General features: G+C 39.0%; 79 protein-coding genes and 1 rRNA gene. 50 read left to right on the top strand and 30 right to left on the bottom strand.

The genetic code is table 11. From position 1 onward, the window contains the following. Positions 1-298: 298 nt before the first annotated feature. The 4 genes from AAGS61_RS18745 (at position 299) to AAGS61_RS18730 (ending at position 4,998) form a co-directional block, all read left to right on the top strand. Positions 299-2,038, top strand: a complete 1,740-nt coding sequence (locus AAGS61_RS18745; RefSeq protein ID WP_391375513.1) for a methyl-accepting chemotaxis protein — start codon at positions 299-301, stop codon at positions 2,036-2,038. Next, the gene (locus AAGS61_RS18740) at positions 2,038-2,790 is read left to right on the top strand and encodes an SDR family NAD(P)-dependent oxidoreductase (protein ID WP_391375510.1); all 753 of its coding nucleotides are present in this window, start codon (positions 2,038-2,040) and stop codon (positions 2,788-2,790) included. Before AAGS61_RS18745 ends, AAGS61_RS18740 begins: the two co-directional genes overlap by 1 nt. 11 nt (positions 2,791-2,801) lie before the next feature. Further along, positions 2,802-4,274: a sodium:solute symporter family protein gene (locus tag AAGS61_RS18735; protein ID WP_391375507.1), complete on the top strand. Its 1,473-nt coding sequence runs from the start codon at positions 2,802-2,804 to the stop codon at positions 4,272-4,274. A gap of 229 nt (positions 4,275-4,503) precedes the next feature. Continuing rightward, positions 4,504-4,998 carry a DUF1456 family protein gene (locus AAGS61_RS18730; RefSeq protein WP_391375504.1) on the top strand — a complete coding sequence of 165 codons (495 nt, stop codon included), beginning with the start codon at positions 4,504-4,506 and terminating at the stop codon, positions 4,996-4,998. A gap of 321 nt (positions 4,999-5,319) precedes the next feature. Here the strand turns inward: AAGS61_RS18730 and AAGS61_RS18725 are convergent, their stop codons facing one another. Beyond that, entirely contained in the window at positions 5,320-5,538 is a 219-nt protein-coding gene (locus AAGS61_RS18725) for a hypothetical protein (RefSeq protein ID WP_391375501.1), read from the bottom strand. Positions 5,539-5,678: 140 nt separating this feature from the next. Here AAGS61_RS18725 and AAGS61_RS18720 point away from each other — a divergent pair, with 140 nt between their 5' ends. Beyond that, entirely contained in the window at positions 5,679-6,743 is a 1,065-nt protein-coding gene (locus tag AAGS61_RS18720; protein WP_391375498.1) for an LLM class flavin-dependent oxidoreductase, read from the top strand. A 33-nt stretch (positions 6,744-6,776) separates the two neighbouring features. Here the strand turns inward: AAGS61_RS18720 and AAGS61_RS18715 are convergent, their stop codons facing one another. The 4 genes from AAGS61_RS18715 to AAGS61_RS18700 all read right to left on the bottom strand — a co-directional run bounded on the left by AAGS61_RS18715 (position 6,777) and on the right by AAGS61_RS18700 (position 9,696). Next, a complete protein-coding gene (locus AAGS61_RS18715; protein WP_391375495.1) occupies positions 6,777-8,447 on the bottom strand; it encodes a ribonuclease J in 1,671 nt (556 codons plus the stop codon). A gap of 167 nt (positions 8,448-8,614) precedes the next feature. After that, on the bottom strand, positions 8,615-9,184 hold the full coding sequence (locus tag AAGS61_RS18710; protein WP_391375523.1) for a manganese catalase family protein: 570 nt from the start codon (positions 9,182-9,184) through the stop codon (positions 8,615-8,617). 28 nt (positions 9,185-9,212) lie between these two features. Further along, a complete protein-coding gene (locus AAGS61_RS18705) occupies positions 9,213-9,476 on the bottom strand; it encodes a spore coat protein CotJB (RefSeq protein ID WP_391375492.1) in 264 nt (87 codons plus the stop codon). Then, the gene (locus AAGS61_RS18700; RefSeq protein ID WP_391375490.1) at positions 9,469-9,696 is read right to left on the bottom strand and encodes a spore coat associated protein CotJA; all 228 of its coding nucleotides are present in this window, start codon (positions 9,694-9,696) and stop codon (positions 9,469-9,471) included. Before AAGS61_RS18700 ends, AAGS61_RS18705 begins: the two co-directional genes overlap by 8 nt. Positions 9,697-9,959: 263 nt before the next feature. Here AAGS61_RS18700 and AAGS61_RS18695 point away from each other — a divergent pair, with 263 nt between their 5' ends. From AAGS61_RS18695 to AAGS61_RS18680, 4 genes are all read left to right on the top strand, one after another. Continuing rightward, positions 9,960-10,883: a S66 peptidase family protein gene (locus AAGS61_RS18695; protein WP_391375487.1), complete on the top strand. Its 924-nt coding sequence runs from the start codon at positions 9,960-9,962 to the stop codon at positions 10,881-10,883. Between the two features lie 11 nt (positions 10,884-10,894). Beyond that, on the top strand, positions 10,895-11,989 hold the full coding sequence (locus AAGS61_RS18690) for a dipeptide epimerase (protein WP_391375520.1): 1,095 nt from the start codon (positions 10,895-10,897) through the stop codon (positions 11,987-11,989). Then, a complete protein-coding gene (locus tag AAGS61_RS18685; protein WP_391375484.1) occupies positions 11,982-12,890 on the top strand; it encodes an NlpC/P60 family protein in 909 nt (302 codons plus the stop codon). Before AAGS61_RS18690 ends, AAGS61_RS18685 begins: the two co-directional genes overlap by 8 nt. Positions 12,891-13,102: 212 nt before the next feature. Then, the gene (locus tag AAGS61_RS18680) at positions 13,103-13,975 is read left to right on the top strand and encodes a radical SAM/SPASM domain-containing protein (RefSeq protein WP_391375481.1); all 873 of its coding nucleotides are present in this window, start codon (positions 13,103-13,105) and stop codon (positions 13,973-13,975) included. A gap of 17 nt (positions 13,976-13,992) precedes the next feature. Here the strand turns inward: AAGS61_RS18680 and AAGS61_RS18675 are convergent, their stop codons facing one another. Beyond that, positions 13,993-14,589, bottom strand: a complete 597-nt coding sequence (locus AAGS61_RS18675; protein ID WP_391375479.1) for a metallophosphoesterase family protein — start codon at positions 14,587-14,589, stop codon at positions 13,993-13,995. Positions 14,590-14,961: 372 nt separating this feature from the next. Here AAGS61_RS18675 and AAGS61_RS18670 point away from each other — a divergent pair, with 372 nt between their 5' ends. The 8 genes from AAGS61_RS18670 (at position 14,962) to AAGS61_RS18635 (ending at position 26,120) form a co-directional block, all read left to right on the top strand. Next, positions 14,962-16,143, top strand: a complete 1,182-nt coding sequence (locus AAGS61_RS18670) for an acetyl-CoA C-acetyltransferase (RefSeq protein ID WP_391375476.1) — start codon at positions 14,962-14,964, stop codon at positions 16,141-16,143. Between the two features lie 162 nt (positions 16,144-16,305). After that, on the top strand, positions 16,306-17,535 hold the full coding sequence (locus tag AAGS61_RS18665; RefSeq protein WP_391375473.1) for an ATP-grasp domain-containing protein: 1,230 nt from the start codon (positions 16,306-16,308) through the stop codon (positions 17,533-17,535). Continuing rightward, positions 17,536-18,228 (top strand): aspartate/glutamate racemase family protein, encoded by a 693-nt coding sequence (locus AAGS61_RS18660; RefSeq protein ID WP_391375470.1) that lies wholly within the window; start codon positions 17,536-17,538, stop codon positions 18,226-18,228. 84 nt (positions 18,229-18,312) lie between these two features. Then, positions 18,313-19,524: a DEAD/DEAH box helicase gene (locus tag AAGS61_RS18655; RefSeq protein WP_391375467.1), complete on the top strand. Its 1,212-nt coding sequence runs from the start codon at positions 18,313-18,315 to the stop codon at positions 19,522-19,524. Positions 19,525-19,527: 3 nt separating this feature from the next. Then, entirely contained in the window at positions 19,528-20,757 is a 1,230-nt protein-coding gene (locus AAGS61_RS18650; RefSeq protein ID WP_391375464.1) for an aminopeptidase, read from the top strand. Positions 20,758-20,787: 30 nt separating this feature from the next. Then, on the top strand, positions 20,788-21,654 hold the full coding sequence (locus AAGS61_RS18645; RefSeq protein ID WP_391375461.1) for an SGNH/GDSL hydrolase family protein: 867 nt from the start codon (positions 20,788-20,790) through the stop codon (positions 21,652-21,654). A gap of 222 nt (positions 21,655-21,876) precedes the next feature. Next, complete coding sequence (locus AAGS61_RS18640) at positions 21,877-23,046, top strand: exonuclease SbcCD subunit D (protein ID WP_391375459.1); 1,170 nt, start codon at positions 21,877-21,879, stop codon at positions 23,044-23,046. Continuing rightward, complete coding sequence (locus tag AAGS61_RS18635; RefSeq protein ID WP_391375457.1) at positions 23,043-26,120, top strand: AAA family ATPase; 3,078 nt, start codon at positions 23,043-23,045, stop codon at positions 26,118-26,120. Before AAGS61_RS18640 ends, AAGS61_RS18635 begins: the two co-directional genes overlap by 4 nt. Positions 26,121-26,493: 373 nt before the next feature. Here the strand turns inward: AAGS61_RS18635 and AAGS61_RS18630 are convergent, their stop codons facing one another. Further along, entirely contained in the window at positions 26,494-26,817 is a 324-nt protein-coding gene (locus tag AAGS61_RS18630) for a DUF4870 domain-containing protein (RefSeq protein ID WP_391375454.1), read from the bottom strand. A 190-nt stretch (positions 26,818-27,007) separates the two neighbouring features. Here AAGS61_RS18630 and AAGS61_RS18625 point away from each other — a divergent pair, with 190 nt between their 5' ends. Then, positions 27,008-27,517 (top strand): GNAT family N-acetyltransferase, encoded by a 510-nt coding sequence (locus tag AAGS61_RS18625; RefSeq protein ID WP_391375451.1) that lies wholly within the window; start codon positions 27,008-27,010, stop codon positions 27,515-27,517. A 67-nt stretch (positions 27,518-27,584) separates the two neighbouring features. Next, positions 27,585-28,337 (top strand): type I methionyl aminopeptidase, encoded by a 753-nt coding sequence (map, locus tag AAGS61_RS18620; RefSeq protein ID WP_391375449.1) that lies wholly within the window; start codon positions 27,585-27,587, stop codon positions 28,335-28,337. Between the two features lie 27 nt (positions 28,338-28,364). Here the strand turns inward: map and AAGS61_RS18615 are convergent, their stop codons facing one another. Next, a complete protein-coding gene (locus AAGS61_RS18615; RefSeq protein WP_391375446.1) occupies positions 28,365-29,102 on the bottom strand; it encodes a hypothetical protein in 738 nt (245 codons plus the stop codon). A gap of 113 nt (positions 29,103-29,215) precedes the next feature. Here AAGS61_RS18615 and AAGS61_RS18610 point away from each other — a divergent pair, with 113 nt between their 5' ends. The 3 genes from AAGS61_RS18610 to AAGS61_RS18600 all read left to right on the top strand — a co-directional run bounded on the left by AAGS61_RS18610 (position 29,216) and on the right by AAGS61_RS18600 (position 32,625). Beyond that, positions 29,216-30,085, top strand: coding sequence for a polyphosphate kinase 2 family protein (locus AAGS61_RS18610; protein ID WP_391375443.1), 870 nt, complete (start codon positions 29,216-29,218; stop codon positions 30,083-30,085). Positions 30,086-30,266: 181 nt separating this feature from the next. Further along, complete coding sequence (locus AAGS61_RS18605) at positions 30,267-32,060, top strand: M3 family oligoendopeptidase (protein ID WP_391375440.1); 1,794 nt, start codon at positions 30,267-30,269, stop codon at positions 32,058-32,060. Further along, positions 32,020-32,625, top strand: coding sequence for a GNAT family N-acetyltransferase (locus AAGS61_RS18600; protein ID WP_391375437.1), 606 nt, complete (start codon positions 32,020-32,022; stop codon positions 32,623-32,625). The genes AAGS61_RS18605 and AAGS61_RS18600 overlap by 41 nt, the downstream gene beginning before the upstream one ends. A gap of 39 nt (positions 32,626-32,664) precedes the next feature. Here the strand turns inward: AAGS61_RS18600 and AAGS61_RS18595 are convergent, their stop codons facing one another. From AAGS61_RS18595 to AAGS61_RS18585, 3 genes are all read right to left on the bottom strand, one after another. Continuing rightward, positions 32,665-33,231, bottom strand: a complete 567-nt coding sequence (locus tag AAGS61_RS18595) for a beta-class carbonic anhydrase (protein ID WP_391375434.1) — start codon at positions 33,229-33,231, stop codon at positions 32,665-32,667. 180 nt (positions 33,232-33,411) lie between these two features. Continuing rightward, entirely contained in the window at positions 33,412-33,573 is a 162-nt protein-coding gene (locus AAGS61_RS18590) for a hypothetical protein (protein WP_391375431.1), read from the bottom strand. A gap of 119 nt (positions 33,574-33,692) precedes the next feature. Beyond that, a complete protein-coding gene (locus AAGS61_RS18585; protein WP_391375518.1) occupies positions 33,693-34,925 on the bottom strand; it encodes an aminopeptidase in 1,233 nt (410 codons plus the stop codon). Between the two features lie 203 nt (positions 34,926-35,128). On the opposite strand from AAGS61_RS18585, the gene motA reads away from it, so the two are divergent. The 4 genes from motA (at position 35,129) to AAGS61_RS18565 (ending at position 38,810) form a co-directional block, all read left to right on the top strand. After that, complete coding sequence (gene motA, locus AAGS61_RS18580) at positions 35,129-35,929, top strand: flagellar motor stator protein MotA (RefSeq protein ID WP_391375428.1); 801 nt, start codon at positions 35,129-35,131, stop codon at positions 35,927-35,929. Continuing rightward, positions 35,913-36,713: a flagellar motor protein MotB gene (gene motB / locus AAGS61_RS18575; protein ID WP_391375425.1), complete on the top strand. Its 801-nt coding sequence runs from the start codon at positions 35,913-35,915 to the stop codon at positions 36,711-36,713. The genes motA and motB overlap by 17 nt, the downstream gene beginning before the upstream one ends. Positions 36,714-36,813: 100 nt before the next feature. After that, positions 36,814-37,902: a carbohydrate kinase gene (locus tag AAGS61_RS18570; protein WP_391375422.1), complete on the top strand. Its 1,089-nt coding sequence runs from the start codon at positions 36,814-36,816 to the stop codon at positions 37,900-37,902. After that, positions 37,902-38,810, top strand: coding sequence for a pseudouridine-5'-phosphate glycosidase (locus AAGS61_RS18565; RefSeq protein ID WP_391375418.1), 909 nt, complete (start codon positions 37,902-37,904; stop codon positions 38,808-38,810). Before AAGS61_RS18570 ends, AAGS61_RS18565 begins: the two co-directional genes overlap by 1 nt. A gap of 72 nt (positions 38,811-38,882) precedes the next feature. On the opposite strand, the gene AAGS61_RS18560 is transcribed toward AAGS61_RS18565, so the two are convergent. Beyond that, entirely contained in the window at positions 38,883-39,104 is a 222-nt protein-coding gene (locus tag AAGS61_RS18560; protein ID WP_391375416.1) for a DUF1128 domain-containing protein, read from the bottom strand. 123 nt (positions 39,105-39,227) lie between these two features. Between AAGS61_RS18560 and AAGS61_RS18555 the strand changes: the two genes are divergently transcribed. The 3 genes from AAGS61_RS18555 to AAGS61_RS18545 all read left to right on the top strand — a co-directional run bounded on the left by AAGS61_RS18555 (position 39,228) and on the right by AAGS61_RS18545 (position 41,341). Further along, positions 39,228-39,929 carry an SDR family NAD(P)-dependent oxidoreductase gene (locus tag AAGS61_RS18555; protein WP_391375413.1) on the top strand — a complete coding sequence of 234 codons (702 nt, stop codon included), beginning with the start codon at positions 39,228-39,230 and terminating at the stop codon, positions 39,927-39,929. 109 nt (positions 39,930-40,038) lie between these two features. Then, on the top strand, positions 40,039-40,368 hold the full coding sequence (locus tag AAGS61_RS18550) for a YtxH domain-containing protein (RefSeq protein WP_391375411.1): 330 nt from the start codon (positions 40,039-40,041) through the stop codon (positions 40,366-40,368). A 31-nt stretch (positions 40,369-40,399) separates the two neighbouring features. After that, a complete protein-coding gene (locus AAGS61_RS18545) occupies positions 40,400-41,341 on the top strand; it encodes a YihY/virulence factor BrkB family protein (protein WP_391375408.1) in 942 nt (313 codons plus the stop codon). 34 nt (positions 41,342-41,375) lie between these two features. Here AAGS61_RS18545 and AAGS61_RS18540 read toward each other — a convergent pair whose 3' ends face one another. Next, positions 41,376-43,274, bottom strand: a complete 1,899-nt coding sequence (locus AAGS61_RS18540) for a heavy metal translocating P-type ATPase (protein WP_391375405.1) — start codon at positions 43,272-43,274, stop codon at positions 41,376-41,378. 199 nt (positions 43,275-43,473) lie between these two features. Continuing rightward, a complete protein-coding gene (locus AAGS61_RS18535; protein WP_391375402.1) occupies positions 43,474-45,015 on the bottom strand; it encodes a fumarate hydratase in 1,542 nt (513 codons plus the stop codon). A gap of 231 nt (positions 45,016-45,246) precedes the next feature. Between AAGS61_RS18535 and AAGS61_RS18530 the strand changes: the two genes are divergently transcribed. Further along, positions 45,247-46,023: a YwqG family protein gene (locus AAGS61_RS18530; protein ID WP_391375399.1), complete on the top strand. Its 777-nt coding sequence runs from the start codon at positions 45,247-45,249 to the stop codon at positions 46,021-46,023. Positions 46,024-46,064: 41 nt separating this feature from the next. Here the strand turns inward: AAGS61_RS18530 and AAGS61_RS18525 are convergent, their stop codons facing one another. Further along, on the bottom strand, positions 46,065-46,253 hold the full coding sequence (locus AAGS61_RS18525) for an SE1561 family protein (protein ID WP_391375397.1): 189 nt from the start codon (positions 46,251-46,253) through the stop codon (positions 46,065-46,067). 414 nt (positions 46,254-46,667) lie between these two features. Between AAGS61_RS18525 and AAGS61_RS18520 the strand changes: the two genes are divergently transcribed. Beyond that, positions 46,668-47,846: an MFS transporter gene (locus AAGS61_RS18520; protein WP_391375395.1), complete on the top strand. Its 1,179-nt coding sequence runs from the start codon at positions 46,668-46,670 to the stop codon at positions 47,844-47,846. A 317-nt stretch (positions 47,847-48,163) separates the two neighbouring features. Next, positions 48,164-49,828: a methyl-accepting chemotaxis protein gene (locus tag AAGS61_RS18515; RefSeq protein ID WP_391375392.1), complete on the top strand. Its 1,665-nt coding sequence runs from the start codon at positions 48,164-48,166 to the stop codon at positions 49,826-49,828. 51 nt (positions 49,829-49,879) lie between these two features. On the opposite strand, the gene AAGS61_RS18510 is transcribed toward AAGS61_RS18515, so the two are convergent. Both AAGS61_RS18510 and AAGS61_RS18505 read right to left on the bottom strand, forming a co-directional pair. After that, the gene (locus AAGS61_RS18510) at positions 49,880-50,713 is read right to left on the bottom strand and encodes an ion transporter (RefSeq protein ID WP_391375389.1); all 834 of its coding nucleotides are present in this window, start codon (positions 50,711-50,713) and stop codon (positions 49,880-49,882) included. A 151-nt stretch (positions 50,714-50,864) separates the two neighbouring features. Beyond that, positions 50,865-51,704, bottom strand: coding sequence for a DegV family protein (locus tag AAGS61_RS18505; RefSeq protein ID WP_391375386.1), 840 nt, complete (start codon positions 51,702-51,704; stop codon positions 50,865-50,867). A gap of 280 nt (positions 51,705-51,984) precedes the next feature. Here AAGS61_RS18505 and AAGS61_RS18500 point away from each other — a divergent pair, with 280 nt between their 5' ends. Further along, the gene (locus AAGS61_RS18500) at positions 51,985-52,944 is read left to right on the top strand and encodes a M23 family metallopeptidase (RefSeq protein ID WP_391375516.1); all 960 of its coding nucleotides are present in this window, start codon (positions 51,985-51,987) and stop codon (positions 52,942-52,944) included. 71 nt (positions 52,945-53,015) lie between these two features. Here AAGS61_RS18500 and AAGS61_RS18495 read toward each other — a convergent pair whose 3' ends face one another. From AAGS61_RS18495 to AAGS61_RS18455, 9 genes are all read right to left on the bottom strand, one after another. Then, a complete protein-coding gene (locus tag AAGS61_RS18495) occupies positions 53,016-54,317 on the bottom strand; it encodes an MFS transporter (RefSeq protein WP_391375384.1) in 1,302 nt (433 codons plus the stop codon). A gap of 47 nt (positions 54,318-54,364) precedes the next feature. Further along, on the bottom strand, positions 54,365-54,799 hold the full coding sequence (locus AAGS61_RS18490; RefSeq protein WP_391375381.1) for a DUF6526 family protein: 435 nt from the start codon (positions 54,797-54,799) through the stop codon (positions 54,365-54,367). Positions 54,800-54,948: 149 nt separating this feature from the next. After that, positions 54,949-56,340 carry a hypothetical protein gene (locus AAGS61_RS18485; RefSeq protein ID WP_391375378.1) on the bottom strand — a complete coding sequence of 464 codons (1,392 nt, stop codon included), beginning with the start codon at positions 56,338-56,340 and terminating at the stop codon, positions 54,949-54,951. A 200-nt stretch (positions 56,341-56,540) separates the two neighbouring features. Next, complete coding sequence (locus AAGS61_RS18480; protein WP_391375375.1) at positions 56,541-57,665, bottom strand: Ger(x)C family spore germination protein; 1,125 nt, start codon at positions 57,663-57,665, stop codon at positions 56,541-56,543. Continuing rightward, complete coding sequence (locus tag AAGS61_RS18475) at positions 57,646-58,755, bottom strand: GerAB/ArcD/ProY family transporter (protein ID WP_391375373.1); 1,110 nt, start codon at positions 58,753-58,755, stop codon at positions 57,646-57,648. Before AAGS61_RS18475 ends, AAGS61_RS18480 begins: the two co-directional genes overlap by 20 nt. After that, on the bottom strand, positions 58,752-60,092 hold the full coding sequence (locus tag AAGS61_RS18470; protein WP_391375370.1) for a spore germination protein: 1,341 nt from the start codon (positions 60,090-60,092) through the stop codon (positions 58,752-58,754). Before AAGS61_RS18470 ends, AAGS61_RS18475 begins: the two co-directional genes overlap by 4 nt. Before the next feature lie 439 nt (positions 60,093-60,531). Further along, positions 60,532-61,911 carry a 23S rRNA (uracil(1939)-C(5))-methyltransferase RlmD gene (gene rlmD / locus AAGS61_RS18465; protein ID WP_391375368.1) on the bottom strand — a complete coding sequence of 460 codons (1,380 nt, stop codon included), beginning with the start codon at positions 61,909-61,911 and terminating at the stop codon, positions 60,532-60,534. A 78-nt stretch (positions 61,912-61,989) separates the two neighbouring features. Continuing rightward, a complete protein-coding gene (locus AAGS61_RS18460; protein WP_391375365.1) occupies positions 61,990-62,751 on the bottom strand; it encodes a polysaccharide deacetylase family protein in 762 nt (253 codons plus the stop codon). Between the two features lie 208 nt (positions 62,752-62,959). Next, on the bottom strand, positions 62,960-63,859 hold the full coding sequence (locus AAGS61_RS18455; protein ID WP_391375362.1) for a TIGR01777 family oxidoreductase: 900 nt from the start codon (positions 63,857-63,859) through the stop codon (positions 62,960-62,962). Between the two features lie 95 nt (positions 63,860-63,954). On the opposite strand from AAGS61_RS18455, the gene recX reads away from it, so the two are divergent. Genes recX through AAGS61_RS18440 form a run of 3 tightly spaced genes read left to right on the top strand, consistent with a single transcriptional unit; the run spans position 63,955 to position 65,358 of the window. Continuing rightward, positions 63,955-64,761 carry a recombination regulator RecX gene (gene recX, locus AAGS61_RS18450; RefSeq protein WP_391375359.1) on the top strand — a complete coding sequence of 269 codons (807 nt, stop codon included), beginning with the start codon at positions 63,955-63,957 and terminating at the stop codon, positions 64,759-64,761. Further along, entirely contained in the window at positions 64,758-65,087 is a 330-nt protein-coding gene (locus AAGS61_RS18445) for a YfhH family protein (RefSeq protein ID WP_391375356.1), read from the top strand. Before recX ends, AAGS61_RS18445 begins: the two co-directional genes overlap by 4 nt. Position 65,088: 1 nt before the next feature. Then, positions 65,089-65,358 carry a YfhJ family protein gene (locus AAGS61_RS18440; protein WP_391375353.1) on the top strand — a complete coding sequence of 90 codons (270 nt, stop codon included), beginning with the start codon at positions 65,089-65,091 and terminating at the stop codon, positions 65,356-65,358. A gap of 42 nt (positions 65,359-65,400) precedes the next feature. Here the strand turns inward: AAGS61_RS18440 and AAGS61_RS18435 are convergent, their stop codons facing one another. Further along, the gene (locus AAGS61_RS18435) at positions 65,401-66,387 is read right to left on the bottom strand and encodes a metal-dependent hydrolase (RefSeq protein ID WP_391375350.1); all 987 of its coding nucleotides are present in this window, start codon (positions 66,385-66,387) and stop codon (positions 65,401-65,403) included. Between the two features lie 125 nt (positions 66,388-66,512). Here AAGS61_RS18435 and mutY point away from each other — a divergent pair, with 125 nt between their 5' ends. The 9 genes from mutY to AAGS61_RS18390 all read left to right on the top strand — a co-directional run bounded on the left by mutY (position 66,513) and on the right by AAGS61_RS18390 (position 76,393). Continuing rightward, positions 66,513-67,553, top strand: a complete 1,041-nt coding sequence (mutY, locus tag AAGS61_RS18430; RefSeq protein ID WP_391375347.1) for an A/G-specific adenine glycosylase — start codon at positions 66,513-66,515, stop codon at positions 67,551-67,553. 50 nt (positions 67,554-67,603) lie between these two features. Then, entirely contained in the window at positions 67,604-67,810 is a 207-nt protein-coding gene (locus tag AAGS61_RS18425) for a hypothetical protein (protein ID WP_391375344.1), read from the top strand. A gap of 313 nt (positions 67,811-68,123) precedes the next feature. Continuing rightward, positions 68,124-68,672 (top strand): nucleoside tri-diphosphate phosphatase, encoded by a 549-nt coding sequence (ntdP, locus tag AAGS61_RS18420; RefSeq protein ID WP_391375341.1) that lies wholly within the window; start codon positions 68,124-68,126, stop codon positions 68,670-68,672. A gap of 157 nt (positions 68,673-68,829) precedes the next feature. Further along, positions 68,830-70,575 carry an ABC transporter ATP-binding protein gene (locus AAGS61_RS18415; protein WP_391375338.1) on the top strand — a complete coding sequence of 582 codons (1,746 nt, stop codon included), beginning with the start codon at positions 68,830-68,832 and terminating at the stop codon, positions 70,573-70,575. Between the two features lie 190 nt (positions 70,576-70,765). Next, on the top strand, positions 70,766-71,785 hold the full coding sequence (locus AAGS61_RS18410) for an ABC transporter ATP-binding protein (protein ID WP_391375334.1): 1,020 nt from the start codon (positions 70,766-70,768) through the stop codon (positions 71,783-71,785). Further along, positions 71,760-72,740, top strand: a complete 981-nt coding sequence (locus AAGS61_RS18405) for an ABC transporter ATP-binding protein (protein WP_391375331.1) — start codon at positions 71,760-71,762, stop codon at positions 72,738-72,740. Before AAGS61_RS18410 ends, AAGS61_RS18405 begins: the two co-directional genes overlap by 26 nt. A 34-nt stretch (positions 72,741-72,774) precedes the next feature. Next, positions 72,775-74,406: an ABC transporter substrate-binding protein gene (locus AAGS61_RS18400; protein WP_391375328.1), complete on the top strand. Its 1,632-nt coding sequence runs from the start codon at positions 72,775-72,777 to the stop codon at positions 74,404-74,406. A gap of 74 nt (positions 74,407-74,480) precedes the next feature. Next, positions 74,481-75,485 carry an ABC transporter permease gene (locus tag AAGS61_RS18395; protein WP_391375325.1) on the top strand — a complete coding sequence of 335 codons (1,005 nt, stop codon included), beginning with the start codon at positions 74,481-74,483 and terminating at the stop codon, positions 75,483-75,485. A gap of 14 nt (positions 75,486-75,499) precedes the next feature. Continuing rightward, positions 75,500-76,393, top strand: a complete 894-nt coding sequence (locus AAGS61_RS18390) for an ABC transporter permease (RefSeq protein ID WP_391375322.1) — start codon at positions 75,500-75,502, stop codon at positions 76,391-76,393. A gap of 88 nt (positions 76,394-76,481) precedes the next feature. Here the strand turns inward: AAGS61_RS18390 and AAGS61_RS18385 are convergent, their stop codons facing one another. Both AAGS61_RS18385 and AAGS61_RS18380 read right to left on the bottom strand, forming a co-directional pair. Then, positions 76,482-77,573, bottom strand: a complete 1,092-nt coding sequence (locus AAGS61_RS18385) for an aromatic acid exporter family protein (protein ID WP_391375319.1) — start codon at positions 77,571-77,573, stop codon at positions 76,482-76,484. 61 nt (positions 77,574-77,634) lie between these two features. Then, the gene (locus AAGS61_RS18380; RefSeq protein ID WP_391375317.1) at positions 77,635-78,921 is read right to left on the bottom strand and encodes a glutamate-1-semialdehyde 2,1-aminomutase; all 1,287 of its coding nucleotides are present in this window, start codon (positions 78,919-78,921) and stop codon (positions 77,635-77,637) included. A 120-nt stretch (positions 78,922-79,041) separates the two neighbouring features. On the opposite strand from AAGS61_RS18380, the gene bcp reads away from it, so the two are divergent. From bcp to perR, 3 genes are all read left to right on the top strand, one after another. Next, complete coding sequence (bcp, locus tag AAGS61_RS18375) at positions 79,042-79,503, top strand: thioredoxin-dependent thiol peroxidase (protein ID WP_391375314.1); 462 nt, start codon at positions 79,042-79,044, stop codon at positions 79,501-79,503. A 5-nt stretch (positions 79,504-79,508) separates the two neighbouring features. Continuing rightward, the gene (locus AAGS61_RS18370) at positions 79,509-80,453 is read left to right on the top strand and encodes a D-2-hydroxyacid dehydrogenase (RefSeq protein ID WP_391375311.1); all 945 of its coding nucleotides are present in this window, start codon (positions 79,509-79,511) and stop codon (positions 80,451-80,453) included. A 177-nt stretch (positions 80,454-80,630) separates the two neighbouring features. Next, positions 80,631-81,086 (top strand): peroxide-responsive transcriptional repressor PerR, encoded by a 456-nt coding sequence (perR, locus tag AAGS61_RS18365; protein ID WP_391375309.1) that lies wholly within the window; start codon positions 80,631-80,633, stop codon positions 81,084-81,086. Positions 81,087-81,190: 104 nt separating this feature from the next. Here perR and AAGS61_RS18360 read toward each other — a convergent pair whose 3' ends face one another. Further along, positions 81,191-81,535 (bottom strand): YgzB family protein, encoded by a 345-nt coding sequence (locus AAGS61_RS18360; RefSeq protein WP_391375306.1) that lies wholly within the window; start codon positions 81,533-81,535, stop codon positions 81,191-81,193. A gap of 137 nt (positions 81,536-81,672) precedes the next feature. Between AAGS61_RS18360 and AAGS61_RS18355 the strand changes: the two genes are divergently transcribed. Both AAGS61_RS18355 and AAGS61_RS18350 read left to right on the top strand, forming a co-directional pair. After that, positions 81,673-82,566, top strand: a complete 894-nt coding sequence (locus tag AAGS61_RS18355) for a nucleotidyltransferase-like protein (protein WP_391375303.1) — start codon at positions 81,673-81,675, stop codon at positions 82,564-82,566. 328 nt (positions 82,567-82,894) lie between these two features. Next, positions 82,895-82,967, top strand: a 16S ribosomal RNA gene (locus tag AAGS61_RS18350); the annotation flags it as partial.

Below are 82,967 nucleotides of genomic sequence, written 5' to 3'. Positions count from 1 at the left end.
ATTAGAATACTCGAAGAGTACTTTTACTTAAAATAAGACTATAAAATACCCCTAAAAATATTAAAAATACAAAAGGCCTTCAGAATGAGACCATTCTGAAGGCCTTTTGTCGACAATCTGAGCCTATTGTTTAAATAGGCTTTTTTATTTGTCTCTATTTCATTTTTAGGCAAACGTAATGGCAGCTAGTTGAAGGAAATGTTGTATGTGCAGTTTTTTTACAAAATATTATCATTATATTAAAGGCGGCCGCTTATTACAAAAGTATAATGAACAAAAAAGCAGGGAGGTAAAAATGTTGAAATTTATAAAGAGTATGTCATTAAAGAACAGATTGTTATTGATTGTCTCTAGTATTGTTTTAGTACTTACTGCTGTGATTACTATTCAAAGTATTAATGAACTAAATAATCGCATGGATGCAGACCTTGAGCAAGAACTGAAAAGTGTAGGTATCTTAACAGCAATGAACCTTGATCAGGAAGAAATCGAATCTTTGTTATCTGTAAAAGGCGAGGATAATGAGACTTTCCAAAAAGTACAAAGACAGTTAGATACTATTCAAAATGAACAAGGGGTTATGAGTTGGAGTTATCTTTGGAAAATAGAAGATAACAACATTATTCCAATCGGTTATACTTCTAATTTAAATGAAGTATACGAAGCAGGAGAAGCTTTTGCTGATTTAGCACCTGAGCATATTGAAACAGCGAAACTGGCACTTGATAGTAATCAAGCAGAAGTGACAGCAATTTTTGAAGACCCTTTCGGTACATGGCGAACAGTATTTGCCCCAATTAAAGATGGTAGAGGGGAAATTATTGCGTTAATTGGAATTGATTATTCAGCAGAATATATTAATGCCATTATCAAATCAAGTATTATTAAACAAATTACGATTACAGTAATTGGCTTGGCTATTTTATTAGTCTTACTTTACATACTCATTGTACGACTGTTTAAACCACTTGGAAAAGTAGTAGAGGTTGCAAATCAAGTAGCCAATGGAGAATTGAAAGATGTAGATTTGGACATTACGAATGATGAAATTGGTCACTTATCTCAATCTATTCAAACAATGGTTTCGAATTTACAGCATCTCATATTAAATATTAGAAATGCATCGAACCATATTTCTACTGCAGCAAACCAATTGAATGTGAATGCGGCAGGTGTATATGATAGCTCTACACATATTGCGAAGGACATGGAACAAATTACGCAAAATGCTGAAGCATCTTTAATCACAACAGAAGAAACAGCTACTGCTATGGAAGAAACAACGATGGGTATACAGCAAATTGCGGATTCGGCAAATAGTGCAGCTGAGTCATCTAGTTCTTCTTCCCAAGCTTCAAGACATGGGAATCATGTTGTTCAACAAGTTGTTTCCCAAATGCAGTTAATTAATGAATCAGTTGAGCAAATTGGGAAAACTATCAATGGTTTGCATGTAAATACAAATAAAATTGGTGATATTGTAAACATTATTACGGAAATTGCAGATCAAACGAATTTACTTGCACTCAATGCAGCGATTGAAGCTGCACGAGCTGGGGAACATGGTAAAGGATTTGCCGTTGTAGCAGATGAGGTAAGAAGATTAGCAGAACAATCCTCTCAATCAGCAACGGAAATATATAATTTAATTAGTACAATTCAATCCGATTCAAACGCTTCTCTTGTAGTGATGGAAAAAGGAAAAGAAGATGTAAAAGCGGGAATGGAATATACAAATGAAGTAGGTGAAATCTTTAAGGGGATCTTAACTGCTTCAGAAGAAGTAGCAAGCCAAATCAGGGAGATTTCTGCAGCCTCTCAACAAATATCAGCGTCTTCAGAAGAAGTGACAGCATCGGTCAATCATATTACACACTCTGCACAAAAATCGGCAGCATTCTCAACGAATGTGTCAGAAGCTACACAGAAACAATTAGTGACGATGCAGGAAGTCACACAGGCTTCTGCCTCACTAGGCGAAACGGCAGAGGAATTACAATCACTTGTAGCTAAATTTAAATTGGAGAATGATTGTTAATGGAATTTGATTTTAAAGGGAAAAATGTATTGATTACAGGGTCCAGTAAAGGAATAGGCAAGGCAATTGCATTAGCGTTTGCAGAGCAAGGGGCCAATATTTTAATAAATTACATTGGAGACGAGAAAGAAGCAGAACAGGTGCGTGTGCAAGCAGAGAAGTTTGGGGGATATGCGTTGAAATTTCATGCCGATGTGTCAGATTCTCAGCAAGTTCAAGAAATGTTTTGTTATATGGATAATGACTTCGGCATGATTGATATATTAGTAAACAATGCTGGATTTGCACAGTCTTCTAATATCATAGATTTAACAGATGAACAGTGGGATCGGATGATTAAAGTACATCTATATGGTTGTTTCTATAATAGTAGAGAAGCAGCGAAAAGAATGAAGCAAAAAGGCAGTGGGAAAATTATTAATATTTCCTCTGATCTTGGTAGCTTAGGATGTGAAGAATTTACACATTATTCAGCTGCAAAAGGTGGTATTAATGCATTTACAAAAGCTTTAGCAAGAGAGTTAGCCCCTCATATTTTAGTAAATGCAGTAGCTCCTAGTGGAACATACACAGATATTTTGAAAGAATTTGGCGAAAATTATATTGAAGAAGAGTCCGCTAAATATCCTTTGAAACGGCTAGCGCACCCGGAAGAAATAGCAAAAAGTGTGTTATTTTTAGCTTCAGAACATGCTAATTTCTATACGGGGCAAATTTTAACCCCTAATGGTGGAGTCGTTATGAATGGATAAGGAGTATTCAAATGTTAAATATCATCGTATTCAGCCTATATCTAATTTTTATTTATTATGTAGGTTATAAAGGCTACAAGCGTGTACAAACAGCAGAAGACTTAATTGTTGCAGGCTGGAGTATGCCACTATCTGTTGTAACAGGAAGCTTAATTGCCGCACTATTAGCGGCACCATTCTTTTTTGCGGCTGTTGGATCAGGTTATACAAGTGGCGGTTTTGAAGGGTCGGCCACAATGGGTGGACTGGGTACATGTATGATTTTAGGTGGACTCATTTGGACGAAGCCACTTAGAAGATTAAAAGGTTGGACGTTAGCAGATTACTATGGACTGAGATACGGTAGCAAAAAATTAGGTGCTTACACAGGGATTGTAATGGCTATTGCATTCGGTGTTTTCAATGCAGCCGCATTAACAGTTGGCGGAACGTATATTATTCAGCAATTGCTACAAATCGACTTTCTTCCGGCCGCGTTATTATTTGTCTCATTAACCGTATTATATTCAGTAATCGGTGGACTATGGGCAGTAGCCTATACCGAGATTGTACAAGGTGCACTTGCGATTGCTGGTATTTTAGGTATTACTATTTTTGTTTTATTTTACTATCCTGATATTACATTTAATCCAGAATGGTGGAATATTAGTGAATTATTCAATAAGGCGGGAGTAGAATTTTGGTCGTTATACCTTGTGCTAGCCCTTGGCGATATTCCAGCAGTGGACTTGGGACAACGGGTTGCCGCAGCAAAAAGTCCAAAGGTAGCACAGCGTAGTATGATGATTGCTGGTGCTGTCATTATTGCAATTAGTTGGATTCCTGGGATGCTAGGCGAGGCGTTCAGAACGATTTATCCAAATAGCGATAATCCAGAAACATTGATGCTAGCTTTTGCACAGGGTTACTTTCCACCACTGATAGCTGCTATTTTCTTAACGGCAATGGCAGCAATGGGGATGTCAACAGTTGCGGCATGTTATGTTGCTACTTCAGGCATTGTAACGAAAAATATTTATTTAGATTTTATTAACCCAAACCCGCAACCTAAAACGTTATTACGTTTTTCGAGACTCGTAATTCTTTCAAGTGCTTTGTTAGGCTTAGTATTAGCAGTTAGCTTCCAAAGAGTAATCGACTTAGCTTATTTAGCATGGGATATCATTTTCGTAACGATTTTTTGGCCGATTGTATTAGGACCATTTTGGAGGCGAGTGAGTACACCTGCTGTTTGGGCCAGTATATCCGTAGGGCTCATTTATTACATAGTCACTTCATTGACATCGGTTCCTGCGCTCCCTATACAATCAGAAGGGTTTATCGGATTACTGCATGAACTATGGTTAGTCCCTGTTTTCTCAGGCGTTGTGATTTCAGGGATGACAATCGTTGTAGTTAGCTTACTTGTTCCTCCTACTGAACATGTACTAGAAATGCACAGAGTTGAAAAAAATAAAGCATTAGATGATGTAGAAAGTAAATAATATAATGAAAATGGCGAGAGACTATAAACGGATAGGTCTCGCCGTTTTTTTGTTGAAAATTGGTATTTACTTACTTTTATGTAGGACCTATAAATATCAATGCTTGTGAATTGCTGTATTTTCACTTAGAATAAAATACTGTTTAACAGAATGACGATCAATTATTTAAATATGATGAATGAGTGTTAGGTTTGATCTTGAAATAGCACAATATATAGGAGGTTTTTATATGACAAATAATGATATATTAATTCGCTTACGCTATGCACTGGATATTAAAAATATCGACATAGTAGAGATGTTTAAGCTTGGGGGCATGCATTTTACAAAAGAAGAGGTGCTCAATATGCTCATCAAAGTAAGAGAAGACGAGGAAGCACCCGAAAACTTCGTCAAAGTAAATAATAAAATGCTCGAGGCGTTTTTAAATGGCTTTATTACATTTAAGCGTGGACCGCAAAAAGATAAAGACGGAAATGTAGCAGGACCGATGCCCGTCACAGGCAAGGAAAGTGCTAACAACATGTTGTTAAAGAAAGTGAAAATTGCCTTACAGCTAACGAGTGAAGATGTACTAGATTTGTTGTATGAAGGTGGGGTAACGGTATCCAAAGGAGAAATCGGTGCCATTTTACGCAACACGGGTCATAAAAACTACAAGGAATGTGGCGATCGCTTCGCACGTTGTTTCTTAAAAGGTTTGACAATGAAATATAGAGGATAGTGTATAAAGCGATGCGGCATAGGCTGTATCGCTTTTTTTATAACATTATTCCTGAAATTGTAAAAACATTCTAGTGAACTGTATAATTAAACTAGGTAATCTCAACATTCACTACGAATCAATCGCAAAATATGGAAGGTTCTATAGTCAATTCTTCAGCAGAACAATTGAATGCAATGAAAGAAATCGAAAGATCATCAGAGAAATTATCAGAAGGGTTACTAGGTTTAGCTAACACGTTCAAGGTGAAATAATGAAAAAAGAGGGGGAAAGCGGCACAGAATGAGTTTATCTTTTGTGTCGCTTTTCATATTTGTGTAGCTATTTATTTTCATTTTTATTAGACTGCTGGTTTTTATCGTGGTTGGTCTTATTGTTTTTATTTTTTGCTTTCGCATCAAATTCAGCAGCGAATTCCTCGTTTAAATTGTCGTTAGGATTATTGTTATTGCTATTCGTGTCATCTAAGTCTGTGCTTTTATATAGACCATATGGATTGTGTGTACGTGTATTCATTGTTCTCTTATTATTTTTACTCATCGCTTTTCACCTCCTAAAGTGTAATGTGCGCAACATAGAACGTTTTATGAGCTGTTAAAGAAATATCATAAAAAGGACAAATGTAGCTGAACTCGTTATGATAGTAGTAAAGCAATAGGTAAATGTAGGAGGGAAGTAGAATGGAGATTGGGTTAACGACATTTGTTGAAACGACACCAGATGTAAGTACAGGAAAAACGATTAGCCATGCTGAACGCATTCGAGAGGTACTAGAAGAAATTGTACTGGCAGATGAAGTAGGATTAGATGTGTACGGTGTGGGTGAGCATCACCGAAAAGATTATGCCTGTTCCACGCCAGCTGTATTACTCGCCGCTGCTGCCCCGCTGACAAAACGAATTAGGCTAACAAGCGCGGTGACCGTACTCTCTTCTGATGATCCAGTAAGAGTATTTCAAGAGTTTTCAACGGTTGATGCACTGTCAAATGGACGTGCGGAAATTATGGCAGGGCGAGGCTCTTTTATCGAATCGTTCCCGTTGTTTGGCTATGATTTAAAAGATTATGATGCATTATTTGATGAAAAATTAGATCTGCTATTAAAAATAAGAGAATCTGAAATCGTTCAGTGGAGTGGAAAGCATCGTCCTGCCATTCATAACCGAGGGGTGTATCCACGTCCAGTCCAGGATTCTTTACCGATTTGGATTGCAAGTGGTGGTACGCCGCAGTCTGTTGTACGTGCAGGCACTCTTGGCTTACCGCTTGCTTTAGCCATTATTGGTGGCAATCCATTACGATTTGCATCGCTTGTTAAACTGTATTATAAAGCGGCTCAAAAAGCGGGGCATGATATTTGCAAGCTAACGGTTGCTACGCATTCACATGGGTTTATCGCAGATAGTACGGACATGGCTGTCGAAAAATTTTTCCCGCCAACACAAGCTGTGATGAATGCTTTAGGGAGAGAACGTGGTTGGGGTCCTTATACACGTGAAACATTTGATGATGCATGTAGCCTAGAGGGAGCTTTGTATGTTGGAGATGTCCAAACCGTAGCAGAAAAAATCATTTTCCTTCGTAAACAGGTAGGCATTACACGTTTTATGCTCCACTGTCCAGTTGGCTCCATGCCGCATGCAGATGTGATGAGATCCATTGAGCTACTAGGAAAAGAAGTCGCCCCTATCGTTCGAGAAGAAATTGAACGATGGGAAAAAGAAGAACACAACCGTGCAGATTAAATAAAACACAGGAGGAGAACATCCCCCTGTGTTTTAAATTTCAATGACAAGCGGTAGAAGCATTGGCTTTCGCTTTGTATGGGTAAATACATATTGACCAACTGCTTTTTTCACCGCTTGCTTCATCGCAAAAGGATTGGCTTCCTTAAAACGGTCAATGCTTTCTTTGACGAGCATATTGATATTGTTAATCAAATCCTCTGCATCCTTTGCATAAACAAATCCACGAGAAATCGTATCTGGCTCAGAAATGAGGGAGCCGTCTAGCTTACTAATCGTTATAACAATGACGAGCATTCCATCTTCAGAGAGTTGCTTCCGGTCACGAAGTACAACTTGTCCTACTTCGCCGATGCCGTAACCGTCCACATACGTATCACCAGCTACCGTTTTACGCGTTTGCCGTGCTACCCCGTTTTGAATATCGACAATATCGCCATTGTTAATAATGAATGTATTCCCTTTTTCTACGCCGACTGATTCAGCTAATAAACGGTGTTGATGAAGCATTCTATATTCCCCGTGAATCGGGATGAAATATTTTGGCTTTATCAGTGTTAACATGAGCTTTAAATCCTCTTGATAACCGTGTCCAGAAACGTGCATACCGGTAATACTTGAAGAACCGTAAATGACATGGGCGCCTAATTGGAATAAATTATCCACGATACGTGAGACATCTTTTTCGTTTCCTGGTATTGGGGAAGCAGCTAAAATGACTGTATCACCAGGGTGAATTTTGACATCTCGGTTGCTACCGGTTGAAAGTCGAGCAAGTGCGGCAAGCGGTTCCCCTTGGCTCCCCGTACATAAAATAGCGATTCGTTCCGAAGGGAGTTGATGAATATCACGTGCATCGACCATCATCCAATCAGGGACATCTAAATAGCCTCGCTCTCTCGCCACATGTACGACATTGACCATACTTCGACCAAGCAGTGCGAGCTTACGATTCGTTTTCAAGCAGGCATCGACCACTTGTTGTACCCGATTGACGTTGGAGGCAAATGTTGAAACGAAAATTTTGCCTTTTCCTTGTGCTTTTAGAAAAGCTTCTTCAAGATGACCACCAACAAGCTGTTCAGATGGGGTCAATCCAGGACGCTCAGCATTTGTACTTTCAGATATTAAAGCCAGTACACCTTCTTCACCGATTTTAGCCATTTTATGAATGTCCGAATATTGCTCGTTTACAGGTGTTAAATCGAATTTAAAATCACCTGTATGAATGACCTTTCCTTCGGGTGTATGAAACACAATGCCTAAACAATCAGGAATGCTATGACTGACTTTAAAGAAGCTTACATCCATCTCCCCAAACGTTAAATGGGTATCTGCGTTAATTTCATGGAGTGTTGATTCCCGTAAAATTTTATGCTCTTTTAATTTTAGTTCAATTAATCCGAGCGTAAAACGTGTAGCATAAATAGGGATATTCATTTTCTTTAAAAAGTAAGGAATACCACCGATATGATCCTCGTGTCCATGTGTTACAATTAATGCTTTAATTTTTTCCCGATGCTCTTGTAAATAAAAAACGTCTGGAATAATTAAATCAACACCTAGTATGTGATAATCAGCAAATTTCGCCCCACAATCAATAATGACGAGGTCATTTCCATACTGTACAACATACATATTTTTACCGATTTCATTGATTCCGCCTAAAGCTAAAATAGATAATGTATTATCATGGCTTGTCACATTTAGTCCTCCTTTAGTTCGAACTGCATTGGCTACAATACTCTCTAGTATTACTTTGAATTTTTGGCTCTATACAACTGAATGAAAAGTTCATAGGAAATTCATCTGTTTTATGAATAAATGAAAAAATCCACCTTCGAAATAATTCGAAGATGGCATGATGACCACTAAAATACCTTTTTCGTATCGCGGTCGTCTTTTAACATTTCGACCGCTTCCCTAAATCGGAGGGAGTGGACGATTTCTCGTTCTCGCAGGAATTTTAAGCTGTCGTTTAAATCTACATCATCTGACATATCGATGATCCATTGGTAGGTGGCACGTGCTTTTTCTTCAGCAGCAATATCCTCATATAAATCTGCAATTGGGTCACCTTTTGCCTGGATATAAGCAGCTGTAAATGGTACACCCGAGGCATTATTATAAAAAAGAGCGGAGTCATGTGCGACATAATGATCACCAAGACCTGCTTCTTTTAATTGTTCAGGCGTTGCATCTTTCGTCAGCTTATAAATCATGGTCGCAATCATTTCTAAGTGGGAAAATTCCTCCGTTGCGATATCTGTTAAAAGACCAATAACCTTATCAGGAATCGTGTAACGTTGATTCATATACCTGAGGGCAGCTGCTAGTTCCCCATCAGCTCCCCCGTATTGTTCCACTAAATACTTTGCTAACCTTGGATTACATTCACTTACTTTCACAGGGTATTGAAGCTTTTTTTCGTAATACCACAAAGGCATTTTTCCCCCTCAATGATAAAATTTACACTTGCCATGGCCACGGTGTATCAATCCAATTCCAAGGATAATTAGAGAAACTTCTCCCAAAGTTCATGAGTGGTCCAAATTGTTGTTCAAAGTGAACCTTTAATTCCATACTTTTCTGGGCAGTTTCATTAAATTGTTTAATCGTTTCGAAATCATGAGGGTGTGTGTCTAAGTAGAGGTTTAATTCGACTAATACAAAATCAATCGCTTGAATTTCTTCGAGTAATTTATAAAATTCGGGGGGCATTTTCTTATCCATTTTTCTTCCCCCCTTTTTGGGGAGCTGGATAAGGGCTGAAGAGCTGAGGCCAAAGTGTCCCATGCCTTAAGGCTTCGTATGGAGAGTGAAATTGTGCAAGTCCGACTGGCTGGAAATTAATATATAGTTGTGGAGGTGTAGCATAGCTTTTAATCCGTATAGGCTTACATGGATCAAACGGGCTAACATAAGGCTTCCAATATTTATACTGTGTAAACAAAAAATCCTCCTTCCTGCTTTACACATTAATTAAATTATATGAATACGAAATAAAGTCTAATACAAAAAATAATTACTTACGAAGTTCTTTGTTACTGGAATCAATAAAGCGTCTTGTAAATATACATAATTAACTCATAATACATAAATGTTTAAACATATATTACCATTTAAATGACTGTTACTGTCCGCTCTAATGCCAGCTACTCGTGACGCTTCCAAAGTTTATTCGTGTAGCAATTTTCATTAAAAGGGGGATGACAGGTGAGACAAAAACCAAAAAGATTAAAAAAGGGAGACACAATCGGCATTATTTCTCCATCTGGACCATTTCGAGATGGGCAAATGGAAAAGGCTGTTCTTTTTTTAGAACAGCTCGGATTAAATTATAAGCTTGGGCAGCATGCGAGTAATCGATGGGGGTATTTAGCTGGGAAGGATGAAGAGCGTTTAGCAGATCTTCATGACATGTTTATAGATACAGAGATTAACGGGATTATTTGCTCTCGGGGTGGCTACGGCGCAGCAAGAATAACAGACAAGATTGACTTTGAGCTCATTCGAAATAATCCAAAAGTATTTTGGGGATACTCTGACATTACGTTTTTGCATACATCCTTTGGTCAATTGTCCAACTTAGTGACGTTCCATGGACCAATGCTCACATCCGATGTGGCTAGCGCTGATTTTGCGGGACTGTCTGCTAAAATGTTTGAGCAGTTATTTGAACCAACAACACTTGTATATGATGAAAAAATAAGCGAGCTAGCGGTACTTAGCCAAGGTACAACGAAAGCAGAAGTGGTAGGTGGCAATTTATCATTGTTAGTGCAAAGTATCGGCACAACATTCGAAATCGAAACAAGTGGCAAAATTTTATTGATTGAAGATATTGGCGAGGAACCATATCGTGTGGACGGTATGTTAAATCAACTGCGTCAAGCAAATCAGCTAGAGAGATTAGCTGGCGTAGTCATTGGTGATTTTGCAGATGCATTATCAACGGGGGATAAGCCTTCATTGACATTAGAGGAAGTGCTGGACGATTATTTTAAAGACCGACCATACCCTGTTATGAAAGGCTTTAAAATCGGCCATTGTCAGCCACATTTTGCGATTCCTTTAGGGGTTGAAGGGGAGCTAGATACTTATAGTAAAACGTTACGCCTCTCACCAGGTGTCGAGTAGGGAGTGGGATGATGAAGATTCAATCGATTGAAACGTTTGAAGTCGCTGTACCTTTAATCAAGCCATTTAAAACGGCACTCCGAACTGTGACAACAGCCCAATCGATTTATGTCGTTGTAACAGATGAGGCCGGGAAAAAGGGGTACGGGGAGGCACCACCGACACATGTTATTACAGGGGAAACCCTTGGTAGTATTAAACATACTATTGACCATATATTAGCGCCTGTATTAATCGGAAAAGATTTAATGTATTCAGAGCGAGTATTTACGGTTCTCCATGAAACGATTATTGGTAATACAAGTGCTAAGGCTGCGTTAGATATGGCAATTTTTGATTTACTTGCACAACACGTCCACCAGCCTTTATTTCGTTATTTAGGCGGTTACCGAGACACGATAGAAACAGATTTTACCGTTAGTGTGAATGAACCAAGTGAAATGGCAGATGATGCCGAAAGCTATGTTTCCAATGGATTTAATGTACTCAAAATCAAAGTAGGAATGGGAGATATCAAGACGGATATCACGCGCATCAAAGCGATCCGCGAGCGTGTAGGTTATCAAATCAGACTACGCCTTGATGCGAATCAAGGATGGAAAGCAAAGGAAGCCGTCAGAGCCATTCGTCAAATGGAGGATACGGGACTAGCAATTGAACTCATTGAGCAGCCGGTTAGTAAACACGATGTAGAGGGATTAAAATACGTTACTGATCATACGTATACGTCTATCATGGCAGATGAATCTGTCTTTTCACCAGATGATTTAAAGCGTATTTTGGCAATGCGCGCCGCAGACTTAGTGAATTTAAAGCTCATGAAGTCAGGGGGCATTTATAAAGCATACCAAATGAATAAGATGGCAGAAGCGTATGGGGTGGAATGTATGGTAGGGAGCATGATTGAGACAAAAATCGGGGTATGTGCCGCAGCCCATTTTGCCGCGAGTCAGCGAAATATTACGCGCTATGATTTTGATGCACCATTAATGCTTGCCGAAGAAACGATTGATGGTGGTATTCAATACAATGGCCGTGTCATTACGTTCCTAGAGAGTAGTGGGTTAGGTATTCAGGGCATAAAGGGGGGAATGTTGCATGGCTGAACACTATGTATGTGCAGTAACTGTAGCATCTGTTTGGTCTCATCCAAACATGGTGCGGGAAATTGATAAACATGCTATTTCCACCCCGGTTTCCATGCCAGAGTGGATGGAGGAGATGACGAAAAAAGAACGTGATGCACTATGCCGTGAAAATCGTCTTCATACACAAGTATTGTACGGAGAATGGCTTGAAGTTGATACCATTCATGGTGAATGGGCGAAAGTGAGAGCGGTTGAACAGCCATATCGTGATGTCAATACAGGTTATCCCGGATGGATACCCATTGCCCAATTACAAAAAAAAGTGGAGCGAGAGGCAATGGGCTATATAAGAGTGAAAGAGCCACGCACTCAACTTTATGATCAAGAAGGGCTACCATTACTCGTTTTGTCATTTAATACAGTTTTACCAGTGCTTTCAGAAGAAAGTGATTCCTATACGGTAGCGATTCCACATGGACAAGGACAAGTATTAAAAGCAACGGTTGATTTTACGACTAACAAATCCGCCTTTCCAAAGAAAACAGCACAAGCCTTTGCGAATGAAATGCTAAAGTTTTTAGATATTCCTTATTTTTGGGCGGGCATGTCTTCGTACGGTTATGATTGTTCGGGACTCACTTATAACGCCATGAAGGCTTGTGGCTATCAAATTCCAAGAGATGCAAGTGATCAAGCAAAAGGTGGAAAAAAAGTAAGCCTAGAGAACAGGGCTGCTTGGCAAGTAGGCGATTTATTGTTTTTTGCCTCGAATGGTGAAGGGCGAATAAGGCATGTAGGGATTTATATAGGGGGAAATCGCCTGTTACATACGTCCATTGCGGGAGGCAAAGTAGAAGTTATTCACCTGCAAGGGCATCAGCTTGATCAAGAAATTGTACAGGTTAGGCGTTATATCTAGGGGAAGAGTATGGAGAAAGAAGTATCAAGAAAGAGACAGGTCACTATGTTGCTTGTCATTTATATAAACAGCAGATTAATATCACTACACCACAGTTTCAGTTGCGGGGTGTGGTTTTTCTTTTATCAATTGAAAATGCAAACAGCAAGCTATAAAGTGATGTAAAGTGTTAGAATAGATAGAGTTAAAAGAAAAGATAAGGTGAATCAGTTTTGAAAACATTTAAGAAAGTTTATATCGAAATTACAAGTGTGTGTAATTTAGCTTGTAGTTTTTGCCCGCCTACGCAACGTGCCAAAGGGCTTATTAAAGTAGAACAATTCGAAAAGATTTTAGATCAAATTCGTCCACATACAAAATATATTTACTTGCATGTAAAGGGAGAACCGTTACTGCATCCACGCATTGATCAGCTATTAGATGCGGCACATGAGCGCGGCTTTAAAGTAAATATTACGACGAACGGGACACTCATTAAAAAGCAACGTGAAAAATTGCTAGGCAAGCCAGCGCTTCGCCAAATGAACTTCTCACTTCACAGTTTTGACGGGCATGAAGGGTCAGAAAATCGCGAGAAATATTTAGGGGATATTTTAGATTTTGTACGCGAAGCACGTGAGCATAACGTCATTTTCTCGTATCGCTTATGGAATTTACAACGGGATGATCAGACAGAGACTGATCGTCGTAAAAATGCTGAGACGCTAGAACTTCTCGAACAAGAATATGACTTACCGTTTAAAATTGAAGAACGTGTAGAGCCAGGAAAAGGTGTAAAAATTGCACCGAATATTTATTTGAACCAAGACCATGAGTTTAAGTGGCCAAGCTTACTAGAGCCTGAATATACAGGGAAAGGCTTCTGTCATGCGCTGCGTAGTCAAGCTGCTATTTTAGTGGATGGAACAGTCGTACCTTGCTGTTTAGATGGTGAAGGGGTTATTAATTTGGGGAATGTGAATGAAAAGTCGTTTTCAGAAATTGTGGAAAGCGAGCGAGCAAACAATTTAGTCGATGGTTTTTCGCGCCGTGAAGCGGTCGAAGAGCTATGCCGTAAATGCGGCTACCGCCAAAAGTTTGGTTGATTAAAAAACGATTCGAGTTAGTTGCTCGAATCGTTTTTTGGTGCTTGTAAAAATGTCACCGTCATTTGCTCGCTATCATATAAACACCAATCACGTGATTCTACAACGGCTCCCACATTGATTTCGTATGTTCGGTCGCCGACATATATCGGTTGATTGTACTCGATTTTTGTCCGCACGCCGTTTATGTAGATAGCCGCACGATGACTATGTCCGAAAAATAATAAGGGTGTTTCATATGAAGGGAAAGTGGGTTCGAAATGCTCGTTCCAATCAAACTGATGCCCGTGCATGAGTGTCGCATTTTTAATGACAATCTTTTCTTCATAATTCAAAAATTGTTGTATGCCTGTAACGAAAGCAATACGTTCCTCTTGATTGCCGATAATCGAGGGGAATGTCAGCAGTTCAGTAAATTTCTTTTTAATAATAGTGGCTTGCTCGAGTGGGACATGCTCGGTTAATGCAGCCGCTTTTCGTTTCCCAATCAGGCATTCATATAAATCACCAAGACCAATCATTTGTGCAGTCGGTACTATTTCTTCAATATGTTTTAAAACCGCTTTTGTATTTTTGTAGTTTGAGTGTAAATCACCAAGTAGTGCGTATTGCATCGTTTGCCCTCCGTTTCCCTCATTATAGTAAAAAAATTTATTGTTAAAAATCAAGTCTAATTGTAAAGTGTTATGAATTTTCATTGCTATCAAACTCACTGAATTGTTAAAATATTAATAGATTTGAATTTTCTGGTTTCAGAAGGACAACTGAAATTATGAAAGGGATTATTGACAAAAAGATTTTGAAATACAAGGCTTAAAAAATTATTAGGCATGTTTGGAACGTTTGGCTAGAGGGAAGAAATTTTCGGTTTGTATACTTTTCTGATTAAGGGTGACTTTTGCTCAGTTGCCACCCAGTGCATGTGGAAAAGTACTAACACATACGTTAAGACCGTCACAAAATGTTGAAACAAAGGGGATAGGAAAATGACAAATGTATATATCGTAGATGGAGCAAGAACAGCCTTTACAGCATTTGGTGGTTCATTTGCAAGGATAGATGCGGTACAACTTGGCACTGCAACAGCAGTAGAAGCATTAAAACGTTCGGGTGTTACACCAGAGCAAATTGATCATGTTGTCTATGGGGGCGTCATTACAACAGGAGCAAACTCATCTTATTTAGCGCGTCATATCGGACTATATGCAGGTGTACCTCAGGAAGTGCCAGCATTAACACAAAATCGTTTATGTGGTTCAGGGATGCAATCTGTCGTGACAGCAGCTCAGCAAATTTTACTTGGCGAAGCAAATGTCGTATTAGCTGGTGGGGCAGAAAATATGTCACAATCCCCATATTCGAATTTTACACAGCGCTTTGGCGGAGCTAAAATGGGGGACTTACAATTTACCGATATGTTGACAGCTACATTAACCGATCAGTACACAGGAAACGGTATGGGTATGACAGCTGAAAAACTAGCGGAGCACTATGAAATTTCGCGCGAGGAGCAAGATGCATTTGCGCTGCTTTCAAATGCGCGCGCAGTGGCAGCACGTGATGCAGGAAAATTGAAAGAAGAAATCGTGCCTGTTACCGTGAAAACACGTAAAGGCGAAACGGTTATTGATACAGATGAACATATAAAAGAAGATGGTACGATGGCATCACTTGCCAAGCTTCGTCCAGCATTTCAAAAAGATGGTACCGTAACCGCTGCAAATGCATCGGGCATTAATGACGGTGCGGCATCTGTTGTTGTAGCAAGCGAACAGTTTGTACAAGAGCATAATTTAAAGCCGATTGCCCGTATTGTCTCGTGGGGAGTAGCAGGGGTAGATCCAACGATTATGGGCATTGGTCCAGTGCCAGCCATGAAACAAGCATTAGAGCGTGCGAAGTTAACAATAGAAGATTTAGATGTAGTAGAAGTGAATGAAGCATTCGCTGCCCAATATTTAGCTGTAGAAAAAGCACTCGGTTTAGACCGTGAGAAGACAAATGTCAACGGTGGTGCCATTGCGCTTGGTCATCCAGTTGGGGCAAGTGGTACACGTGTCATTTTGAGCGCCGCATACGAGCTGAAACGTCGCGGTGGTAAATATGCCGCAGCCAGTCTTTGTATCGGTGGTGGACAAGGAATTGCATTAATTATTGAGGCGGTTTAATCGGAAAAAACTAGCGTAGTCCAACATGGATTATGCTAGTTTTTTCATGTGTAAATGAACGAGAAAACTATTAAAAATTTGCGGGACTTTCCGTGTGACCACTACACAAAATGTGATAAACTAAACATTAACGAAATTAAACTAAAGCGAGTTGAATAGATAATGGTAGTAAAAGAACAACCATTTTTACCAATATTACTAGGTTCAGATATGAATGCATACGGCATGGCACGCGCTTTTTATGAAGCATACGGATTAAAACCACTAGTGCTAGGTCGTTCACATTTGACGGCTACACAAGATAGCCGCATTTTAAATTTCCAACAAATTGATGAATTAAACACGCAAGCAGTATTTGTCGGGGCGATGGAAAAGGTCGCTGCTCAATTTCCAAATAAAGAGCTGCTATTATTAGCGTGTGGTGATGATTATGCGAAGCTCATTATTAAAAATAAACCAGCATTACAACAATGGTTCACTGTACCGTATATTGATGAATCATTAATGGATGAAATTTTACTAAAAGAAAACTTTTATAAAATGTGTGAGAAGTATCAATTCAAATATCCAGGTACAACAACGGTAACAGCTCAAGATTACGAAACATTCACACCGCCATTTGAGTATCCAATTATTATTAAAGCATCAAATTCAGTGGAATACTGGGCATGTTCATTCCCAGGGAAAAAGAAAGTATTCGTTGCACATGATGAAGCGGAAAAAACGGCGATCTTAAAAGCTATTTATAGCTCCACATACCAAGATACAATGATTGTACAGGAATTTATTCCAGGTGATGATTCGTATATGCGTGTATTAAATGCGTATGTTGGGAAAGACGGTAAAGTAAAGTTAATGTGTTTAGGAAACCCGATTTTAGAAGAACATTCCCCAGAAGGGATTGGTAGTTATGCAGCAATCGTGACAACATACGATAAAGAGCTCATGGACCAAGTGCGCTTCTTCCTAGAAGATATTGGCTATACAGGCTTTGCGAACTTCGATATGAAATACGATGTGCGGGATAAGCAGTACAAGCTTTTTGAAATTAATTTACGGAATGGCCGCTCAAGCTACTATGTAACAGCAGCAGGCTATAATTTAATGAAATATGTTGCAGATGATCATATGCTGGATATTAAGCAAAATTTAACATATGCAGATAACGAGCATTTATGGATGATTATCCCAAAAGGTGTATTATTCAAATACGCATCAAATGAAAAGTTGAAGCTTAAGGCAAAAAGTTTGATTCGTGAAGGGAAGTATACAAACTCTCTATTCTTCAAGCAAGATATGAATATGAAGCGTTGGGCGAAATTAACGTTAAATAGTTTGAATTACTACCGCAAGTATAAGAAATATTTTAATAACAAAGGTTTGTCAGAGTAAATGAAGAAAACATTAGGTATTATAGGTGGGGTTGGCCCACTTGCAACGATGCTTATTGGTGAAATTATTGTGCGTCGTACAAAAGCTAATAAGGACCAAGAACATGTCCATACAATTATCGATAATGATACATCGATTCCAGATCGTACGGCATATATTTTAGATCAAACGAAAGAAAATCCAATCCCGTATTTACAGCGTGATGCGAAAAAGCTTGCAGAGTATGGAGCTGGTGTCATTTGTATTCCTTGTAATACCGCCCATACATTTTATCGTGAAATGCAAGAAGCAACATCTATACCGGTACTCCATATGATTCGTGAAACAGCGAAACGGGCAAAAGAGCTAGGGGCAAATCGTGTAGGGATTTTAGCAACAGATGGTACACTCGCTTCCAATATGTATCAAACCGCGCTTGAGGAGCAAGGGATCACACCTGTTGTACCTGGTGCACAGATCCAGCAGCAAGTGATGACGGTAATTTACGATTATGTAAAAGCTGGGCGAGATATAACACCTGAGTTATGGGCGCCAATTGAAGCGGTGATGACGGACTGTGACCGCATTATTTTAGGGTGTACAGAACTTTCTATCGTGAATCGGGATTTAAAATTAAGCACACAATATATTGATTCACTCGTCGTGTTAGCAGAAGCAGCCATTGTAGCATGTGGCTATGACATCAATCAGTAATCGTAGACCTGTCGTTTGAGACAGGTCTTTTTATTCGTTTATATGGTACACTAAAGGCAAGTATAAAAGAGGTAGGTAAAAACAATGTCAGCTATACAATTATTAAACGAAATATGGCAAAAAAAATGGTCATTTGAATCAGAGATGAAGATTCAACAAGAAATGATTCCAGCGATGCTTGGTGGGAAAGATATCGTGGCGGAATCACCGACAGGCTCAGGAAAAACACTTGCTTATGTATTACCCATTTTAAATAAAGTAGATGGCACAAAAAAACAAACACAAGCATTAATCGTTGCCCCTTCACAGGAACTGGCGATGCAAATTGTCGAAGTCATTCGCGAGTGGACAGCAGGGACGGATATTACCGCACAACAATTAATCGGCGGTGCAAACTCAGCACGTCAAATTGAAAAGTTAAAGAAAAAGCCAACGATTGTAGTAGGGACACCAGGTCGTCTAAATGAATTAGTGCGTGCAGGAAAGCTGAAGTTAAAAGAAATTGAAACCGTTGTGTTGGATGAGTGTGATCAGCTACTGAGCCGTGAATACCGAGTAGTTGTGAAATCATTTATAGACGGTGCTGCATGGGGACGTCAAGTTGTCGTCGTATCGGCTACGATTACAGAAGAAATTGAAATTGTGGCAGAACGCATGATGTTCGATCCAGTACGCATTAAAATTAAGCCAGAAGATATGGTGAAGGTCGGCAAAGTCATTCATTCCTTTGTCAAGGTAGAAGAGCGTGATAAAACGGATTTATTACGCCGTTTAGCCAATCTTGAAGGGTTACGCGGCTTAGCGTTCGTGAATAATATTGATCAAGTATTAATGAAAGAAACAAAGTTAAAATACAAGGAAGCACCAATTGTGACGCTGCATTCTGATATGAAAAAAGAAGAGCGTAAAAAAGCGCTAGATGCTTTCCGTAAAGGAGAAGCACGTATTTTAATCGCAACAGATATTGCAGCGCGTGGTTTAGATATCGCTGGTCTCACACATGTTATTCATGTTGATGTACCGCGCACAATTGAGCAATATTTACACCGCTCAGGCCGTACAGGGCGTGCAGGGGCCGACGGAGAAGTGTTAACATTACTGTCTTATAAAGATGAAAAAACATATAAAAAATGGACACGTGAAATCCCAGGCAAACCGGTTCAAAAAATTTGGACACAAGGTGAATTAATCGAAGGAAATGCGAAGACAATCGAACAAGCACCAAAGAAAGACAACAAGAAACCGTATCAATCGAAAAGTGGGAAACCAAAAAGAGTATTTAAAAAGGAGAAATAGGATATGACTTTTGGAGAAAAGTTAGCGGCATTTGCAGAATTAGCTGTAAAAGTAGGCGTCAATATTCAACAAGGGCAATACCTTTTAATTAATACTTCTACGGATACATTAGAATTTACAAGAGAAGTTGTCAAAAAGGCGTATGAAGCTGGTGCAGGACGTGTGCATGTTAACTTAACAGATGCTGTTTTTGAGCGTGCCTTTTTTGAACATACAACCGTTGAGGAGCTTGAGAAGTTTCCAAAATGGATTGTGGCACAGCGTGAAGAATTAATCGAACGTGGTGGGGCACTGTTATGGATTGATGCAGCAGACCCGGATTTACTTGCAGGGATTGAAGTAGAGAAAATTACTACCCAACAAAAAGCAGCAGGTACAGCACTTGTGAACTACCGAAAAGCAGTCATGAACGATGATATTGCTTGGTCGATTATTGCCGTTCCTTCTGCCAAATGGGCAGCAAAAGTATTTCCACATTTACCGGAAAACGAGCAAGTAGATGCATTATGGGATGCTATTTTCAAAACCGTTCGTATCGGCGAAGGGGATGCTGTAGAAGCATGGCGTAAGCATGTCGAAAACTTAGAAAACCGCGCAGCGGAGCTGAATAAAAAACGATATAAAAAGCTGCATTATAAGGCACCCGGTACAAATGTAACAATTGAGCTTCCTGAAAAACATTTATGGTTAACAGGTGGCAGTAAAACACCACAAGGGACCACATTTATTGCGAATATGCCAACGGAAGAAGTATACACAATGCCAGCGAAATACGGTGTGAATGGCACTGTGTCGAATACAAAACCGCTTGCCTACAAAGGGAATGTTATTGATCAGTTCACATTAACATTTGAAAAAGGGAAAATTGTTAAGGTACATGCAGAAGTAGGCAATGACTTACTACAACAGCTCATTACGACCGATGAAGGATCCAGTTATTTAGGAGAAGTAGCACTTGTACCACATGAATCGCCTATTTCTTCATCTAATATTTTATATTACAACACACTGTTTGATGAAAATGCATCCAACCATTTAGCGATCGGGGAAGCCTATCCAACTTGTTATGAAGGTGGACGTGAGCTGGGGCAAGGACAGCTTGAAGCACTCGGCATTAATACATCGATTACACATGAGGATTTCATGATTGGTAGCGGCGAAATGGATATCGATGGTGAGTTAGCGGATGGTACAATGGAGCCGATTTTCCGTAAAGGTAACTGGGCATTTTAAAAAAATAATATGGAATAGGAGAGATGTAAGGTGAAAAAACTGTTTATATGTCTCCTTGCATCTTTTCTGTTTACATCGAGTGCTTCAGCGAAAGAAATCTACGTCGCACTCGGTGATTCCCTAGCAGCAGGACAAACACCGTATTCAGAAATTGATGCAGGGTATACCGATTTCATCGCGATGCAACTCATGCGCGCTGGTCAACTCCAGTCATTTACAAAACAGCTAGCATTTCCTGGCTACTCGGTAGGGGATGTACTAGAGCGGGTAAAAACGGAAGAAGCGGATGCGCTTTTACGTGATGCGACAATGATCACCATTTCAGCTGGTGCCAATAATTTATTGCCTCTCGTGGCTCACAACCCACAAAACGGCACAATGAGTTTTTCGCAGCTCTCTGTTAATTTTGCATTAAATAAAGCACGCGAAGATTATATAGAGCTATTAAAGCATGTAAATGAAGTAGCACCAAATGCGGATGTGTATGTCATGGGGTATTATTTTCCTTATGTCAGTGTCCATGCAGAACAAGCGGTAGGGGTAAAACAACAGCTACATCTTTTAAATGAAATTTTAGCAAATGTTGCCAGTGCATATGGTGCGCAGTTTGTGGACGTATCATTCGGTAATGAGGGGAGTCGCTATTTACCAAATGTAGCAGACGTACATCCGAATATGGAAGGGTATCGTGTGATGGCGAATGCGTTGTTAGAGAAGCTAGGTATCATGCCAATGAGTACGGCTCAAATCCCTGAACCAAACCCACTCACATTCCAAGAAATTTTACAAATGCAACAGCAGCAACAGCAGACAATCGAAGAACAAGTAGCGGTAAAGCCGATTGAACAATATGTGGTGTACTATGGCTACGACCGATTTAAGCGACTCTTTCTGTAGGGGAAGGGTCTTTTTTTATACAATATCATGTTATCCTATGAAAGCTAGCTATCACAAAGGGTGAAATGTCCCCTGAATTACTAATACAATAAACATCTTGGGATAATTGCTTGAGGTGTTTTTATTACCAAAAACAGAACGTATGTTTGAATTTTGTGTATTGATGTAGTATATTTAATGTAATAGTAAGAATATATGGATAATTTATAAGGAGGCGGTAAAATGAAAATTTTTCATACAGCAGACTGGCATTTAGGAAAGCTTGTGCAAGGCGTCTATATGACAGAAGATCAGCGCTATATTTTAAATCAGTTTATGGAAGCAATTGATGTAGAAAAGCCAGATGTCATTATTGTCGCAGGGGACTTATATGATCGTGCAATTCCCCCTGTTGATGCTGTTGATTTACTCGATGATACATTTGCTGACATTGTACTCAAACGCGGTATTCCCGTTATCGCGATTGCTGGTAACCATGATAGTCCGACTCGCCTGCAGTTTGGGAGTAAACTAATGAAAGAATCAGGGCTTTATTTAGCAGGTGAGATGAGAGCCGATTTAAAGCCTGTTGTATTAGCGGACGAGCATGGGGAAGTCCATTTCCATCTCATTCCGTTTGCTGAGCCAAGCATTGTACGACAATTGTTTGCGGATGATTCGATAGCAACTTGCGATGATGCTATGCAAGCCATTATTAAGCATATAAAAAAAGATATGAAACGGGGAGTTCGTCATATTGCAATAGCGCATGCGTTTATCACACCATACGGAGAACAATCAGCAAATACAAGTGATTCAGAGCGCCCCCTTGCTATTGGCGGATCTGAATGTGTGAGTGCAGAGCATTTTGAGCCATTTCACTATACAGCATTAGGGCATTTACATAAAGCTCACTATGTTTTAAATGAAACGATTCGCTACGCCGGTTCACCGTTAAAGTATTCACTGTCAGAAGCACAACATGAAAAAGGTTTTTATATCGTAGATTTAGCGGCAGACGGCTCTGTTCAAGTAGAAAAACGCAAGCTTACGCCACGAAGAGATTTACGTATTGTGGAAGGGGACATGCAACAAATTTTACGTCATCCTGAAAGTGACGACTATGTATTTGTTCGTTTAACAGACCCGACACCAGTAGTGAATGCGATGGAACAAATTCGAACAGTATATAAAAATGCGATGCATGTTGAACGGAAAACGATGCATCTAGCTACACAAGAGGAAAAAGAAACTATCAAACGAGAAAAATTAGATGATTTCACATTATTTAAAGCGTTTTATGAAGAAGTGACAAAGCAGGAACCGAGTGAAATGATGCAGCAATTATTTACAGAAGCGTTAGCAGAACTATTTGCTGAAAAACGTGAAAGTCAGGAGGTTGCTGTGAAATGAAGCCACTTAAATTAATGATGCGTGCATTCGGCCCATACAAAGGGGAAGAAGTTATCGATTTTACAAAGCTTGAAAATCATCGGTTATTTGTTATTTCAGGGAAAACAGGTGCGGGAAAAACAACCATTTTTGATGGCATTGCATTTGCGCTATACGGTAGTGGGAGTGGTTCTGATCGCAAAGATCACAAATCGATGCGCAGTCAATTTGCAGAGGATCACGTGCATACGGCCGTGGAGCTTTTATTTGAAGTAAAAGGACGGACATATCGCGTATTTAGGCAGCTTTCCCATGTGAAAAAAGGGCGTAAAACAGCGACTGGGGAAGAGTATGCATTTTTTGAAATGGGCCCAAATGGCGAAGCGCTAAAAATAGTCGAGCGTCAAAAAGCGAAAGAAATCAATGCAAAAATAGAAGAAATCATCGGTTTAACATACGACCAATTTAACCAAATTATTATGCTTCCGCAAGGCGAATTTCGTAAATTGCTTACTTCTCAAACGGAAAATAAAGAAGCTATTTTACGTAAAATTTTTAAAACGGAACACTATGGTGAAATTGCTAAAAAGTTAGAGGATAAAAAGCAAGCAGCAGAAACGGAAGCAAAAATGGCAAAAGCGATGCGCAATCAATATATTGAGCAAATTGCAGGGGCACTTCCATCTCGTCATTCTTTATTGTTTGAGCGTCTGCAAAATCAGGCGAATGTTTATCAAATTTTACAAGCTCTTGAAGAAGAAAAGCTTTATTATGAACAAAAGGTAATAGTAGATGAAACATATTATTTACAAAGCTTTCAAGCACACAATGACATGCAAGAGAAATGCATTGAAAGTGAACAGCTAAATGAGCGGATTCATGTGTTACAAACAAAGCAAATGCAATTAATACAAAAGGAAAATGAACGCCCGTTATTTGAAGAAAAGAAAAGAGAGTACGAAGCCGCTGTAAAAGCTTCGAGCATTTTACCGCTTTATAATACGTACGGTACAACGGAAAAAGAGCTAGCTGATGCAATGGAAAAGCTAGAAGGCTATGAGTGGCAACGTCAGCAATTGGAAACAGCATTGGCACAGGCAAATCATAATTTAAAAATGGAACAAGCCCGTGAGCCTGAGCGTACAAAACGAATCCATGACATGAATGTACTGGAAAACATAAAGCCTATTTATGAAGAGGTAGATATACTCGTCAAAAAGATACCGACATTACAAAGAAATGTTGAACAGTTAAATGAAGAAATGACGAACGTGAAGGCGCTTTATGAAAAATACAAGGGCATATTAGCCACACATGCTGAAATGGTGGAAGCGATAGAGAAACAGGTAGCTGAAATCCCGGAAACACTCGCTAGAGAACAGCAGCTGAAAGAAATTACAAATGCTTTTGCAAAATTAAATAAAGCACATGAGAATATTCAACGCTTACAAGCTGATATAGAAACAGTAACTGCTCACTATGAAGCCGTCAGTCAATCATATGAGGAGCAGGAGCAAAAGTGGATTCACAACCGTGCGTATGAATTAGCTTTAACGCTTGTTCCAGGAGAGGCCTGTCCAGTTTGCGGTAGTATAGAGCACCCTAATTTATGTATAAATGATACGGAAGCAATTGATAAATCGGCATTGCAACAAGCAAAAGGGGCAGTAGTGGCTGCTCAACAACAGCAATCGATTATTAGTGGAAAACTTGAAGCTGCTAGATCTCAGTTCGATGATTTACAGAAAGAGCTAATGGAATCAGGTGTTGATGTAACAAAAGAGACGATGTATAAAGGGCAGTACTTAGCAACAGTCGATGCGCTGCAAGTGTTACAGCGCAAAAATGAAGAGCTTGCCCAATTAAAAACACACGTAAAGCGGACAACGCAAGGGATGGAGCAATGTGAAAATGAGCTTGCTCAGTTACGTACGAAGCATGAAGAAGCGCAACGTACTTTACTGCAACAACAAACGATTTTAATGGAAAAACAGCGTACAATCCCTTCTGAGCTCCAAACCCTGACACAAGTAAATATAGCCTATGAAAAAACGGAGAAAGAATTGCAACTGCTACAGAAAGCGCTAAAAGAGGCAGAACAACACTACGAATTAGCCTATACGAATGTCGTAAAAGTACAAGAAGCAATTAAGCACACGGACGAACGTAAAATGGATTTAACGAAAAAGCTGGCTGACGATCAAATGAGATTACAAGAAGCGATTACTCAAGCTACATTTGCTAATGAAGAAGCGTTCAAATTAGCGTTACGCACAGATATACAGATGGCGACATTGCAACAGCAATATTTGCAGTTCACAAAAGAGTATCATGCATTAACAGAATTTGTACAAGCAGAAGTACAGGCATTACAAGGGAAAGAACGAGTGGATGTAGCAGCTATGCGAGCACAACTCGTCACATTAAAAGAGACATATGAGCAAGCGTTTAATGTATTAAATAAAACAAGGGAATATGCAACGCACTGCAATTATTATGCAGAAAAGCTGACTGCTGTAGCAGAGGAAATCGATCAGCTCGAACGAATTTCAGGGGAAATTGTGCAACTATATGATGTATTGCGCGGGAAAAATGAGCCACGTATTTCATTTGAACGCTATGTACAGATGGGGTATTTAGAACAGATTACAGAAGCCGCTAATATTCGTTTAGAGCGTTTATCGAACGGACAATTCCGCCTGGAATGCTCAGAGCGGCAAGAAGCCCATGGACGTCAAAGTGGTTTAAGTTTAGATGTGTATGATAGCTACACAGGGCAAGCACGTGATGTTAAAACGTTATCAGGTGGAGAAAAATTTAATGCCTCTCTTTGCTTAGCGCTTGGTATGGCAGATGTCATTCAAAGCTTCCAAGGCAATGTACGTATCGATACCATGTTTATTGACGAGGGGTTTGGTTCACTTGATGAAGAAGCGTTAATACGGGCTATTGATACATTAATTGAATTACAAAAATCGGGACGTATGGTCGGCGTCATTTCACACGTAGCAGAACTAAAAGATGCTATGCCTGCCGTTCTAGAAGTCATGAAGCAAAAAGAAGGGTATAGTTATACGACGATTACATTGAAATAGTAAATAAGAAAAGTGTACATTGGAATCTAAATGTGACTAGAAAAAATTGAACTCGTCACTTACAAGTAGCAAATGCTCTGCCCATTTACAAAATGAGTGAAGCAAGCAACGCCATCTGCAAGGACCTATTCACAATATGAGGGCATTCATGTAAAGAATGCCCTGTTTTATTATCGACGTCGTGTAGAGGTGGAGCGCATTCCTTTTTTATTTACGAGTATTTGTTTAACAACTGGATATAAAACAGGTGCCAGTTTAATAGCTGCTTTTAACATGTCTTTTACTTTCATGTATATTGACCTCCTTCAAGTACTATGATTACGACTAGTATGTTCTTCTTTTATATGTCCATAACAAGGAGGAGATATAAACTTTATGAGCGAAGCACTTTAATCCCTTGAACGACATTCCAAATGATGACGATTAAATACAGTAGGCCATAACCTAAAATCAAAAGAATCCAAGTAGTAAATAGTATATCGCCGTTCACTTGCGAGCTAAAGATACCTACAATAAACAGGATTACGACTAATACAATCCCCAGAATAACAGGAATGACATGTGATAATAATGCACGAATTGCATGACGCTTCACTTCCGCATCAGCACTTATGAAATAAATAATAATCGGTACGATAAACGGAGCAAAAAATACACTGAAATAATTTAATGCACTTAGTCCTTTGCTATGATCCATCAATTTATTCCCTTCACAATTTTTTATTATCTTATTTATGTATCAAGTGTATGGAAGTTTCATGGTTTTTTATACTTTAAGACACAAAAATTGGATTGATTCCCTATCGTCTCGTTACTAAAATGATTGAAGCAGGTATTATTTTAAGGCATGCTAGAAACAGTAGGCCTTTTTAATTGGAGTGATGTTTATGCAACTGATGAAATGTAAAGCACACGATGTTGCCCAATTATCAAAATTGAGCATCGATACATATGTGGAAACATATTGCATACTTTCTACAATAGAGACGGTACAGGCACATACGGCGAAAGCCTTTACAGAAGAAGCTTTATTGAAAGAGTTGGCCCATCCGGGTAGTACATTTTATTTTGCTTTATTGGACGGAGAAGTAGCGGGCTATATAAAGCTGAATACGGGCGGTGCCCAAACGGATGATGTAGGAGAAGACGCGTTAGAAGTGGAACGTATTTACATTCAAAATCAGTTTCAAGGTAGAGGCTTAGGCCGTCAGTTAATCGAGGAAGCAATTCACATGGCCCGTCAAAAAGGGAAGAAACGTATTTGGCTTGGGGTGTGGGAGAAAAACGAGCAGGCAGTAGCCTTTTATAAAAAGATGGGTTTTACTCGTCAAGGGGAGCATATTTTTATGTTTGCAGATGAAGCGTGTACGGACTATATAATGGTCAAGGAACTCTAGTATGTGACGTACATTTCCATATGATATAGTAGTAAAGGACATTTTTAATTAAGAGAGGGATTTGAGCATGATTATTAAGACACAGGAAGAATTAGATGCGTTTAAAAAGATCGGTCGCATTGTAGCAGAAATTCGTGAAGCGATGAAAGCTGCCACAAAACCAGGTGTTACAACACGTGAACTAGACGAAATAGCAGGTCGCATGTTTGAAGAAGCCGGTGCCATTTCGGGCCCTAAAGGTGAATATGACTTCCCAGGATTTACATGTATTTCAGTGAATCATGAAGTCGCACACGGTATTCCGGGCGATAAAGTGATTCAAGAAGGCGATTTAGTGAATATTGATGTTTCGGGTTCATTGAATGGTTATTTTGCGGATACGGGTATTTCATTTGTTGTAGGGGAAGGTTATGAAGAGAAAGAAAAGCTTTGTGCTGTAGCAAAATCAGCATTTGAACGTGCGATGACAAAAGTAAAAGCGGGTTCAAAATTAAACCAAATCGGGAAAGCGGTAGAACGTGAAGCACGCGATCACGGCTTAACGGTCATCATGAATTTAACAGGACATGGTTTAGGGAAGTCTCTTCATGAAGCGCCAGACCATATTTTAAACTACTATGATGCATGGGATACAACGATTATGAAAGAAGGCATGGTGTTAGCAGTAGAGCCGTTCATCTCTGCAAAGGCAGAGCATATTGTCGAAGCAGGTGATGGCTGGACATTTATTACACCAGACAAATCATTAGTTGCTCAAATCGAACATTCTATCGTTGTCACAAAAGATAAACCGGTTATTTTAACGACATTAGAAGACTAACTAAAAGCAAAGAAAACTGCGAAGGCATTAACTACCTTCAGCAGTTTTCTTTTTCTTTTCCATAAATAAAATGGCAACAACCATGACGCCACATAAAAATAGTGCAGCAGTTGATACAAATAATTCAGTAAAACCATTTGCTACAGCAATGCCTACATAACCTAAAATAAAAATACTAGGTATGATGCGGTCAAAATGATGGTAACGAAGATGGAGAGCAGTCGCTGCCCCCGCTGTTAACAAAATGACAACCCACAGGGCATTGCTTAACCCCAATCCATGCCACTCGTAGTAAATCGTAAGGTAGCTAATGACGATCAAGATGAAAAATAAATTCCAACCTAACCACATAGCGATTGGAATACGTAAGCTTATATATTCTCTATGAAACGGATACGTCATATGTAAACCGAATAAAGAGAGGAGTTGTAGCATAAGCAATATAAATGCAGTGATATACTGGTCTTGATGCCATATATAGAAAAAGGTAATTTGTAATAGGCAAGCTAGTACAAATAAAAGCGCTTGTAATCTAGTAGTGACGAAGATGGTTTGGCGGTTTTGGTAAGCTTGCCACACATAAACGAAAAGACTAGCGTATAAGACGAATGTAAATAAATAAACAAAGCTGGCAGGAGAAAATAAAAGTGGTAGCCGCTTAATTGAATGAATGGTTGTTAGATCATTTATCCCAATCCAAAACGCAGTGATTGAGTATATTGATAAAACAATGGTTGCAACAAAAAGTAATAAAATACGCCCCATAAATTCCTCTCCTTCCGTTAGAATTATATACATTTTGCTACTTTGCAACAACAAATACCATTTAAAACCATTTTAGTTTACAATAGAGATAGTATAGTAAAAGGAGTGGTTCCATGCAAAAGCTTGAAGCATTAGACCTGTCGTTAGAACTAGATAAAGTAGTATATAAGAAAAAGTTAAAAGTACTCCAATATGAAATATTAAACGTACAACAGTTTTTATTCAACAATAAAATTGGATTAATTTTAGCTTTTGAAGGAATGGATGCTGCTGGTAAAGGAGGCGCGATTAAACGGTTAACAGAACGTATCGATCCGCGCGGTTATATTGTACATCCCATTTCCGCCCCGCAACCACATGAAAAACGTTATAACTATATGCAACGATTTTGGCGTAAGTTACCTCAACATGGACAAATCGCTATTTTCGACCGCTCATGGTATGGACGTGTATTAGTCGAACGTTTAGAAGGATTTGCGACGGAAGAAGAATGGACACGTGCTTATGAGGAGATTAATGACTTTGAGCGTCTATTAACAAATGGTGAGTACATTTTGTTGAAATTCTGGATTCATATCGATCAAGAGGAACAGTTAAAACGTTTTGAAGCACGGGCTCAAGATCCATATAAAGCTTGGAAGTTAACAGAAGAAGATTGGCGAAATCGTGACAAGTTTGATGATTATGCCGTGGCTGCAAATGAGATGTTTGAGAAAACAGACTCGAAACATGCCCCATGGATTCTCGTAGAGGGGAACAATAAGCAATATGCACGAATAAAAGTATTAGAAGAAACGTTAGCGCATATTCAACAAGAAGCGAAACGACGAGGCCTTGAAATTCCTACTGTTTTTGAACAAGAAGAGAAAAAAGCATTGGCGGAGTTAGCACAAGCTGAAAAAGAAGTTGCCGCTAGCTTAGAAGAAGATGTAAAAAAAGTAAAATTGGTGAGAAAAAATAAATCGAAAAAGAAACGAAAATAACATATAATAGATTTAATACTTCGGAATTCGGATAAAATAGTGTGAACTATTTTGTCTGAATTTTCGGTAGAAAGTATATCTAATTAAAAACATATCAACTCGCGCCCTTGTAGCGCGAGTTATGTTTTTCTAATTGAATACTATTTAGAAATTACTTTCTGAATAATGAGGGGGGAGTACAATGGCAACAATAAAATATCCAGAAGTATGGAATTTAGATGTGTTTTTTGAAGGAGGCAGTGAGTCACCAGCCTTCCAAGCATTTATAGAACAACTACCACATAAAGTGGAAGCAACAAAAAAACAAATAATGGCTTTAACAATAGATGTCAATGAACAACAATTAAAAGAAGCTTTAGCACACATTGCAGACACATTAATGCATATTTCTCATGCGGGTGGCATGCTTTCGTGTTTAACGGCTCAAAATATAAAAGATACGAAGGCGCTTTTATTATCAAGTCAATTAAGCAGTATTTCAGCAAGCTATTCACCTGTGATTCTTCGTTTACAGCAGTTACTAGCTGAAATGGATGAGCAACGTTTCCATGCACTAATCCAATCGGAGTTGTTACATGAGTTTGCCTTTATTTTAACGGAGTGGCGTGAACAAGCGAAGCAAAAGCTGTCGGAGGAAGAAGAAACATTAATTTCTGAATTAGGCGTAGATGGCTATTCTTCGTGGGGACAGCTTTACAATATGTTCATCGGTGATATTAAAGTAGAAGTTGATGTAGAGGGAGAAACGAAATACCTATCTGTAGGACAAGCGAATAATTTAAGTGCACATCCGAATGAAGCGGTACGTAAAAGTGCTTTTGATGCGCTTGAAAAAGTATTTACGGAAAAGGAAGAGTTTTTCGCGAAAACATTAAACCATCTAGCTGGCTTCCGTTTAACGACATACAAAAAACGCGGTTGGGATGAAGTGTTGCAAGAGCCGTTACAAATTAACCGAATGAAAAACGAAACGCTAGAGGCCATGTGGGGAGCCATTTCAAATCATAAAGCACCATTTGTAAAATTCCTTAAAACAAAGGCAAGTATGCTTGGGAAGGAGAAGCTGGATTGGTATAACTTCGATGCACCAGTGACGTCTTCTACAACAAAAGTGTCGTATCAAGAGGGTGCAGAGTTTATCCTGAAGCATTTTGGCAAGTTCGGGGCACAGCTTCAGGCATTCGCACGTCAAGCGTTTGAAGATGGATGGATTGAAGCAGAAGATCGTGATAACAAACGTCCTGGTGGCTTTTGTACGGGCTTCCCGCTGGCGGAGCAATCACGTATTTTTATGACATACTCCGGCACTATGTCCAACGTTTCCACATTAGCGCATGAGCTAGGGCATGCGTTCCATACGTATGCGCTACGCCCAGTGAATCCACTTAACCGTCGTTACGCCATGAATGTGGCCGAAACAGCATCCACTTTTGCTGAGATGATTGTTGCGGATGCAGCAGTAGAAGAGGCAGCAACAACAGAAGAGAAAATTGCTTTACTCGAAGATAAATTGCAGCGTTCGATTGCATTCTTTATGAATATCCACGCACGCTTCCTGTTTGAAACGCGTTTTTATGAAGAGCGTAAGCGAGGAATTGTTGCGACAAAGCGGTTGAATGAATTAATGGAAGAAGCCCAACGAGAAGCCTTTGCAGGTGCACTAGGTGAAGCACACCCGCATTTTTGGGCATCTAAAATGCATTTTTATATTACAGGTGTGCCATTCTATAACTTCCCATATACATTTGGTTATTTGTTCTCCCTTAGTATTTATGCAAAGGCAAAAGAAGAAGGAGCAGCGTTTGAAGAAAAATATATAGCGCTACTTCGTGATACAGCTATTATGACGGTGGAAGACTTAGCGATGAAGCATCTAAACGAAGATATTACAAAACGTGAATTTTGGGAGAAGGGCATTGCGCTCTGTGTGAGAGATGTTGAAGAGTTTATTCAACTTGTTTCGAAAGAAGGGTGATCGGTCCGTGAAGCTGGACGGGGAGAAATGCTTTTTACGTACGTTTGGGGAGTCAGATGCAAAAGAGTTAGCGATGCTGTTGTCGAACAATAAGCACTTTTGGTCAACATATGAGCCTATACACCGAGAGGATTACTATACGGAAGAGGCACAGTATAAAAAGATTCTAGAAGGATTACAGTTACTTGCTTTAAACCGAGAATTTTCATTTGGCATTTATGAGAAGGAATCGGAAAAATTAATTGGCCATATTTCGTTATATGCGATTAAACGTATGCCGTATTCAAGTGCATTTGTTGGCTATTCGATGGATCAGCATTTTGTTGGGCGAGGCATTGCAACGGAAGCGGTAAAGCTTGTCGTGGAGCTAGCCTTTGCATCCCTTAAGCTACATCGAGTAGAGGCATATATTGCGCCTGAAAATATATCGTCCATTCGTGTCATTGAAAAAGCCGGATTTGCAAGAGAAGGGCTACTTCGTAAACTATTGTTCATTAATGGAGAATGGGTAGACCATTATATGTATGCGATGTTACAGGAAGAGTATTTACAGAAAAAGGTGTAGGGATTATCCCTGCACCTTTTGTCCTCGATTGAAACGATTTTATAAATGTTGATTGCCGTCACTTACTACATCAAGGCGTCCTGTGCCTGGGTCGATGATGAGTCCGTGTACAGGCACTCCTTTAGGCATTAATGGATGCTGACGCACAAGCTCTACACTTTTTAATACGCTCGTTGCGATATCCCCAAAGCCGCGTAACCAGTCACGTAAATCGCCAGCTGAATAGTTTACTGTATCGATTGTTTCTTGTTTAATGCCACGTTCAAGCATATGACCAATCATCACATCAGGGTCAACTGCACTCATCCCACAGTCATAGTGTCCAATAATGTATACTTCATCTGCTTGTAGCTCATAAACCGCTACAAGTAAACTACGCATAATCCCACCAAATGGATGGTTCACGATGGCCCCTGCACTTTTGACAATTTTGACATCTCCATTACGAAGATTCATTGCTTTCGGCAGTAGTTCAACTAAGCGTGTGTCCATACAAGATAATACAACTACTCGTTTGTTTGGATACTTTGTTGTAATATAAGGCTCGTATTGCTTTTCTTCTACGAATGATTGATTAAAGCTGAGTATTTCGTTTAATAAAGACATATGTCGTTACCCCTTTCCTTACACTTATCTTATTTTAGTTGAAATGAAAGAGAATTCAAATAATAATAGCGAAAATGAGTTTAAATATTATAAAAATAAAGACAAAGGATATATATATAAAGCGAATTTATATAAAAGTCATTAAAAAAACAGCCATAAATATGGCTGTTTTGAATCAAATTATTTATGAGCGTTAGCTTTTGAATCGATACGTACTGACTCGTGAGAATCTAAACCTACACGTAAATAATGAATGAAGAACATTAAGCAAATAATGATCACTACAGAGTAGCCTAATACTGTTGTATAGTACTCTGGACCAAATGGATGATGATGATTCATGTTAAAAAGCTCCTTCCTATAAATAAAGTAATCCTTAACACTAATTATACCGTAATCTATGAGACAAGTGATAGTTTAATTTATGGAAATTTAAAAATTGTGACGACATTTTGAAGGTGTTAGAATGCCCAGTTTCCACTACGGAAAACAGGTTCTACTTGTCCATCCTCAGTAATCCCGTCAATATCCATATTAGCAGAACCAATCATAAAGTCAACATGGGTAATACTTCGGTTTAATCCATTTGCTTCTAATTCTTCCGGTGACATTGTTTTTCCCCCTTCTAAGCAAAAGGCATAGGCGCTACCAATGGCCAAGTGATTAGACGCATTTTCATCAAATAACGTATTAAAGAATAGTAAACCTGAGTTAGAAATAGGAGAGTTATAAGGAACTAGTGCGACCTCGCCTAAGTAATGAGAACCTTCATCCGTAGCAATTAGGTTTTTCAATACTTCTTCCCCTTGTTCTGCTTGTACATTAACAATGCGGCCATTTTCAAAAGTTAGTGTAAAGTGATCGATAATATTCCCACCATAGCTTAAAGGCTTTGTACTTGAAACGTAACCATTGACACCGTCTTTATGAGGAACTGTAAATACTTCTTCTGTTGGCATATTGGCCATGAATTCGTCACCGCGTTCATTCATACTGCCTGCCCCACACCATAAATGCCCTTTTGGTAGCTCAATGGTTAAGTCTGTACCGGGAGCCGTGTAATGCAGCTTTGTATATTTTTTAGCATTTAAGTAGTCTACTTTTTCGTGAAGTGTATTGTTATGGTGTACCCATGCTTCCACAGGGTTTTCTAAGTTAGCACGCGTCGCTTTAAAAATCGCATCCCATAATGCTTCAACTTGTTGATTTTCTGATAATTGAGGAAACACTTTAGCAGCCCAGTCTTTTGAAGGAACGGCAATGACTGTCCAAGAAATTTTATCTGCTTGTACGTATTGGCGGTATGTGTTTAGTGCTGTACCTGCCGCTTTTTGGAATGTAGCAATGCGCTTGGGCTCTACTCCTTTTAATAGGTCAGGGCTTTGGGAGACAATACTCATAAATGCTGCGCCTTGCTCTGCTAACCATTCACGTTCTTGTACTTTCCAAGGCGGAAAGAAGTCGAATGAATCCTCTGGTGCTAACTCATAGCGATAGCGGCCAATTTGATCGTCAGAAAAATCTACAAATACTTGTTTAGCCCCAACTTTATACGCAACTTTTGTCACGAGACGGACAAATTCTACTGCATCGGTTGAAGCGGCTATATAAAGAAACTGCCCTTTTTGGATATTTACACCTACTTTTACTGCAAGTTCAGCATATTTTAAAAGATTATTATTAAAATCACCCATCATTTTTATCATTCCTCCATATAAAAATTCAAAACTGTTTATAATTATTGATTCAATATAATCAAAAACTGGCAATTTGGAAAGAAAAAAACATTATGACATCGAAAAAAAATGGATTACCCTTTATACTATATTAATAGAAATGTTAATAAAAAGCAGAACAGGTCGAAATAAAAAAAGAACGAGTTATTGGAGGTATAGGCATGGATATTTCGTCATTAGTAGGGATTATTATAGCGTTTGTGTCACTTCTAGTAGGGATGCAGTTTAAAGGGGTAGGACCAGATGCGCTAATAAACCCAGCTGCCATCTTTATTATTATCTTTGGTACGGTTGCAGCAGTAGTCATCGCATTCCCGATGAAAGAATTAAAGCGTGTACCGAAGTTATTTGGTAAAATTTTTAAAGAAACGAAGTTAGCAGATGATGTAGAAATCATTAAAATGTTCTCGCAATGGGCAGATTTAGCGCGTCGTGAAGGGTTGCTTGCACTTGAAAGTAAAGCAACAGAAATTGAAGACCCGTTCTTAAAGAATGGCTTAACGTTAGCCATTGATGGGCAAAACGCAGATTACATAAGAGATGTATTAACAGAAGAAGTGCAGGCGATGGAAGATCGTCATGCAAGTGGTGCACAGGTGTTTACGCAAGCGGGTACATATGCACCTACACTAGGGGTACTTGGTGCCGTAATAGGTCTGATAGCAGCATTAAAAGATATGAACGATATCGAAAAATTAGGGACTGCCATTTCAGCAGCCTTTGTAGCCACACTAATGGGGATTTTTACGGGTTACGTTTTATGGCACCCGTTTGCCAACAAATTAAAACGCAAATCAGCTGTAGAAGTAAAACAAAAAATGATGATGATTGAGGGAATCCTTTCTGTTTTAGAAGGGGAGGCGCCTCGTGTGATCGAACAAAAATTAGCTTCATACTTAACAATGGAAGAACGTAAGCAAATTACGGAAAGCGGGGCGGGTGGCCTTGGCAAAGAAGACTAGACATAAAAAGCATGAAGAGCATGTGGATGAGTCGTGGCTAATTCCTTATGCGGACTTATTAACACTTTTACTAGCGCTATTTATCGTTCTTTTTGCTTCGAGTACAGTAGATCAGGAAAAACTTCAAAAAATGTCGGAGGTATTCAATCAAGTATTTGATGGTGGAACAGGTGTGATGGAACATACATCTCCTGTCTCTTCACCGAATAGCTCACAATTAAGTGAAGCAGCTACTAAGTATTTGGAAGACCAAAAGCAATTACAAGAAGCGCAAGAACGTGTAGAGCAGTTAATCGCTGTGAATGAATTAGAAAATCAATTTTCAACCGTGATGACGGATGAAGGTTTATTAATCACGATTCGTGATAGCGTGTTATTTGCGCCAGGTAGTGCAAATATTAAACCTGAATATACTAATATTGCTGAAGAACTATCGGAGATTTTAGCGTTTAATCCAGCGCGTAATGTAATCATTACGGGACATACGGATACTGTGCCGATGAATACAGCAGAATTTGCGTCAAACTGGGAGCTATCTGTAATTCGTGCTGTAAACTTCTTAAAAATTATTGTAAATTCAAATCCAGAGTTGGATTCTAAGTACTTTAGTGTCAAAGGCTTCGGTGAGTACAATCCAATTGCTTCAAATGACACAGCGGAAGGGCGCGCGAAAAACCGCCGTGTCGAGGTGTTAGTACAACCCCTTGTAGCAGAAGATGGCTCTGATTTACCTGTTGGAAATACAACTAATACAAATAACACAGAAACAGACATAAATAATTAAGCAAAAAAACAGCAAACTAAAATAGGTTTGCTGTTTTTATTTGCATTTTTATAAACAAAAGTTTATTATATAAACAAATGTTTGAATTGAGGTGAATACCTTGAATGAAAAAGAGCAACTTGTATTGCGATTAATACAAGAAAATCCGTATTTATCGCAACAGGAAATGTCGGAAAGACTAGGGATGTCTAGGCCAGCACTGGCGAATACAGTATCCTCGCTAATTAGGAAAGGGGAAATTGTAGGTCGTGCTTACGTTTTACCGAAAAGGCAAGCGATTATCACCATTGGTGGAGCCAATGTGGATCGGAAATTTCACGTAGAAGGTGCTGTGCAATTAGCCACATCGAACCCTACAAATGTCACAACTAGCGTCGGTGGTGTAGCCCGTAATATTGCAGAGAACTTAGGTAGGCTTGGTAATGACGTTAAGTTAATGACGGTACTAGGTGAAGATGCGGATGCAGAAAAAATAAAACAGCATTCAGAAGAATTTATGTCATTTGAAATGACCGCAACGTTACAGGAACACTCAACAGGCTCATACTCAGCTGTACTAAGTCGTGATGGTGAATTAGTTATTGCGATGGCGGATATGGCGATTTATGATGAGTTACTGCCAGGGCTAATGAGTAAACATGAAACGCGTATACTTGATGCCAAATGTATTGTCGTAGATTTAAACTGCCCACAAGAAGCGGTCGAATATGCATTAGCGCTCGCTAAATTACGAACGATTCCATTTGTTATTGTACCCGTATCCTCACCGAAAATGAGTCGTATGCCTGGAGATTTAACAGGTGTCACATACTTTATTTGCAATCGTGATGAAGCGGAAACGTATTTATCGCGCCCATTACAAACAGAGGAAGACTACGAATTGGCGGTTCGTGATTTGTTAGCTAAAGGTGCAGAGCATGTCGTGTTAACGCTTGGTGGTGCAGGTGTCGTTGTAGGAAGTAAGGAAAGAATCGAACGATTATATGCAATAGCCATCGAAACCATTATTGATGTAACAGGAGCCGGGGATGCCTTTGTAAGTGCTTTTTTACATGCTGCATTACATGGAGAGCCGTTTATCGATGCGGTACGCTTCGGGCTATATAATGCATCCAAAACATTACAATGCGATACAACCGTTCGGGAAGATTTATCATCAAATGAATTAACTATTTGGAGGGAATCATAATGAAACAATATTTATCTTATTCACAAGAAGTATTAGAAGCAAAAGAGAAGGGCTTACCAATCGTTGCACTTGAATCAACGATCATTTCGCACGGTATGCCTTATCCACAAAATGTACAAACAGCACGTGAAGTAGAGCAAATTATTCGTGAAAACGGTGCGGTGCCTGCAACCATTGCATTAATCGATGGACAAATTAAAATCGGTTTATCAGACGAAGAATTAGAAATGTTCGGGAACGCGCAAGGGGTTGCCAAAGCATCTCGTCGTGACTTAGGTTATTTACTAGCAACGAAAAAATTAGGTGCAACAACAGTAGCTGCCACAATGATTTGTGCAGAGCTTGCAGGGATCGAGTTATTTGTGACGGGTGGTATCGGTGGTGTGCACCGCGGTGCAGAAACAACGATGGATATTTCTGCTGATTTAGAGGAATTAGCGATGACAAATGTCGCGGTTGTTTGTGCAGGTGCTAAATCGATTTTAGATATTGGTTTAACATTAGAATATTTAGAGACAAAAGGTGTACCTGTCATTGGTTATGGTACAGATATGTTACCAGCTTTCTATACACGTGAATCACAATTCGATGTGAATTTCCGCGCAGATTCAGCAGAAGAAGTAGCAAATATGATGCGTGCAAAATGGGATTTAGGTTTACGTGGTGGCGCGGTTATTGCAAACCCAATTCCTGAAGCAGAGGCACTGGATGCGGCGTTTATTAACGGCATTATTGAGCGTGCATTAACAGAAGCAGAGGAGCGCGGTATTGCTGGAAAAGAAGTAACACCGTTCTTACTTGGAAAAGTAAAAGAGTTAACGGAAGGGAAATCGCTAGAGGCGAATATTGCGCTTGTAAAAAATAATGCGCGTATTGGTGCGGCGATTGCTGTCGCATTAAATAAGTAATTTCGACAACATTTCCGAGGAAATAATCTTTTTCATAAAAATAGGACAGCTCAATTTAGAGCCGTCCTATTTTTATTTGCGGAATGAGCCAAGTTCTGCGACAATTGCCTGCATTTCACTTGGTGTAAATGAATCTCGCTTCATAACCATTTCATATAAATAGAGTAAATCTTCATAGTTTTCTTCGCTGAAATGTTCGGGCTTCATTGCATCCACATTTACCATACGAAGCTTTTCTTTCATTTGTTCAATCATATAAACAACATTGTCTTGTGATGGTGTAGATAAATCCATAATCTAACCTACCTTTCTGCGTGTACGAACATATCATTTCATTTTGTTATAGTAAAGTCAACTCCTAATCCGTTTGAAAATCAGCTGAATACGTGATACGTTTGCGAGGAAGGAGGCGGTTCGATGTTTAAAAATAAAGTAGTCATTGTCACAGGCGGTGCACAAGGAATTGGACGTGCGATTGCACAGAAATATGTTGAGCAAGGAGCCGTTGTAATCGTAGCAGATTTACAGGAACCAGCGGATACAACAATGCATTTTATCCGAACAGATGTCAAAAGTGAGCAGGAGATACAGGCTTTAATGGCACAAACCGTTGAGCAATTCGGTTCAATCGATATATTAATTAATAATGCTGGGAAATTTGTTGTCACATCACCAACAGAACTTTCACTTGAGGTATGGGATGATGTACTGAATACTAATTTGCGCAGTGCATTTTTATGTGCACGTGAAGCTTCAAAATATATGAAGGGGGGAGCAATTGTATCGATGGCTTCTACACGGGCTTTTCAATCGGAGCTTTATACAGAGGCATATGCAGCCAGTAAAGGTGGTATCATAGCATTGACACATGCACTTGCCGCATCTTTTGCGAAGCAACGTATTACGGTGAATTGTATTTCACCAGGGTGGATTGAAACACAAAATTATGAAGGTTTACGAGCAATCGATCATGAGCAACATTTATCAAGGCGCGTTGGAAAACCTGAAGATATTGCGCAAGCATGTTTATATTTAACGAATCCAGAAAATAATTTTATTACGGGCACAAATATCATCATTGATGGTGGTATGACGAAAAAAATGCTTTATGAAGAGTAAATTTACTTGCCCATTACTTTCAAAAAGGTGCAAAACTGTTTAAAATAAACATAGCATCATCTTTTGATACAATGTATTCAGCATAAAAGGACATAGGGGAGGAATAGCTATGGTGAAAAGTAAGTTAGTACCTGCAATTTTAATCGGTGCTGTGGCAGGCGCTGCGATTAGTATGCTAGACAAAGCAACGCGTGAGCACACAATCGAAACATCAAAAAAAATGAAAGATACAGTAACGTACTATACACAAAATCGTGATGAATTCATGCAACTTCTCGAAACAAAGGTAGAGCAATTCCAATCTGTCTATTCGTCAACTCAGCAAAATATGGATGTAGTTATGACAAAAATTGAAGACGCAAAAGCGTTACCTCAAACAGTCATGAGTCTTGTAACGGAAACAAAAGAGGCTTTTTCGAAAAAAGATGCAGATGCATAGTGCAGGTGTTTTGAAGAAGGGGTGAACCTTTATGAAAGAACAAAAAAATACTGCCTCTCATGCAGTAGTCACTTTCGTAAAATCATTTGTAGCACCAGAGGAAGCTGAAATCGATCGCACAACTGTAAAAGGCTTCTTTCAAGATTTAATGGTCGGCATTCAACGTGTGGATATGTCTGGAATGGGTGCGCAACTCGCCTACTTCTTTTTGTTATCATTTTTTCCGTTACTTATTTTTATGGTGACGCTGCTCCCATACTTAAATTTAAAGCAGGAGCACGTCTTTTTGTTTTTAGGCGATGTAATGCCAGAAGAGGTATACTCCCTGATTGAGGGAACATTAATGCAAGTGCTAACACATCAAAATAGTGGTTTACTTTCTATCGGGATTATCGGCACGATTTGGTCCGCTTCTAAAGGGATTAATGCATTAATGAAGGCGTTAAATCAAGCGTATGAGGTAGAGGCACAAGTAGGTGTTTTGCACCGAACTTGGTCACTGCTCTTTACATTCGCTTTTGTTTTCATTATTTTAATAGCGCTCGTATTTCCGGTTTTCGGTAAGCAAATCGGGAACTTATTATTTTCTTATATCGGTGTAGCGAATTCATTTGAATCGATTTGGAATACGTTTCGATGGTTAATACCACCGCTTATGATTTTTCTTATTATGGTCATCATGTATTGGATTGTTCCGAACACAAACCCACGTTTAAAGTGTGTTAGCGTATTACCTGGCGCTATTTTTGCTACAGTAGGCTGGCTTATTTTAACGTATGGATTTTCATTTTATGTTAATAATTTTGGCAATTATAGTGCGACATATGGTAGCATCGGTGGTGTAATCGTGTTAATGCTATGGCTTTATTTTACAGGGATGATTTTAATTTTGGGCGGATTAATCAATGTTGTAGTGAAGAAGAGGCAAATGAGCAAAATAAATAATACAAGCATCGATTCTCAAGAATGTTAAAAAGCGAGTAGGGGACAAACCCCCTGCTCGCTTTTTACATATTTCTTAACATACGTAATCCGTTTAAAATAACTAAGATGGTGCTACCTTCATGTCCGATGACACCAAGCGGTAAGTTAATCGCTTGAAAGAAGTTAGAAATGATGAGCAAAATAATCACAGCAATCGAGAAAAACATATTTTGTTTTACAATGCGTTGCATTTTTCGGGACATACGTACGGCATAGGCAATTTTCGATAAATTATTTTTCATTAATACAACGTCTGCTGTTTCGAGCGCTACATCAGTACCGCCACCCATAGCGATACCAACAGAAGCTGTTGCCAAAGCGGGCGCATCGTTAATACCATCACCCACCATACCAACATAGTGATATTGTTCATTGTATTGTTTGATATAGTCTACCTTTGTTTCAGGTAAGCATTCAGCTACAAAATCATTTACACCAGATTCATGTGCAATAACACTTGCTGTATGCTTATTGTCTCCAGTCAACATGACAACGTGGATACCAAGTTCTTGTAAAGCGCTGATAGCCATTTTTGCTTCTTCCCGCACGGTATCTTTCAATGCGGCAGCAGCTAAAATGCCCGATTCATCTCGAATGAAAATAACTGTTTTCCCTTCAGATGCGAGACGATTTAATGCGCCGTCAGCAAACTGCTCTGCTTCGTCGCGCCCAATAAATTCAGGTTTACCAACTTTATACTGTACGTCATCTACTGTTGCTTCAAGTCCGTGACCAGGTATATCTTGAATTGTTACGTTTCTACTACGCGTAATATGCAGCCCATCTGCATAACGGGAAATAGCTTCAGCAAGTGGGTGAGTAGACTGATCCTCAATCGTGGCTAAAATGGCTAGCGCCTCTTCAGTTGTAATCTGATCTCGTACTAAAAAATCTGTTACAACGGGTTTTCCTTCTGTCAGTGTCCCTGTTTTATCGACTGCTAATGCTTTTAAATGGCCAAAGTGTTCAAGGTGAACACCACCTTTAAATAAAATACCATTGCGTGCGCCATTTGAAATGGCTGCTAACGTTGCAGGCATAACAGATGCCACCAGCGCACACGGAGAAGCAACTACAAGTAATACCATGGCACGATAAAACGTTGTTGACCAATCCCAGCCCACTACATAATGCGGTAAAAATAGCATTAGTCCTACTGTAACTAATACGCCTTTTACATAAATGCCTTCGAACCGCTCGATAAATTGTTGAGAAGGGGATTTCTCACTTTGTGCTGACTGAACAAGCGTAATAATCTTTTGGAAGAGTGTTTCTTCATTTCGCTTTGTCATTTTAATCGTTAAAGCGCCGTTTAAATTGACTGTCCCAGCAAATACAGACTCGCCTGTTTCTTTTGTGATAGGCATTGATTCACCTGTAATAGCGGCTTCGTCGATTGTTGAATGCCCTTTAAAAATGACGCCATCTATAGGAATGCGTTCACCTGGTTTTACAAGAACATGGTCGCCTAATTGTAATTCGCTTACCGCTACTTTGATCGGCTCAAATTCACCACGGACAAGCCAAGCTTCTTCTGGTTGTAATTCCATTAATGCTGAAATTTCGCGGTGGCTTTTATTCATGGCGTATGTTTCAAGTGCACCACTCACAGCGAAGATAAAAATTAAAATAGCTCCTTCTACCCAATAACCAATAATGGCTGAACCGATTGCAGCTAAAATCATTAAAATTTCCACATTCAGTTGACGCGTTTGAACTGTTTCTGTTATGCCTTCCTTTGCTTTTGCGAAACCACCGATAGCATAGGCGGCAATATAAGAAATGATCGCTGCTGTTTCAAGTCCAATTGAATCCATGCGCCAAGCGAGTAACAAAATAATACCTGCTGTCAGCGCGGCAATCAGTTCAATATGTTCTTTTGTTTTCTCAATTAATGATAAGTTTTCTCGATTAGGATCCATCTCAAAAGACCTCCTTGATAATGAAATTCAGTATCAAAACCTTTATTTCAAGCTAATTGATAAAAGATTTCATTTATTTTTATTTATTATTTTTTTATAATTATTATAAATAAAAGGATACATCTTTTGGAAAAGGATTGCAATAAAAAACTCGTAACGAAAATTTTTCGTTACGAGTTTTTTGTATTCAATGATTAAATTAGAAGACACGCTCTGCATGCATTGCTAATTTATCTAATGAAGATTTTTCTACATCAGCGTGTAATGAGTTCCCGTGGGAATCCATTGTTACAACTGCTGTAAACCCTTCAACTGATAAGTGCCACATTGCTTCAGGAATACCGAATTCCATTAAGTCTACGCCGTCTACTGATTTGATGCAGTCAGCATAGTACTGAGCAGCACCACCGATTGCGTTTAAGTAGACGCCACCGTGCTCTTTAAGTGCAGCAAGTGTTTTTGGACCCATACCGCCTTTACCCATAACGGCACGGATACCGAATTTTTTCATAATATCGCCTTGGTATGGCTCCTCACGGATAGATGTTGTTGGACCAGCAGCCTTAACTGTCCAATTACCCTCTTCGTCTTTTGCCATAACAGGACCACAGTGGTAAATAATTTGACCATTTAAATCAACAGGAGCTTCGACGCCTTCTCCGATTAAGTGGTGGTGGATTGCGTCACGGCCAGTGTACATACGGCCCGTGATTTTCACTACATCACCAACTTTAAGTTCGCGAATTTGTTCTTCTGTGATTGGTGCAACAAGTTCTACTACTTTATTGTCCGTTGTAGCAGCTGTTTGTTCTTCGTCGCGGAAAGTGATTTTTTCACCTTCTTGGTAGTGCCAGTTGATGATTTCGCCTGTTTCTGGGTTGATATCGATTGCCATACGACGGTATGCCCAACAGTTGTAAGCTACTGATACGAAGAATGATGCTGGTAAGCGGTCCATTACACCAATTTTACAGCCAAGTAATGTTGCTTCACCACCGAAGCCCATTGTACCAACGCCAAATGTGTTTGATTTTTCAACAATGTAAGCTTCTAATTTTGCTAAGTCTTCGATTGGGTTTACATCATCTACATGACGGAATAATTGTTCTTTTGCAAGATCGTAACCAGCAGAACGGTCACCACCGATACCTACACCGATGAAGCCAGCTGAACAACCTTGCCCCTGAGCTTGCCATACTGAGTGTAGGATACATTTACGGATACCGTCTAAGTCACGACCAGCGCGGCCAAGACCTTCTAATTCACATGGAAGTGAGTATTGGATATTTTTATTTTCACAGCCGCCACCTTTAAGGATCAGCTTTACTGTAATGTAATCGTTTTCCCATTGTTCAAATTTAACAACTGGAAGGCCAGCACCGATATTATTACCAGAGTTTTTACCAGTTAAAGAATCTACTGAGTTTGGACGTAATTTTGCATCACCTGTTGCGTTAGCGATCGCGTTTTGGATTGCTTTTTTGATCTCGATTTGGTTGACACCTACAGGAGTGTACACCTTAAATGTTGGCAGACCTGTATCTTGACAGATTGGAGAAACGTTATCTTCAGCCATTACGATGTTTGTTGTAATTGTGTCTAAAGACATGGCTGCACGTGTACCAGCGTTTTCTGCTTCTTTTGCCGCTTTAATCGCACGACGAACGTCTTTTGGTAAGTTAGTAGACGTTTCAGTCACTAAATTATATAGGCTTTTTTCCAAAGTTTGTAAGTATGTCATTCTATTTTTCCCCCCAGAAAAATAATATTATTTCAAACCATTAACCATTATAACTGTTTAAATGAATAAAAAAAAGAGCACACGTACAACTACCAACATTAGCTAATGAAAAATTCTGTCTATTAATATGTTCTTTCATCTGAGGTTAAAACAAAAAGAGAACAAACGTTTGATTTCGATGTTTGTTTATATTACAATAAAGGAAATAGTATGGTGAAGGGGGATAATATTGTGAGTTTTCCAGTTGCGTTAGAATCTTATCGTACAAAAATTGAACAAACGTTAGATACAGTTGTACGCATTACTTTATCAGATGAAGAAACGCATCGGTTTAGTAGTAAAGTAGGGGGGACACCTTATTTTTTAGCGGAAGATGCTTATCCACTAGGCGAAGACGGGCAACCACTTCGCTTGCTTGCACAAATTAACTTTGCGGAGGTTCCTCCAGTATTACATGATTTCCCACAGCAAGGCATTTTACAATTTTATATTCATCCATTAGATGATGTGATGGGTCTAGATTTTGATAACGGACAAAGTCAAAAAAATTTCCGTGTACTGTACCATGAAACGATTGTAGATGATGAGAGTAAACTACTAACAGATTTTGCGTTTTTAGAAACGGATGAAGAACAATATGGACCATTTGATTTTGATCATTCTTATAGCATGACATTTCATGTAGCGGAAGAGCCGATGACGTTAAGTGATTTTCGATTTGATCAAGTGATCGGTATTGAAGATGATTCATACGAGTTACACGATTTGTATTTTGAAGAGCTTGAAACGCAGGGACATAAAATCGGTGGATATCCGTACTTTACACAAGCAGACCCAAGAGAGTATGGAGATTATCAAGAACAGCTCATTTTATTATTCCAACTCGATACGGATGATGACTTTGATATTATGTGGGGAGATGTAGGGGTTGGCAATTTCTTTATCTCTAAAGCAGATTTAATTCATAAACGTTTTGACCGTGTACTATATAATTGGGACTGTCATTAAAAAAGAGGTAACATTACGAGTACGTAATGTTACCTCACCATTTATTTTTCGTCGCGCGATTGGAATTGATCCATTTTTTCTTCTAAATCATCCATCATTTTGATTAAGCGGTCGATATCTTCTAAATCTGTTGTTTCTGGGTCAATTGCATCTAATACTTCTAAAAAAATTTCTAAACGTTCTTTTAAATAAGTTACTTGCTGTTCTTTGTTTGTAAGCGGATTTGACATAAGATGTGCCACCTTTCAACTGTTAAGGCTATCGTAGCGAATTTTTATGTAAATTTCAATGTTTGTATCGCATGGAGAGAAATTTAGTAATTTCATACCTTATTATTGAATTTTGAATATTTACAAAATTGAAGTATTGTGATAGATTATAGATATCAAATACAAGGGGGGATGGAAAATACGAAACAATGAACACTCAATCCCACAGGAAAAGGAGGGAGGATGAAGGATTTTTCGGCTGAGCTTGCCGATTAAGCTTTTTAATCATTATGATCCATAGGAATAGTTGAAACCCTAGTAAACTTTTAAACATAAAGTTTGCTAGGGTTTTTTAGTATGAGAAAAATTTAGCTAACATACCTGTTTAGATCCTATGATAAGATAGTACGGATATCGAAGTAGGTGGAGGCAAGTATGAACAGTATCTCAAATTATGAACAACGAAAGTTTTGGATTTTAGTCATTATCGTATCGATTTCAGGTTTTTCACAAGGAATGTTACTTCCGCTTATTTCCGTTATTTTTGAAACAGATGGCGTCTCATCCTTTCTTAATGGATTAAATGCAACGGGTTTATATATAGGGACTTTATTGATCTCTCCTTTTATAGAACAGCCATTAAGAAAGTATGGGTATAAACCAATTATTTTAATAGGCGGTGCACTCGTGTTTATAGCACTTTTCCTATTCCCGTTTTGGAAATCAGCGACATTTTGGTTTTTATTACGCATGCTGATTGGTATTGGAGATCATGCGTTACACTTTGCAACACAAACATGGGTGACATCCGATGCTAATAACGGCAATCTAGGAAAGAAAATGTCTATTTACGGCTTATCCTTTGGGATTGGCTTTGCTGTAGGACCGTTATTTGTCAATCTTGTCGAAGTGTCAGAAGCATTGCCATTTATCATTTCGAGCGTGCTTTGTCTTTTAGCTTGGTCCCTTGTATTCTTTGTCAAAAATGAGCATCCAGCAGCATTAAAAGGAGATGCGGCAAGTACAGGATGGCAACGGTATAAATTAGTGTTTACATTTAGCTGGATTGCTTTCTTACCACCGTTTGTCTATGGCTTTTTGGAATCTTCTATTAACTCGTTATTTCCTGTTTATGCATTGCGACTGGATTTTGATGTAACAACTGTCTCGTTAATGTTAACGGCTTTTTCAATAGGGGCAATCGTGACACAACTTCCACTTGGCATATTAGGCGATAAAATTGGGAGAAGTAACGTGATTGTAGGAGGGCTTTTCAGCGGCACCATCTTGTTTTTCTTCTGTAGTTACTTCGAGCATTCGGCTTGGATGATGATTACTATTTTTGCCTTTGCAGGTATGAGTGTGGGCTCTCTCTTTTCATTAGGGATTACGTATATGGCCGATTTAACGCCGAAAGAGTTACTTCCGACAGGCAACCTACTTTGTGGGATTTTCTTTAGTTTGGGTAGTCTAAGTGGACCCACATTAGGCGGGCTTTATTTACAACTTGCAGAAGGCGTGAGTTTTTTATTATTAATGGCAAGTATTTTATGTATCGGCTTATGTGCAAATGTGTATTATCGATTTAAACATCCAAAGAGGTTATCACGCTAACTTTGAATGGCACTAAATTGTTGAAATTATATTTACTATATCTTATAGATTATTTCTAGTTTTCTTATACTAATAAAAATAGTGTTATATTAGTAAAGTTTGGTCATATAGTTCTAATACCCTATTAGGAATAAGGTGTTAATAACTATTTATACGCCCGTTATGCCAAAAACACCTTTTTTACAGTATATTAGAAAAACTTTTGAAATCATTATAAGAATCGTTATAGAATAGTATTTGTTATAATATGAAAAATAATCTAAAAAGGAAGGAAAGTTTTTTAAATGTTAGCTTTACTCAATTTTAGATCACTTAAAATGCGTATTCTAAGTGTATTTATTATTTTACTAGTATTTCTTGCTATATTTGCAGGTTACAATTTTTTCTCTAATACGCAAATGGAAAATAAAGCAGAATCCCTCGTAGAAGAAGATATTGTTATCTTAAACGCAAGTCAAAATTTAGCCACTTCAGTGAGTGTTCGATTATCCGCAGCATTAAGTTATGTAATTACAGGTGATGCTACTTACATAGATGTGTTTAATGAATATCGTAAACTGGCAGAAGAAAATAACGCCATCATTGAGCAATATGTGAATACAGAAGAACGGAATAAGTTAGTCGAAACGGCACGCACATGGAGTAATGGGGTAGAAAATGATGTATTTGCTGTGTACCAAAGCGGTGATGCAGAACAGGCACTTAAAAACTTAACGGCGATTAACAGTCTTGTCACAGAAGTTCGAACGGGTTATGAGCAAATTGCGAGTGAACGAGCACAGAGCATTGAAACAGTTGGAAATGATGTAGTACAGACAAGTTCAAATAATAAAATAATAGGGCTAGTCGTTAGTTTAGCCATCACTGTAATTGGTATTGTATTAGCGATGTTAACAGCGAATCAAATTTCAAGACCAATCCAAGCAGTAGCAGATCGAATGCAACAGCTAGCAGATGGTCATTTAGGCAATGAACCGTTACAGGTAGGGCAACGTCGTGATGAAGTGGGTACATTAATGACAGCAGCAAATGGTATGAATGATAAGTTAAAATCCACAATTCAATCGATTTCTGAAGTTTCTGTAACCGTTGCTTCAAGCAGTGAAGAGTTAGCACAATCTTCAAATGAAGTAAAAACAGGAGCAGAGCAAGTCGTCTATACAATGCAGGAGCTTGCGGCGGGTACAGAAACACAAGCATCAACTGCTGGAGACTTAGCGGAAGCGATGCGTACATTTTCACATCGTATTCAAGAAACAACGCAAGAAGGTATTGAACTAAAAAATCATTCCAATGAGGTTCAAAAGTTAACGGAATCTGGTAAAGGGTTGATGATGAGCTCAACAGATCAAATGTCTACCATCAATGAGATTGTATTAGAGTCAGTTCGCAAAGTAGAGGACCTCAATGAGCAATCAGCAGAAATTTCAAAACTTGTATCTGTTATTGACGATATTTCAAATCAAACGAACTTACTTGCACTAAATGCCGCTATTGAAGCAGCACGTGCAGGAGAGCATGGGAAAGGGTTCGCGGTTGTAGCAGATGAAGTACGTAAGCTGGCAGAGCAAGTACAATTCTCAGTAGCAGATATTTCAGCGATTGTAAGCCGTATCCAACAAGAAACAGGGAATGTCACGCGTTCACTGCAAGATGGCTATAATGAAGTGAAAAAAGGAACGGAACAAATTACTGAAACAAATGAAACGTTTAATGATATTTCTGGGGCTGTAGAATATATGATTAAGAGTATCGATACGATTGCAGCTAACTTAAATAATGTATTAGCAAGTACAGAAGAAATCGGTACATCCATTGACGAGATTGCATCCATTTCTGAGGAATCGGCTGCTGGTGTAGAACAGACGACAGCCACGACAGAGGAAACGGTAAGCACGATGGAAGAAGTCGTAAGAAGTGCCGATCAATTAGCGGCTTTAGCTGAACAATTGAATGCAGAAGTACAACAATTTAAATTGTAATGATCAATCCACCTCCGTAAGCGAGGTGGATTTTTGTAATTTGGGATTAATCTATATTTCATGTGCCTTTTCTTTAGTTGTTTCTTCCATTAGTCTTGTCACTTTATCTAATTTCATATGGAGTAATTGGTTTTGTTTGTGTAATTTCATTAGTTCTGTTTGTACACTATCCAGCTCATTGACAATCGCATTGTTTTCTGTTTCCAGCTCTGTAGATAGTTTTTGCGCGTTATTGACAAGTTCCCCGAAGAAGATATTTGCCACAATAAATGCACTGGAAATAATGAAGCTTGCAAAATACATCCACGCCCAGCTATGTGTGTCGAAAATTGGGCGGAATATGGCACTTGCCCATGATTCAAGCGTAAATACTTGGAATAATGTTAACAGTGAGAGCTGCAAATTTCCAAAATACTCAGGAGATGTGTTACCAAAAAACAGGGTACCGATAATGCTATAAATATAAAACATAATCATCATCAAAAATAAAGTACTCCCCATAATTGGAATAGACATAAATAAAGCATTGACGATTCTACGTAATGAAGGGAAGGTCGATAATGTTCGTAGTATACGTAGCACACGTAAAATACGTAGGACACTAATAAAGCTTGAGCCGATAAAAAGAAGACTGAGTGCTACAATCGTAAAATCAAATACATTCCAACCATTTACAAAGAATTTTCCTTTATAAACGATTATTTTTAATATAATCTCGATTGTAAAAATACTCAGTAAAGCAATATCAAACACTTTGAAAAACATTTGGTTATCATTATAAATCGTTGGATACGTTTCTAGACCAATCAAAATAGCATTAATAACAATGAATGTCATAATAGCCTTTGAAAAGAGTGGGTGTTCAACAAAAGCTTTTAAATTCATAAAAAATCGACCTTTCTATTTTTCCTGGATATAAAATTAATGTAAACACACGAATATTAAAATTAGGTAAAACACTTGAAATTTTTTTGGTCAATAAAAAAGCGTAAACGATTCCTTATAAAGTAATCGATTACACCGGTTAGAAAAAGGTTTATTTTCGCTTATAGAAAAGGCCGAGTGTGTGGGGACCAGCATGTACCGATAGTGCCGTACCAGCATAGGCTTCGATGACTTCATGAAACTGTACATATTGAATAACCGAAGCTTTCACTTGTTCAACGATTTCAGGTGGACACATCGAATGTGTAATAAATAATCGACTATAATCGATATCTCTATTGTTTTGTAATCGGTCTTTTATATAGTTTTCTAAGCATTTTAAAAGAGGACCACGATATTTTTTACCTACTATCATTTCTCCATTCCTTACTTCAATCGCAGGTTTAATTTTTAATAATGTTGTGGCAAATAGTTCAATATTTGTACAACGACCACCTTTTTTTAAATAATCTAAACGATTCATGACAAAACTTGTATCAAGCTTTGGGACAATTGCTTCAATCTTCTCGACAATTTCCTCAGCGGGATAGCCTTGTTTTGCTAATAAGGCCGCATCATATACAAGGTGCCCACTACCAGTTGAAAAATTTTGTGAATCGATAATATAGACATTATCGAAACGTTGTGCTGCCATTTTTGCATTTGCATAACAGGAAGAAAACCGAGCACCTACATTAATATGAATGACGGCCTCGTATGCTTTTGCAAATGGGGCAAAAAATTCCTCATATTCATAAATATTAATAGCCGCTGTTGTACATTTTTTATTTTCTACCTCGACATACTTAAATAGATCTTGTTGTGTGATATCGATACCATCACGGAAGTTGACGTGATCTACTAAAACATGTAACGGGGTGACTGTAATGTTTAATGCATTCAAAATGTTTGGAGGAAGGTCGCAAGTGCTATCTGCTGTAATTTTAATCAATACCATTACACCTCCGTAGTAGGATAGAGAAACGGAGTTCATCTAAATAGGTGTGTATTTATAAAGGATATGCATGAAAAGGGTAAAGATATACAAAGGCAAATTTTAAGTAAAGTTTTGATAAGAGAAAAGTGCAATAAAAAGGAAGATTTACTACTAATAAAATGTGTAAAAAATTAACATTATCTCATAGGAAACAAAAATTCGGTTATCCTAACGAAAATGGAAAAGGAGGTTTGGTCTCTTGGAGCGATATATTGTTCCCTTTTTGGCATTAATTATGTTGGGGAACACTGTTTTTTCAACGAGTGCATCAGCAAATGAAGAGCCATCTCAGGAAGAAACTTTGGAGCAACGCCTCGCGCATTACGTACATTTCGGAGAGTTACTTGTTCCTTGGTACTTTTTAGCTGCTGTTGACCAATACGAACGAAATATACAATCGGTTCGTTCTGATATTCCGAAGCGCGACAGTCTAATCGCTATCCAGTTTTCAGAGGAATACTGGTCGGGTCCATTAAATCCATCAAGTGACGATACATCTCCCGTGACGATCGGTTATTTTGGTGGGATGGGACTGGATGGAAATAGTGATGGCGTGGCAAGTCGTGATGATGATGAAGATATCCTCTTTACGATGGCGAGCTATTTAGGACAATTTGGATTAGGGGAAGAAAACTTTAAATTAGCGCTGTGGGAATATTACCAAAGTGAAAAAGCCGTGAACCAAATTGTCACGATGGCAAAGCTCTATAAACATTATAATACGATTGATTTAGATACACATGCCTTTCCAATTCCCGTAAAGCATCATTATAGTTATAAAGGAACGTGGGGTGCTAATCGAGGCTGGGGTGGAAGAAGGATTCATGAAGGGACCGATATTTTCGCTAGCTATGGCACGCCTGTTTTATCAACCTCGTATGGTATTGTGGAAGTAATGGGATGGAATGACTTCGGTGGATGGCGTATCGGTGTACGGGACAACCATAATTCATATCATTATTATGCCCACCTCGCCTATTATAACGAAGGCATTAAAGTAGGAGATATCGTCGAGCCAGGTACAATCCTTGGTTATGTGGGGAGTTCTGGCTATGGGAAAGAGGGCACATCAGGTAAATTCCCACCGCACTTACATTACGGTATTTATAAATTTAATGGGCGAACAGAATGGGCATTTGACCCATACCCATCCCTCAAACAATGGGAACGACAATCTAAAGCAGCAGCAAAATAATGTAAAATTAAAACCAGCACTGCTTGTGCTGGTTTTGTTTGATATATTTTATAAATAATCGTTGAAAATGTTTATGATGATGCATTCGTGATTTTATTTTTTTGTTTCATGCGAGCCCAAATAACAACAGGCACTAAAAGTAAGGCTAAGTAAGTACCGATAAATCCTAAATAAGCATAGCTTGAATAGGCGACTACGACACCAGATAATAGACTACCAGCTGATCCTCCTAGGGCTACCCATACGTCGACGGAGCCTTGCGTTTTGGCACGGTTGTGAATCGTCGTGGAGTCGATAATAATGGCTGTCCCACTAATTAAGCCAAAATTCCAACCTAATCCTAATAACATGAGTGCAATGGCGAGCCAAAGTAGGGAATCACCTGGTGCGAAAGCGGCTAACAAGCCTGCTAATGCTAATGTAATACCAGAAGCAATGACGACAAATGTGCGTCCCACTTTATCAACAAGTAATCCCGTACCGAGTGACGGTAAATACATCGCCGCAACGTGTAATCCAATGACCATGCCGATCGCGCTTAAGCTACTGCCATGTCCTTGCATATGAATCGGTGTCATCGTCATAATCGCAACCATAATCACATGTGACAGTACTAATACAAGGGCTCCAACAAAAATACCAATACGATTTACGTTATGTTGTACGACGTTGGCTGTCTTCGTTGTTTTCATCTGTTGCTGTTCTTGTTGTTCTGCGATCGCTTTCGCCACAAGTAATGGATCAGGACGCAAATAAATGAACAATGTCAGACCAGCTAAAATATAAGCCACTGCCGCTAACATAAACGGTCCAGTTAAAGCGGGCATACCGAAAGCTATTGCTACTTTCCCCATCGGTGTCACTAAATTTGGACCTGCAACGGCGCCAAATGTTGTAGCAACCATGGCGATACTTGTCGCTGTGGCGCGCTGCTTTTCATTGGCCAAATCGGTTCCTGCATAGCGTGCCTGTAAGTTTGTCGAAGTACCTGCCCCGTAAATAAATAACGCAATAAATAATAATGCGACACTATTGATATTGGCCGCAAATATGACACCGATTGCCCCAATCCCTCCAGCGATGAAGCCAAAAGAGAGCCCGTATCGACGTCCTAACCGTTGTGAAAGTCGTCCTACAATAAATGCGGCTAGTGCTGAACCGAGTGTAAACAGTGCAGAAGGTAAGCCAGCAAAGCTTTCCGTTCCTAACATATCTTTTGCTAGTAAAGCACCTACTGTAATTCCCGCTGCAAGCCCTGCCCCGCCAAATATTTGAGACATCAATACGATGATTAATGTCCGTTTATAAAGTTTTTGCTGTGCAGCAGTTGAGCTAATATATTGATCGAACACAGCGGAATTCTTTTGATTCATGAAATCGACTCCCTTCTACACCTTATATCTAACAAGGTATAAAACTGCTACACACGATGGTGATCAGCTCGCCATGTTTGGATAGCTTGTTTAATATCTGTTGGTGATAGGTTTTCTGTTAACGTTCTTTCTACTAGTTGTACATACTCTTCATCAGATGCAAAACGTAATGCGATTAGTTGTTGCGTTGTAATGCGATTGTCGATACGTTTATTTGTTAACATATAGTAGCGCAATTGTTCTTCTGTACGAATTAAACGATCTTGTAGTGTTAACGCATAAATACGCGCAAGCATACCTGGAATAATGGCTAATATTACGACACCTAGTAAAAGGAGCAATGCTAATGAAAATGTTTTATGCATAACATTATAAACTATGTATATGATAATAGACAAAAGCATAACAAAGCTTAATGGTAGCCAGACAAAATGCTGTAATGGATGAAATCTCGTATGATTTGCTGCGGATTGCTGTTTCATTTCTTCACCTCCTATTATACCTATACGGGTATTATATAGATTTATAGATGAAGAAGCGATTAATTTGTTTGCGCTTGTATGTTTGATGAGTACTTATAAGCACAATAAAAAGAGGCAAGGATGATTGCCTCTTTGTAAAACAACTGCACTTAAATTAAAAATACAGCGACGATTGTTGTAACAATTAATCCAATGACAACAGGGATAAGGTTTCTCCGGGCAAGCTCGAATGGACTGACGTTACAAATGGCCGCGGCTGGGATGAGTGCCCACGGAATCAGTGTCCCACCACCAACCCAAATGGCCGCAATTTGACCAAGTGCTGTTAATGTAGCAGTGCCTTCTCCAATCGCAGTCCCGAATAAATTACCGATGGATCCAACGAGTGAGATGCCTGAAAACCCAGAGCCATCTAATCCTGTGATAGCGCCTACTCCTGTTAGCGTTATAACGGCGATTTCTTTAGTGAGCGGGACAATTGCAGCTAAAGCCACACCAAGATCATTCACAATGCCGTGAGATGTTTTTGGTAAATAGTCTCCGATAATGGTTGTGAAGCCGGAGTCACCGAGATAGAAAAAAGCCGCAATCGGAATAACAGGACCGAACACTTTAAAGCCAAATTGAAAACCTTTAACAAAGTAATTGGTTGTTTCCTCAAGCCCTTTCTTTTTATGAGCAACGATACAAAGCACAAGTAAAATGAATACCGATGTACCGCCTACTAAAGCAGTGGCATCTCCGCCTTGTAAGTTGAATAGAGCCATTGCGACTACATCTAAAATAAATGCTACAGGAATTAAAATCGCAAAAAATCGTTTTTGTGTCATCGTGAGTAAATCTTCTGTTTTTTCTTGCTCGACTTCGCCTTCATACGTTCCGACTAATTGTAGTTTTCCGCGTTTCATATCGCGTCTTAATAAGAAATAGGCAACAACTGTTGTGACAACGCCCATTGTAATGACAAGTGGTATGCTCGCGGAAACAACATCAGCTACTGGAATCCCCGCTGCATCTGCTGTTAGCTTTGGTGCTCCTTGAATGACGAAATCACTCGACAATGCAATTCCGTGACCAAACAAGTTCATTGCTACAGCAACACCAAGTGCCGGAAGTCCAGCTCGTATTGCAACGGGGAGTAGCACAGCCCCTAAAAGTGCTACAGCTGGGGATGGCCAGAAGAACCAAGAAATGATCATCATTAAAATCCCAATCGTCCAATACGCCAGTGTGGGATTTTTAATGATTTTTGTAAATGGTGCGACCATCACTTCATTAATGCCTGTTTTCGCGAGAACACGGCTCATCGCCACAATAATGGAAATGATAAGAATGGTTGATAGTAGCTCGGTAATGGCATAAATGAAGCTATTAAACACCCCACTAATGGAAGCCGTCAAATCCCCGGTAGCTACCATCGCAATAACGAAAATCCCTAAAATACAAATGAGCGTTGTATCGAGTCGTTTCACCATAAATCCTATGATGAGGACGATGAATACAATATATATCCAATGGAGAGCCACTAACTCAATCCCCATAATCTCCCTCTTCTCCTTTTTGTATAGCATATGGAGAGAAAAGATAGGTGGTGAGCGCCTAAAATAATAAATAATTTTGAGAGCTTTAGGGGAAAAGCCTAGTTTCTTCTTATTTGAAAGCAATGTATTTCGAGATATACTACTTAGTATTTGCCCCTTAGTTATTCGCATATCATCAAAGCTAGATCAAGGATTTTTTTCTAATGGATTGTACCTGTACTCTTAAGACCAGCAGTAATTGTTAAGTTTATTTCTGCATTTTTGTATGCTTCCTGCCATTCAGCGTCACTCATTCGTTTATTATGAAGTGTAGATCCTCGATACTTCAAACTGAAGCCAAGCGGATCATAACCTTTATTAAGCATATCTGTAAGGAAGGACGTAATTCTCTTTTTCCCTTCTTTCTCCAATAAATCACTATAATAGGGGAGTTCTTCAGCTTTCAAATGATTTTTGGACTCTGATATATAACCATATAAACTTAAGTCTATATGGAGGCGAATTCGATGATCGGTTAACACTTCTAATTTTAATTTTGAATCGATGTTATCAATTTTAGCAATAATATACTGCTCCTCTTCATTGATAACGAAATCAGCCACCCCTACATTATTTGCTAGTAGATTCAAATTGAATGTATTGATGGAATTGAGTTCGTAAGGTTTTTCTATCTCTGATAATATCAAAGACTTATTGATTTCGAAATGTGATTTGTCCTGACCGATTTCTACGATAGGGAGAACGGGATTTAACCCATTTTCTAACATCCTTCTTCGAAAATCGAATAAAAAAGTGGTAATAATATAAGGACTTTCTGTACCGTTATCATCAAAGTAGTTGAATAGTGTTGGATACGCAGACTTTTCATCTTTAGGAACCATCTTTAGAATTTTCTCTGCAGAAGGTCGCCCTACTGTAACCCAAGCTATCATTTGAATATCAGGTCTTCTTAACAAAAAGTCTAAAATTTCTTTGGATTTTTGTTCTTTTATCAATTCTTCTCCTATGACGATTAACTTTGTATGTCCAAATTCTAGTTCTTTGTCTGAATATGTTTCTAACAGCCGAATAGCTTCTGATAAGGTTTCCCCATTTTTTGTAATATAAGTATAATCGGGTTGGGGGGATTGCTTGAAAGAACTTGTAGGGATATATAACTTTAAAGTCACTTTATAAGGTTTTTCTGAATCATCTGATTTATCAATCCCAATCATAGAAATAAATACATTCTTATCAATATCTTTAAACTCACAACCAGATAACACTACAAGTAAGAGAAATAGTAAAGGAAACAGTATTCTATACTTACTCTGCCTCTTCAACATATTTCATCCTCCTCTTTATATAGACAAACAGAAATATCATTGCTGGGAAAAATATTATTAATACGTTATAAAATATATTGGTGAATTGAAATAACGAATTCTCATCGAATATAAGAACAAATAGAATAGAGAAACCGATAAAGAATGTTACTGGAAGGAATATACCTAGTTTCTTATCCTTCCATTTAATTTTTTCTAAGTTGAATATATATTTTAAAAGCTCAAAGGATACATGCCAGTGAATTAAAATACTTAAAAAGGCAATAGCCAAATAATATAATAAAAAAATATATAAAACACGCTCGATTAATAAATACTTCATCCGTAGCGAGTCACTAGTAGAAATCCAAGGATAAACAAGATGTTCAATATTGTTGAAACCGTTAAATCCAATTGGGATAAAATAGGTAGTAAATAAGGTTATTATTGCTATGACAGCAATAGCCAATATTTGCTTCCATCCATATTTTTGTTTCTGCGTGAAGAAACGGTTAAAGATGAAAAGGTTAGATGCCCCTAAAAATAGAAAGAAACAGGCAGAAAATGCATTTATATTAGGGATTTGATTGACATACGAAGCCGCCTCTTTTATGAAGCCCCACATTAAATTTTCGTTCAAGTAGGCTACAAAAAATATCAATAAAATTAGAGGGAAAGTGAGTAACAACACAATTTCAACCGTATAAAACACGCGGTCCGTTTTCATTAGACAGCCAAAAATTACGGACAGGATAATTGATAAGCAAATTTGGATAATCGGCATTTCAGGTGTTAGAAAACGAATCAGGAGAAACGTATACGTAACTAATGTAATCATCCCTGCGATAAACCACATAATAGCTAACAAAAACAGGAAAGGGTTATAAAACCACTTGGCTGTCGTTTTTTGTAATAGATCTGGTAGAGTTTTCCCAGGGAATTCATTGAAAAAACGGGTATAGATGGATACAAGAATGATACCTGCAAGCAATCCAAGAATCATAGCTGACACAGCCCCATCCTCACGATGATGCAGGAGAATAACAGGAACAAAGGCAATAATATTCGCCATCATATTAATGAGGATTAAGTAATAATAAAATCGACTCATATCTGCCCCTCCTCTGATTCATTTTTTTGGAAATTATAAATTCTTAAGTAGGGTTCGCCGAAGCTATTCAAATTAATTAAGTACATGATTAAAGTCAGGAATCCTAATACGAGACCAGCTAACCCGAAGACGCTTGTGATTAATAAAAGTATCAATCGTAATATCCTCACAGTAAATGCCATTTCATTAACAGGAATGACAAAAGTAGCAATAGCAACTGCGGCAACGAGAATGACCATTATATTAGATGCTAGAGCCGCCTCTGTTACAGCTGTTCCTAAAATTAACCCTCCTACGGTAGTAGCTGTAGCACTTACTGCTTTTGGGAGTCGAATACTCGCTTCCAATAAAAGTTCCATAAAGAAAAGCATGAAAAGTACTTCAGCAAACGACGAGAACGGTACTCCCATACGGCTACCAGCAACAGTCAAAGTCAATTCAGTTTTTAACACTTCAGGGGCAAATGAAATAATTCCTACATACAATCCTGGTAGAAGAAGGCTAATAAGTAGCCCAAAATATCGAAGGAGCCTGACAAATAATGAAATCCATAATGTATGATAATTATCTTCCATTGTTGTCATGAAATCGAAAAATATGGCTGGAACAGCTAGTGATTGGGAATTCCCATCTACCAAGAGGATTACTTTGCCACCAGCTAAATTATAGATAATACGATCAGGGCGTTCTGTCATAATCATTTGAGGAAATAGAGAGAAACGTTTCTTATTTAGGAAATTATTTAATTGAGTAGTCGCTGTAATAATTTGCTTATCCACCTGTTGAAGCTTCTCTCTAATTTCTTCTAATACAGCGCTATTCACTTTATCTTTATCGTATATTATCGCTGTTTTTTGTTGATTGACCTCCCCCTTTGTAAAATATTCAATGTTTAACGATGATTGATGATAATAGGAACGAATTACGTTAATATTAGTCATTAAATTATCACTTAATGCTAGTTGTGATCCATGAATCGTTGTTTCTATATTTGTATTGGAGATTGCATCATTGCTGGATAATTTTAAGTCAATTAAATATAAATCATTTTGAATGACGACTAATGAGCTACCGCTAGTTAGCTCAAATAGTGCCTGTGCTTTAGATTCGACTTCTTGAAAGTATGGTAATGCAGTTAAGTATGACGTAAATTGATTTTCGGACTGCATTTCAAAAAAAGGTTTTATTATTACTTTTTGAAGTAATTCCTGATCTATAAGCGATTTTACGTAAAATAATACGGCAAGTTTATTTTCATATTCTAAGGTCTTCTTAGTTAATTCATTTGTACCTTTGAATTGTTCAACAATCCACAAAAGCATTTCCTTTGAAGACATTTTCGTATCCTCCCATCTTTTATAGTAGTCATAATTATTTAATAGGCTATCCAATAAAGAACAATGCAATTCAGTGTGGTGATTATATTTCCTCATGATTGCTTCGTCGTGATTTCGACTGTACTCTTTTTAAAAGTACGTATTTTTAATAAGAGTTTTTTTACAATTTGTGTGAAGGACAAATGAAAAGAGGCTTCCTTTTTAGGGAAGCCTCTAGGTGACACTTATCATTCATGAAACGTAACGTGGCGGATCATCCTGTGATTTTGAATCTTTTGCGCCAGATTTACTCATCGTAGTAACCCTCCTGTTTCATGATCGATTAGAAGTGGAACCGAACTTAGTATGACCTACTAGCCGTTATTTATTCATGAATGTATTACATGTTTTTATCAAATAATCACTGCCTGCTTGTAGGCGAAATGAAAATTTAAAAGTACTATCTTTTTTCTTTTAAAATGAGTTGCGAGACACACTCCACATGACTCGTCTGAGGGAACATGTCTACTGGTTGAATGTATTTTACGTCATAAAGCTTTGAGAGCTCTTTTAAATCCTTCGTCAGTGTGGAAGGGTTACAAGATGTATACACAATGCGTTTTGGTTGAATCTTTAATACGGTTTTAATAAAGCTTGGCGCGAGACCTGTACGCGGTGGGTCAACCGTTACGACATCTGGTGTAAAGCCTTCACGGCGCCAGCGAGCTAACCAGTCTTCAGCTGACCCTGTATAGTAGCGGGCATGCTTAAAGCCGTGGTTACGTGCATTCGCTTTTGCGTCTTGAATGCTTTCCGGTACGATGTCCATGCCGCGCACTTCTTTCGCTTCGCCAGCTAGCCATAAACCAATTGTACCAACGCCGCAGTACGCGTCTACAACCGTTTCTTTCCCTGTCAGCGCGGCAGCTTTTTTAATTTCATTATATAAATGAACAGTTTGTTCAGGATTTAGTTGGAAAAATGCACGAGACGATAAATCAAACGCTAATTCACCTAATTCTTCGTGAATCGTTTCTTTGCCGTCTAGTACAATCGTTTCATCACCAAAAATCAGTGACGTTTTTTCACGGTTAATGTTTTGTGTAATCGAGACAATCGCAGGGTGTAGCTTCTTCATACGGGCAATAAACTCTTCTTTATGCGGGAATTCATTGCGTGTTGTGACGATACAAAGCTGTGTTTCACCTGTGCGCATGCCTGTACGGACGACGATTGTACGGACGAGACCGTTTAATGTTTTCCCGTCATAAATCGTCACCCCTAGTTTTTGTAATGTTTTACGCGCATCTACTGTAATACGCGATGTAATCGGGTGCTGCACTAAGCAATCGTTAATGTTTAACAGCTTATTTGAGCCTTCTGTGAAAAGACCAGCATATACACGCTTACCTTCTTTTCGTACTTGGAACTGACTTTTGTTGCGATAATTCCATGGATTGTCCATGCCAAGTGTTGGGCGAATTTCTGTATGTTCTGCGATATCGCGCGCGTATTTTTCCATCGCTTGTACAACGATATCTCGTTTATTTAAAAGCTGAGCCTCGTATGTCATATGTTGCAATTGACAGCCACCACATTGTTCATACACAGCGCATGGTGGCTCTTGACGAGATTCACTCCGTTTCCGGATTGTTAAAATTTCTGCTTCTGCAAAATTACGCTGAAGCTTTGTCACTTTCACCGTTACTTCTTCTCCAGGAATAGCGCCTTTGACGAATACGACATTGCGTTTGTAAAAGCCAACACCTTCTCCATTAATGCCGAGCCGTTTAATCGTTAACGGAAATTTTTGACCGATTTCCATTGTTACTTGATTCATTGCCTTCACGTCCTTTAAGTTCATCGCATTATTATAACGGACGGAAGAGCGAAAGAAAAGGAAGCAGGTGGAACTAAATTATTTTTTATATAAATCATCTAATGAACCGAATGTATATCCTTGTGCTTTCGCATCTTTAATAAATTTCGGAATGGCATCGGCATTATCTTCCGCAACCGTGTGCATTAAAATAATTGCCCCTGGATGAAGCTGCTTCATAAGTTCGTTGTAGGCATAGTCTCCACCACGGCGTACATCCTTTTCCCAGTCTTTAAAAGCAATCGACCAGAAAATATGGCGGTATTCATGCTTTAACCCCGCAGCGAGCACCGCTTCATTGTAGACGCCTTCTGGTGGACGGGTATAGTATGTGCGTTCAACGCCCGCTACTTCTTTTAGCTTTTTATCGAAATTTTTCCATTCTGTCACCATTTGCTCTTCGGATAAACGAGCCATGTTCGGATGTTTATCGGAATGGTTGCCGATAATATGTCCGTCTTTTACCATTCGTTTCACTAAATCAGAGGCACTCGTTACGTAATGACCTGTTAAGAAAAAGGTAGCCGGGACATCCTCTTCTTTTAGTGCATCCAAAATCCTTTCCGTAAAGCCGTTTTCGTATCCGTTGTCAAAAGTTAAGTAAATCGTTTTGGATTCTGGATCACCACGGTAAATAGCGTCATATTTCGTCAGCATATTTTCAAGCTCACTGCCAATTTCAATTTGTGCCCCACCAGATGCTTTTTTGAATCCCCAGTGCAGCTCATCCGCAAAAGCAAAGGATACGATGGAAAACAAAATGATGGTTATACTAACAGCAAGACCAATCGTTTTTTTCATAAAAAAATGCAACCTCCTTTTTACAAGTAGGTTGCGACCGTATCGTTTTACTATACATGGATTTTCATGGTGTGAATGTGAAAGGGAGTTGAAAAATTTTTAACAGATAAAAAAGTGTAAGGTTTATGGATATCCATATAAGAAAGACATCATCTCGAACTAGTTCAGTCGAGATATGTCTTTCTAAGAGTGATTGAATTTTCTATATTTATACATTATACAAATCAACAATGGCCTCTTCTAAGGATGAAAATTTAAATTCGTAACCTGATTGTAGCAGTTTTTCAGGGACGACATACTGTCCTTCTAATACAAGCTGACTTTTTTCACCGAGCGCTAGTTTTAATGCAAAGCTTGGAACAGGGAGCCAGTGTGGACGATTTAAAGCATGCCCGACTGTTTTTCCAAATTTTTTCATCCTTTTTGCATTCGGTGATGTAACATTGATTGGTCCTTCTAGTTCAGGTTTTTCGATTGCATGAATGATGGCCCCACACACATCATCCACATGAATCCAAGATAGCCATTGTTCACCTGAGCCTACTGTGCCACCAACAAACAGCTGATAGGGCAAGGCAACTAATGGTAGTGCGCCAGCATCCCGTGCTAATACTACACCAAGCCTCATTAAACAAACGCGAACTCCTAACGTAGCTGCGCGACTCGCTCGCTCCTCCCAATCAGCTACTGTTTTTCCCAGGAAATTTTTTTCCAAAATTACTTCGTTTTCTGTATAAACATTCGATGTAGAAGATGGATAAATACCGATTGCACTTGCGTTGACAAGTACTTGTGGCTTTGTTTCTAAATTTTCAATGATGCGAATGACTTCATCCGTTGCGTTCATTCGACTATTATAAATGGCACTTTTTCGTTCTTCTGTCCAGCGTCCTTCATTTAATGAGACACCTGCTAAATTGACGAATGCATCAATACCTTCTAACTCTTTTTCAGGTGTTTCGCCACCGAGCCATTTTACATAGCGAATGCTATTTTCTTCTTTTGTTTTCCCTCGCGTTAAGACAATTACTTCATCGCCACGTGCTTTTAATAATGCACATAGTCTTTTGCCAACTAATCCTGTACCACCTGAAATTGCTACTTTCATTTTCAGCACCTCCAAAGCTTTTCTTTCCCTATTATATCCAATCGTGAAACGTTTCGTAAAAATATGTATACTAGAGAGAAAAGGAAGGTGAACGCATGCAGGTTATTACAAAAATAGGTCGTCAAAAAAATAACAAAGAGCGGTATAATATTTATTTGAACGATGAATATGCGTTTGCAGTAGATGAAGGTACACTTATTAAATTTGGCTTAATAAAAGGCAAAGTGCTTGAGCAGTTTGATATTGATGAAATTACATATGAGGATGAGATTGCGAAAGCCTTTAATAAGGCGCTCTCGTTTTTAAGTTTTCAAATGCGAAGTGAATATGAAGTAAAGAAAAAACTATTTGATGCGGGATACGGAGAAGCCGTTGTGTTAGAAGCGATCCGTAAATTAGAGGCACTTGGGTTTTTAAATGATGAAACTTATTCTAAAGCATTACTTGAAACAAAGAAGCGCACAATGAAAAAAGGTCCACGTGCTATCAGGCAAGATTTAAAGAAAAAAGGAATCGACAAATTATTGCAAGATGAAGTGCTTGAAACGTTTTCGTATGAAGAACAACTTGAAATTTCAATACAACTAGCAGAGAAAGAAGTACGAGCAGGAAACCGAAAAACACCAGCACAAGTGAAACAAAAAATCCAAGATGTGTTGCTGCGAAAAGGGTATTCCTTTAGTATTGTAAGCGATGTGTTAGAACGCATTACATTAGAGCGCGAAGAAGATGAATGGACAGTAATGATTGCTACGCAAGGGGAAAAACTATGGAGCAAGTATGCAGCCAAGTTTGCACGAGCTGAGCGCAATCTAAAAGTAAAGCAAGCTCTTTACAAAAAGGGCTTTCCTATAGAAGTAATCAATCGTTTTATTGAAGAAAAGGAGCAAGAAGAAGCATGATGGAAAAAAACTATGCTACGATGACAGAACATGAGTTACGCGAAGAAATCGCACGTTTAAAAGAGAAAGCACGTAAAGCAGAACAACTAGGGATTGTGAACGAGTATGCCGTATATGAGCGTAAAGCATTAATGGCAGCAGCGTATTTAGTGGATCTAGATACGATTGTTCCTGGCGAAATGTATAAAATTGATAGCTCACCGGGTGAGTATTTTATGGTAGAACGTTTAAAAGGGCGTTTTGCTTGGGGGTACCGTTTAGGGGGCGACCGCTATGAGGAAGCATTACCGGTATCGATTTTAGCACCGATAAAGGCAGGGAAGTAATATGGAAGCAAATATCGCAAAGTTAACAGAAGAGTTGCTAGTGAAAAACCCTGAAATGCCAGCAGGACGTGCGCGTGTATGGGTAGAGCTATTGTGGAGTGATTATGAAGCCACTTCGGCGAAGGCAGGCTATGCATTTCGCGGAGCAGAGTACACAGAAAACTTAGTTCGTCAGTTAATTACAAGTTACGGCGATAAGCTCCATTTATTTGCCGCACGTAATCCAAAGTATGCCCATTTACTAAATACATCCGAAGATACGGTGCAATAAACAAAAGGCTCACGCTAACTTAGCGTGAGCCTTTTGCACACTTTATTCACTCGCCCCGATTTGTAGCTTGCGCTGTAGTTTATCCTCGCTGAAAATCCAACCTGTATATGAATTAACGACTTCTAAATCATCATTTACATGTGCAACCGCCACAAAAGGATAACGATCATTACTACGGTAGCGTAAGTCGATTAAACGTACTTCCGTTAAACCGCTCGGTAGTTCAGCAATTTCCCAACGGTACAGCGGAGAAAACGAGACAAATGAGCGCAAATTTTCATCTTGCATCGCAGCGTTTACATAGGGGGTGCGCGGTAATGGAACGATTTCAAATTTATCGTAAATATTCACCGAACGACGATAGGCACGACCGACATAATAATGCGTTTTAGAGGCAGCGGCAATGCGCCAATAAAAGAATCGCATCGTGGGCGCTACAATTACGTATTCTTCATCTTGAATCGTATTGTGCACGGCTTTTTTGACGGCCCTTTGCACCATAAAACGTAAAATATAATAGCCTACAATAATGACATACATGACGCTGAACGTCCATACAGGATTTGCCCCGAACACCCATAATACAATCCCTACACAGTGAAGAGCAAAAATAAATGGATCAAATGTATTGATAACACCAAGTGCTACCCATTTTTTTGAAAGGGGGCGAAAAGCTTGTGTACCGTAGGCATTAAAAATATCAACAAATACATGGAGAAAAACGGCGATTTGTGTCCACAGCCATAAGTGCAATAGGTTGGCGTCGGGGACAATTGACGATAAAATAGCCGTAATGGCAATAGGCCAAAGAATAGTAGCAGGTATGGAATGTGTAATGCCACGGTGATGACGTATATAAATCGCATTATTGCGTAATTTTAAAACCGTATCTACATCTGGTGCTTGCTGCCCTAAAATCGTACCAGCCATCACAGCGCCGAACATGGCTGAGCTTTCTGCAACGACGGGATCGACAAGTGCTAAACCTCCAATGGCAATACCCATGACTAAATGTGTACCTGTGTCCAAAGCAATCAACTCCTTGTATATGGCAACGAATATGCGAACAATTATGGGGAAAAATTAACATTTCCTATCATAATTAATAATATACCCTTTAAAGCAAAAATAAAATCGAATTATAGGTGAATTAAATGAATTATGAATATAAAGAAGAATTTCAAAAAGCATTAGTGGAATGGTTTAAGCGAGAAAAACGGGATCTGCCTTGGCGACATACAATCGATCCTTATAAAATTTGGGTTTCAGAAGTAATGCTTCAGCAAACGCGTGTAGATACAGTCATCCCTTATTACAATCGTTTTGTAGAAAAATTTCCTACGCCGCAAACGTTCGCCTATGCCCCAGAAGAGGATATTTTAAAAATGTGGGAAGGGCTTGGCTACTATTCACGCGTACGAAACTTACAAGCAGGTGTGCGAGAAGTAGTCGAAACATACGGTGGGGTTGTGCCGAATAACCGAGTAGATATATCCAAACTAAAAGGTGTAGGTCCATATACAGCAGGTGCTGTTCTTAGTATTGCTTATGGCAAGCCGGAACATGCAGTAGATGGGAATGTAATGCGTGTACTGAGTCGTGTACTTCATATTTATGATGATATTGCATTGCCAAAAACAAAAAAAATATTTGAAGAAGCCGTAACAGAACTAATTGATCCAAACAATACATCTTCCTTTAATCAAGGCTTAATGGAGCTTGGAGCACTAATTTGTACACCGACTTCACCAAAGTGTTTATTATGTCCGGTTCGTGAATACTGCCGCGCATTTGAAGCAGGCGATATGGCACAGCTTCCGGTAAAAACAAAAAAAACAAAAATGAAAAATCTACACTATAAAGTATATATTGTACGTGATAACGAAGGACGCTATTTATTAGAAAAGCGTGATGCGAATGGGTTGTTGGCCAATATGTGGCAGTTTCCGATGATTGAAATAAAAAAAGAGGAAGATGCATTAAACAAATTATTCCAACAGTATGATGTGAAGGTGAAAGTAGAGCATGGAAAAGTACTCACATTTAAACATATCTTTTCACATTTAACATGGCATATTGAAGCAGAGCTTGTGGAAGTGGAAGCAACAGATGATGAAAAATTTTTTACACGAGAACAAATTGAGCGTTTGCCGATGCCTGTCCCTATGTTAAAAATCTGGAATGAAATTAAATGAATAAAAAATCCTGCACGGTACACAATAGGTAGCGTGGAGGTGAATTCATCATGAAAAGAAATCAAAACAAACAAAATAACAACAACAACAACAACGAATTCCTTAACAACAACCAGAACCAAAACAATATGGAGGAGTTCGGCAACGAACAAGATTTCCAACAGTTGCAGCAACAACGTAATCGAGTTGAGCGTCAAAACAATCAACAAAATCAACAAAACCAACAAAACCGCCGCAACAATAACAACAACATGTAAGACAAGCTAAATAGCTATGTCTGCAGTGAAATGTTGTTAAACGTATGAATTCCCTGCAAAAGTCGGTGTGTCTGTTAAAGACATGCCGGCTTTCTTATTAGGTAATGGAACTGTGGGTAAATCAGTGAAGCCTTTCTTGCTTTTCTCACCAAGATTAACACTATTTCGTCAATTGACAAAAAAGCGCCTTGTTTTTACAACGTATTGCGAAATTTATGTTTTTCTAACTACACCTTTTATTCATCCATTGTTATAATAAGTAGGAGACTGCTAGATTATAGATAGCGTAGACGACGAAAAGGTGGGCTTCAATATGGCATTACCCGTAGAAGGCGAAACGATACAAATACATAGCTATAAGCACAATGGTCGTATCCACCGTGTCTGGCAAGAAACAATGGTTTTGAAAGGTACAAAAAATATTGTAATTGGTGCAAATGAAAAAACACTTGTAACAGAGTCAGATGGTCGTACGTGGCTCACAAGAGAACCTTCCATTTGTTATTTTCATGCAGAACACTGGTTTAATATTATTTGTATGTTGCGTGAAGATGGCGTGTACTATTACTGTAATATGAGTTCACCGTTTGTGTTTGATAACCATGCCTTAAAATATATTGATTATGACTTGGATGTGAAGGTTTTTCCCGATATGTCTTATACATTGCTGGATGAGGATGAATATGAGCAACATAAACAAGAAATGGCCTATCCGGAAGTCATTGATAAAATTTTAAAGCGCAACTTAACAAAATTAATTAGCTGGATTCAACAGCGACGAGGACCGTTTGCGCCAGATTTTATCGAAGTTTGGACAAACCGCTATGAACTGTATCGTGAAATCCAAGCAGACCAACAGTAAAAAAATAAGTTATGACTAAAACATAGACAATACTAAATTTGTCTATGTTTTTCTTTTGGGGGATTTTAGTGAGTGAGGGAAGGTATAGTGATTAATTGATCACCCTAAAATGTGATATAGTAATAAACATTGCGAAAAGAATGAAGGGGAGAAGCCATTGGATAGTATAAAGAGATATATGCGCTTTGTTAAGCCGTATAAGTGGTTATTAATGTTTACAATTGTAATTGGCATTTTGAAATTTGCTATTCCACTATTTTTACCGTGGTTAGTACAAATTATTTTAGATGATATTTTATTGGAAGAAAGTTTATCAGCTGAGGAGAAAACAAAGCAACTATTGACATGGATTGGCATTGCACTTGTTCTATTCTTCGTGGTACGTCCACCAATTGAATATTACCGCCAATATTTTGCGCAAAATTTAAGTAATAATATTTTATTTGATATTCGGAAAGAGCTATATGGGCATTTGCAAAAGCTAAGCTTAAAATATTATGCGAATACGCGCGCAGGGGAAGTTATTTCGCGTATGATCAATGACGTAGAGCAAACGAAAAATTTCGTGATGACGGGGCTTATGAATTTATGGCTCGATTTAGTCACAGTCATCATTGTTGTGGCGATTATGTTTTCCATGGATGTCAAGCTGACCATCGTTTCATTGATTGCGCTTCCGTTTTACGCGTTTAGTGTGAAGTATTTCTTTGGGCGATTACGTGCATTAACACGTGCGCGCTCACAAGCTTTGGCAGGCGTACAAAGCTATTTGCATGAGCGTGTAACAGGCATGAGCATTATTAAAAGCTTTACGCTCGAAAAACATGAACAAGCGATTTTCGATGAGACAAATGGGGAATTTTTAAATAAAGCATTAACTCACTCACGTTGGAATGCGAAATCATTTGCGGTTGTCAATACGATTACGGATATCGCGCCGCTACTTGTAATTGCTTATGCAGGCTATGAAGTGATTCACGGGAATTTATCCATTGGGGTGATGGTTGCTTTTTATGCTTATATTGAGCGGCTATACGGACCGCTACGTCGTTTAGTTAGTTCATCAACAACATTAACACAAGCGATTGCATCGATGGACCGGATGTTTGAATTAATAGATGAAAAATATGATGTAGAAAATAAGCCGAATGCTCTAGAGCTAAAAGAAGTAGCAGGAAAGCTTGCCTTTGAAAATGTCACGTTCCATTACGAAAAAGAAGGGAAAACCATTTTAGATCATGTAGATTTTACAATCGAGCCAGGGCAAACAGCGGCATTTGTTGGGATGAGTGGTGGTGGGAAGTCGACGATTGTTAGCTTAATTCCACGTTTTTATGATACAAGCGCAGGGGCTATAAAAATAGATGACCGCGATGTACGTGATGTAACATTAACATCACTTCGTTCACAAATTGGTATTGTGCTACAAGATAATATTTTGTTTAGTGATTCGGTGAAACAAAATATTTTAATGGGCAATCCAAATGCAACCGATGAAGAAGTCATTGCTGCTGCTAAAGCGGCCAATGCACATGATTTCATTATGAGTTTACCACAAGGCTATGACACAAAAGTTGGGGAGCGAGGCGTAAAGCTATCAGGTGGTCAAAAACAACGTGTAGCGATTGCGCGTGTGTTTTTAAAAAATCCGCCAATCCTCGTTTTAGATGAAGCAACGTCTGCGCTTGATTTAGAAAGTGAGGCACTTATTCAAGAGTCACTTGATCGATTAGCGCACGACCGTACAACCATCGTCATCGCCCATCGTCTATCCACGATTACACATGCAGATAAAATTTTCGTCATCGAGTATGGACAAGTGGTTGAATCAGGTACCCACGAGGAGCTCATGGCAAAGCAAGGGGCATATTATAATTTGTTCCAAGTTCAAAAGTTAGATTAAAGAGAGGCATTCGCCTCTCTTTTTTATTTTTATATAGATTCTCCAAAACGGAATAAAAGAGAAAGATTAATATTTTTGCTGCTTCGAGAATACTATTAATAAAAGATAGAAAAATTCTACTTTAAAAGATAAATAATAGTCTGTTTTGATACACAGAATACAGTGCCATTTTGGAAAAGGGGGCAGCTCGATGGATTCAGATAAATTACTTGAAGTGAAAAATTTAGAAACGACATTCTTTTCGGATGATGGAAATATTGTAGCCGTCGATCAAATTAGCTTTTCTGTTCGTGCCGGTGAAATCGTAGGGATCGTTGGCGAATCAGGATGTGGAAAAAGTGTGACCTCTCTATCCATTATGGGGCTTGTACCGAATCCACCAGGGAAGGTTACAGGAGGGAAGATTTTATTAAATGGCAGAGATTTAACGTCTCTTTCGGAAAAAGAAATGCGAAAAATCCGTGGAAAAGAAATGGCGATGATTTTCCAAGAGCCAATGACCTCACTGAACCCACTTTTTACGATTGGAAATCAACTGGTAGAGGCATTGTCAATCCATCATAAAATGTGGTTTAAAAGACGTGCGAAAAAAAGGGCTATGGAAATGATGAAGCTCGTTGGCTTACCTCGTCCTAAAGAGTTGATGAAAGAATATCCACATCAATTATCAGGTGGCATGCGTCAGCGTGTCATGATTGCTATGGCATTGATTTGTGATCCGAAAATTCTTATTGCCGATGAACCAACTACCGCATTAGATGTAACGATTCAGGCACAAATTTTAAAGCTAATGAAAGATTTAAATAAACGATTACATACAGCCATTTTGTTTATTACACATGATTTAGGTGTAGTAGCGGAAACGTGTGAGCGCGTTATTGTGATGTATGCTGGGCAAATCGTGGAAGAAGCGCCTGTAAAAGAAATATTTAAAAATCCGCAACACCCTTATACGAAAGGGCTAATTCAATCTGTCCCAGACATGCGATTTAAAAAGGAGCGTTTGCATTCGATTCCGGGAAATGTGCCGAAGCCTGGTTCAATTATGACAGGATGCCGTTTTGCGCCGCGTTGTCAGTTTGCACAGGAACGATGTCTACAAGAAAATCCGCCTATGTATAAAGCGGCAGATGGGCATGAGGCGCGGTGCTTCTTAGTAGAAGAAAGGGCAGGAGGTGAAGTATATGACGAACTTGTTGTTGAAAGTTGAGCATCTCAAAAAATACTTTCCGATTCGTACCGGTTTATTTTCCACAAATAAAGGAGAAGTGAAAGCGGTGGATGACCTTTCCTTTGAATTATATGAAGGAGAAACACTCGGCATTGTAGGGGAGTCAGGGTGTGGGAAATCGACGACTGGGCGTGCCATTATGCGACTTTTGGAACCGACAAGTGGAAAAGTGACTTTTGCCGATGTAGAGCTAACCGCATTATCGGAAAAAGAAATGCGTAAAATGCGGCGAGATATTCAAATGGTGTTCCAAGATCCATATGCTTCTTTAAATCCCCGTCATACAGTGGAAAGAATACTAGAAGAGCCGCTTATTGTACACGGAATGGGGAAAGCGAAAGAGCGAAAAGAAAAGGTGCATGAATACTTAGAAATGGTTGGATTAAGTGCGTATCATGCAAAGCGCTATCCGCATCAATTTAGTGGAGGGCAACGGCAGCGCATTGGCATTGCCCGTGCATTAATGACAAATCCGAAGCTCATCATTGCAGATGAACCGGTATCCGCATTAGATGTATCGATTCAAGCGCAAGTATTAAATCTGATGCAAAAGCTACAGGAGGATTTGAAGCTAACGTATATATTTATCGCGCATGATTTAGGTGTTGTTCGACATATTAGCGATCGCGTTGGCGTAATGTATCTCGGACGTATGGTGGAGCTTGCGGGTAGCGATTCACTTTATGAAGAACCGCTTCATCCGTATACGCAGGCACTATTATTAGCAGTCCCGATTCCTGATCCGCTACATCACCGGGAACCCATTGTATTGGAAGGGGATATCCCGAGTCCTTCGAATCCACCAGCTGGCTGTGCATTTCATACGCGCTGCCCGTATGCGAGTGACATTTGTAAAGTGACAGCACCATTGTTTAGAAAAGTAAAACCAGGTCATTCTGTTGCTTGTCATTTATACAATGATGTGCAGCACTAATGATAAAAGCGAAAGAAATGAGGAGGGGTTTAAAATGAATAAAAAAGTTTGGTCACTTGGGCTATTGTTGCTCCTGTTAACGCTTGTGCTTGTTGCTTGTAATTCGGATGCAACAGATGATTCCGCTACAACGGACACAGGTACTGAAAGTGATACAGAGGGAAATGGTGAGAATGATGCATCAACTTCACCGCAAGTATTAGTATTTGGGCGTGGTGGCGATTCCGTATCACTTGATCCCGCTATTGTAACAGATGGCGAATCATTTAAAGTAACAAAAAATATTTTTGAAACATTACTCGAGTTTGGTGAACAAGATACAACAGTAAATCCAGGCTTAGCAGAAAGCTGGGAAATTAGTGACGATGGGTTAACTTACACATTCAAATTGCAGCAAGGGGTTCAATTCCATGATGGGACAGATTTCAATGCAGAAGCCGTTGTGAAAAACGTAAATCGTTGGAAAGCGGGAACAGCAGAAGATTTCTATTACTTCAATTCCATGTTTAAAGCAGAAGGGGCAGATATTATTACAGATGTGGTTGCTGAAGATGAGCATACAGTCGTATTTACATTATCTCGTCCACAAGCACCATTCTTAAAGAACTTAGCGATGAGCCCGTTTGGCATCGCATCACCAACTGCGTTTGAATCAGCTGGCGATTCATTTGGCGACAATCCAGTTGGTACAGGGCCATTTAAATTTGTGGAGTGGAAGCGCAATGATTCCATTACGATTGAAAAGTTTGCAGATTACTGGCAAGAAGGATTACCGAAATTAGATCGTGTTATTTTCCGTTCTATTCCGGATAACTCAGCACGTTTAAATGCTTTAACAGCAGGCGATATCGACTTAGCTGATGGGATCAATCCATCTGATGGTGCTTCAATTGAAGCGAATGCAGCACTTCAATTAATCGAACGTCCATCTATGAATATTGGTTACTTAGGTTTAACGAATACACGTCCACCATTTGATAACAAATTAGTGCGTCAAGCGGTGAACCATGCGATTAACAAGCAAGCTATTGTGGATGCATTTTTCGAAGGGCGTGCAGAAGTAGCCGTCAATCCAATGCCATCATCTATTAGCGGGTATAACGATGAAATCAAAGGATATGAATACAATCCAGAGAAAGCAAAAGCGTTATTAGCAGAAGCTGGTTATGATGGTTCAGAAATTGAACTATGGGCAATGCCAGTGCCACGTCCATATATGCCAGATGGGATGAAAGTGGCGGAAGTAATTCAGAAAAACCTTGAAGATGTAGGGATTCCGTCAAAAATTGTGACATATGAATGGGCGGTCTATTTAGAGAAGACGAAGAACGGGGAAGCGGATGCGTTCATGCTTGGTTGGACAGGTGACAATGGTGACGCGGATAACTTCTTATATACGTTACTAGATAAAGATAATATCGGAAGCAACAACTATGCATATTACTCAAATGATGCCGTGCATGATTTATTAATCGCGGCACAATCTGAAACAGACGAAAATGTACGGAATGGTCTGTATAAACAAGCGCAAGAGATGATTCATGCGGATGCACCGTGGGCACCATTGGCACACTCGACACCATTACTTGCTGCAAAATCAACAGTAAAAGGTTTCTTACCACATCCAACAGGTTCTGATATTTTAATGAATGTTTCGATGGAATAGTTAAATCGAAAAGGGAGGATATCGCCTCCCTTTTTTCTAAATTTCTAGCAAATTCTTTAGAAGAGGTGAAGACAATGCTTCACTATATAATGAAACGACTTATTCATTTAATTCCTGTATTACTTGGGATGTCTATTATTGTCTTTTTAATTATTCATGCCATTCCAGGAGATCCGGCGCAAGTCATTTTAGGTCAACAAGCAACAGCGGAGGCCGTGGCAGCATTGCGCGAATCATTAGGGTTAAATAATCCGTGGTATGTACAGTATTTTAGCTACTTGCAAGATATCGTCACTGGCGATTTAGGAGACTCCTTACGTACACGGCAACCGATTACGACAGAAGTTTGGCCATATTTAGCTGCTACATTTGAGTTGGCATTTTTTGCGATGGCGATTGCTGTCATTGTCGGTATGAATGCGGGCATTATTTCAGCCTGGTTCCAAAATTCAAAGTTTGACTACATCGTGATGGTGATCGCATTAGTCGGCGTTTCGATGCCAATTTTTTGGCTTGGATTAGTTGAACAATGGCTTTTTAGTATTAAGCTTGGGTGGCTCCCGACTTCAGGTCGTGAAGAAGTACGGGATCCGGTCATAGCGATTACGCATTTTTATTTAATCGATACATTAATCCAAGGACGTTTCGATCAATTTGTCATCGTGTTAAAACATTTAGTGCTCCCGGGTACTGCGTTAGCGACGATTCCAACAGCCATTATCGCCCGTATGACACGGGCTTCTATGCTAGAAGTAATGCGTTCAGATTTTGTCCGTACAGCTCGCGCAAAAGGACAGCGTATGTTGATTGTCATTTATAAACATACACTGAAAAATGCGTTAATTCCTGTATTAACGGTAATTGGTTTACAAACAGGGCTGCTGTTAGGGGGCGCCATTTTAACAGAAACGATTTTCAGTTGGCCAGGTATTGGTCGCTATATTTATGAGGCAATTGGCTACCGTGATTATCCTGTTATTCAGTCAGGGATTTTAATCGTCGCATTTTTATTCGTCATGATTAATTTACTTGTAGACATTTTATATACCGTGATTGACTCAAGGATTAAATATAACTAGGGAGGGGATGGGGAATGTCTCAGATCATATCCAATGCGCCATTGCAAGAAATTAAAGAAGAAAAAGTAGTTGGCCCATGGAAAGAAGCATGGCGAAGCTTTAAAAAAAGCAAATCGGCTCTTTTTGGCATGGGGATTGTGCTATTTTTCATCCTTCTCGCTATAATTGGTCCTTACATTGCACCGCAAGGGATTAATGAGCAAAATTTAGCGGAGCGTCTAGTCCCTCCATCGAGTGAGTACTGGTTTGGGACGGATGACTTAGGACGCGATATTTTTTCACGTATTTTACATGGGACACGTATTTCATTAACGGTTGGTTTTACAGCCGTCATTTTATCTGCCGTTACTGGGAGCTTTTTAGGGATTATTGCAGGGTATTATGGACGCTGGCTCGATACGATGATTTCACGGTTGTTTGATATTATGCTCGCTTTTCCGAGTATTTTATTAGCCATTGCGATTGTCTCGATTTTAGGACCATCTTTACAAAATGCTTTAATTGCGATTGCCATTATTAACGTACCGAATTTTGGACGACTCATTCGTTCACGTGTACTCACCGTAAAAGAAGAGGAATATATACATGCGGCCAGAGCAATCGGGATGAAAAATGCCCGTATTTTATGGCGCCATATTTTACCGAATTCGATGACGCCGATTATTGTACAAGGGACTTTAGCGGTTGCTACAGCGATTATTGAAGCAGCAGCATTAGGATTTTTAGGACTTGGCGCAGAAGCACCTACACCTGAGTGGGGGAAAATGTTAGCAGATGCGCGTATTTTTTTACTCAATGCACCGTGGGCAATGATTTTTCCAGGATTGGCGATCATGCTAACGGTGATTGGCTTTAACTTAATGGGCGATGGCTTACGCGATGCACTTGATCCGAAGATGAAAAATTAGACACGTACAGGGGCTTTTCAACGGGCTCCTATTTTTTATGGGTAACTTAAATTTCTGTAAAAAAACCGGTAAGCAATTCGCTTACCGGTTAATAAAACTCTTCTTCTAAATCCACATTTTTTTCTTTCCCGTGATAGCTACGATACGACACGATGAGCGTATCTAAATGCTCTAGATTTTCCTCATAATCTAAAATACGCGATAAAATATAGAGTAAGTGATAACTTGAAAATTCTTCTTCATCTTCTAGCTCTTGTGCTAAGGCAATTTGCTTAATGAAAATTTCCATCACTTCATTGCGCTGCAAATATTCCTCGTGTTGCATCCACTGTGAATGTTCAGGCTTTAATTTCCCTGTGTACTTAAGCAGTAATTGCTCATGGTATGTCAGTAAGAAATCGAGTCGTTCTTGAATCATGAGACGGAACTGTTCAGGTAAATTGCCGAGTTCGTTTTCATGTTTGTGTAGCCGTTGCAGTAGCTCTAAACTTTTTTTAGAGGTGATAATCATTTGGCGATACACAACGAGTTTACGAGCCTTTACAAATTTTTGATTGCGGAAGTACCTCCGTTCTTCTTTGTAAAAGTCATATAAATTATCCACTTCACTCATACGAGTTGTTAATTTTTTTAATGCTGTCTTCGTCGATGTATGCTCACTTGCTTGGCGAACCGCAAGGCGCGTCCAGCGAATAATATCATCTTGAAGTGCGTTAATCGTTTTAAATAATTTCACTTCATAGCGTGGTGGGATAAATACTAAATTCACAATAAAAGCAGCGAAGACGCCGACCATGACCGTTGCAAAACGAATAAGACCAAACATTAAAAAGTCATCGCCTTGAATTTCCATAATGGCAACAACCGTAACAAGTGCTAATGTTACTGATTTTTCGAGGTTAAATTTCATCATTAGCCCGATAACGATAATGGCTGCCATGCCAATGGCAACAATATGATGGCCAAATAGCAAGCCAAAGATCACCGCAACCGCAGCCCCGATTAAGTTCCCTTGAATTTGCTCCAAGATACTTAAATAAGAACGATAAATAGACGGCTGAATCGCAAAAATAGCAGCAATTCCAGCAAATACCGGCGAAGGTAAATGGAGTAGCTCAGCTAAAAATAGTGCAAATATAATGGCGACACCAGTTTTGAATACACGGGCACCTAATTTCATAAAACGTGAAGCCCTCTCTTTCTATGTGATAATCAATGAAGACACTTCGCCGGATGACTTCTTATAGTTGTGAAAATGCGTAATCAACCGCAGCGATTGTCTCTAAAATATCTTCTTCTGTATGTTCCGTTGTTAGGAACCATGCCTCGTACTTAGAAGGTGCTAAATTTACACCTTTTGAAAGCATTAGTTTGAAGAAACGACCAAAAATTTCACCATTGGAGTTTTCAGCTTGTTCATAGTTTTCTACTTTCTCATCTGTGAAGTAAATTGTCAATGCTCCTTTTAAGCGATTGACCGTAATTGTCACATGATGTTTCTCAGCTGCTTCTAAAATGCCTTTCTCAAGCAGCGCACCGAGACGATCCATTTCATCGTATACACCCGGTTGTGCTAATACTTCAAGGCAGGCGATACCTGCAAGCATAGACGCTGGATTCCCCGCCATTGTTCCCGCTTGGTATGCGGGTCCAAGTGGTGCAACAGTTTCCATTACTTCTTTTCGGCCGCCGTAAGCACCGATTGGTAGGCCACCACCAATGACTTTCCCCATGGCCACTAAATCAGGTGTTAAACCTAACATCGTATGCGCTGCACCATAATGGAAGCGGAATGCTGTAATGACTTCATCGTGGATTGTCAATGCGCCGTATTGTTTTGCCAGTGCATGTACATGTTCTAAGAAGCCAGGGTGCGGTTCCACAATACCAAAGTTCCCAACGATTGGCTCGATTAAAATACCGGCTACTTGGTTGCCCCAACGCTCCATCGCTAAATTGAATTCTTCTATATTATTAAATGGTACGGTAATCACTTCTGTTGCAACGGATTGTGGTACCCCTGCGGAATCAGGAGAGCCAAGTGTTGCAGGACCAGAACCAGCAGCTACTAATACTTGGTCAAAGTGGCCGTGATAGCAACCAGCGAATTTAATAATTTTATTGCGACCTGTGTATGCACGGGCAATACGAACAGTAGTCATCACTGCTTCTGTACCCGAGTTGTTAAATCGTACCTTGTCTAAAGTCGGAATGGCCTCTTTTAACATTTTTGCAAATTTCACTTCATGCTCAGTTGGTGTGCCATATAATACGCCTGTTTCTGCTGCATGAGCAATTGCTTTTGTGATATGTGGATGACCGTGACCTGTGACGATAGGACCGTATGCTGCTAAGTAGTCAATGTAGCGATTACCATCTACATCCCAAAAATATGCACCTTTCCCACGTGACATGACAACAGGTGCGCCACCACCAACAGCTTTATATGATCGAGATGGGCTATTCACACCACCTACGATATGCTCGCATGCCTCTTTATAAATTGCTTCGGATTTTGAATGATTCATTGTTTTGCCTCCAAACTTAGTTTGTCATGTCTATTGTAGTCCCAATCTCTTTGAAACGCCAAAGAAATTGAAAGACTGACGAGACTTCGGTACGATAGAGAAAAGATAGGGAGGGATTCGATGTCATTGTTAAATCAAAAGGCACCAGATTTTACGTTAGAAAATGAAAAGGGCGAGCAAGTGAGTCTTTCTGATTTTAAAGGAAAACAGGTGGTGCTTTATTTTTATCCGAAAGATATGACACCAGGATGTACGACGGAAGCATGTGATTTCCGTGATGCGTATGAAGATTTTTCTTCATTAAATGCAGTGATTTTAGGGGTTAGTATGGATGATGCGAATAAGCATACGAAATTCATTGAAAAGCACGGTCTACCGTTTTCGTTACTAGTCGATGCGAATCATGAAGTAGCAGCAAAGTACGGTGTATGGGTGCTAAAGAAAATGTACGGCCGTGAATATATGGGCATTGAGCGCTCTACATTCCTGATTAATGAAGAAGGAGTCATTGTAGCGGAATGGCGTAAAGTAAAAGTGAAAAATCATATTGCAGCGGTATTATCGCAGTTAAAAGGGGAATAAGAGAGATGCGCGTCTATTTTACATTTGAACCAAGACCAGATTTAAGTAAGCCGTTAGTAGAAGAGTTCCCAGAAGTGGAGTTCATTTTTGAGCAAGGGGTTCGGGACGATGTACTTCGCGAAACGGATATTCTTGTCACATACGGCGAAGATTTAACGGACGACAAAATTGCGGTTGCGGAGAAATTACAGTGGATTTTTGTTGCCTCTGCAGGGGTTGAGAAAATGCCAGCACAAGCTATTGCCGAGCGCGGCATTTACGTATCGAATGTGCGCGGTATTCATAAAAAGCCAATGACCGAATCGATTTTAGCGCATATTTTATCATTAAAGCGTGGGCTACCGAGTATTTATGCCCAACAAGCTCGTAGTGAATGGAATAAAAAGATTCGGTTAACAGAGCTAAACGGTAGTACAGCACTTATTTTAGGACCAGGAGCCATTGGTCAGGAAATTGGGCGTATTCTACAGGCGTTTGACGTACATACAATAGGTATTAATAGCTCGGGTGCAATGACTAATTATATGAACGAAACGTATCCGATTGCACAGTTGCTACAGCATTTACCAAAAGCAGATATTGTTATTTCCATGTTGCCGAGCACGCCAAACACAAAAAACTTAATTGGGCGTGAACATTTTGAAGTGATGAAGGAAAGTGCGATTTTCATGAACTTCGGTCGTGGGGATTTAGTAGCTGAAGATGTACTTGTGCAAGCACTGCAAGAAAACCTCATTGCTCACGCGGTATTAGATGTATATGCAGAAGAGCCATTACCAGCTAACAGCCCGATATGGCAATTGAAAAATGTGACGGTATCACCGCATTTATCAAGTCATTCATCACGTTACGTAGAGCGTAGCCTCGAAATTTTTAAACCGAGCCTTCGTAAATGGTTAAATGGTGAGAGACAGCTCGAAAATGAAATGGACCTGTTAAGAGGTTATTAAAAGGAAACACTTTCAATTCTCAATTAATCGTGTTTAATTGAGAATGCTTTTAGCTAAAACGCTCTTTTAATGTGGGAAAGTATGGAGATAGCTAAGGAATTGTTGACAAGTTGTGGATAAATTTCGTACACTGTTTGTAACAATTATAAATTAATAATTATTTATGAAATGAGGTGCATGGCGATGTCTGATGAAATGCATTTAAAAGACGCGTTAGACACGTTAAAGACTACGGGTGTTCGAATTACTCCACAGCGTCATGCTATTTTGGAATATTTAATTAACTCCATGATTCATCCTACAGCAGATGATATATATAAAGCGCTGGAAGGTAAATTCCCAAATATGAGTGTCGCGACAGTTTACAACAATTTACGTGTGTTCCGGGAAGTAGGGCTTGTAAAAGAGCTAACGTATGGAGATGCAGCAAGTCGTTTTGATTTTGTCACAAACGATCACTACCATATGATTTGTGAATGTTGTGGTAAAATTGTAGACTTCCACTATCCTGGTCTTAACGAAGTAGAGCAATTTGCTTCGCATGTGACAGGTTTCCAAGTAAATTCGCATCGTCTGGAAGTTTACGGAACTTGCCAAGAGTGTCTAGAAAACGAAAACAAAACAGCGTTATAGCATGTGAACCTAGTAGTAAAACAGCTACTAGGTTTTTTATTTTTTATGATAAGTGTGGAGCGTACTTGTAGGAAAAGAAAAAAGCTAGCGCTAACCACCAGCTTTTAATTCTTCTTATTATAGCTTTGATCGAACTCTTTTCCTTCGAGTGTTGGGTCTAGTGTCAGTGGCTCATTACAGTACATGCACATATCGACACGACCTAGTACTTTTGTGTGTTTACCGCAATTTGGACATTCGACTTGTACAGCTTTTGTTGATAATAAACCAATCCAGCCGTAGACGACTGTACTTCCAATCACGCATAGTAGTCCAAGTGACATAAAGATCAGTACTAAAATTTGATTTTCACGGAAGAAAATCGCACCGTACATAATAACAAATCCAATAAAGATAAGTGATAGTGCAAATGAACGGATTTTATTTATTTTGCTAGAATACTTCTTCATTTTATTTGCCTCCCAATCTAAAATTACTATACCATAGATTGAATTTATTTTAGAATTATAATCTTTTGAAAGGATTTACTAAATAGTACGTCGAACATTTCAGCATAGTAGTAGTGTAAACTTTAGGGGGTACTTTTATGGAACACATTTTACGTCCAATCTATCAGGAGCGTGCAAGTCATCCTGATACATTAGGTGTAATATTGATTAATAAACGTGATGATGCCATCAATCTAACAGATACATTTGATTCGGTATTATTAATTATTGTAAAAGAGGCGGATCAACCTATTTTTACAAAGCATTATTTGTATGGTGATACGAAGATGGTGATGCACATCGTAACGGAAAAACGTTTACGAAAGTGGCTTTTCATTGGCTCGAACCGAAAGTTAGTCGATTGGATTTTCTTTGGGAAAGTGCTCTTTGACCGAAATGAATTTTTATATAAATTACGTTCTGAACTACAAGAGTTTCCGTTTTACGGACGTAAAATTAAAACCGGTATTCAATTTAGTAAGTTAATCCGTCGGTATTTAGAAGGGAAGGAGTTTTTTGAACGAGGTGATTATTTAGATGCCTATAATTATGTAGTGGAGTCGCTCCACCATCTTGGGCGTTTATCGGTCATTGATAGTGGTCTGTATCCTGAAGTGACAGTGTGGGCGCAGGTGAAAAAGATTGAACCTGCTGTGTATAAACTATATGAAGAATTGATTATGAGTAATGAGACATTGGATAAACGATTAGAGCTATTATTTCTAGCAAGCGAATTCCTTATTAATTCAAGAACGCACGATGGAGCTCAACATATAGTAGAAGTAATGCTTACTAAACCGACTTGGAAAATTCAAGAGTTACACGCGCATGAAGAGTTAAGTTATTACTCTACGGATTTAGAAGTATTTGTCGAGTATTTAATTGATAAAGGCTACATTATTGTAGAACCTGTAATCGCAAAAAATGAAATCGTATTCCATCGTCATTATCGAGTAGACAAACAGTTTATTGAAAGCGAATATGGCTTATAGTATAGTAATCGAGGCATGTGTAACATGCCTCGGGATTTTTTTGAAAAAGTGTTGACATTTAATGTTCCTGTATTGTAATATATTAATTGTCGCTAAGACGTGACGCTTTAAAACATGGATTTTCGAGAGTCGTAAAAAACTTTCTAAAAAAAGTTGTTGACAAACGAAAACAAAAATGTTAAATTAGAGAAGTCGCTGAAACGAGCGAGAAACAATATGAACTTTGAAAACTGAACAAGCAAAACGTTAACAATAAACGTTTCTGAATAAGAAACAAAAATTTGGACATCAAACATGATGCCAGCAAATTTGAGCTTACTCAAATTCTTTTATGGAGAGTTTGATCCTGGCTCAGGACGAACGCTGGCGGCGTGCCTAATACATGCAAGTCGAGCGGACTT

Origin of the sequence: Lysinibacillus sp. KU-BSD001 (assembly GCF_042920265.1) — a bacterium.
Classification (GTDB): domain Bacteria; phylum Bacillota; class Bacilli; order Bacillales_A; family Planococcaceae; genus Lysinibacillus_B.
This window is presented reverse-complemented; position numbering and strand designations above follow the sequence as displayed.

Excerpts from the sequence above, each read along its gene's own strand:
- AAGS61_RS18740 (WP_391375510.1), top strand. The coding sequence starts at position 2,038 with ATGGAATTTGATTTTAAAGGGAAAAATGTATTGATTACAGGGTCCAGT.
- AAGS61_RS18735 (WP_391375507.1), top strand. The coding sequence starts at position 2,802 with ATGTTAAATATCATCGTATTCAGCCTATATCTAATTTTTATTTATTAT.
- AAGS61_RS18730 (WP_391375504.1), top strand. The coding sequence starts at position 4,504 with ATGACAAATAATGATATATTAATTCGCTTACGCTATGCACTGGATATT.
- AAGS61_RS18725 (WP_391375501.1), bottom strand. The coding sequence starts at position 5,538 with ATGAGTAAAAATAATAAGAGAACAATGAATACACGTACACACAATCCA.
- AAGS61_RS18720 (WP_391375498.1), top strand. The coding sequence starts at position 5,679 with ATGGAGATTGGGTTAACGACATTTGTTGAAACGACACCAGATGTAAGT.
- AAGS61_RS18705 (WP_391375492.1), bottom strand. The coding sequence starts at position 9,476 with ATGGATAAGAAAATGCCCCCCGAATTTTATAAATTACTCGAAGAAATT.
- AAGS61_RS18690 (WP_391375520.1), top strand. The coding sequence starts at position 10,895 with ATGAAGATTCAATCGATTGAAACGTTTGAAGTCGCTGTACCTTTAATC.
- AAGS61_RS18685 (WP_391375484.1), top strand. The coding sequence starts at position 11,982 with ATGGCTGAACACTATGTATGTGCAGTAACTGTAGCATCTGTTTGGTCT.
- AAGS61_RS18675 (WP_391375479.1), bottom strand. The coding sequence starts at position 14,589 with ATGCAATACGCACTACTTGGTGATTTACACTCAAACTACAAAAATACA.
- AAGS61_RS18670 (WP_391375476.1), top strand. The coding sequence starts at position 14,962 with ATGACAAATGTATATATCGTAGATGGAGCAAGAACAGCCTTTACAGCA.
- AAGS61_RS18665 (WP_391375473.1), top strand. The coding sequence starts at position 16,306 with ATGGTAGTAAAAGAACAACCATTTTTACCAATATTACTAGGTTCAGAT.
- AAGS61_RS18660 (WP_391375470.1), top strand. The coding sequence starts at position 17,536 with ATGAAGAAAACATTAGGTATTATAGGTGGGGTTGGCCCACTTGCAACG.
- AAGS61_RS18655 (WP_391375467.1), top strand. The coding sequence starts at position 18,313 with ATGTCAGCTATACAATTATTAAACGAAATATGGCAAAAAAAATGGTCA.
- AAGS61_RS18650 (WP_391375464.1), top strand. The coding sequence starts at position 19,528 with ATGACTTTTGGAGAAAAGTTAGCGGCATTTGCAGAATTAGCTGTAAAA.
- AAGS61_RS18640 (WP_391375459.1), top strand. The coding sequence starts at position 21,877 with ATGAAAATTTTTCATACAGCAGACTGGCATTTAGGAAAGCTTGTGCAA.
- AAGS61_RS18635 (WP_391375457.1), top strand. The coding sequence starts at position 23,043 with ATGAAGCCACTTAAATTAATGATGCGTGCATTCGGCCCATACAAAGGG.
- AAGS61_RS18630 (WP_391375454.1), bottom strand. The coding sequence starts at position 26,817 with ATGGATCATAGCAAAGGACTAAGTGCATTAAATTATTTCAGTGTATTT.
- AAGS61_RS18625 (WP_391375451.1), top strand. The coding sequence starts at position 27,008 with ATGCAACTGATGAAATGTAAAGCACACGATGTTGCCCAATTATCAAAA.
- map (WP_391375449.1), top strand. The coding sequence starts at position 27,585 with ATGATTATTAAGACACAGGAAGAATTAGATGCGTTTAAAAAGATCGGT.
- AAGS61_RS18615 (WP_391375446.1), bottom strand. The coding sequence starts at position 29,102 with ATGGGGCGTATTTTATTACTTTTTGTTGCAACCATTGTTTTATCAATA.
- AAGS61_RS18610 (WP_391375443.1), top strand. The coding sequence starts at position 29,216 with ATGCAAAAGCTTGAAGCATTAGACCTGTCGTTAGAACTAGATAAAGTA.
- AAGS61_RS18605 (WP_391375440.1), top strand. The coding sequence starts at position 30,267 with ATGGCAACAATAAAATATCCAGAAGTATGGAATTTAGATGTGTTTTTT.
- AAGS61_RS18600 (WP_391375437.1), top strand. The coding sequence starts at position 32,020 with ATGTTGAAGAGTTTATTCAACTTGTTTCGAAAGAAGGGTGATCGGTCC.
- AAGS61_RS18595 (WP_391375434.1), bottom strand. The coding sequence starts at position 33,231 with ATGTCTTTATTAAACGAAATACTCAGCTTTAATCAATCATTCGTAGAA.
- AAGS61_RS18590 (WP_391375431.1), bottom strand. The coding sequence starts at position 33,573 with ATGAATCATCATCATCCATTTGGTCCAGAGTACTATACAACAGTATTA.
- AAGS61_RS18585 (WP_391375518.1), bottom strand. The coding sequence starts at position 34,925 with ATGGGTGATTTTAATAATAATCTTTTAAAATATGCTGAACTTGCAGTA.
- motA (WP_391375428.1), top strand. The coding sequence starts at position 35,129 with ATGGATATTTCGTCATTAGTAGGGATTATTATAGCGTTTGTGTCACTT.
- AAGS61_RS18565 (WP_391375418.1), top strand. The coding sequence starts at position 37,902 with ATGAAACAATATTTATCTTATTCACAAGAAGTATTAGAAGCAAAAGAG.
- AAGS61_RS18560 (WP_391375416.1), bottom strand. The coding sequence starts at position 39,104 with ATGGATTTATCTACACCATCACAAGACAATGTTGTTTATATGATTGAA.
- AAGS61_RS18555 (WP_391375413.1), top strand. The coding sequence starts at position 39,228 with ATGTTTAAAAATAAAGTAGTCATTGTCACAGGCGGTGCACAAGGAATT.
- AAGS61_RS18550 (WP_391375411.1), top strand. The coding sequence starts at position 40,039 with ATGGTGAAAAGTAAGTTAGTACCTGCAATTTTAATCGGTGCTGTGGCA.
- AAGS61_RS18545 (WP_391375408.1), top strand. The coding sequence starts at position 40,400 with ATGAAAGAACAAAAAAATACTGCCTCTCATGCAGTAGTCACTTTCGTA.
- AAGS61_RS18540 (WP_391375405.1), bottom strand. The coding sequence starts at position 43,274 with ATGGATCCTAATCGAGAAAACTTATCATTAATTGAGAAAACAAAAGAA.
- AAGS61_RS18535 (WP_391375402.1), bottom strand. The coding sequence starts at position 45,015 with ATGACATACTTACAAACTTTGGAAAAAAGCCTATATAATTTAGTGACT.
- AAGS61_RS18525 (WP_391375397.1), bottom strand. The coding sequence starts at position 46,253 with ATGTCAAATCCGCTTACAAACAAAGAACAGCAAGTAACTTATTTAAAA.
- AAGS61_RS18520 (WP_391375395.1), top strand. The coding sequence starts at position 46,668 with ATGAACAGTATCTCAAATTATGAACAACGAAAGTTTTGGATTTTAGTC.
- AAGS61_RS18515 (WP_391375392.1), top strand. The coding sequence starts at position 48,164 with ATGCGTATTCTAAGTGTATTTATTATTTTACTAGTATTTCTTGCTATA.
- AAGS61_RS18510 (WP_391375389.1), bottom strand. The coding sequence starts at position 50,713 with ATGAATTTAAAAGCTTTTGTTGAACACCCACTCTTTTCAAAGGCTATT.
- AAGS61_RS18500 (WP_391375516.1), top strand. The coding sequence starts at position 51,985 with ATGTTGGGGAACACTGTTTTTTCAACGAGTGCATCAGCAAATGAAGAG.
- AAGS61_RS18495 (WP_391375384.1), bottom strand. The coding sequence starts at position 54,317 with ATGAATCAAAAGAATTCCGCTGTGTTCGATCAATATATTAGCTCAACT.
- AAGS61_RS18490 (WP_391375381.1), bottom strand. The coding sequence starts at position 54,799 with ATGAAACAGCAATCCGCAGCAAATCATACGAGATTTCATCCATTACAG.
- AAGS61_RS18485 (WP_391375378.1), bottom strand. The coding sequence starts at position 56,340 with ATGGGGATTGAGTTAGTGGCTCTCCATTGGATATATATTGTATTCATC.
- AAGS61_RS18480 (WP_391375375.1), bottom strand. The coding sequence starts at position 57,665 with ATGTTGAAGAGGCAGAGTAAGTATAGAATACTGTTTCCTTTACTATTT.
- AAGS61_RS18475 (WP_391375373.1), bottom strand. The coding sequence starts at position 58,755 with ATGAGTCGATTTTATTATTACTTAATCCTCATTAATATGATGGCGAAT.
- AAGS61_RS18470 (WP_391375370.1), bottom strand. The coding sequence starts at position 60,092 with ATGTCTTCAAAGGAAATGCTTTTGTGGATTGTTGAACAATTCAAAGGT.
- rlmD (WP_391375368.1), bottom strand. The coding sequence starts at position 61,911 with ATGAATCAAGTAACAATGGAAATCGGTCAAAAATTTCCGTTAACGATT.
- AAGS61_RS18460 (WP_391375365.1), bottom strand. The coding sequence starts at position 62,751 with ATGAAAAAAACGATTGGTCTTGCTGTTAGTATAACCATCATTTTGTTT.
- AAGS61_RS18455 (WP_391375362.1), bottom strand. The coding sequence starts at position 63,859 with ATGAAAGTAGCAATTTCAGGTGGTACAGGATTAGTTGGCAAAAGACTA.
- recX (WP_391375359.1), top strand. The coding sequence starts at position 63,955 with ATGCAGGTTATTACAAAAATAGGTCGTCAAAAAAATAACAAAGAGCGG.
- AAGS61_RS18445 (WP_391375356.1), top strand. The coding sequence starts at position 64,758 with ATGATGGAAAAAAACTATGCTACGATGACAGAACATGAGTTACGCGAA.
- AAGS61_RS18440 (WP_391375353.1), top strand. The coding sequence starts at position 65,089 with ATGGAAGCAAATATCGCAAAGTTAACAGAAGAGTTGCTAGTGAAAAAC.
- mutY (WP_391375347.1), top strand. The coding sequence starts at position 66,513 with ATGAATTATGAATATAAAGAAGAATTTCAAAAAGCATTAGTGGAATGG.
- AAGS61_RS18425 (WP_391375344.1), top strand. The coding sequence starts at position 67,604 with ATGAAAAGAAATCAAAACAAACAAAATAACAACAACAACAACAACGAA.
- ntdP (WP_391375341.1), top strand. The coding sequence starts at position 68,124 with ATGGCATTACCCGTAGAAGGCGAAACGATACAAATACATAGCTATAAG.
- AAGS61_RS18410 (WP_391375334.1), top strand. The coding sequence starts at position 70,766 with ATGGATTCAGATAAATTACTTGAAGTGAAAAATTTAGAAACGACATTC.
- AAGS61_RS18405 (WP_391375331.1), top strand. The coding sequence starts at position 71,760 with ATGACGAACTTGTTGTTGAAAGTTGAGCATCTCAAAAAATACTTTCCG.
- AAGS61_RS18400 (WP_391375328.1), top strand. The coding sequence starts at position 72,775 with ATGAATAAAAAAGTTTGGTCACTTGGGCTATTGTTGCTCCTGTTAACG.
- AAGS61_RS18395 (WP_391375325.1), top strand. The coding sequence starts at position 74,481 with ATGCTTCACTATATAATGAAACGACTTATTCATTTAATTCCTGTATTA.
- AAGS61_RS18390 (WP_391375322.1), top strand. The coding sequence starts at position 75,500 with ATGTCTCAGATCATATCCAATGCGCCATTGCAAGAAATTAAAGAAGAA.
- AAGS61_RS18385 (WP_391375319.1), bottom strand. The coding sequence starts at position 77,573 with ATGAAATTAGGTGCCCGTGTATTCAAAACTGGTGTCGCCATTATATTT.
- AAGS61_RS18380 (WP_391375317.1), bottom strand. The coding sequence starts at position 78,921 with ATGAATCATTCAAAATCCGAAGCAATTTATAAAGAGGCATGCGAGCAT.
- bcp (WP_391375314.1), top strand. The coding sequence starts at position 79,042 with ATGTCATTGTTAAATCAAAAGGCACCAGATTTTACGTTAGAAAATGAA.
- AAGS61_RS18370 (WP_391375311.1), top strand. The coding sequence starts at position 79,509 with ATGCGCGTCTATTTTACATTTGAACCAAGACCAGATTTAAGTAAGCCG.
- perR (WP_391375309.1), top strand. The coding sequence starts at position 80,631 with ATGGCGATGTCTGATGAAATGCATTTAAAAGACGCGTTAGACACGTTA.
- AAGS61_RS18360 (WP_391375306.1), bottom strand. The coding sequence starts at position 81,535 with ATGAAGAAGTATTCTAGCAAAATAAATAAAATCCGTTCATTTGCACTA.
- AAGS61_RS18355 (WP_391375303.1), top strand. The coding sequence starts at position 81,673 with ATGGAACACATTTTACGTCCAATCTATCAGGAGCGTGCAAGTCATCCT.